This is a genomic window from Psychrobacter sp. CX10 (assembly GCF_057621575.2).
In genome coordinates, this window is record NZ_CM177736.1 from 1,557,132 (window position 1) to 1,672,474 (window position 115,343).

The following is a 115,343-nucleotide window of genomic DNA, read 5'->3' on the forward strand; positions in this document are numbered from 1 at the left end:
ATGCCGACAAATGAATTGCCAAATCACTACCATCGCCCCAAGGTCTCAAACGCATATCAACCCGAAATACAAAACCTTCTGCGGTATTGGCATCTAGAATTTTGATAATACCTTGACCTAAACGTGCCATAAAGCGTTTATTAGCGATAGACTTAGTACCTTTATCTTTATCGCCATCTGTTTCACCGCGCTGATGGTGAACAAATATCAAATCGATGTCGCTCGACAAATTAAGCTCGCAGGCGCCAAGCTTCCCCATCACATATATTGCCATGTCATCAACTTGTAAGTTACCCTCATTATCAATAAAAGTTGGTTGACCATATCGCTGAACTAACTGATCCCATACATAGTGTTTGGTAAACACAATACAGCAGTCTGCAAAGTCTGATAACTCAGTCGTCACGTCTTCAAGCGTTATTATCCCAAGGGCGTCTTGCCATATCCAGCGCAGCATTAACAACTCCCGCAGACGCCTCAAGCCTCTCATAACCCCTGCTTCATCTGCTCGTTCTAGTCCTCCATTCATATCATCATCTAAAGTGTAATCATCTATCAAATCATTAATCTGCTGACGCGTTAATGCCTCCCCTAAAGGATAGCTATTAATGAAATTCTCACAGATAGTTTTTTTATGTTCAAAGATTTGATAAGCAAAAGGGCTGGCGAGTTTTAAGGTGTTAAGGTGTTCAATAGTAATCTGATCAGCGGTAAAGTTACCTTGATGCGTCTTAATACGACAGGTGCTATTTAAGGTCGCTTTAGCGTTAAGTTTGGAATCATTATTCTGAAGCTTTTCATGCTGAGGAACATTATGCTCGGGCGTTGAATAGTTATCTGATGACATGATGTGATACGGCTCCTTAGGTTCAAACATATGATAAGCCTACCACATAACTGATAGAGACAAGATGACTCTTCGTTTAAATTTATTTAAAATCTCCTGTTTTAAAATATTTAATCTTGGTTTTTTAATTCAATTAAAATTACTTATAAGTTATCAGAATGTCGTACTGAATTTATATGAAACTTGAGAATAGCGCTGTTTGCATCACGTACATTTGGATGGTAGTTGCCCATAATGATAACGTGTAGCCTAATACCGCGCCAATAATAACGTCAGAGGGATAATGTAATCCAAGTACCATTCTTGATAGTGCCACTAGTATGGCAAAAGGAAGCATGATGGGTAATAATTCTGGATAGAAACTGCCTAATGTTGACGTAAATAACACTGCTTGCAACGTATGCCCTGATGGAAAACTAAAGACATCTAAAGGCCGCTCACCTAATACGATGACCTGATGAACTTGATAAGGTCTTGGTCTTACCGTTTTGACTTTTAGCACTTTATATAAAACCAGTCCTATGAGACTAATAAATACTGTAACAGTTAGTGGGATAATCGCTGCTGTACCCTTAAACAGCAACGCAGTGATCATCATCACATACCAAAACCATCCATCTCCTAGGCGGCTTATCAATTTAAAGAATGTGGCTATCCCGTAGTTTGTCGAATACTGATTAATATGTATACACAAACTGGTATCCATAGAGACAAAATGATTGGCATAAACGGTTAACGTAGGGCTTTTAGAAATTAAAGTAAATAATGGGCTTGGTTGTATTGTAGCTTCGTATTTATCTTTTACTAATGGCCCGCTTTTAAGTTTCATGTTTTTCCCCTCTTTGACTTTTAAAACAGCTGAACTTTTTAAACAGCTGAACTTTTTAAAAATTTGAACTTTAAAACAAGTGAAACTTTGAACAATTTAACTTTGAAGCTTCTAACATTTATAAAGGCGAACGGTTTATAAGACGAACCTTTAATAAGTGACATTTGATTAGAAAACATCAAATTAAGTTGTGAAGCTAATCGGTTTTCAAAAATTTTCACTGTATTTATAAACGCACTGGGTTTGAAACTATTAACATATCAAGAATTTTAATCCATCAAGCTATAATTTAATCGTTACATACTGCTCAAACATAGATAGCATTTGTTCGGCAGGTCGTTGCCATGAGAATCCCAGTACACTGTTATACGCGTTACCACCTTGTTGTTTTAATTGCTGCATTTTTGGAAGACTGGCTACCATGTCGATAAATGCTTGTTTATCGCCTTTTGGGGCAAGCTTGCCTTTATCTTGCGTGACTAGCATACCCGCTGCGGCGTCATCAAAAGCAAAGACAGGTAATCCACTTGCCATGGCTTCAATGACGACATTGCCAAATGTTTCTACTTGACTTGCAAATACAAATGCATCGGCGCTAGCATAATGCTCTGATAAATTATGGCCAGTTTGTGCCCCAGTAAAAATAATATCTTCTTGACTACCATTTGATAAGGTTTCAAGACGAGACTTATCGGGCCCATCACCTACTATCACTAATTTGATGGCACGTTGTAATTGGGTACGTTGTAGCGCTTTAAACCCTTCGATAACAACATCTATGCCCTTTTCAGGAGACAAACGGCTCACCATAACCAATACTGTATGATGTTGATTGGCGCCCCACTGCTCACGCAATTGATTGCTACGGTGTTTTGGATTAAACAATTCTAAATCCACACCCCGACCTACTTCATACAAGCGTTTAAACCCTAGCGCCCCTAAGTCCTTAAGTGTTTTGTTACTCGGTACGCACGTGGCTTTTGATGCGTTATGAAACCATTTAAAATACGTCATGAGAGGCTTTGATAAAATACCAAAGCCAAAATGTTCACTAAAATCATGAAACTGTGTGTGATATCCCGTTGTGGCTGGTATCTGCAAACTTTTTGCTGCCATTAAGGCGGCTAATCCCAATGGGCCTTCAGTTGCAATGTGCACGATATCAGGTCGAATTCTTTTTAGAGCTTTTCTAATCGTAAAATATGACGGTAATCCAAACTGTAAGCTCGAATATTTAGGAATTGAAACCCCTTTGACCTGAATATCATTTTGAATAAATGATTGCGGATTTGAGGTCGCTGAATCCGAAATTTCATGGGAATTTTTTTTGTCATTAGTTTGCGCAACACCGTCATGCATAGGTTTGGGTCTGATTAAGCTAATGCGGTTTCCCATATCTGCCATTTGTTTGGTCAAGCGTTGTAAGCTCATGGCAACGCCATTCATATCAGGCAACCACGTTTCAGTAACAAGCAGAATATGTATCGGTCTAGAATCGGTTTCATTGTTGGTTAAAGTGTTTGTTAAAATGTTGGTTAAACTCTGACTATTATTTGCTGACGCACTAATGTCGTTTGCATGTGCATTAGCTGAATCAAAACTCGTGGCCAAATTATGAACGGAATGTTTCTTCGCCGCATTGCTAGTATCTAAATGTTTAGAATTTAAATTTTTAGCGGTTTGATTAGCACCTTTATTTGAACCTTTAATGGCATCTTTATATGCACTTTGATTTGCATTTGAATGGTAGCTCTTAATAGTCATATTCTTATAAAACGTATCCATGGGTACACTCACTTAAGTTATTTTATAACTCACGCAGTTGATGAGTTTTAAATATATTAAAGGTTAAGTCATATTGAACAAGTTTATAATACGGTTATTTGTTTCATATTAATGTGCTTGTTTATAGATATTGACACCTAATATATTTAATTTATATATACTGTATACCCTTGATTTGACACTTTTATGGCGCTTTAATCACAGTTTTATGACAATCTGTAGCCATATACGCAATTGATGTGCTGTATTCAAGAATTTGAAGTATGCTTATATGACTGAATTTTTATGATTGACATTGTCTTGAGCTAATTAAACCTATTTTAGAAATTTTTTTATGACTAAAACTTCAACCTTATTACTTATCACCTCTGACCCTAGCCAGCCTTTAGCTAGCTATGCGCTACGATATGCTATAGCGTTCTTAGAGGCTCAATGCTCAATAAATACGCCTGATGCCAATTATGCTTCACAGAATGAAGTAAGCAACTTGGGCCCACTAAAAGTCTTTTTTTATGGCAATGGCGCGCATACTGCCAACACGTTGCGTTGGCAATCTGCGGACGTAGAAGATATCGCACAGCAGTGGACTCAATTGGCCGATAAGTTTGATCAAAAGCTGCCTGTGTGTGTGAGCACCGCTTTAGCGCGAGGCATAACAGATGACGAGAATGCTTTACGTCATAATTTGGAGGGTAGCAATATCGCAGACGGGTTTGAGTTAGTAGGACTCGGTGAATTGGCGACGCTATTGGCTGAGTCAGATTATGTGGTCACCTTTTAGACCTTTTATAAACGATATAAATAGTTTTATATTTTAATTAATTAATCGCTAGGATTAAGGCGTGTCTTCATTTTGTAAATGGTGTTAAAAATAAAACAAATCGCAGTCAGACAAACAATAAAGCAAATAAAATATCATAATATTAACCCGGTATTTGACGATGGATGACTAGATTTAGCTATTTTTAGCCCATTTAAATATCATTGTACGATTTGAAAACACGCCCCAATATAATAGGAATTATTGTGAGTATTTTAATTCGTCTCACCACGCCTACTGAATTAGCCACTTATGAAGGCTGTGCTTTAGCGTTAACACTAGCGGCCTTTGAGCAAAATGTTCAATTGATGTTAGGTAACTCTGTGTTTGGAATTCTGATGCAGTCAAGCAGCCGTTTGCATGGTATGGTTAAATCGTTAGACCTTTACGATATGCCGCCTGCTTGGCTACCTGATGATGTCTTTAGCAGCTGGGTAATGGGAATGGTGCCAAACGAGATTGCACAGCAAGTAGATTTTATACCAGAGGATTTTGATTCGAGTAAATTTGATCACGTATTTTCATTTTAAATTTGAAGCTTTATCGAATTATTTGTTAAATTAAATCTCAAACTTTATTAAATTTAAAAAGAAAACATCATGCCAACATTATTCCAACTTCATTCCGATATGCAAAATTTGAAATCCACAATTAAGGATATGAGTACGTTATGGCAATCTGGCGATAGTCTATTACTACTGGGTGAAACGGTAGCTTACATCGATTGGATTAAAGCGTATATAGAAGACATTAATTATGATGACGAATTTGTTAATGACATTACTGACATCAAACAGATGTACATACTAAAAGACGATATTGAACATTTAAATGAGAGCGCTAAAGTGAACTTACAATTCAAAAACATTCAATCGTTAACGGATACAGAGTGGGTAGTATTGACCCATGAGATTGACCGGGTCATTACACTTGACTCTAATAAAGTATAGTAACTAGATAATAAATAAATACACAATAAATAAACTAAAAACTATGACAGACAAACAGCACCTCAAAGACATAAAAGTTTATTCGGATAAACAAACTGATCTTATCAAACTTGATGACGAAGGCCATTTGGTTGATCATACGCTATGGAACAAAGAGGTGGCTCAGCAGTTAGCCGATGTGCTAAATATTGAGTTAAGTGAATTTCATTACGACGTTTTATCCCATGTGCGTGATTTTCATAAAGAGTTTCATCACCCACCCTCTACCCGCCCGCTTATAAAATACTTAATAAAAAAATTGCCGTCTGCTGATATATCAAACCAAAAATTGCAGCAGTTATTTAATACTGGTCTAGTCGCTCGGCATGTTAATCGTATTGCAGGTCTACCTAAACCGCCAAACTGTTTATAGTAGGCTATTAGCCATATGCGGCTATATATGGTTTATCATACTTTTATGATATTATTTATTTAGGGTCATAAGGCGTAAGCTCAGTGTATCCCGTGCTACGCCCTACATCACCCACAAAGCCTCGCTGACGCCAAACTTCGTATAAACAAATACTGACACTATTCGCAAGATTTAAACTGCGTGAATCAGGTAACATCGGTAACCTTAACCAGTTTTTTTCACCGATATCTGCTCGTATATTGTCTGCTAGTCCTGCTGTCTCAGATCCAAATACCAAGGCTATATTTTCAATCTTATCGCCATTATTGGTATGCGCAAAATCATAGTCGTAGAAAGGATGGCTTAACTTGGTTGTAAGCGCCAACATGATGTCACACCCTTGGTTTTGTAATTCTGCTTTTGCCTGTGTCCAATTTTCATGAACTTTCATATTGGCATATTCATGATAATCGAGTCCTGCGCGTCTAAGCTTTCGATCATCTAAATCAAACCCTAAGGGTTTAACAAGATGTAATTGAGCCCCAGTATTAGCGCATAGTCTAATGGCACTGCCAGTATTATTTGGAATTTTTGGATTTACTAATACAATATGGATGGTCATATATTTACCTAAAAACATTTAAGGTTAGGGTGGTGTAATTATTTTTACAGTTTTTGACATATTATGTTCAATAACACACATTTAAAATATATTGATATATTTCAAACTCATATACCATAGCCATTAGAACATAAGATACTCAGTTTGCTAAAATTATTAAGATATATCATTAGCTCAATCACTGGTATTACTTTTAGCAGATATTATTTTTACAGTTAACCTAATTTTTAGTTAACATAAGTTTCTTATCATGTTCTTATTATTTTAACTGTTTTATTTCACTGACTATTTGAGGATTTATTATGATAAAGTTAGCAATTGCTTCAATATGCGCCCTACTTGTTCTTTCTGGTTGCAACACTATTAAAGGTTTCGGTCAAGACGTTTCTGAAGCTGGTGAAGCTGTAACCGACGCCTCCAGCTCAGTTGAGAAAAAAATCAAATAATTTAGATTTATTATTAAGTTGAATGTCTTTGGTTATATTCTCTATATTTAAATTGAATTTAGGCTATAAAATCAAAGACCATATATTTCAGCTTGAATTGCTCACATAGCTTAAATTGCTATGTGAGCTTTTTTTATCTTAATTTGATTTAAAAATACAATAATAATTAAAAGTAGGCTTCAAAACTAAAAATACTTGAACAGTTAAAACTAATGCAAGCTCATCAACGAATTTAATTAAGCTAATACTAATTTGGAATATTGTCATGACTTGGCAATCATGCAAAAATTGTTATAATCAGCATCACATACAATACTATACTAAACATACAATACTAACTGAATGCTCATGATAGAGCTTCTTATGGAGAGCAAAATGGCAGATTTTAATGAAATTTTAGACGCTGGTGATGTTGATGGCGGCGAGATAAACGTTGTTGTTGAGATACCTACCGGTAGTAACCATAAAATTGAGTGGAACCGTGAGCTGGCAGTATTTGAACTTGATCGCGTTGAACCTATTATTTTCGCTAAGCCTTGCAATTATGGCTTCATCCCCCAGACTTTGGATGAAGATGGCGATGAGCTTGATGCATTAATCATTACTGATCAACCATTAACCACTGGTATTTTCTTAAAAGCGAAAGTCATCGGTGTCATGAAGTTTGTCGATGATGGTGAAGTTGATGATAAAGTGGTTGTGGTACCTGCTGATGACCGCACGACTGGCAACGCTTATAACAACTTAGAAGATTTACCAAAACGTCTGATTGAGCAACTAGAGTTTCATTTTAGTCACTACAAAGATCTTAAAAAGCCAGGCACAACCGTAGTTGAGTCATGGGGTGATGTTGCAGAAGCTAAAGAAGTAATTAAAGAAGCGATTCAACGCTGGAAAGATAAATAAGCTAATATCAATAAACCTATATAAATATGCCTAGATAAATTACATTAGATAAATAACATTATGTAAAAAAATCAAACTTATAAGATAAATGCCGTCCAATAGAGTTTTAATTAAGTACTTCAATTCATCATGGTTGAAGTGCTTTTTTTATACCATTAGGTAATGTTACTATAAGATCAGTAAAATATAGTCAGCGAACTACTAAACGGTTAGGCGTTAACCTCGCTAAGCCTATATGAGTAGTACTTGCATTCGGTTGCTTTTAAGCATTTTAGACTTCTTTGACTATAATTCTAGAAACCACTAGTTTGAAAATTGTATAGATACGATCCTTTCAAAACCCAAACCATCAATAAGCCGCCTGCCATGCTATCAAACCCAATATCCAAAAAGCCCTCAAAACTGCCTAAAAACATCATGCAAATGGTTGAAAAAAACAATTTGGTGTTAGCCATTAAAACGCTTGCTGAAGATAAAAATATTAGTATGGATGAGGCAAAAGCGCTTATAGATGACTATGAAGCGTCGTTAAAATCTCAACAGATCCGTAAAGTTGACGCCATTGCTTCTAAGCAAAACAAGTCACAGTCAGATCGATCGTCCGCAGGATTAAACGCCAACTCTGAGCTTAATAAAACAACGTCTACTCATAATAGAACAGCTAACACCACGTCTGCCAATAATTTTGAGTCTCTCAATCAAGGTTTGGATAATCATTTAGATAGTATGGGATATAAAAAACCGTTAATACCCTATTGGGCAAAACGGTTACTTATAATTTTAACGATAGTTGTCGTACTTGGTTTTGTATTTTGGCAGCTACTGCATTAACCGATATTCTTGAATACATTGACTATTTTAAAACGTGATTCAACCACTTTCCGATCGACTTTATTTGCGGCAAACATACTTGGTGCGCCATTGGGTACGTATTAAAATCAACATCGTAGCCATATTTGGTTAATGTCTCATGAGCCCGTTGTCCTAATATAACGGGTACAACTGGATCTTGAGTCCCATGATCGATTTTAATCGGTAAGTCTTTATTTATCTGCGTGTAGTTGTCGTTATCGTCGATCGCTAAATAAGTTGATAACGTCAATAGCCCAGCTAATCTTTGCGGATAAGTCAGCGCTACTTCATAAGCAATGGCACCACCTTGAGAAAATCCAGCAATCACGATATTACTCGGATTCACCCCGCGCTCTATTTCACGTTGTATCAAATCCACAATAGAATTTGCAGACTTTTGGATTTGTTCAACATCAACCTTTCTTTCTAAGCTCATCTCCAATATGTCATACCAAGCGGGCATAACCATGCCACCATTAATGGTCACGGGTATATTTGGTGCATGAGGAAATAAAAAACGTATCGCCAAATCGTCATCAAGTCCAAGCTCAGGTACGATAGGTTCAAAATCGTGCCCGCTCGCACCTAAGCCATGTAGCCAGATAACTGATTTATCAATGGTTTGATGTTTTGGGTTATGTTCTACAACCACGCAGTCTAGAAATTGAGTCATAATCTTCCTTATTAAATATCATTTTTTCATTGTTTAAGGTTTATAGTTTACTTTTATTATTGAGCGTCCTTCGTTTAAACAGGCTGTATAAACAGACTATATAAACAAAAACAGAGTCTAGGTTATATTTACAGAACAATTTTAATAGCATGCTTAAAAAATAATAGTGACAACTATAGACCACTCTATAATAAAATCAAATGGTCATAACTAAATGTTTAAATAATCTTACCTACTATACGGGCCGTACCGATATGTTAGAAGATATTTTTCAACTGATACAGACTATTCCGATGTGGCACATGATCAGCTTATTTGGGCTTGGTTTGATAGCCTTTATTATATCAACCGTTTCTGGCGGAGGCGGCGCATTAATACTCATACCAGCAACATCGGCGGTTATAGGTACAATAGCGGCGCCTCCTGTCATCAATTTAGGCGCATTTATATCGAGACCCGCTCGCCTGCTTATGTTTTGGCAGGATATCGATTGGCGTTTACTTAAGTTCTATGTGCCAAGCGCCCTACTTGGCGCTTGGCTGGCAGGCTTATTGTTTAGCCGATTGGATGCAGCATGGATACAATTATTGGTTGGTATTTTTTTAATCTCAACCGTATTTCAATACAGATTTGGACGAATAAATAAAACATTCAATATGCCTAAGGAAGGATTTATACCTTTAGGTTTTATTGTTGCCTTGGTCAGTACGCTTGTTGGCGGCTTAGGACCTGTATTAAATCCATTTTATATGAACTATGGTTTACAAAAAGAAGATCTTATTGCCACCAAGACCGCTAACTCCTTCTTCGTTGGCATCGCTCAAATTGGGAGTTATACCTTTTTTGGTATTTTAACGCCCAAACTATGGATATATGGATTCATTCTAGGTTTTGGCGCTATACTTGGTAACTACATTGGCAAGCTATTTTTAAAAGGCATAAGTATCCAACAATTTAGAATACTACTCCTGCTCGTTATGAGTCTTAGCGGGGTTTATATGGTGTATAAAAACATATTTGAATTAGGAGCTGCATAGATATTTATAACCTATTCATTAACTTTTCATCATTGAGTCATGTTAATCGCATATATAATGAAGTGGGCTGTGCTACGATATTAACCTCATTAAGTTGTACTTTACTTATATTCATTAACTATCTAAGTCCAATTTATATTAACCAGTCCAATTAAATTTACGTCATCACATTCAGGCTATTCGTATGACCCATTCTGCCTTAAGTTCAGACAATACTCCGACACCCGCTCCGCATATATTGTTAGTAGAGGACGATCCAGCCATTGCTACCTCATTGCGTGTGACTTTTAAGCGTGAAGGTTGGCAGGTAACTTGGTTAGATAATGCCACTAGTGTATTACCAACCTTGCAAAGTTTTAATAAAGAAGGTAAGAATTTGTCTGGCATTATACTCGATGTGGGATTACCTGATGGAGATGGGTTAAGTCTGTGCCAAAACATACGCCATTCTGATGACATCGGACATATCAAGCATTTACCTATAGTGTTTTTGACTGCTCGAAGTGATGAAATAGATCGTATCTTAGGTTTGGAGATGGGCGGTGATGACTATTGTCCTAAGCCATTTAGCCCTAGAGAATTGGTAGCCCGACTAAAAGCCATTTGGCGCCGGGAACAACTTACTGCTACTAGTCCCAGTCAACAATCCGCTAACGATGATGACGTCACCACGCCTAAGATATATGAGCTGGACTCCGGCACATGGCGTTATGAGCCTATGACCTACACGCTGTATTGGAATGAATCAAAGCTTGACCTGAGTAATACTGAGCGTAAACTTCTACTTGCCCTACTTGAGCATCCAGACCGTGTCTTAAGCCGTGAACAACTTTTGAATGCCATCAGTGATTATCCTGATCATCGTCTTGCTCGCACAATCGACAGTCATATTAAATCTATTCGTAAACATTTAGATCAATGTCATGACAGTTATGACATTGAAATCATTTATACCCATCGTGGTTTGGGTTATGGACTATGTGCTTCATAATGAATGACAGTTTTAAACATGGAACTTTTAAACATTGAACTAGTTAAACATGGAATTTGTTAAACATGTAACCTTTTAAACATTGACAGATTTAAACATAGATTCGTTTAACCGTTTGATTGCTCCTTCAATAGTCATCTACTAGATTTGGGTCTGATGGACTTTAAATATAATATGTTCAAAAGTACGTTCAAAATAAATTGAAATTAATATGACTGACTCACCCCGTACTAACAACTGGTATTCCAAACTGCATCCCATAGGCAAAGACACACCGCCGACCCATCAAGAGCAGAAACCGGACAAGATTTTAAATCTGAGTTTGTTTTTTAGAATATGGATCGCCGTTAGTATCATCGTTATTATTTCAGGCATTGTTGTTTTTAATCAGCTATTTAATTTTGTACGTCCCATTACCCGTCAAGTGATCGAAGATACCTTAGTTGATACCTCCAAGTTGTTAGCAACAAGTCTTCGATTGGCGGTTGAGTCTGGTAATATTTATGATCCAAATTATCAAGCCATGCTTGACGATGCTTTTTTGGAGCCTAACTTATCCCCTACCACCCTGATTCCCAAAGAACTTAATAACCCTGAACCTAAGAAAAAATCTTTAAAGCCAGAAGCTGCAAAGTCGGAACTTTCGAATCTAGATGCGGTCGAATCCGCTTCTTCTGAGTCTGTTTATTTAGAAAATAGATCCTCTGCCTTTAGTAAAAAAAACGACGCCTCTTTAAAAGATAATTGGTATCATAAAAAGACCCGAAGCAGCTTTCGTATATACGTCACTGATGCCAACGGTATTGTAATTTACGACTCCCTACCCAGTGATGGATTGGATAATTATTCCAATGCCGAAGGTAAGGACTATTCAAGATGGAATGATGTTAGATTAACTTTGAATGGAAAATATGGTGCTCGTACTACCCGTATTATTGAAGATGACCCGTCTACCTCCGTCATGTATGTGGCACAGCCTATTTATAGCTCTACCAATAAGGATGAGATAATTGGTATCGTCAGTGTCGGTAAACCTACTGCAACGGTGACACCATATCTCGATGCAACGCGCAAACAAATGCTCACCGCATCCTTGTATATCAGTATTATCACCTTAATTATGGCGGGGCTGGTCGCGTGGTGGTTAAGACAAAGTACGTTGTTGGTCACCCGCTACACTCAATCATTAGCACAAGAGGCAAAAAAGCCTTACTTTTACTTAGGTCGAGAGCTAAATGAATTGAGCGATACCATTGAAAGCATGAAGCACCGTTTAGAAAACCGAGCATATGTTACCGATTATGTGCATACCTTAACCCATGAATTAAAAAGCCCCCTAACGGCTATTAGAGCCAGTGGTGAGCTTCTTGAAGAAACCGACTTAGACAGTGACGATCGGCTTATGCTCAGTCAAACCATTACTGAGCAAAGTATCAAACTTCAATCACTAATCGATAGACTATTGTTATTGGCAAAAATAGAACAGCCGACTTTTAAGCTAAGCATGCATCTGATTGATCCAAATGACTTAATAAAAACACTCATTGCAAGTAGTGAAATACAGCGCCAAAATCAACATGTCAAAATAGAATATGTGAATCAAATCACACCTTTATTGACAGACTCCACCGCTTACGCTGCCTCTGTTTTAGATGCTACGGCAGACACGATAACAAACACTGATCAAATCGATGTATCTGGCTCTCATCTAAGAACTCACTTTAACAATAGTTCAAATACTGATCTAAATAATATAAGCACCGATTTTACAAATAAAAATAAACTAATCTTGGCGGATGAGTTTTGGATAACTCAAGCTCTACAGAATGTTATAGACAATGCGCTGTACTTTGCGCAAAGCAAAGTGCTTATTAAACTATCTATAGAAACAATTCATTACATCGAGTTTATTAAGATGTCATTTATTAATGATGGAGATTTGATTCCTGAATATGCATTAGAAAAAGTTTTTGACCGCTACTTTAGTCTGTCGCATCAGCATCAACAGCAAGCTTCTAAAGCGAATATGTCCTCTAGCCAGCCCTTTACTCAAAATGCCATCCACAACGCACAACCAATGCAAACATCGAGTCAATCTGGTGGTAAAAAAGGAACAGGCTTGGGACTTACGTTGGTAAAACAGGTTATAGAACGTCACGACGGTATGGTAACTATTCACAATCTTGAAGCTTTTGATAATCTTGAAGCTTCTTTAAATACTCAGAAACCTACTCAACATCACCCTCATAACGACTATCAAAACTTTGAAAAAATCCCAAGCATAGGATCAGCTAAACCCTTCTCTGGTGTTGAAGTTATAATATATTTACCAGTTGTGATGGATTAGATAGCTTAGACCACTTAGTTGGTGCAATTCTAATCTGCATATATCGTAATCCAGAAAACCTATTTATATACCCTAATTTATTTTGTCATCAATAAGACATATTCAAATCGTATAATTTTTTATTATACGTTTAAGCTAGGTTGGTTTTTTCTAAAAAATAACTAAAATAATAAAAATTTAGCTTAAACTTAGTATCTGTTTTCTTTTTATACGTTTCAATGTATTAGCTTTATAGTTTAATACGGCATAAATGTTGCAGTGTTTACATATAATAGCGTATTAGATAACCAATTTAACCCAATAACCTCATCAACTAAATTAAAATGATTTAAGTAAAATTTTAAATTAATTTTACTTAACAGTTTACATTCGTTCTTATTTTTTTAAATATATGTATTACTTTTATTTATAGATTTGACTATAAATTTAATGTAGAAGGTAATTAGACCTAAAAAATATAGACCCTAAGAAACTAACTATTCAAAAATTTTAAATAATAAATTTTATTGGCTTAGCTATATGTCATTTGGTCGCCAATATTTACACATCTCTTTATTGGCATATCGAAGCTAAGGTACATGGATGAATACAACAAATTCTAAAAAGCTCATTGATGATTCATTGGTAAAAGAGTCAATGTTATATATTAAGTCAACTATATCTAAAAAAGACACGTCATCTCTTTACTTTGATACCGATTACTTTGATACCGATTACTTTGCTACCGACCTTTTAAAACAAATGGACTTTGTTAAAAGTCATAATTACGATTATATTAATATCGATCAGATTAATAAAGGTCATACTAATCACAGCGAATTTAATGGTGGCACTTCACTACATAACCCCTATCAAAATAACTATATACAGGGTAGCTCTTTAAAAAGTAGTTCTTTAAAAAGTAGTTCTTTACAAAGCAGCTCAGAGAATGAAACTGAGAGTGAAAATGAAAGTGCGAATTCTAAAATAGCGCTTAGCTTTCAAATCATGACCTGTGCTGAGCCGCCTAGCCTGGTTATAGATACGATTGAGTCTTTACTTTCAATCATAGCACCTCAAGATGAAATACTTATCATAGATAATAACAACCAAAAGACTGATTTGTATCAGCCTTTAGCCGAGTATTGCGAGCGTTTAAATCCTGATCTTAACGTGCAATTTCATCACTTTGATAAAGTAGATGGGTACAAAGCGGGTGCCTTGAATCTCGCGTTAGACTTGATGGACCCCAAGTGCTCACACATCGTGGTGGTTGATAGTGATTATCAAGCGCTGCCCTACGCTAGATTAACAATAGCAGAGGCAATACATCATTTCCCGAATCACAGCTTATTACAGTTTCCGCAGTTTTATCGCAGTGAAGATAAAGCGCAGGTTCATAGCGAATTAAATCATTATTTTAATCATCATATCTATCGTGATTTTAATGCCTCGCGCGCATTATCAACGGGTACCTATGCGGTTATTAATCATGCCAAGCTTGTGAGACTTGGAGGATGGTCTTCTGCGTCTATAACGGAAGATGCGCAAATGGGTGTCTCCATGCATCGTCATGGTATGCGTAGTCAGTTTGTGCCCCAAGTCATTGCTACTGGCTTACTGCCCAATACGCTTAAAGACTTAATATCGCAACGCCGCCGCTGGATTTACGGTAACATGCAAGTACTTAGCCAGTACTTTAAAGGGTCATCAAACTCGCATAAAGGCTTACGTGAACAACTGGCGTACTGGTTTGCACATTTTTCACAGCTTACCGCATGGGTCAATTTTACAGGCCCATCAATCATCTTGCATATCATTGCGTTAATCCTTATCACAGCATCTTTAGTGGTTTCCATTCCGACTGCGCTGGTTCAGATTATTCTAGCACTGGTTTATGTCAGCTACACTGTATTTGTCTTAAGACGGTTAGCGGCTTATTTATTAGACAAATCACCGCTTAGTCAGGCCGATAGCGTCAGTTCACAAATTAATAAACATAGTTATCAAACATTCAAATCGTACACATCTTCATTGCATAGAGATAGCAATGGCATTGAGAACAATCAGACGTTTACGGACAATCAATTTGCTACGAATAATCAGCCTGTCATTAATAAGCTTGTTATCACTAAACCAGTCATCAACAATCCTGTAGAAGATAAGCCTAATTATAGGAAACAGACCATAACGCATAGAGTATCTACGTGGTTATTACACTTAACCTTTTGGGAATTAGGCGCTTTATCATGGATACCCGTACTGTTAGGTAAGTCCAAACCTTTTATGTGTACTCCAAAACAGCAGTTGCGTATTAATACTAAATCGGAATGGGTTGAGAACTTTAGAGTAGTTCCAAAGCTTTTGCTCATTTTAAACTTATTAACAGTTCTGATGGTATCGCCGCTAAGCAGTTTTTATTCTCCCTTATTATTTGTAACCGCTATCGTCTTTTTTATTATCAAACTTGGTGGAATTATCACTGCTATTCAGAATTTTATAACCACTCAAACGCCTATTGTTACCTCGCAACGACCTATAGCAGCATCGAGTGCTCAAATAAATAATGATTCTGATATAGGCTTTAATGAGGACGTTACTAGTAATGTCAGCGGTTTTAAAGGTGCGAATTTTAGTGGCTATGAGCGTAGTGATGTTAGTGGCTCAAAAGCTTATGGGCCATCAAGTAGCGTCCAGTTTATACAGTCTCATCAATTGTATAAAAGCAATACAGGTAAACTGGCTCATCGGATACCGCAATCGTCTGCAAACTCTGTCACCTCAAAAAATGATGAGTTCTATGTTCCTATAAACCTTAACTACCTAAATAAATGATAATAGATAAAAGATAATATATAAAAGCCATTAAAGCTTAAGCTTTGAACTTTGCGTTGACTGCTTTAGGTCAGTACATTGTTTAAGGCGGATGATTATATCTTACTTAATTATGAAATCGCTAGGTAGACAGTCAAATTTGATGTCTAGAAATTTTTAAAAATTTTGAATAGCGCTTTATGATTTGGCGACCAAATCAACTAATGTACCTTAAAAGGTTAATCTCTTAACCGTTCAATTGTTTAGGGTCTAACTGCATTCGCTTATATTGATTGATACTATTACTCAATTTCATTAATCGTACATCAACTTAATTTATATTTACTTGGGAATCTTATGTCATCAGCCATCACTAATACCAAAGCGCCGCTACGTATCGCCATTATTGCCCATTCTTTATACCCAATTGCTGAACCCTTTGCAGGCGGACTTGAAAAAATGACTCAATCAATCTGCGATGAGTTGGTCGCTCTTGGACATGACGTTCTTTTATATGCGCACAAAGATAGTCAAACTAAAGCGACTTTGATGCCTTTAACATCAGAAGATGAATTCGATACGCTTATTGGTGAAACGGGACCCAAAAATTTATCCATGGGGCGTGATGAGCTGTATAGCTATTTGGCTTATCAGATTGCTTTGAGAGATATTATTGAGCGATATGAAAATGGGGATATTGATATTGTCCATAACCATAGCTTACATCACATTCCGATGATGACGGGACAAGCGTTAGGGTCTCAATTTTTTACCACATTTCATACTCCGATGTTCCCTGCCCTGCATTTAGCTTTAGTAACATTAACGCGTGGCACCAGTACTCAATTTACGGCGGTTAGCGCCTATCAACAACAGCTGTTTTCGGAATATGTGCCTACAAAAGTCGTCTATAATGGGATAGATGTGGCGTCATTTGATTATAATTTGGAACCTATCGACGATGAGGTTTATTTTTGGTGTGGCCGTATATGTCCAGAAAAAGGGACACATTTGGCCCTTAAATATTGTCTAGAAGCCAATAAGAAACTTGTTATCGCAGGGCCTAAAAGCAATCAAGGCTACTTTGATGAACACGTAAAACCCCTACTTGACGCAGACGCCAAAAAAGGTGAAAACAAACTATTTACTTACCTTGGACATTTAACCAAACCTGAAATTAACGATTATTTATGTCGTTCTACTGCCATGCTGTTTACAAGCACTTGGGGTGAGCCCTATGGACTTACTTTAGCTGAAAGCTTGGCTTGTGGTACGCCAGTGCTAGGTTTCGATGCAGGTGCAAGCTCAGAAATTATAACCTCTGATACCGGTATTATCGTTCCTAAAGAAGATAAAAATGCTTTTATAAATGGCTTTGAGGCTATTCAAAACATATCAAGAAAAGCGTGCCGCAATCGTGCTGTTGAGTTCTGTTCTGTTCAAAACATGGTAGAAGGCTATTTAGCGCTTTATTACTCTACGTTGGCTCTGCTGCCAATATCTGACTTGCATCATAATCAAACTAACAATCAAAACCAGTCTAGTATGTTGAACAGATCGAAAGGGTCAAACAAATCTAAATATTCTTCTAAAGAATATCAGCATGAAGAATTCGAAGAATTCGAAGATCTAACCGAAGACATGGATCCAGATGCACGAGTTGATCAGGGTGCTTATGAGCAGGATCTATCTAAACATAGTAACTCTGAACGCATCACCAATGAATTTAATCTAAACGACCCTGAAAGTATTAAACGTTATAAGATTTCATTGGATTCAAAACGTAGAGCAGCCCAACATGATGAGTCTTCATAACTAGTCTCCTGAACTTATAATCAGTTAGACGGCTAGGCGGTTTGGCAATCTGCTAGTTACCAGTTACCAGTTACCAGTTACCAGTTACCAGTATTCATACTGTACCTGATACTGTAACTGATACTGGAACTCATACAAAAACCAATCATTCATCCAATCAACTAAATAAGTAGTGGCTTAATGAATATAGGATACTATGCACATCATCATGGGTCTGGTCATTGCCGAATGGCAGATAAATTGGCGGGCCTGATGTCGTCTGAAATGAGATATAAATTTACTGTTTTCACAAGCGTGCCCGCTCATGATTATCAGTTTAGCTCTATAGCCGAAACACAGGTTATTAGACTTAACGCTGAAGATGAGCGCCCGGATGATGTGCTTCCAGGCCGCGCTGGTGAGTATTGGCAACCTCATTGTTTGCATTACTCGCCTGTCGGTAATTCAGACATCCAAACTCGTTCTTATCAAATCATTCAAGCAATTCATGAGCGCAATATTACACTTATGATCGTGGATGTCAGTGTTGAAATTGCCATGTTATGCCGTGCAGCCAGCATTCCTTATTTGTATGTGAGACTACCCGGACGTCGTGATGATCTACCCCATTTATCTGCGTTTGCCGGTGCACTTGCAATGGTAGTACCTTACCCCAAAGCTTTAGATCTTAATATAACGCCAAATTGGCTATCTAGAAAATCACTATATTTGGATTTTATTCAATCTAACTCAGCCCATAGCCAATCGTTTGCTAAATTCGTTGTCAATTTACAATCAATGCACGATAGTCAAGGCGTTCAGTCGACGGATAGTGTTGAATCATTTAAACCCGATAACAATTCAGAAACTCTAAACCTATCAGATCGTACTATCGTTACAGTCATCAAAGGCTATGGCGGTCATGCAGCGATAGATAAAAGACTTGCTACCCTACGCAAGCTATTACCCGAAGCATATATTATATCTCTTGGGCCTATTGATGAAGAGGTTCGATCTTATGTAGATTTAGCAGAGCATGTTGACGATGTTATGCCTTATATAGAACATAGTCACTGTGTCATTATGGCATGCGGACTAAATTCAATTGCACAAGTTTATGATGTGGCAGTACCATTGGTCGTATTGCCTGATGAACGTCCGCATCAAGAACAAGAATTTATGGCGCAAGCACTTATTGCGCAGCATCGCGCGATGGACTGGGATCAATATGAACAGCTTATGTCGGAACACGGCGCACAAGCACTTAAAGACTTTACAACTTGGCAAACCTATTTAAATGAGTCTTTTAAGCAGTTGAATCAGGAAAACAATTCCTTTCTAGATACCCGGGCCCAGCTAGCCACGCAATACAATGGTATACAATCTAAGGCATCGATTGAAAAATCTCAGGCTCGATGCTTTGTGCAGAGTTTATCTGAATATACTAAAGTCAAACCTTGGTTTGATCATTGGTTGTTGCCACAGCTTAATCTTAAACCTAATAAACACTCTTAAAAAACGATTTTAGATAGGCATATAATGAGCACACTTCACAATATTAAGATAATGGATCAAAATACGGCAGCGGTTAGTGTCATCACGACCTGCTATGGTCGTAACACGCATTTGTATAATCTGCTGAGTAGTTTAGAAGTCGGTACAATAAAGCCCTTTGAGGTTATTATCGTTAATGATGATGCGGATCAATCCCTATTGGATGATTATGCCTTAAATATAGTCAAGATACCTACTAGCAGGACATTAGTTAATAAAGACAGGGTTAAAACTAAATTCGATATCGGTCACAATCGTAATTTGGGCGCCAAACATGCCAGCCAGAATGCACTGATTTTTTTAGATGTGGATTGTATTGTGGCACCCAGTTTTATAGAACAATTGACATTTAAATTATCACACTATCCCGATGCGCTGCTCATGGGTCAACCTCGCTATTTGGAACGCCCGTTATCAGAAAGTGAATGTGTGAAGCTACGCAGTGGTCAATTGTCAGTGTTCGAACTCAATGCAATGTCGGTGTTCAATCCTTACCGCTTTAACTTTGAAGACAGTAACTTTGAAGATAGTAACTTTGAAGACAGTAACTTTGAAGACAGTAACTTTCAAGACAGTAATTTTGAAGACAGTAGGGTTGAAGACTGCAATTTTAAAGAAAATAATTTTAACGAGAATAATTTTGAAGATTACAGTTTTGAAGATAGTAATTTTAAAGATAGCAATTTTGAAGTTAACAGCGATGCCTCAAGTTTTAAAACACCCATGATACAAACAGATGACTATGGCGCGTTTTGGAGTCTTTGTTTTGCGATAAACGTCCATAAGTTTGATGAAATTGGCGGGTTTGATACGCAATATATAGGCTATGGCGCTGAAGATACGGACTTTAGCTTTCGTGCTCGCGAATTAGGCATTAAGTTTTATTTGACTGGGGATGTGGTCTATCATCAACAACACGGTGTCTATCGACCCCCTTTAAACCATTTAGACAGTATTATTATCAATGCCAATCGCTTTTATAAACAGTGGCAACATTGGCCGATGACAGGCTGGCTAGAACAATTTGCAGCTATGCAGCTCATCAAGTGGGATAAGCAGCAGTCATCTCCTATCCAAAAGCTAAGAGCAGCAACGGATACCGAATTACAGCAAGCACACTGCCCCAATGCGGCTTATGTATAGACTTTTTGAGGACGTTTAATTCGATAACCTGTTTAAATCACATGTCTACTTTTAAGCGGTCCCAGTATTGCTGATATAGTGCCATAGTTTTATCACTTACATCACCTCGGAATAAAGCATGTCCTAATAACTTATCGGGTGGATAAATAATCGGATTGTTCGCAATTTCTTGGGGCAATAACTCTTTGGCCGCGTCGCTTGGCGATCCATACCCTATCTCTTCACTAATAATTGCAGAATTCTCTGGTCGCAGTAAGAAGTTTATGAAAGTGTGTGCATTTTTAACATTCTTAGCGTTCTTAGGTATGCACATATTGTCCATCCACATAATAGCGCCCTCTTCTGGGTACACAAAGTCAAGCTCCGGCATCCCTTCATCTTGCGCCATGATCACCTCGCCATTCCACACCATACCTAGATAGGTCTCCCCTTCCAAAAACGGCATGCGGGGTGCATCTGAATTAAACGTACGTACATTGGGCATCATTTTAGCAAGCTTCTCATAAGCCGCTTTAATATGCTCAGGGTCTTCGGTAGACATAGAATAACCTAGGGTTAATAGGCTAAACCCAAACACATCGCGCATGTCATTCATTAGCATTACCCTACCTTTATATTTAGGTAGCCACAGATCTTCCCACGAAGTAATATCTTCAAAATCAACACGGTTGGTATTTACCGCAATACCCGATGATCCCCACAAATACGGTATGCTATATTGATTGTTCGGATCGACAGGAATGTCTAGAAAGTTTGGATTTAAGTATTTGAAGTTATCTAGTTTGTCTAAATCGATGGCTTCGAGCATGCTCTCTTTACGCATTTTATCGACAAAATCCGTACTGGGAAATATGACATCATAATCCCCCCTATTGCCCATAAGTTTGAGCTTGGCATACATCGCTTCATTGGAGTCAAACGTGCTATACACCACATCGATGCCTGTCTCTTCAGTGAATGCTTCTAAGACACTGTCTGCGATGTACTCCGTCCAATTGTAGACGTTGACCACATTGTCCGAATCGATTCGTGTATCTGAACTGAGGGTATCTTCTTCAATCTCCGGACTATTAGGTTGACACCCTGTTAGCACCCCCATACTGGTTAGGCCCGTTATACCTGTAATACCTGTTAGCGAAGCCGCCCCAAAGCCAGTTAATTCTAAAAATCGGCGTCGACTTAGTGATTTATTATTAGGTTTGCATTTTTTATTAAATTTACCTACTTCATTTGACATCAATATTCCTTAACTTTCTAACGCCATCTCTGCAATACCATAACTGCTATCGCTATTTATTAGTCTATTAAACGCTGCTTTTGAGTCTCTAGCGTTTTTTTAGTAATAAAAGCTGTGCAATCACCAAGCCTATTAAAGAGATAACCAGTAGTATGGTACCCACTGCGTTTACTTCAGGTTTGACCCCAACGCGTACCATCGAATAAATTTGTAAGGGTAATATCTCAAAACTTGCACTGGTATTGAACGTCGATACCACCACGTCATCAAGCGATAAGGTGAATGCCAATACCCACCCTGCCAATACCGCTGGCATGATGATGGGAACCAAAACTGTGCGAATCATCGTAAACTCACTAGCACCCAAGTCGCGTGCCGCTTCAATAACACTATTATCCAAGCTTGATAAACGTGCAGAAACGGTAATGACCACAAATGGCAAGCAGAACGTGATGTGTGCGAGCAGCAAAGTCACAAACCCAAGCTCAATACCTATGATTAAGAATAATGCCAATAATGATATAGCCAGTACAATCTCAGGCGACATCATGAGCACAAACAGCAAGCTTTGTAGGACGCCTTTACCCTTAATATCGTACCGCTGAAATGATAACGCGGTCAGGCCACCAATAAGGGTAGTCACTGTTGCAGCCACCACAGCTAAAATAACTGAATTTATAGCCGCTTGAATCATGGCTTCGTTATTAAACAGTTCACGATACCAGTCTAGGCTCAGACCGCCCCAATGATACCCAACTTTGGAGGCATTAAATGAAAACACCACCATGACCAAGATCGGCGCAAATAAAATGATATAAATCAGCACCAAATATAGGCGAGACAGCCATTTAAGACTACTATTCATACTGCCCTCCCCTAAGCCACTTCATTATAATCAGTCTTGCCGATACGTTTGCTACTGGCATAATACGCTGCTATTAATATCGCCATCGTCAAAGTCAGTAACACACTGGCAGCCGCACCAAAGGGCCAGTCGCGCGCATCCAAAAACTGTGATTTGATAATATTACCCACCAATAAATTGCGTGATCCACCTAAGATATCTGCCACATAAAACATCCCCATCGCTGGAAGCAGCACCAAAAGTACGCCCGAAATAATACCTGGGGTTGTCAAAGGCAACACCACATGCCAGAACGTTTGCAGCTTACTTGCGCCCAGATCTTTCGATGCCAGCAATAAATCATCACGCATGTCCGTAAACACCGCATAAAGTGGCAATACCATAAAAGGAAACAACAGATAGACAAGTCCGCCTATCACGGCTTTTTGCGTATACAGGATTTGTAATGGCTCATCAATAATGCCCATCGTTATTAATGCGGTACTCAATAATCCGTTAGCAGCAATGATCAACTTGACCGCATACAGACGCACTAATGAATTGGTCCAAAAAGGAATGATTAATAACAGCATTAGAAATGTCTGCCAACGTTTAGATACTCGGCTTACCAGCCACGCAAATGGATAACCTAGCAACAAACAAATGATCGTGGTGATAGATGCCATGCTTAATGAATGCAAAAACACTTTAACATACAAAGGATCGGCAAAGCGTAAGTAGCTGTCGGCGGTTAACGGTAGAGACAAAAATTTATCATTGTCACGGGTTAAGAAGCTTGCAAGCACTACCAATAAGTTAGGAGTCAATGCAAATATAATTAACCATGCCCATATAATAAGTAATGACACACGTTGAAATAAGGGCACCGAAGCGCTACTACTTTTAGAGATAGTGTTAAGAGTAGAGTTAAAGTCAGATGTTGAGTTTGGCGTTGAGTTTGCGTTATCAGGTACAGTTGATTTATTCATCCGGTAAAATCCACTCCCAACCATCGACCCAGTCTACTCGAACTTCTTGACCAAGTTTGTAATCAAAATTAGGATCGTCCTCATTAAAGTACTCAGAGGCTTTAATCATATTGCCGTTTTGGAGCTTTATCACTGAATCTAGCGTACTGCCTTTATAAGCACTATCAATCACATGCCCCACCAGTCCATCGTATCCTTCGTTTAAGTAATACACCCGAATGTCTTCTGGACGTAGTAAAAGATTGATACTTTGGCCAATTTTGACATCAAATTTTGGTTTTGGCAGATCGCGTATGGGGTGATAACCTTCTGACTGCTCAGTGACTTCTACTTTAATGCGGCTGTCGTTGACTTCAAGCACGCACGCTTTAAATAAGTTGGTTTCACCAATAAAGTTTGCCGTAAATAAATTGGCAGGCGATTCATAAATGCCAATAGGACTGTCAATCTGTTGAAACTTACCCGCTTTCATGACGGCAATACGATCAGACATGGACAACGCTTCTTCTTGATCGTGCGTTACAAACACGAAGGTAATCCCAAGCTCACGCTGCATGCGCTTTAGCTCTGATTGCATTTGTACCCGCAGCTTAGCATCCAGTGCAGATAAGGGCTCATCAAGTAACAGCATCTTAGGTCTGTTTACCACAGCTCGAGCAATTGCAATGCGCTGCTGCTGTCCACCAGATAAATCTTGAGGTCGTCTATTTAGGGTATGTTCGAGCTGTACCATGGCCAGAGCGTCTTTAACGCGCTGATTTATTTCAGCTTTTGGGATTTTTTTTAATTTTAAACCATACGCAATATTTTCAAATACCGTCATATGTGGAAATAGCGCATACTGCTGAAACACCGTGTTAATCGGACGTTTCTCAGCAGGCAAATGATTAATGCTCGAACCTTCAAGCTCAATGGATCCCGTATCGGGCATCTCAAAGCCACCTATCAAACGCAGTAACGTGGTTTTACCACACCCTGATGGACCTAATAACGTCAGAAACTCCCCATCATAAATGTCTAAATCGATATTGTCTAAAACAGAAGTGCCATCATATGACTTACTGACACCGCGGATCTGTAGTAAGGTGCTTTTTGAATTTGATGGTGCTTTTTGAAGTTTAGAATCAGGAGGCGAAGTCGCAGAAGAAAGTTCGTTAGGCGGCATAGAAACAGTCTCACTCATGGTTAGAGGTAATGTAGAATAAAGGCAATAAAGAACAATTGACATAAACACGTATGCCTAAAGACTTATGTATCATAATAGGGTTTTAAATCTAAATAAATATATTAAAGCCCATACACTAGTTAACAGACGTTCACAATATACCGAGCTCAAATGTGGCAATATCCTACCCTAGAATTCTTTAAAAAACTACATTTGAAATCTAATAAATTATAGGGCTTTCTAACTGATTATTTAGGGTCTATTAAGTAGCGTTGAAATAGAGTTGATTTAAAAGCGATGCCTTAAATTAAAAAGCAAAATAATAAAGCAAATTAAAAAAGTAAATTTTTCTCAGTCACATTGTGTATATATTAGATAATAAAATAAGAGTTTAACTATGCTTTGTTATGTTTAATAGAACAATTAGTTACGCATTTCTCTGTTTAAACTCATTATCAGAATCTTTATTATAGCGTCATGTCATAAACTCTTATATAAAAATTTTTTGAATATAAAAGTAAAACTAAAAGGAGTATCCAATGGGATTACTAATAGATGGTACGTGGAAAGACAAATGGTACGATACCGACTCAACGGGCGGCCGCTTCGAGCGAGATAAAGCACGTTTTAGAAGTTGGGTGACCGCCGATGGCAGCGCAGGTCCTTCTGGTAGCGAAGGTTTTAAAGCGGAACCAAACCGTTACCATTTATATGTCTCTTTAGCCTGTCCTTGGGCGCACCGTACTTTAATTTATCGAAAGCTCAAAGGCCTTGAAGACCTCATTCCTATTTCAGTCGTTCATCCACTCATGCATGAGCATGGCTGGACGTTTGATGAGGATGAAGGCGTTATCCCTGATCCCATATTTGATGCTGATTATATGCACCAGATTTATACTGCTGCTAAGTCAGATTATACAGGACGGGTTACTGTACCCGTATTATGGGATAAAAAGAACAATACAATAGTGAGTAATGAATCATCAGAAATCATTCGTATGTTCAACTCTGCATTTGATGACGTTGGTGGTAATAAAGACGTGAACTTTTTACCTGAGAGTTTGCGTGATGAAATCGATAAGATAAACGACTTTGTCTATCCTAATATCAACAATGGTGTCTATAAATCTGGTTTTGCCACCACCCAAGAGGCTTATAACGAAGCGGTCACCCAATTGTTTGACGCGCTTGATACTATCGAAGCCCGTTTAGCCGACAAGCGTTATCTCACAGGCGACACCATAACCGAAGCAGACTGGCGTTTGTTTACTACATTGGTTCGTTTTGACCCTGTATATGTCGGTCATTTCAAATGTAATATCAAACGAATTGTGGACTATCCCAACCTTTGGGGCTATACCCGTGATTTGTACCAAGTACCGGGCGTGGCACAAACGGTTAATATGGATCACATTAAAACGCATTACTATGCCAGTCACGATACGATCAATCCAACCTTGATCGTACCACTTGGCCCCGAAATTGACTTTATGTCTGAACACGGCCGCGAAAAATTAAGTAAATAGCTCTTTAATAAAAAATAAATAGCTAGTAAGCAAATAGCTATTAAGCAAACAGCTATTAATCAAACAGCTATTAAGCAAATAAAATCTATGTCATAGATGGTGTGTTGTTTGTTTATAATTTAACCCAGTTAAGCAAAATGCTTAAACTGGGTTTTATTATGGAATCCTATAATTGATGTCTAAAAACTAAAAATAGCTAAAATTTGTATATAAAACAATTAATAACAAAATATGGAGTTGGTTTAGCCTAATTTTTAGTCACATAAAAGCTTATGTTCGTCTAAATTAAATGATAGTCTTAGGCAGTTGCCCTAAAATAAGGCAGAAAAATTAAAGTAATAAAGCAAATTCGGTCATCAAAAACTAATACCTATTGATAGCATAAGAATATCATCGATGATAAATAGTTCAAAGATTTGCAAAAGTTGGCATACAAAGCTTTTTATGATTTATTATTGATTGATAACAAACAATCATAATTATTTTTTCAAGCAAATGATGATGACATTTGTTATATTACCCAAATATTTTTGCAGGGAAATAATAAGTTTTGTTTTAAAGCATGTTATCCTTATTGCGATAAATAGAACCTATTAACTTTTATATTAATTAGCTTATTTATTCGTTATTAATGAACGTTAAATACTGTATTTTAAACTGAATCAACGTTATTGTGATTTGTGGATGGATGTATATGAGCACCAATCAAGCTATGACTACCCTTAAACTATTTACCGCTGTCGTTGGATTTTCTGGTTTAATATCATGTACGTCGATCAATTCTGGTTTGCAATCAGGTGAGCTACCTGCTTATGGTGCGTTTGTCGCAGACAATGGTATGCAGTTTAATGTTCAACCGTTAACGCTTGCAAATTTACCCGCATCGTCATCTTATTCAGTTAATAACCAAACTGCGAGTTATAAAACCTCCCCTCAAAAAAATGCCCGCGTCAATGAATTATTGAATAACCGCCGTGGTGCAGAATATCGCATCTCAAGCAGTGATATCTTAAATATTAATTTGATTGGCTATCCTGAAATAACGCCTCCCAACACTACATCAGTGAATGCATCTAACCCCTACGCATCAGGCTACCCGGTCGATCAACAAGGCTATATTCAATTCCCTTTAATAGGACGAATTCAAGCGAGTGGCTTAACCATTAGCCAATTTACTGAAAAATTACGCAGCCAATTGCAGCGCTATTTAAGATATCCCGATCCACAAGTTAAAATCGTTAATTATCGTGGCAGTAAGTTTTTCATAGACGGTGAAGTGCGACAACCTGGCGAATTTAATATCGCTGATGCACCCGTATCGCTTTATGGTGCTATCTCTATGGCAGGGGGCGCAACAACTGACGGTGACACAAACAGCGTCATTCTAACTCGTAATGGTACTCAGTACGAATTAGGCTTAACTGACTTACAAGATATGGGAATTTCCCCCAGTCAGATATATTTACAAGATGGTGATTCAGTACGTGTACAAAGCCGTGATCGTAATAAAGTCTATGTATTGGGCGAATTTGGTGAGATAAAACCGTTAGAGATTCCAGATCAAGGCATCACCTTAACGCAAGTCATCGGTCAATCCAGAGGCCTAAACTCAAACACAGCGGATGCGGCTAAGGTTTATATCGTTAGAGATTATGGCAGTCAATCGTATACAGATATTTATCAGGTTAATTTGCAAACGGTAACCAATTTAGCATTGGCCAATCGCTTTAAAATGCAGCCCAATGATATTGTATATGTCGATCCAACGGGCTTAACGCGCTGGTCTAGATTTATCAATTCGATATTACCGTCAACCTCAGCTATTAGACAGATTTCTAGTTTATAGATTATCTTGACCCGTTTAGCTTGACCAATTTAACTTGACCATAAGTTTGGCGATTTATAGTCAATAGCTTCAAATACTGTACATAATAGTTGGTTATTTGAATTCAATAATTAGGATTCACTATTTCAAATTTCAATATGAATTGATTAAAAATCTTGGATAATTAAATTATGGCTTTTGAAAATATTTTAGTAATTTGTGTCGGTAATATTTGTAGAAGCCCGATTGCCGAGGCGTTGTTGAAACAGAGGTTTCCGAATAAAGAGATAGATTCGGCAGGCGTTGGCGCTTTGGTTGGTCATCCTGCCGATCAGAAATCTATTGATATTATGGCGGCGCAGAATATAGACATCACCAAACATACGGCAAAGCAAATCGATGAGAAACTGGCGTTAGAGGCAGATTTGATTTTGACCATGACAGACAGTCAAACCAAATGGATTGAATCACAATGGCCGTTTTGCCGTGGTAAAACCTTTAAGATAGGACATTGGTCAGGCAAGGATATAGCAGATCCGTATAAATTGGATAAGTCTGCCTTCGAAACAGCCTATAAAGATATAAAAAATGGGTTGGCGCAGTGGCAGGATAAACTGGTTTAATCTAAAGCCCGAATAAAAAAATTTTAAACATAAGAACTATTTATTTACTATTATTAACTATATAGCTACCTAATATATGAGCACTCAAACCACACCCTCTTCTAATAAGTCTATGACGCAACCAGATGATGAAATTGATCTACTTGCTTTGCTATGGGTTATCCTAAGTGGATGGAAAACGATATTAGCGTTAGCTTTATTAGGTCTTGCACTTGGTATAACGTATAGCCGTTATGTTCAGCCGACTTACAAAACAGATGCCTTGATTCAAGTTGATGAAAAGTCGCAAGGGTTAGCCGCACTGGGTTCTAATATATCCGATCTTGTTGGTGAAAGTACCAGTCAGGCAGAGACGGAAAGCATATTAATAAAATCCCGTATGGTTTTAGAGCCTGTTGTAGACAAGCTCCATTTGGACATGCGCTTAAATAATGCTGAGATTGGGTTTTTAGATCGTATTGCGCAGTCTAGAGTGCCGACGCAAATTAGCACGGAAGAAGGGGTTTATCTTGACACTGATAACGGTACTGCAACTGTCACAGTATTTGATGTACCTAGATCATTTAAAGACAAATATTTTACGTTAATGGCAACTGAGTCTGGTTTTGAGCTTAGCATAGAGTTTAATGAAGTGATGCTAAGTTATCAGGGTACTATAGGGTCACCGGTTACCTTAAAGACACCTGAAGGTGACATCCGTATTAATGTGTCTGCATTACCGATGGGTAGCACTTTTAGTATAGCCCAACTTTCTAAACCCAATGCTATAGAAGAGTTAATTAACAATCTATATGTATCTGAAAAGGGTGATAAAACAGGAATTATCCAATTAGCTTTAACTGGTAACGATCAAAATCAAGTCAGTCGTGTATTAAGTGATGTGGTTCAATCTTACCTCGATCAAAACTTAGCACGTGGTACGGAACAAACCTCGACCACGCTAAAGTTTATGCAGTCTCAAATTCCTGATCTCAAGCAGAAGTTAGAGCAGTCTGAACAAGCGTTTAATGACTTTCGCGAAGAATACGGTACCATTGATGTGACTAAAGAAGCAGAAATACTGCTTCAAGAAAGTGCACAAATAGAACGTAGCTTAAGTGAATTAAAACTTAAAAAAGCGGAACTATTAACGTACTATACCAGCGAGCATCCTTTAGTCATTCAAATAAATGATCAGCTTGATGTGCTCAATAAAAGACGTCAAGAAATTAAAAATACGGTATCGAATTTACCCGATGTTCAACGTGAATTTTTACAGCTGTCGGAAGACATGGAGATAAACCGTGAGATTTATCTCACTATGCTTAAGAACTTTGAACAATTAAAGATTGCACAAGCGGGTGAAATTGGTAATGTTAGAGTGGTTGATACCCCAATCAATACTTACGAGCCTATAGCACCAAGGCGTTTAATAATTTGGGTATTAGCAACTTTACTAGGGTCTATGCTAGGCGCTTTAATCATCTTATTAAAAAGCCTATTGCGTAATACCATTAAAGATCCTGACAAGCTTGAAGCGAAGACAGGTGTACCCGTTATCGCGACTATTCCTAGATCTAAGACTTCCTTTAACCTTAGTAAGAAAGATAATCGTCGCTTGCTAGCAATGGTAGATCATGATGGACAAAGCTATGAAGGTATCAAGAGTCTACGCACCTCACTTATATTTGCGATGCCACCGGTCGCTAAAGTCGCTAAAATTTTAGATAATATTGATGAAGACGAAGCCACAAAGCTTGGTAAAGTCATTGTCATCTCTGGTGAATCTCCCAGTATTGGCAAATCTTTTATCTCATCTAATCTGGCCGAGACTTTCTCTCAGTTAAATAAGAAAGTAATTATTATTGACGGTGATATGCGTCGTGGAGAACTTCACAAAATCTTCACCATTGAACAACGTAATGGCTTGGGAGACTATTTAACAGAGCCTAACGCAACATTAACTAGCTTTATTCATGCAACTAGCTTTGAATTCATAGACTTCATGCCACGTGGTAAACACCCTAATAACCCAGGGTCGCTTCTATCTACTGATAAGTTTAGTAATATGTTGGCACAATTAAGCACTATCTATGATTATATCATTATCGATACGCCACCAGTATTAGCAGTATCTGATGCGATTATAACAGCACAGTATGCTGATAAAGTACTTATGATTACCCGTTACAATCAATCAATCGAAGGTCAGGTTGCATATGCAGTGAATCAAATGACTAAAAGTGGGGTAACCGTAGACGGTATTGTATTAAATGATATGGTGCAGGGTATAACTAGTAAATATAACTATCATTATAGTTATGCTTATGGTAATTCTAAAGACTAGCTTAGATATGACGGTATAAACGTATTAAGTTGTGATAAATAATGAATAGTACTCATAAAGACAATAATTTGGGATTGCTGGCTGAAAGGCTATTGCAATTACCGCGTAAAGCGAAGCAACTGATTTTATTAGTTGCAGATTATTTTATATCTATATTATGTTTATTCTTAGCACTATCCCTACGTCAAGGTGTATTAGATGTTAACGCAAGTCCTTTTTTGCTTTCAATTTATGCTTTAGTTCCTATTGTAGGTCTTTATTTAATTGGCTTTTATCGTGGAGTTACGCGCATCTTCTTTGACACAGATATGCGTAAAGTTATGTGGTTATTTATCGCTATACTGGTAGCTTTTACTACCGTATATTTACTTGATCTTATTAGCAGTATTCCACGTTCAGTTCCCCTACTATATTTATTTCTGCTATTTATCTGGCTTTGGGGAAGTCGACTATTCTTACGTGATTTATTATTACGTTTACAAGGCAAACCCGTATATCAAGATAAAATTGGCCCACGTGATAATGTTATTATTTATGGAGCAGGATCTTCTGGTACGGCACTTTTGGATGCATTACAAGACTCACCGCGCTATCAAGTGCTCGCCTTTGTCGATGACGATTCTAGACTTATTGGCGGCCATATCCTTAATAAAAAAATTTATGCTACTAAAAATATTGAGAAATTAGTAGAGAACCTTGAGGTCGCACAAGTATTTTTGGCGATGCCCTCTGTCAGTCGCCAACGACGCCGTGAGATTATTGATCGTTTAACCGAAATGTCAGTTAAGATTAAACAGCTGCCTAGCCTGCATGAAATCGCCGAAGGCAAAGTCACAGTTAGCACCATGCGCCGGGTCGATATACTTGATGTACTGGATCGGCAAACGGTGGAACCAGATCAAAGATTACTGGCAAAAAATATCGAACATAAAAATGTATTGGTAACTGGTGCGGGTGGCTCTATTGGCAGTGAGCTGTGTCGTCAAATTATCAAAAATAGTCCTAAGTGTTTGGTACTATATGAGCTGTCTGAATACGCGCTATATGCTATCCATAAAGATCTACTCGCTTGGCAAGCTCAGCACCTAGATCGTGAGCAAACTGAGATCATCGCCCTTTTGGGAAACGTAAACAATCAAGATAAGTTATCCACAGTATTTAAACAGTATGACATACATACCGTGTATCATGCGGCAGCCTATAAGCACGTGCCCATTGTAGAATTTAATCCTTTTGAAGGGGCTATTAATAATGCCAAAGGCACTTATCATTGTGTCAAAGCGGCTATTGAGTCTCAGGTTGAGACCTTTGTGCTGATTTCAACTGACAAAGCAGTACGCCCAACCAATATAATGGGCGCATCTAAACGTTTAGCAGAACTGGTGTGTCAAGGATATAGCAAAGAGCTAGCAAAGCAACAACGCCAAGCAACTGTACAGCTTAAACTACCTAAGACTCGTATTAGTATGGTTCGCTTCGGTAATGTGCTCGGTTCATCAGGTTCTGTTGTTCCTTTATTTACTAAGCAAATCGCTAATGGTGGGCCCATTACGGTGACGCATCCTGAGGTTACCCGTTATTTTATGACTATCCCAGAAGCGGCAAATCTAGTCATTCAGGCTGGTGCAATGGCACAAGGCGGCGAGGTATTTGTACTCGATATGGGAAACCCTGTCAAAATTGTAGACTTAGCTCGTCGTATGATTCATTTAAGTGGCTATCAAATCAAAGATAAGCAGCATCCAGTCGGTAATATATAGATCGTATTTAGCGGTCTACGTCCTGGAGAGAAACTGTATGAGGAACTTATGATTGTCAATTACAATATTGTGTCGACTTATCACCCTTTAATAATGCAATCAATGGTACTCCCCTTTGAATTAAATAAGATTGAAACAACTTTATCTGAGCTATCTTCTTAAACCCGACAACACAATTTAAATTGGACCAAACTGTATTTTAAGTATTATTTTGATGGCTGTAGTCCTTAAAAACGAACCTTATGAATAGTTTAATTTTTTTATGGCCTGTATAAATAATATTTACTACTAATATTTTTTAAGCTTTCAGTGCTAAATAATTTTTATTCATTTAATAGTTCAATGCATACATTCTAATTAATTTTAAACAAGTTACTTACATGAATAGAATAAGTAAATATTATCAGAGCTTGAAAAAATACCTCAATAATACACTATGGATTATGGGTGATAAATTTATAGGCTTAGGATTAAGCTTTGTAGTAGCGGTATTATTAGCACGTCACTTAGGTCCAAGCGACTATGGTACCTATTCTTATGTAATGTCGATGGTCAGTCTTTTTTCAGTGGCTGGACATATGGGACTAGCAGGACTTGTTACTAGAGAGTTGGTAAAGAATCCTGAAAAGACGGGCCAGATATTAGGCACTACTCTTGGCTTGAAGTTAATAGGGATGACGGTAGGGTATATAGGTCTATTAATATATGCTTATCTTTATGAAGGCTATTACAGTCATGAGTTCTTACTTATTGCCATTGCTGGAGCTACTTTGATTTTAAGTTGCACAGATATAATAGATTACTGGTTCCAATCTTTCGTTAAGTCTAAGTATGTATCTATTGCTAGCCTGACTAGTTTAATTATCTCTGCATCATTAAAGCTGGCTTTTATTTTTATGAGTCTAGGTTTAATTTACTTTATAGTTACTAATGTTATTCAAGTAATCATACTGGGTTTATTACTAGTAATATTTTACAAAGCTGTTTCCACATTACCACTTAAAAGTTGGTCATTCAGTAAATCTAAAGCTCTAGAATTATTGAGTCAAAGTTGGTTGGTTTTTGCTGGCTCTATTTTCGCTATTCTTAACTTAAAGATGGACCAGGTAATGTTAAAGTGGTATCAAGGTACCGAGCAGGTAGGTATTTACGCTGTGGCTGCACAACTTTCAGAGGCATGGTACTTTATTCCATCAGCGATAGTTGCTTCATTCTTTCCAAAGTTAATTCAACTTAAGAAAGAAAATAACGATCAATACCTTCTAAGGTTACAACAACTTTTTAGTGCGTTATACTTAATTGCTTTTTCTGTCGCATTGGTTGTTAGCTTAGGCGGTGACTTGTTAATTAGAACATTCTTTGGTATAAGATACTTGGCTAGCTCAAGCGTCCTAACCGTTCATATTTGGGCGGCAATATTTATATTTATGCGTGCCTTATTCTCTAGATGGATTTTAATTGAAAATGCTCTTGTTTTCTCTTTAATTACCCAAGGCTTTGGTGCGCTAATTAATATTTTATTAAATTACTTTTGGATCAATGAATATGGCGTAATGGGAGCAGCATATGCAACATTATTTTCCTATGCAAGCTCTTCATTTTTCGCTCTGCTTTTTAATAAAAAGACTCGTCCTATTTTCTGGATGATGTGTAAGGCCATGTTTTTACATTCATTAATATACAAGAGACCTATAAATGAGACAAACTCTTAAAAGGATAATCCCAAAATCTGTCGTTAGAAGCATTAGAAGCACCAACAGTAAGATTGAGTTAAATAGTGTCAGAATTGCTTCAAAAACTAAGCTACTATCTAACTTATTTTATCTTATCAAAGGTGATTTCTCGGAAGAGCACCAGTCTGTTTTAAAAGGTCGTAAAGCTTATTATGAGTCTTTGCACGATATTGGCGAAAGTTGTGCTCTTCTTCGTCGCAATACCCATCGTATTGAAAAAGGGTTAATAATGAAGCCTCGACGAAATATCTTTGGTGAAGGGTTTATCCTAGAAACCGTAAAATGTTATAAAGATGCAATAAACTCGTCAATTTTAGCTAATACAGAAAAAAAATGGGCAACCGATGTACTAGATGAGTACTTTAAAGTTGTAGGCTCTACACAAATAACAGATAGTGCTAGAAAAATATATATTAGTGCTAGACAAAATGTATCAAACTTTGAGCCGATTTTACCTATATTCCCAAATGACACTTCTAGTTTTACGCCTTATCCCTTTAAGAATTTGCCTTCATCTACAATTGAGTTTGAAGAATTAAAGAAATTATTCATTAGCAGACGATCTGTACGTTGGTATCTAGATAAGCCCGTTCCGATTGAATTGATCCAAAAGGCAGCTAATATCGCAAGCTTTGCACCTTCAGCTTGTAACCGTCAACCATATCGTTTTTTATTTTGTAATGACAAACTAAAAACGATTGCAATCGCCGATTGCGCCATGGGTACAACTGGGTTTGCAGAAAACCTTCCTTCAATTATCGCTGTTGTCGGCGATTTATCCGCTTATCCAGCAGAAAGAGATCGCCATGTTATATATATCGATGGCTCACTTGCTGTAATGCAATTAATGCTAGCACTTGAAACATTAGGTTTATCGACATGTCCTATTAACTGGCCAGATATTCAGGAACGCGAAAAGAGAATTAGAAAAATTATCAAATTAGAAGATTACGAAAGAATTTTAATGCTAATGGCTGTTGGCTATGCAGACCCAACAGGAGGCATCCCCTACTCTCAGAAAAAAGATAATACTTTAATTTTAAAGGATATTAGCTAATGATTATTGAAGTTAGACAAGCAGGCTTTGTAAATAAAGGCGCAGAGCTGATGCTACATGCCATTGTTCAGAAATTACAGGACCAGTACCCTAACGCCAAGATTACAATGGCTCCTATATGGGGAGGGGCTGAAGATACTTATGACAAAATGAGAAAATTAAATCTTTATCCAAAAGCTTGGTTATGGAGAAAAGGCATTGATCTTGGCCAAATTGCAGACTTTATACCAAAAAAGACTTTACTTAAAAGGTATGGCTTAGTTTTTAATAGTGAGGTTGATGTCGTCCTTGATGCAGCAGGGTTTTCATACAGCGATCAATGGGGTGTTAATACTAGTAAGGAGTTAAGCGCTTCTAGTAAAAAATGGAATAAAAACGGCACTAAGTTAATAATGCTGCCTCAAGCATTAGGACCTTTTGAAGACAAACAAATTCAAAAGTACGTTAAGATTTGGGCTAAGAACGCTGACTTAATCTTCCCTCGCGAAGAAGACTCTTATCAGTACTTAACTGATTTAGTTGGTGAGCAAGATAAAATAAAACAATTTCCAGACTTTACAAATTTAATTAAAGGTACATTGCCTGAAGGATATGATGCTAGTAATAAGCGTATTGCTTTAGTGCCTAATTACCGAATGATTGATATGACTAGTCAGAAAGAAGGGGATGCTTATCTTCCCTTCATGATTCGCTGTGCAGATTATCTAGTAGCACAAAACCAGCAGCCTTTTATTTTAGTACATGAGGGTAATAATGACCGAATGCTGGCAGAAAAAATATCTGAAGCTGTAGGTGGTATACCCATTATTACGGAGACTGATCCCTTGCATATTAAAGGTATATTGGGCTCATGTGATGCTACCATTGGCAGCAGATTTCATGGTTTGGTGAGTGCGTTATCTCAAGGAGTACCTTCTCTGGCTACAGGTTGGAGTCATAAGTATCAAAGGCTATTTGAAGATTATATGTTTAAAGAAGGTTTGGTCTCAGTTTTCGATTCAGATGAGCAGTTGCATCAAAAAATAGATTTGTTGATAAAGTCTGAAAGCTTGGTTACCTTAAAACAACAACTTACAGAGAGATCAAACGTATTAAAGGAATTATCAGAACAAATGTGGCAGCTAGTATTTGATGAAATAAATAAAATAGTTCAATAGTTTTTTTGATTATATTTTATTATTTATAAAAACCTAGCCTATAGGGGTTAGATTACGACATACGATGAAACTATTTGAGTGTTAAACTATGCTAAGCAAGCAAATTAATGTCAATGAATTACCTCTAGTAACTGTTTATATGCCTACATATAATAGGGTAACGTTACTACAACGCGCTGTAGACTCAGTTTTGAATCAGGATTATAAAAACATTGAGTTAATAGTAGTCGATGATGGTTCATCTGACGACACTCATGAATATCTATCAAATATTGCTATTAAAGATTCACGCGTTCGATATTTTATTAATGAGAAAAACTCTGGAGCATGTGTCAGTCGTAATAAAGCTATTTTTACAGCCCATGGTGAATTTATAACAGGACTAGATGATGATGACTATTTTCTACCTAACCGAATTTCAACCTTCTTAGAATTTTGGAAAAAATCTAGCGATGACTGTATTGCTATATACTCAAATACTTTGGTAAAAAGAAATAATGATAGAGCTAAAATAGATCGTAAGGCTAAGGTCTGCAATAAGTATGATTTGTTATCATCAAATCGAATAGGTAATCAAATTTTTACTAAAACACAATTTTTAAAAGCAATAGGGGGTTTCGACGAAAACTTGCAAGCATGGCAGGATCTTGAATGTTGGTACAGATTACTTAGTTATTATAACGCTAAAGCATACTGTAATAACGAATATTCTTACCTTGTTGATATGAGTCACCTACATGAAAGAATTACTACTGGTAAAATAGACTCTGTTGTAAAGTCTTACGAGTATATATGTAAAAAGCACAACCTAAGCTTAGTTAAAAAAAAGGTCCTTTCTCTACAACTTACTCCATACACTAATAACAAACCAGATATTAGCTCTATTATACTAGGTTTACTTTATTCACCTAATAAAAGCAATATTAAAAGGACTGTATTCATGCTTTACAAAAATATAGTGAGTTGATAGATCTAATATAGTTCTTTATTTTTCATCTATGAAATACAGATTTTGCTTAAAAATATTTATACTGAGAGCGGTCAATGCATTACTTAGTTCTTATTGTATCATTAATACAACCTGTAATAGCATTACCTTTTGCTATGTATCTAAGCATAAAAAAGAATAATAGCAATTTAGCCGTGTTTTGTATTGCTTTAGCCTTTGGAACTTTAGCCTTCACCCTAGTACCTCCTGAAATTTATGACTTAGCTCGTCATTATGATCGTATAGACAAGATTGGGAACTTACCATTAGATAGTGTCATCAAGACGTCAGGTCCGGGTTATTACCTATTTGATACTTATGCATGGCTAATAAATTACTTAGGCATGCCAAAACAGCTTTTTCCTGCTAGTATTGTATTTACCTCATATTGTCTTGTTTTTTCAGTTTACAATAATCTTAAAAATAGGTTTTTACAAAACTCTCATTCTTCATATATTATTATAGTTTTTTTAACTTTCTGGCTTTCAATAAGTTATATTGGACTATTAAGTGGCTTGAGAAACCCCTTCGCGAATATTATTATATTCTATCTTGGTTACAAGCTAATTTTCTTTAATAAAAACTTATTGTTTATACTAGGGTCTCTTTTTGCATTTTTTATACATCCTTTTGCTATAGCTCCCGCTATATTGACATTTACGGCCTACAGGTTTTCTTGGTGGTCAAATAAATCAAAGATTTTAATTATAATAGGGCTGTTTCTAACAGTATCAACTAAGATAATTAGTATAGGCATAGATTATCTATCTAATATTTTAATGAGGTTTAGCTTCTACTCTGGTACATACTTTGATGAAAATAGCGAGGTTGGAGGCTCATTCATTGAGTCTAGAACACTCAATGGATTGATTATTACTGTTATACTTCCTAGGCTTCCTATTTATATAGCTCAGTTATACTTACTTTATCAAAAACCAAAGACTAATGACCCCTTATATCTTCTTCTAGCCTTAATGTCTATATATTTAGGTTTCTTTTATTCTTATGCAACTCTGTTCAATCGGATGGGAGCTTTTTTCTTATTTATTTTTACAGTTTATATGTCTTTAGAACATAGGAATTCTGGACGAAAAAAAATAACACTTTATATTTATACTGGATCATTAATACTATTGTCGCTTTCAACAATTTTTATACGATATCCAGATTTCGTCATTTCTAGCTTTCCAGATGCATTAATTAAACCTCTATTGTTCATATTATTCGGCTTATAGTCTCTATAGTATGATAATAAAACTTAACAGCTTTTAAGAGGTTATACTAATTTTAAAAGGATATTAGTATAAATAACCAGCGTAGTATATTCATCTAAGAATTAAAACTTTACGCGATTAGTGCCTTCATTGATGAAAATTGAAAAGCCAATGTTTGATAATTACCTACCCTAAGCGGAGAATGAGAAACCTTTTTTAATACTCCTATCAATTTATTTGAGTCAAGAATACGGTAAACTTAAATGTATAAGCTAGCTATTATAATCCCTATCTATAAAGTAGAAGACTACATTCAGGAGTGTCTTGAAAGCGTTTTAATTCAATTACCTACAGATGTTGAGGTTATATGCGTCAATGATGGTAGTCCAGATAACTCTATGGAAATTGCAAGACGAATTGTTGAAAATTATAGTTTCAGCATCGTAAACCAGTTTAAGTTCATTGATCAGGAAAACCAAGGACTTAGTGGCGCTAGAAATACAGGAATAAAGTCATCAGATAGTGATTATATCGGCTTTCTTGATTCAGACGACAAGTTGATAGATGGTTATTTTGATAACATACTAGCCCGACTCAACGATAATAAATATGATATTGTTGATTTTGATGTAATTACATCAAGTGGTAGAGAAATAACTACTAGTTGCGGAACCTTAGATAGCGTATTTAGCTTATCAAAATGGTATAGCCCTGCTAGAGTATATAAAAGCAGCCTATTCCTAAATCATAAATTCACTCCTAATATACTTTATGAGGATCTTGATTTAACTCCTCAGCTATACCTAGCTTCCAAAAAAATCTTTCATATCAACGTGCCTCTTTACTGGTACCGTACCAATGACTATGGGATTACTAAGTCTTTTAATGATAAAAATAATAAAAAAACTATTGAAAGCTTAGAATTTATTTTTAATAAATATTTAATGTTATTTAAGGAAACCTATATTCCTTATTACGCTCTCGTCTGTATTCATACTTACTTTTTACTATGTATCTCTAGTTGTAGAAGGTTTGGGTTAAAAGAAGCTTTTAAGCATATAAATAAGTATCAAAGAACTATCCAGTCTCTAATTAGCCTCGACCAACCCTCTATTGATCAGAGTCTTCTTGATAAAAAAACAAACTACTTTCTAATAAAACCAAAGGTCTATTGTTTACTTTACGTTATATATGATCATGTTCGAACTAAAAAGTGATATTTTAAATATTAAATTACTTTTAATTTAAATAAAGAGTTTTTATGAATATATTAGTGCTAGGATATTTCGGATATAAAAGCAACCAAATTGATGGCCAGACCATTAAAACAAGAAATATTTATAACATTTTAAACGAAGACCATACCCTAGACTACTTTGACACAGAAAGTTTAAAGTATAATAAATTAGAACTATTTCTACTATTTAGAAAGTGCCTAAAGGTAAAGAACATCATATTTGTAGGCGGAAAAAATAATTTAACTTATTTTTTTCCTATCCTATTTTTAATTAGCTCTGTTAAAAATATAAATATTGTATATGTAGTAGTTGGTGGTTGGTTATATGACTACCTTAAAGACAAACCTGGTATTTACACTAGAATGCTGAAAAATATTAAATCCATACTAGTAGAGACCCAGTTTCTAAAAGATAAATTAAATATTATAGGGTTCGATAATGTTGATATTATTCCTAACTTCCGCCTGACTCCAAACTACTCTTTAGATAGCTATAAGGTAGATAAAGAAACCTTTAGAATAGTATTTATGGCACGGATTATCAAAGAAAAAGGTATTTATCTATTATTCGAATTAATTGAAGACTACTTAGCCAATCCTGATGATTACCAAAAATCAATCAAAATCGATTTTTTCGGTCCTATAGATAATAAGGATAGCTTAGAGTTTAATAGACTTATTAAACTCTATTCATCAAATGTTTCATATAGGGGGGTCTTAGACCCTTCTCAAATTTATAACAGCCTTACTTCTTATGATATCCTTGTACTACCTACATTCTATGAAGGTGAAGGTTTTCCTGGAACCATTATAGACGCATACTTGTGTGCATTACCTGTAATTGCTACTAAATGGAAACAAATACCAGAGTTTATTAAAGACTCACATACAGGTTATATAATTGACTATGATTTATTACAGCTAAGTAACAAAGTTCAAATTCTAGCGAACGATGAGTCCTTACTAAAAACAATGAAAAAAAATGCTTTTGAGTATAGCTATGAATTCTCATCGGATAAGGGGTTAGAAATCTTAACTGATGCATTAACAATAAAGAAATAGAAACTTACTTATTTTTAATGTTTGGGCTGTAGTAGATAGGGTTTAAATATCACGCCATTCTATATCAGTTTTAAGTTGATTTGACAGTGTGCTATATATAAATCTAAACTCTCACTCTTTTAAAATAGGTGGATATTTTTATAATCTATTCTAGTGTATTCTCTTATTGTACGTTTAGACTGATTCTTGAAGTTTTCGATACTGTTCAAGCACCTAAGTCCGCGAGATAACTAGAAGAGAAAGAATGTGATATATATAAACTTGCTAATCAGTTTATATAGGTATTAGAACTTACGTTAAATGATAAATCATCACTAGCAGATACAGTTGCTTTTAGTAAATGTTAATAGGTATAAAATGAAAATAGCCGTTGCTGGAACAGGGTATGTAGGTCTTTCAAATGCGATGCTTTTTGCTCAGCATAATGAAGTCGTAGCCGTAGATATCATTCCTAAAAAGGTTGATATGCTAAATCAAGCTGAATCACCTATAGAAGACAAAGAGATACAGAGTTTTTTAAAAACCAAAAATTTAAATTTTAAAGCTTCCTTAGACGCCGATGATGCCTATAGAAATGCTGACTACGTAGTTGTAGCAACTCCAACTGATTATGATCCTGAAACTAACTTCTTTAATACATCAAGCGTAGATACTGTGATTAAGTCTGTTATATCTATCAACCCACAAGCCTTGATTATTATTAAATCTACAGTTCCTGTTGGTTATACTGAAGAAGCTAAAAATCGATTTGAGACTGAAAATATCATTTTTTCACCTGAGTTCTTGCGCGAAGGTAAAGCTTTATACGATAATTTACATCCTTCACGCATTATTGTAGGTGAGAAATCAAATAGAGCTCAAAAATTTGCAGATCTATTGCTTAAAGGTGCCATTAAAAAAGACGTTCCTGTTTTACTTATAAATAGCACTGAAGCAGAGGCTGTAAAGCTATTCTCAAATACTTACTTAGCTATGCGTGTTGCCTATTTCAATGAGCTGGACAGCTATGCCGAGTCATTTGGTCTTAATAGTAAACAGATTATTGAAGGTGTGGGTCTAGATCCTCGTATCGGTAGTCATTATAATAACCCTTCCTTCGGATATGGTGGTTATTGTCTTCCTAAAGACACTAAGCAGCTATTAGCAAATTATCAACAAGTACCTAATAATCTTATCCAGGCTATAGTAGAAGCAAACCGTACCCGAAAAGACTTTATTGCAGAATCTATATTAAGACACAAGCCTTCTGTTGTAGGAGTCTATCGTTTGGTCATGAAATCAGGGTCAGATAATTTCAGAGCAAGTGCTATGCAAGGTGTAATGAAACGATTAAAAGCAAGAGGTGTAGAAGTGGTCGTATATGAACCTACACTTACTGAAAACGATTTTTTCGGTTCAAAAGTTATTAAAGACTTAAGTACTTTCAAGTTAAAATCAGATGTTATTTTAGCTAACCGTATGTCACAAGATTTAGATGATGTTTTAACAAAGGTTTATACTAGGGACTTATTTGGTAATGATTAACTATTTATCGCGATAAATTAAACATTTAAGAGTATGTTAAACCAACTATATTTGGATAAGCTAATATATACCTAATAGTATGAGATTTGTACGTGATATAAGGACTAACTTTTAAATGCCTAATAAAGACACCCCTATAGTTTCCATAATCATGCCAGTTTATAATGCTATAAAATTTGTAGATGAGACTATTTCTTCTGTTCTAACTCAAACATATGATAACTGGGAGTTGATTATTATCGACGACTGCTCTACAGATGGTACTTATGAGTATATATATAGTAAGTACTCATCCTTACCAAGGATAAAGATTTTAAAAAACACGACTAACTCTGGAGCAGGTATTACAAGAAATGCAGGCTTGAGCAATGCAAAAGGTGTCTTGATCGCCTTTCTAGATGCTGATGATATTTGGTTACCTACTAAGCTTGAAAAGCAACTAGCCTTTATGAAGAAAAATCAGAGTCCTATAGTCCACACTAGCTACTCATTCATAGGGGAAAGTGGAAAACAAATTCTAGGACGAGTGGATGTATCCCGCACGATAGACTTAAATTCTTTTATGAGAAAAACTGAAATTGGTACTTCTACTGTCTTAATAAATAAAGATATAGTAGGCGAATTTTCCTTTAATGAAATGCGTACTCGTCAAGATGCTAAGCTATGGTTAACCCTTTTGGGTAAAGGTCATATATCGCATGGTTTGGATGAAATATTAGTTTTCTATAGGGTAAGAAAGGGCCAAATAAGTGGAAACAAGTTAGCTGCTGCCTGGAATACCTTTAAACTCTATCTTTCGGTCCGAGAAATGCCTTTAAAGACTCGTTTAACAAATTATTGTTTTTATGCTACTAATGGTCTTATCAAACGTTTAAAAAAATGATTAAACTTTAAGAAGTTCAATATACCTATTTGATAGTTATAAAATACTATAGGTTTAACTATTTCACTCTCATAGATGGTTCGAAAGGCACCAATCATTTTTAACATAAGCTAATTTTTGAAAAAACTTAATAACTGTTAAAAACTCAAACATAGCCCAGGATATTAAAAAAATTTAATAAGATTGGCGATAGTTATAGAAAGTCTAATTTAAAAGACTTTAAACACCTAAAAGGTGATAACGTATATTTCACTGATAATAGAGTTGAAGTTCAATGGGCGTCATCATCTCAAATACAATCTGTTTTAGAGCTTATGAAACAATCTCTTGAGTACTCCTACGATTATTTATTTTTGTTATCCGGTGACGACATACCCTTGAAGCAGGATTCTCAACTTAAACAAATGCTATCAAAAAACATTGGCTATAATTTTGTAGCGTTTGATAAAAATATAACTGAGAAAAAAATTTTAGAAAGAGTTAAGTATATATACCCCCAAATATTTTATAAGAGAAATCATAAGTTAATGACCAAGTTAAGAAAGAAAGTATTTTTATTCAGTAGAGATTTATTTTTACAAAACAAGCTTCTTAAAAAAAATAAGTATAGGATGCCAAAACTATATAAAGGAACCAATTGGTTAGGTTTAACCAAAGAAACTATTTAAAATATATAAATGATAATGATTGGTTTCTAAAAATTTTTAATAACTCTTTTTGTTGCGATGAAGTTATATTCCATACTATTATAAAAACCCAACCATACATTAAGCTATTTAGCGATCCTAAATATCCTATAGCCTCTTTGCGATATATAGACTGGCAATCTGGACCAGAGTACCCTCGGGTTCTGACAGAAACTGATAAGACTAAAATAGCTAATAGTAATTGTTTTATTGCTAGAAAAGTTCACCCAGATGCAAGTCCAGAGTTTATGCAATCTTTTATATTCAAGTACTGATCTAAACATTGCCAGCTCCAGTATGATAAGTATCTTAGATTCTGCTCAAAATTTACAACTATATTATAAGAGTTTAATGTGTCCGTAGAGAATGTGACAAGTACGATATGTGTTCCATTAACTCATAACGAAATTTTAAGATTTTCAAAAACTAGAAATCCCTTTAATCATATGGCTATAGCCTACAAAAAATCAGTTATAGAATCCGTGGGCGGTTACCAACATCACATATATATGGAAGATTATAATCTTTGGTTGCGAGTTCTAGCTGCAGGTTATGAAAGTGCCAATCTTAAAGACACGTTAGTTATAGTTCGTGCTGGTGAAGAAATGGTTAAAAGAAGGAGAGGTAAAACATATATTGAAAGTGAATGGCAATTATTTAAATTAAAAAGGAATTTAAATTACCAATCTACACCGAAAGCATTTTTTTATTATATAGCTCGTTCAGCTCCAAGATTGCTACCAAGCAGCTTCTTAACTAAGCTGTACTTAAAAGTAAGGAACTATAAATCGTATTAATATAAAATAATTTAGTATAATAACTCTATACTAAGCTAACATAATTGCGTAAAACAGTTTTTAATCAGGAATATATGCTTCTTGAATAATAAAAAGGTAATAAAATGCGGTTCCTACCTGTCCAATTAGCTCTTGGTCTATTACTATGTACATTAATTCCTTATATTGTTTCAGGTTGGGACGTAATAGGTAAGTATATTTTTCAAGTTAATACTTATGACTTTGTTATAAGTAGCTCTTTGGTATTACTGACTATTCTAACCTTACATAGCATCCGTCGCTTCCCAGGTATCTCATCTAGCACATACATCATTCCCATACTACTCTCTTGGTTTATCCTTATACTTATTTCTACTAAGTTATTTATGTTTGAGTACTCGTTGACGTTCTACTGTTTGAGTGCAGCAATACTTATCAGTTACCTATTCTTTGTAGATATAATAAACCAAAATAAAGAAAAGTATCTTTTTGCCTTTATACCTGTTGGTAGAGCAAAAAACCTGCCTAATGAGTTACCTACAGTCAAATGGCTCTCTTTAAACTACCCGAAACTAGATACACCTGTAAATGCTATAGTTACTGACTTGCATAGTGATGACTTAACTCACGAATGGGAAAGATTTATTGCTAATCAGACTCTCCAAGGTACACCTGTTTATCATCACCGTAATATCCGTGAGTCTATGACAGGTAGGGTTAAAATAAACCATTTGTACGAAAATGATTTGGGCTCATTATTGCCTCCTCAAAACTATGTTATTCTTAAAAGATTTATTGAAGTTGCCTTAATTGTATTGAGCCTCCCTATAACACTTTTAATAATGTTGATTACTGCAATCCTAATTAAAATTGAAAGCCCTGGTCCTATTTTATTTGTCCAGAAAAGAGTTGGGCTTGGCGGTAAGGAGTTCACAATTTATAAGTTCCGAAGTATGTCTAAAGACTCTGAAAAAGATGGAGCTAAAATGGCTACCGAAGGGGATATGCGTGTAACTCGTATAGGAAAGTTTATACGTAAAACTCGTATTGATGAACTACCGCAGTTTTGGAATATTATTAAAGGAGATATGAGTCTCATCGGTCCAAGACCCGAACAAAAAGTATTCGTAGATGAGTTCGATGAGTCAATTCCATTTTATAACTATCGGCATATTGTAAAGCCTGGTATTACAGGCTGGGCATAAGTAACGCATGGTTATGCAGCCAATGAAGATGAGACTAAAGTTAAAGTCGAACATGATTTTTATTATATAAAACACTTTTCATTCTCTTTAGACTTATTAATATTCTTTAAAACGATACATACTATGCTGACAGGATTTGGAGCTCGTTAGGCCTAATGCTATTGTACAAAATAACAAAATTGAACCCCTACTTGCTAGGGTACACTATCTATTTGACGTGATTGAGTATCTACTATGCTAACCTTAAACCCAAATAATTCAAAATTAATCAACCTTGCTGTTCTAGCAATAAGTACAAGTTTAATTGGATCAATTGCTATCGCTCAAAATCTGCAAATGAACGATATGAGCTTAAAGTCAGAACTTGATTGGCTTAATTCTCAAGGTGTTATTCAGATCAGTACCAGCACTTGGCCATTAACCAGTAATGAAATTGACCGTGCGTTGGCTCTTGCAACTATTCGTACACCTGTTCAAAAACAAGTCGTTCAGTCTATACGCTATACTTTAAACAAAAAGCCCCCCTCTTTAGTGAACACTACGGTATCAGCTTATGCGCAAACCGATAGGCAACAATTACCACAAACCTTCGCAGACGATAAATTGGCAAACGTTGAATTAAGCGCGCAAGCTGGGTTAAGTGAAAAAGATTGGGAATTTAACATTCAAGCGCATATCAAAGACGATGATATCGATAATGATGATTATAGTTTTGAAGGCTCTTATTTAGCTGGTAAATATGCCAACCAATGGTTAGTTGCTGGTCAAATTCCTACTTGGTGGGGACCAGGCCACGATGGTAGCCTAATACGAGGGGATGCAACCAAGCCTGTCATAGGTGTTACGATGCAGCGTGATGTTCAAACCGCACCTACTTATAAGTATCTAGAATGGATTGGACCTTGGCAGTATCAATTGTTTGCAGGTCAACTTAGAGATTACGCAGCAGTACCTGACACCAAGCTTATTGGTATGCGTCTTACAGCGCAGCCGCTTGAGTGGTTAGAGTTAGGAGCTTCTCGTTCTTTTCAATGGGGTGGTGAAGGTCGTCCAGAAAATTTTAGTTCATTTTGGGATGCATTATTAGGCACTAGAGATAATACATATAGTGATGATCCTAACGATGATCCTGCCAATCAGCTAGGTGGGTTTGATGCTCGTGTTAATTTAGCCCCTCTTACCTCTCTTCCAGTCAGCTTATATGGTCAGTATGTGGGTGAGGATGAAGCGGGTGGTTTACCTGCAAAGAATATGTATTTAGCAGGTGCAGACTTTGCATCTAGTATTGAAACCTCCAATATGGGTTCTATGCCGTATCAAATTTATACAGAATGGACAGATACACGCACTAGTGGTGACGTAAAAGGTATTTCATATAACCACGGTAAATATACTGACGGTTATTACCAATATGGCTATCCTTTAGGCTATGCTTTAGGTGGAGACTCTGAAAGCATTGCCGTAGGTGGCAAACTATGGGTAGATAATAAAAACTTTGTGAATGCAAAGATGCAATACGCTAAAGTTAATCAATCAGGAGTTGAAGGCAGTCGTTCTCATGATAATAATAGAGCGTTTCCTTTATCTGACAAATTAAAAGTAGTTGATGTTGCTTGGGAGCATCAGTTAAATCCGAAAACGTTAATCTCTAGTCGAGTCTGGGCTTCTGATTCTGAAATTGAATCAACTGAAGTTGGCGCGGGAATTGGGATAGAATTTACTAACTTCTAAATTGTTGACTATATATACAATCTATAAATAAAATTAAAGCTTTAAACCATTAACGGTTTAAAGCTATTTAAATAAAAACTATTTACACAGAATTATTTATATCCGGCTGGATTTTTACTCTGCCAATGCCAAGTGTCTTTACACATATCTTCAATGGTTAATTCGGCTTGCCAATCTAGTAGTTGTTTTGCTTTATCAGCACTGGCGTAACAAGCCGCAATATCTCCTGGACGTCTAATAGTTAATTGATAAGGAACACTTTTATCAGTTACTATCTCAAACGCCTTGACCAATTGCAATACCGAACTACCATTACCGGTACCTAAGTTAATAGGTTCAAATCCTATCCCTGAAGCTGAACCAGTGACATGTTGCTTGATATAGTCTAATGCTGACACATGACCACGCGCTAAATCTACCACATGAATAAAATCACGCACACCAGTACCATCAACCGTATCGTAATCACTACCAAACACGCTTAACTGTTTAAGCTTACCAACGGCAACTTGGCTAATGTAAGGCATTAAATTATTGGGAATACCACTGGGGTCTTCACCAATTAAACCTGAACTGTGCGCACCCACTGGATTAAAATAGCGTAAACACGCAATATTCCAACTTGGATCGGCTTTCGCTAAATCTTGGAGGATATACTCTACCGTAAGCTTTGATTGACCATAAGGATTAGTACAAGATCGTGGCGCTGTCTCAGGAATAGGTAAAGTTTCAGGGTCTCCATAGACCGTTGCCGATGAAGAGAACACAACGCTTTTGACATTATGTTCTTTCATTACCTCAAGTAAGTTTATCGTGCCACTGACGTTATTTTTATAATACAGTAAAGGCTTTGCAACTGACTCACCCACCGCTTTAAGTCCTGCAAAATGGATCACACCAAAAAAATCATGCTGATCAAATACTTCATTAAGCAATGCTTTATCCAGAACATCGCCTTCAATAAAGGGAATCTCCTTACCGGTTATTTGCTCAGTACGTCTTAACGCTTTAATATTGCTATTTGACAAGTTGTCATATACCACCACATCATAGCCCGCTGCTATCAGCTCAATACAAGTATGTGATCCAATATAGCCAACCCCACCTGTAACTAAAATTTTATAACGTTGATTGACTTTTTTTAGATTATTGGCACTCATTTTAATTACGCAACCTTTATAGATAATTAAGAATTAGAATATAAGCATTAATAATTTATTAATAATAAATAAACTTAAATTATACTACCATTATTAACTGCATACTTATATTCTAACATTCAGATAGCAATGTAAATTAACTTAAATAATCATATACGGTTATGGGCACAAGTCGTCTGAAATCAGAAAATCTTTTGAAACACATTACCCCTGACCCTGACTCAATGGCACAATACGTTCGTGTTGCCCACTTCCTAGTAGGCTTTGACTGCCAATAGCATCTGGATTAGTCTCCAGATAAGCCATCATTTCATCGATGATCTCATCCTCGCCAAGATGTTGTATGCGCTGAGCAATCATTTCTACTGGAGGTACGGGTAATTTCTGTAGTAGCGAAAGCAGCAGACTACTCTCCCCTTTTTCGACCACCATCTCAATTAGCTGGCGAGCGTCTACTGGTAAATCTGGTGTCGATTGTGCAAGAAGAGCCAAATGATACGCACCTTGTACATCCTGATCTTGCATGACACGTTGCTCAATAGCTCTGTACGTCTCTCGAGTTGCCCCGCCAGCCACACTCAATAAATGAATGCACTTTAAAGACGAATGAGCTTCATTATTTGCGATGGTCTTAATTTTTTCTGATTGTTGTTTTAATAGCTCTTTCTTTTGTTCTAACTGTTTTTCAGTCGTCATATCTTAATCCTATCATTACTTAAACTGGCTAAACTGTATTGAACAAACCGTTTAATGCTCTAGTTTAGAAGTTAACGCGCATTAATTAATTAATTGAGGTGTTAATTTTCTAAACTAGTCTATATAAAAATTTGGTATATAAGTTCAGTCTATAAAGTATGGTTCAGTGACTCAGTGTGCATCGAATATTTTTGAATGTATAAACCTTATATGGTGTCAAATACTTATTTATAAAGTCATATATGCCATAAGTGCTAATCTTACTGTTCGATCTGAAGAGTTAAGGAAAATAAAAGACCCCAGATATAATCTGAGGTCTCATAAGCCATGTAGTATAGATACTTCCTATGATAAGTTAGCAAACTATTAACCATTAATATTTACTAATACTATGCACTAATATAGGTTACTCACCCGCTGGGCTATGCTCTTCAACTAATGGCTTTAATTCGCCAGATTGATACATTTCTAAAATAATATCCGATCCACCCATGAGCTCACCGTTAATCCATAGTTGTGGGAAAGTTGGCCAATTTGCAACTTTAGGCAAGGTTGCACGGATTTCTGGGTTTTCTAAAATGTTAACAAAAGCAAAAGGACGTCCAATTTGGGTTAACACTTCTATCGCTTTCGCAGAAAAGCCACATTGTGGAAACTGAGGTGAGCCTTTCATATAAAGTAGAACAGGGTTATCTTTAATTTGATTACGGATCATGGTTTCAACATCTTGAGCTTGATCGGTCATAGCTTTTCCTTATTGGTTTGAATGTATTAACAATTAAGTTTATGAGAAGAAATCAGTTAGTTTGAATAGGCATAATAGGTTTATAAGATATGGTTCAACCCAAATATTTATAATATTAATGGGGATAACTGTTAGATAATACAACCATTTTATATTCTCAGTTATCGTTATAGCTATACACTTAAGTTTTGAAGATAATATATCAACATACTCTTATAAGTTATAAGTAGAAATTAAAACAACAGCACTACATAATATACCTTCTTTGCGCCCTGTAAAACCCAACTTTTCAGTCGTGGTCGCTTTGACACTAATGCTTTCAATATCAGTTTCTAAATCTTCAGCAATATTGGTACGCATGGCTAAATTATGTGGGGCAAGCTTAGGACGTTCACAAGCTACCGTAATGTCAGCGTTAACTAAACGATAGCCTTTTTGTTGTACTAAGCTATAGACATGACGCAGTAAAATACGTGAATCCAAGCCTGCGTGAGCCGAATCGGTATCAGGGAAATGTTGCCCGATATCGCCTAGTGCCAATGCACCTAATAATGCATCTGCCAGTGCATGCAATACCACATCCCCATCGGAATGCGCTTTTAAACTGTGGCTGTGTTCAATCTGAACCCCTGCCAAAGTTACAAACTGCTTACTATCAGTGTTGTTACTCTCACGCTCTACTGACTTATCATAGAAAGCATGGACGTCAATACCTTGTCCTATTCTTATCATTATTTGCCTATCAGTGTTATAATTTAGCCAAATTTTAGCATAGTTTTTCAAAATATGACGACATCGGACAACTTCTCTGACTTTAACACGTCTACACCTACATCTCTAGATAATAACCCTTACGATTTGCCTGCATTACGCTTAAGTGATGTACCTAACCCAGAGCATACCAAAGTGATCGTCGGTATGTCTGGTGGCGTAGATTCTTCGGTTTCAGCTGTATTACTTCAGCAAGCAGGCTTTTTGGTGGAAGGGTTGTTTATGAAAAATTGGGAAGAAGATGACGGTACTGAATACTGCACCGCAATGGATGACTTAGCCGATGCTCAAGCCGTCTGCGATAAGATAGGTATTAAGCTGCATACCGCTAATTTTGCGATGGAATATTGGGATCGTGTGTTCGAGCACTTTTTAGCAGAATATCAAGCTGGCCGTACCCCGAATCCAGACATACTGTGTAATAAAGAAGTTAAGTTTAAAGCCTTTTTAGAGTATGCCTCTGATCCGAAATTTGGACTGGGTGCTGATTATATTGCTACCGGTCACTATACTCGCCGTAGTATTAACTATCGTCGTACAGACTCTGATGGCAATACAATCGAGGTTGCCAGACTACTTCGGGGACTGGATAACAATAAAGACCAAAGCTACTTTTTACATGCAGTAGGTGGCGATAAGATTGCCAAAACATTATTTCCTGTGGGCGAATTAGAAAAGCCTGAAGTGCGTAGAATTGCTGAAGAGTATGACCTAGCTACGGCTAAGAAAAAAGACTCAACCGGAATTTGCTTTATTGGTGAGCGCCGTTTTAAAGATTTTTTACAGCAATACCTGCCAGCCAAACCCGGTAATATTGTCACTGATGATGGGGTGACCATCGGTCAGCATGACGGGCTTATGTATTATACATTAGGTCAACGCGGTGGTATTGGTATTGGCGGGGTTAAAGACCGACCTGAAGAGCCTTGGTTTGTATTACAAAAAGACTTAGATAACAATGAGCTAATCGTCGGCCAAGGTCATGATCATCCCATGCTACTGAGTCAACGTTTAACGGCTTATAAACTTGACTGGGTTGAACGTAGTGCTCCCGAAGCGATTTTTAGTGAAAGCGGTTTAAAATGTATGGCAAAAACCCGTTATCGTCAGCTGGATCAAAGCTGTACCGTATTTGCTAATAAATATGACGCGAGCAAAGTTAATGTTATTTTTGATGAGCCGCAGCGTGCCGTCACTCCAGGACAATCGGCGGTATTTTATGTTGGTGAGGTATGTTTAGGAGGCGGCGTGATTGAGTCGATGACCGTCTAACTATTTTTTAATGCTACTAACGTGTTTAGCTACTAAAATCAACTTTTTATTATATAAACCAGTTATCAAATAAACTCGTTATTTATTTAACCAGTTATTAACGTATATTAAATTGCTTTAGGTTTGGCTAATATATTTCTATATAATAAAAAGCTAGGACTCTAGAGTATTAATCATATTTTAGTAGCCTAGTTTATAGATATGCGTCCATTATTATCTATTAGTTAGAACCCTTCATCACCGCAGTCGACTGAGTTATGGTCTGACTTCTATCCCCTTCCTCATTCACATTATGGACATCATAAGTATATTGAGCAATGGGCTTAAGCTCTGAATTAAATTGATAAAATTTAATATCGTAACTTCCTACTTGCCACCCCGCCTTAGGTATCACACCCACCCAATTGTCATTGCTATTCGGTAATATCTGTTTTTTCTCAAACAATAATATTTCACCAGTTTGATTATTCACCCATTTAACAAACACGTTAGGATTAGTGAATGTCTCACTGGTTACGGACAAATGTGCATATATTTTATCAAATTTATTAAGTGTTGAAGTGTCCATAGACTGCATAGGCTTAATATTATTCAAGGACAGCTTAATCTCGCCTGCTAGAGGTTGATTGTCATTAGATTGATACAGCTCTTCGACAGCGCGTTTGGCAAACTGTCTCTTATCCGTTATAAGCGTATCTGCTGAGCCCGCTACAAATCTATCAACATACTTATCTAAAACCACATTGGGCATGGTATCGATGAGTTCTATTGCTTGCTCATAGGTATAGTCATTTTTACTTAATTGAGTATCACTAAGCTGAGATGTATTTATAGCGTCTTTAGCATTAGGGCTGTCTGTATTAACTGAATCATCTATAGATAAAGTAGACTCGTTGGGTAGACCATTATGATTAGAATGAGTTATATCCGTTGTGTTATCAATTAACTTAGATGCAGCTGAATTAGTTGCGCCGCTATCGATTTGATTTTTTGACATCCACAAGAATGTTATAAGACTACCGCATATAAACGCGGTGATTATAAATACAATGGGAAGGACTTTTGATGACATGACGATGTTATTAAAACCTATGCGTTAGTTAAACCTAAGTGTTAGTTGAACCTAAGTGTTAGTTGAACTATTAATAAGTTGTTAGCTTTTAACAATTAATACCTATATGCACTGCAACCTTATGAGGGTGTTTTATTTGATGAATGAAGGAAAAAAATAAAAGCCATTTTTATATTGAATAAAAATGACTTGGTATGGCTAAGTCTATACATTTATATATTATAGCAACATATATTAAGGTATTAGATAATCAATAAATCTTAATATCAATTATCTACGCAAACATATGCATATTTTTCAAAGGTTGCAATATCATTTGTGACTGAGTCGATATCAGCGTCATCATACGTTTCAACATCTATCAAATCTCTGCCCAAGCAATCAAGCGAAAACACTTCGCCATTATTTAATTGAGGGGTTTGAAACTTACATTTACCTTGAGTATAAGTACTGCCAAAGTAAGTACCAATATAGATAACGTCATCTTCTACCTTACAAGTATCAAGCATAGCAAATCTTGGGTTTTCGTAGTTATAATTACTAGGACTGCCACTACTATCAGAGTCTCCACCACAGCCTACCAAAAATGCAGATGCACTTAACACACTTAGCCCAACTAATTTTTTAATCACCTTTAAGCTTTCCTTACTCACATTAAAATTAAATCACATTAAAATTAAATCACATTAAAATTAAATTACATTGAAACTAAATTACATTGTAATCAAAGCTACTATATGTTAATGACTTATTTAATTCAATAGAATTAGACTTATTATTGAAAACTATAGAGTATATATTGCTATAATTGAGTTGTTTTTATAATAAAATCAATTATCACAATATATATAGTCAAAGAACTTTAAAGTAGTCACAAGGCAACCGAGTGCAAGTACTACTAGGGTAGGCTTAACGAGGTTAACAACGTGACTCTCTATAAGTTCGCTGACTATATCAGATTTATAATACGTCGACACCAACCCACTGAGTTAAAGGATATCTATGTCTGCCTCTTTATCTGCATTAACTGCCCTATCCCCAATTGACGGTCGCTATGCTAGCAAAGCTGATGCGCTACGCGAGCATTTGTCTGAGTTTGGGCTCATTAAAGCCCGTGTGACTGTCGAAATTCGCTGGTTACAATCGTTGGCTGATAATGATGCTATTACCGAGCTAAAACCATTCGATGCTCAAACTAATGATTTCCTAAACGGTATCGTATCAAACTTCAGCGAAGCAGATGCTCAGTCAATAAAAGACATCGAAAAAACCACTAACCATGATGTTAAAGCGGTCGAATACTTTATCAAAAATAAATTCAAGGGGAATGCTCAGTTAGAAGATAGCCTTGAGTTTATCCATTTCGCCTGTACTTCTGAAGACATTAATAATCTATCGTATGCCTTAATGCTAAAAGATAGCCGTGAAATAGTCGTAAAAAAACTGCAATCAGTCACCGATTCTATTGTGGACTTGGCCAAAGAACATGCCAATCAGCCCATGTTATCGCGTACGCATGGTCAAACCGCAAGTCCGACTACTTTGGGTAAAGAGATGGCAAATGTTGCCTATCGCTTGGCACGTCAAATCAAGCAAATCAATCAAGTAGAACTATTGGGTAAAATTAATGGTGCCGTGGGTAACTACAACGCACATCTATCAGCATATCCTCAAATAGACTGGGCTGAACATGCTCAGAACTTTATTACCGAACGTTTAGGATTGAAATTTAATCCTTATACCACTCAGATTGAACCGCACGACTATATAGCAGAATTATTTGATGCAGTACGCCGTTTCAATACCGTATTGATAGACTATAACCGTGACATTTGGCAATATATTAGCTTAGGCTATTTCAAGCAAAAGCTTAAAGAAGGCGAAGTCGGCTCTTCTACCATGCCGCATAAAGTAAACCCAATCGACTTTGAAAACTCAGAAGGTAACTTAGGCGTAGCGAATGCTATGTTAGCGCATTTAGGTGAAAAACTGCCTATCTCGCGTATGCAGCGCGACTTATCAGACTCTACTGTACTGCGCAATATTGGCGTTGGACTGGCGCAAAGTATGATTGCTTATGATGCGTGCCTAAAAGGTATTGGCAAATTAGAAGTCAATCCAGAGAAGCTTAATAGTGATCTAGATAACGCCCAAGAAGTATTGGCTGAGCCTATCCAAACTGTAATGCGCCGTTATAGAGTTGAAAACCCATACGAGAAATTAAAAGCATTAACGCGTGGTCAAGCCATGACCCGTGAAAAAATGCTTGAGTTTGTGAATGGCAATGAGTTAGATGCGGTACCAGATGCGGATAAACAGCGTTTACTAGAGCTTACGCCTGCGACTTATATTGGTAATGCCGATGAGCAAGCGTTAGCGATTGAAGAGTGGATTGCCAAGCTTTAAAGCTTTAATCTTAAGCTTTTAGGGTTAATCGTATTGAGGTTGTCGCTTTTAGATTGAGACTGTCAGCTTAAATAGTCAATAGCAGACAATGAGAAGTTAAAAATGCATGATAAACATCTTGACTCAACTAAAGCTTCTTATATAGGTCTTGAGCGCCCAGTTATTATCAGTTTGATAGCGGTCGTTGTGGCAATGAGTGCAGTAACTCTTTTTCCGTTGAGTTTTCCGCTCAATTGGCAGGACTACTTACTACACCAAATGGGCACGGTTATTTTTATGGTGATGGTTTGGCTGTGCCATCGCTACCTTGCCACGTCAACTACCTCGTTTGTGCTGGCGAGTGTGTTTATTATTATCCATATCATAGGTGCAAGGTTTTTGTATTCCTATGTTCCCTATAATGAATGGCTACAAAGTCTACTTGGTTTTGACTTGAACAAAGCGTTTGGCTGGCAACGTAATATGTACGATAGACTGGTACATTTTAGCTATGGTTTGTTATTGCTGCCTTTAATGGCAGATGTGTTTAAACGTCTGATACCTAGCTTAACTTTAAAAGGCGTGCTGTTATTAGCATTACAATTTAATCTTGCGACCAGTGCGCTTTATGAATTATTTGAATGGATACTAGGTATCACCCTATCCCCAGAATCTGCTGAAGCTTATAATGGTCAACAGGGCGATATCTGGGATGCTCAAAAGGACATTTTGCTAGCATTTGTGGGTGCACTTATTACTGCAATTGTTATTTATATTCATGCAGAATCTACAAAAGCGGACAATAACAATAATGTCAGTATTAAACACAATAACGTTTAAAAAATGACTTACCTTTTTAAGTTAAGCTAATTTAAGCATGGCACCTGATAAACATAGCACCTTAATTTACCTTTAGTCTCTACTAATCGTCTTTATCATCATCCCCACCTGGTATAACTGCTTTGGTGACTGCTACTGTGCCTTTGACAACGCCTTTGGTAGTTTTATAAGCTACTTTAACAGGTACGGTAACGACTTTGTGTAAACACGCTTGTAAAAAGATACTACTGATAATAATGGTTAAGAATGTTAATTTATTCATAATTGACTGTTGTCATTGATGAGCGAATTCAAAGATGTGCGAATTCAAAGATGTGCGAATTCATGATGGGCGAATAGGTACAATCTTAAACCATATTATCGCTTTGCTAAAGCCTCAATTATAAATATTTAAAGATTTTAAATATTTTAATTTTTACATAGCCTAATTTTCAATTTAGCCCATCTATTAAGCTAAACGAATCAATTTATATTAAGGTTACATCCTCATTGTATATAAAGATTAAAAATTAAAGGTTTAAAGACTCAACATGAATGAGATACTCTACTGTCTGCCAGAACACATAACGCCTGAGCAGTTTTTAGCCGACTATTGGCAAAAAAAACCACTGCTCATTAAACAAGGTCTACCGCAACTAAAAGACATGTTTGAGCCAGATGACATTCTAGGACTCAGTCTTGATGAAGCCGCAACATCACGACTTCTAACTCAACATGCCTCGAAGGATGCCGATCAATGGAAATTACAGCAGAGCCCTTTAAACGAAGGCATGTTTGCTGACCTACCCGAGCAATGGACCGTCCTGGTGCAGAATCTGGAACAGTGGTCTCCTGAGCTCGGTCAACTTTGGAATTCCTTTGGTTTTATACCTCAGTGGCAGCGAGATGACATCATGGTGTCGTATGCGCCGGCAGGAGGTTCTGTGGGTAAGCATTATGATGACTATGATGTTTTTCTTGCGCAAGGATATGGGCACAGACGCTGGCAGTTAGGCAAATATTGCGATGAGCGAACTGAATTCATTGAAAACCAGCCCATTCGAATCTTTGATGATATGGGAGATATCGTGTTTGATGAAGTCTTAGCGCCTGGTGATGTGCTTTATGTACCGCCCAAACTTTCTCATTTTGGGGTCGCACAAGATGACTGCCTTACCTTCTCTTTTGGCTTTCGACGTCCCAACCTTATGCAAGTTTTAGACAGTTTGGTCGATGCAGCTACCACGCAGCCCTCATTGTTCACGCCACTACTTTTAGAGCAGCCCCTACATGCATCTGGTAAGCTAACTCAAGACAGTATTGATCAAATTAAACAGTACTTGTTGCAATTGCTACACTCTAATCAAGGGGATCAGCTACTCGCCGAAGCAGTCAGTGAGGTGGTGAGTAAACGTCAATATGAACTGCTAGTTCCTGAAGAGACCATAGAAGCAGAGGAGCTACAACAAGCCCTCGAAGACGGTGCGGTTTTAAAACCTGATTTCAGTAGTCGTCTTATTTATACAGAGCTTGATGGTCAACTGAAGGTATATGCAAATGGACAACCTTTAGATGATATTGGTGACTTTGAGGCGAAGCTATTGCAGCGTTTGGCTGATGGTCACTCTATAAATATTAGAGATATGAACGAGGTACACGTTGATAATTCGTCTGTTATCACTTGGCTTGAAAACAGTTGGGTATGGTTAGATTTTTAGGTTAATAATATTTTGGTGTTGCAGTAGTTAGCTAACTATCTAATGTTAAAAACTCAAAAATTTCATAACATACACACTTGCTACTAAGACTGAGTTACCCCTTGATTTATAAAAGTCTACAGCTAAGACACATTTGATTTAAAATAGTGATTAATTAACTATATAATATTATTAGTTTACATATGTAAACACACATAAATTTTATTACTTTTATAATAGGTTATTACGATAAAGATTTAAACCAAAAGCTTGTACTAATAATTCGCAAAATTTGTTATTGGGTTAGACAAATGTTTTGTCTATTATTTTCAATAACTTATAGATAAGGGAGATCATCAATGTCAAACGACGCATGTAAAACTACTAAAATGGCAAGAACGGATATCAACCAAGATCACTTAAATAAAGAAGATCAACAACGCACAGATGATTCAGCTCTAGATATGATGCAAGGCATACATGAGCATGAAGATCACAGTGAAGAAGACAACATCAACTAATTTAATTTATTAAAATAAACTTATTTGTTAGTTAGCAATTCAGAAAAAATAAGAGACGCTTTTTAGCGTCTTTTATTGTTTTGGACTATAAAATCATTTATGAGCTAATATAAAATTCTAATAGAATATGTATGCCATACTATAGTCAAAGTAGTGCAAAATGATTATCTCGCAACTGAATTCTAGTATTTTTCATATAGGCTTAATGACGCTTATTTAAGCTAAACAAGGTTAACACCGTTACCGTTTAGTAGATCAATAACGACATTTAGTAGATCAAAAACGACATTAATCTTCAAAATCTACATCTAATAAAGCATTGCTAATCGCAACCGTATTAAAACCACCATCTACAAACAATATCTCGCCAGTAATACCTGAGGCCCAAGGTGATAATAAAAATAAAGAGGCATTCGCCACCTCTGCTTGGCTCACATTTCGTTGCAATGGGGCAAGTTTGGCATTGACATCAAGCATTTTTCTGAACGACTTGATACCACTTGCTGCTAAAGTACGAATAGGTCCAGCCGATACAGCATTGACTCTAATATCGTCTGCACCGAGAGAGCTAGCCAAATATCGCACACTGGCTTCTAAACTGGCTTTTGCCATGCCCATCACATTATAATTGGGTAGAACGGCGGTACTACCTTGATAGGTTAGCGTCAATAAAGACCCCTTACGTTTGGCAAGTAAACTACGAGACGCTTTTGCAAGTGCAACAAAGCTATAGGCAGATATATCATGTGCTATTTGACTACCCTCACGCGTCGTAACCTCAGTAAAGTCGCCATTAAGCTCATCTGCAGGTGCAAACCCAATGGCATGCACAACACCATCTATCCCATCCCCCCAATGTTCGGTTACGGCCGCAAAACAACTACTAATATCTTTATCTGAAGCCACATCGCAGCGTAGCACCATGTCTGCTTCGAATTTATCCGCAGCCATGTCTACCCGTTTTTTCATTTTATCATTGGGATAAGTCAGTATTAACGACGCCCCTTCTCTATGGAGCGCCTCAGCGATGGACCAAGCAATAGATAATTTGCTCGCAATTCCCGTAACAACGAATCGTTTTCCTTGAAGTAGCATATTTATTGTCCCAACTGATTTAAGTTCACATTTTGCTTAGTTATGTTATATGAAATTGAATTGATATTTTTCGTAGATAATTATTTTAGAATGTTTTTAAGTCTATATCTTTAGAACTATTGTATCGCAATGCTTATCACATTAATGAGAACCATTTAACCATTACGAAGGACTGTTAACCATTGCAATATACAAATTACCCCACATAATTTTAATAAAGACCTTTACAATTAAATTGAAGTCGTTAAGCTATACCCATCTTTCTTTTAGCTACGTATAACTATGTGTGATTCTATAAATAATTCGTCCGAAACCATTATACAACCTCAACTTCCTGATCCTGATTTGTATGCTCAATTAATAGCATCAACTGGAGAGGATTTAAGTCGCCCTGGATTAATTGATACACCAACACGCGCGTCTAAAGCATTTGGATATCTCACCCAAGGATATCATCAATCACTTGAAGAAGTGACCAATAAAGCTGTCTTTCCAACCGATAATTCTGAGCTGGTGTTGGTGCACAATGTAGAGTTTTATTCCTTATGTGAACATCATTTATTGCCATTTCATGGGGTTGCCCATGTTGGCTATCTTCCAAATGGTAAGGTACTAGGGTTGTCTAAAGTTGCACGCATCATCGACATGTTTTCTAGACGCTTACAGATTCAGGAGAACCTGACTAAGCAAGTGGCGGAAGCAATCATGGAGATTACCGACTGTCATGGCGTGGCCGTAGTCATGGATGCATCACACATGTGTATGATGATGCGCGGTGTCAGCAAACAAAACTCTAGCACCCGTACGACGTCGATGCTTGGTGTCTATAAATCAGACACTCAAGCACGTAGTGAGTTTTTGCAGGCGTTACCCCTCTCTAAACTCTAAATTTGAACCCATCGAGTATTGTATAGTTTTAAACTAAAATAACTATTGGTTAAGAGTGCTACTGAGCTTATAACTGGCTATCAAAAGTAGCATTGTTAACACTGGTTTTAATCAACAATTTTGAGTATGGATGGGTAGGCTGATTAAATAGTTGCTCTGTCGATGCGTATTCTACACATTCACCCGATTGAATCACAATAATATTGTGGCAGAGTGCTCTTACGACATTTAAGTCATGACTGATAAATAAGTAACTGATGCCATTCTCAAGTTGGATTTGTCTTAGTAGCTTTACTACTGCGATTTGCGTGCTGCTATCTAATGCAGATGTGGGCTCATCTAATATTATAAGCTTTGGCCGCATTACTAACGCCCTAGCCAATGCCACACGTTGCCTTTGACCGCCAGAGAGCTCATGCGGATATCGATATGCAAAATCCTCAGGCAGTTGCACCGTTTCAAGAACTTCAAATACAGCACTTTTTCTTTGCGCAGGCGTTACTCCCTTGACCAGTAATCCTTCTTCAATAATCTGCATGATATTAAACCGAGGATTGATACTGGCAAATGGATCTTGAAATACCATTTGAATTTGTGAACGAAATGCGCGTAGTTGCTTACTGCTTAGGCTATTTATATCTTGACCATTAACCTCTATATGCCCTGTTACCTTGGCGTCATTACCTAACAATCGAGTTAAAGCCAATGCAATGCTGGTTTTTCCTGACCCTGACTCCCCGACAATACCTAATGACGCCCCTTTACCTAACTGAAAACTAACTTTATTGACTGCTGTCATCCATGATTTGGTACTGCCTAATATAGATTTTTTAGCAGGAAATTCTATAGATAAGCTATCTACATTTAAAACAGGCTCAAGCTCTAAGTTTTGTTTTTGTATTGGATGTACCTTACCAAAATCTTGTTCAATCAAGGTTTGAGTATAAGGGCTGTTCGGGTTTAAAAAAATGCTATCACTATCCCCCTTTTCTATCACCTCACCTTGTTTCATGACAATAATTCTGTGGCTATGACGTCTAACTAAATTTAAATCATGGCTAATTAGAATCATCGCCATACCATGTTCATTTTTTAATCGGTTTAATAACTCAAGTATGTCATGTTGAAGGCTGACATCTAAGGCAGTGGTAGGCTCATCAGCAATTAATATCAGGGGATTCTGAGCTAATGCCATAGCTATCATCACACGCTGGCGTTGACCACCCGACAATTCATGCGGATATCTAGACAATTTGGATTCAGGGTCTTTAATATTGACATCATTTAACAGTTGAATAATGCGAGATTTGATTTGATGCTTGGGTGTGCCTATAAGTTGCAAGCTTTCTTGAATTTGCTTGCCAACGGTGTGCAGGGGATTGAGCGCCGTCATAGGCTCTTGAAATATCATACCTATTTTACTGCCGCGAACGTGTTTTAGGGCTTTATCACGTTTGCATTGGCGCGCTAAGCTATCTAATGGATGATGAAGAATAGGTAAGGATAGTCCGGAGTCATCTAACGTGCTTCCCTTTTCATAAATAGTCGCTTCACCTTTTACAGCCAACTGCTTAGAGGTCAAACCCAACAACGCCAAGGTTGATAAGGACTTACCTGAGCCTGACTCTCCGACGATAGCTAAGGTTTCACCACGCGACACTTCAAACGATAGATCATGTACCAACGTATTGCTATCTGACTTAATATTTAAATGATTAACGCTAAGAACAGGCTCCAATGCTTGCAAAGTGCTAGATCTATCTTGTATCGAATTATCTAGCATAGATTGATCAGCATTTAACTTTGTTGATGAAATTGCTGTTGATGAAATTGCTGTTGATAAAATATCTGCAGCTGACATTAGTGATGATGTCGATTCTGATGCTGACAATTGAGTTGATGCCAGAATTGATGATTCCGATTTAGATATTAACAATTTTGATGATGGCAGAGTTGATCCTAATAGGACTGATGTGTTTGAGGTTAAAGCGTCACGGGTATCGTTTTCATTGCTAACCATATATATAATCTCAAAGTTAAACTAAGATCAGGTTAAGCCTGACCAAATGATTTTATAGTCTTAAGGTGTGATAGTCTTAAGGTGTAATAGTCTTAAGGCGTGATAGTTTTAAACCACGGTAGTTTAAGGCGTTATTTATTAGGGCGTGTGGAACATTCGCAAATTAGCACTGCTGATAGCTTAAATTGTTCCAGACTAGGCGCAAACCGCAGTTAATGTCTAGACCTTGACTAGGTTTGCAACAACGTCTGGGGCGATTTTAGCATCAGCCTAAAAGGGCGGGACTCTTTTTTGCCAATATATTGCGAAATTGTCTAACTTAGAATGACTAAGCGTCCAAAATTTCACTGCATATTGCCTAAAAAATAGTCTCCGCCAGTGCCATGGTCGAATGTTCCACACGCCCTAGAATGCCATTATGTTAGGGATTGGTAGTTAGAGCCTGTTAATGACAGGCTTCTCTTACTTTATTAGAGGACAAAAAGTCTTGCACTACGTTATATTGCCCTGCTGTGGTTTCTTCACCATACATGGCCTGCCTAAATGCATTTGAATCTTCTATACCTGAAGTGTACCAAGCAATGTGTTTGCGAGCGATACGGCACCCTGAATATTCACCGTAGAACGCATATAGCGCTTCTAAATGTGACAACACGATTTCTTTTAATTCATCAAAGGTTGGCGGCTCAAGTAGTTCACCTGTCAGTAGATAGTGCCTAATATCGCGAAACAGCCACGGTTGACCTTGCGCAGCGCGGCCAATCATGATGGCATCACAGCCTGTTTTATTATATACCTCAACTGCCTTTTGCGGGCTATCAATATCACCATTTGCAATAACAGGAATACTGATCGATTGCTTTACTTCTTTTATAAGATCATAGCGAGCATCACCGCTATAATTATCTTCTCTGGTACGACCATGAATCGCTATGGCAGCTATACCTGCTTCTTCTGCTCGTTTTGCAATCCTCAATATATTTTCTTCACCATTAGTAAATCCCAATCGCGTTTTTAGCGTTACTGGCGCATCTACCGCCGCTACTGTAGCGTCTAACAACCGTGCGACCAACGCCTCGTCTTTTAATAAAGCAGATCCCGCAAGTTTTCTACATACTTTTTTTGCGGGGCATCCCATATTTATGTCTATAATTTGCGCACCATTATTGACTTGATACTGGGCAGCTTCTGCAAGCTTATCCACATCCGCGCCCGCAATTTGTGCCGATATCGGGGCTATCTCTCCATCAAAGTTAGCTCTAAATAGGGATTTTTTATGCGCATATAAAGTGGCATCTGCGGTCATCATTTCACTCACCGCATGCCCTGCACCGAAAGATTTACATAGCCGTCTAAACGGGTTGTCCGTCACGCCCGCCATAGGCGCAACCATAAGACAATTTTGTATCTCAAGCCCACCGACATTAAGCGGTTCTAATAATTTATGAGGTTTGACCAACGTATTGCTGATAGAAGGCTGATTCATGTCTCACTCTGTACTATTTATGATAAAGGTTAAATTATGAAAAGTTATATACTATAGACTGAACTACTAAACGATTAAGGTGCTAACCTTAATAAGCCTACCATTTGTAGGATTTCCAATAGTTTTCTTGATATGGTAATTATCAAATTTATTATAAGATAACCCTAAGCTATCTCAAATTTTAGATCAATAACATCATCAAAATGTCCAACTGGCCCATAAATATTTTAACCAATCATTGGAAATAGAGTTGAGCGCATGAACAAGGGTAACCCATGTCTAAATCCTAAATAAGCCAATACCAGTCCAGTAAAGGTATAATTTGACCAGGTATGTAAACCCCATTGGAAGTAGCCGATTTGCATGGCGTCTTTTGCAGCGTTGATGGCCTTTGACGTTGAAGATGACCTTTGTCGTTAAAATTGTTGGGTCTGCAAAATGCACCACTGGTTCATAAACACCATAAAATAGTAGCGCAATACCATAGCCTGCCTAAAACATCATCTTAAACCATTCGCTATATTCACAATTGGGTTCAGCATGATCTGAGCCTAGCTTAATCTTACCTTAGGAAGAGCTAGTGGCCTAGTAACAGGGTGAGTAACTAATGACTAATTTAATGAATGACGAATTTAGTGAATGACGTGTTAAGTGATCGCATCAGCTAGTTGCTTGGCTTGAGCAGCAAGCTCTTCCATATCTGCTTGACTAACTGCGTGTTTACCTAGCTCATGGATGCTAGATGGAATAAGATGCACGTGATAATGGAACACAGTTTGACCCGCTTCCGAACCATTTAGCTGCATTTGTACAATTCCTTCTCGATTAAACACCTGACGCTGAGCTTGCATAACTTTCTTAGCAGTCATTAACACCGCACTTGCGTACTCTGGCTCAAGCTGAGACAAGTCAACCGCTTTTTGTTTGGGTATCACTAAAACGTGACCTTTCGCTTGAGGCATAATATCCATAAATGCCAACGTCTTATCATCTTCATACAACTTATGACATGGAATCTCACCCTTCAACATTTTGGCGAAAATATTATCATCCTGATACGTTTGTGTGGTCATAATTATCTCCTTAATGAAGTTAGCAATCTATAGTACAAAACTGAAAAAAAATATTCTCCACACCTACAAACTAGCACAAACTGACACGGTAACAATAGTTAGCGTTTGAAAGTCTATGACACCTATTTTATTGTGAACAAACTTTTAGACAAAAATCTATGATAATCAATTTATCATTTAAATATAAAGGTCTGATCATCAATAAAGAAGACTGCCTATAGCAGTCTCGTTAATTTAAATCTTTTGAATGATATCCATATTTTAAATAGTAAAATGGTTAGATAGCTTAGCTAAGCCATTAGAAAGCTAAACTATTAAAAAACTCTATTTAAACCATTTAATGCAGCTACCCGGTAAGCCTCAGCCATCGTCGGATAATTGAACGTCGTATTTACAAAATACTCGAGCGTGTTATTACATTTCATGACGGCTTGACCAATATGAATAATTTCAGAAGCATGGTTGCCATAGCAATGGATACCTAATATTTCAAGCGTTTCGCGGTGGAATAATATTTTAAGGACACCAGTACGCTCACCAATAATTTGAGCACGGGCTAAGTGTTTGAAAAACGCTTGACCCACTTCATAAGGCACACGTTCGTCGGTCAGTTCCTGCTCAGTTTTACCAATACTTGAGATTTCTGGAATAGTATAAATACCCGTTGGCACACTTGAAACGGGTTCAGCATCCTCATCCCCTATCATAAATGCCGCAGCACAGCGCCCTTGGTCATAAGCTGCGGATGCAAGCGAGGGCCAACCAATAACATCACCAGCCGCATAAATATTATCAACCTCAGTACAATAGGTATCATCAACTTTTAACTGACCACGTTTGTTGGCTTTAAGACCAACGGCTTCTAAATTTAAGCTTTCAGTATTGCCAGAGCGTCCGTTAGACCATAATATAGCGTCTGATTTGATACGCTTACCGCTTTTGAGATGCAGCACCACATAATCTTCATACGTCTCAAGCTTTTCTATCTCTTCATTATGACGCACTAAAACGCCGAATTGTCTAAAGTCATGCGCTAAGGCATCACTGATTTCTTTATCCAGATATGTCAGTAATTCATCATGACTATTAATTAGATCAACTTTGTAGCCAAGTCCTGTGAATATAGAGGCGTATTCGCAGCCAATTACGCCCGCACCATAAATGATTATTTTGTTAACCACATAATCCATTTGCAAGATTTTGTCTGAATCAAATACGCGAGGATGTGTGAAGTCTAATAATTCAGGATGATAAGGACGGCTACCTACCGTAATAATGGCTTTATTAAAAGTGATGGTTTCATAGCCCAAACCATCTCCAAGCTCAATTCTTAAAGTATGCTTATCTTTAAAACTTGCCCAGCCATGACGTACTTCAATTTGATTGCGCTCATAAAACCGCGTATGCGTTTCCACTTGACTACGAACCACTTTTCGAGCCTTAGTAAGCACTTTATTTAAAGGAACTTGATAATAATCTAACCCTTGTGAGAATAATGGGTCACGGCGGTAATTAATGAGGTTAAAGACAGATTGACGTAACGCTTTACTCGGTATTGTACCCACGTGAGCAGAGTTGCCCCCTACTTTATCGCGCGGGTCTACAACAACGACTTTTTTACCCCCCTTTGCAAGCTTCATGGCTGCCGCTTCGCCAGCAGGACCGGCACCGATAACCACCGCATCATATTCGTACTCATGCGCATCTGTCTTAATTCGCTCAGAGTCTCTAGTGTATCCAGAGTTGATACGAATACGGTCATTATCCAGTGGGCTTATTAGGTTGGGATGGAAGATTTGATGTGTATCCTCTTTTGGCTTCGAGGTAAGCATATTTTGGTCAGCATTAGGCTGATGTTGAGGCGCATCACCGCTGTCTTGGTTAGATACTTCTACATTATTTTTAGACTCTCTAATGTCATTGGTCTCATCACCTTTGCGTTTTTTTGTCATATCGTCCTCATTTTAATTGGGTATTCATTAATCTGGTTTTTTTTTAAACTTTGTTTAAATTAATCAGTATTAATAAGCATTTGGTTTAAAAAGATACTGAGCTTCAAAAGATATTAAGTCTATTTTTAAGCTATACGTAGTTTGAAAGTTATACTGTTCTCAAAAAATTATGATTGGTTTATTATATCAATTATTAATTTTGGAATTTAGCCCAGATTGTTCTAGACCTGTTAACTGAACCTAATACCTTTTATATAAGTAGATAAGTATGGGTTTTATAAGTAAATAAGTATGGGATAAATAGTTATCAGGTTATTTGACAGTTAACAGTAAATAGCTTACAAAAAGCATTAATTTACGGCTACCCAATACGACGTTTTAATCCTGTGATTTGTAAAATACGTGTTGCAATCTCTTCTACTGACATTTGTGACACATTTAAGCTTGGTATACTTTGGGTCATATATATAGCTTGGATGGCGCGTTGCTCTTCTTCACATTGCTTATAACTGGCATAGCGGCTACCAGCCCGTCGCTCTTGACGAATCTTCTGCAAACGTTCGGTATCAATAATCAATCCAAACAATTTGCCTCGGTGCGGCTGTAACGCCTTAGGCAGTTGATTGTCGAACAAGTCATCTTCGGTTAATGGATAATTGGCAGCTCGGATACCAAACTGTAAGGCTAAGTACAATGAGGTGGGCGTTTTGCCAGAACGAGACACACCAATTAGAATGATATCTGCCATGTCATATTGACGCGTACGTGCCCCATCATCATTATCCAATGCAAAATGCACAGCGTCTATTCTGGATTTATAGGTTTCTGAATCCACATTGTCGTGAGCATGCCCAGAATGAACATCAGGTTCAACGCCAATTTCATCAGTAATACGCCCTATCAGCCCTTCATACATATCAAGATTACAAGCTTGAGCAGAATTAATTACTTCACGAATATCTGGATCAACAATAGTATCAAAAACCAGCGGCAGTATTCCTGTAGTCTGATAAGCTTTATTGATATGCTTTACGGCAATTTGCGCCGTTTCAACACTATCTACATAGGGTATGACCCGTGTCTCAAAAGGCACACTCGCAAATTGACTTAAAATTGAGCGGCCGAGTGTTTCAGCGGTAATGGCTGTACCATCTGAGATGAAAAAAGCGACTCTGATAATCTGAGGTTTATCTACCGCCAAGGCACTTCTATTTTGAATTGTCGGCTTTGCCGATAGCATATTGTCTAAACTTTCCATACCATTCCTAATATAGTCAAAATATCTAAATCAAAAGCGAAAATTTTTTATAAACTTATTCTAGTCTAGGGTCTGTCGAATAAATACCAGTATAGCAGTAGGGTTACTAAACTCGTACTCAGTTAACTGCTGCTATAACTCGTACTCAGCTAATTGCTGCTATAAATAATAACTTATTTAAATCACCATGTTGATTCTATTAGCGATAACAAACGATTAATCATACTAAAATTGATTAAGTTATATATTCAATACATTTCACCCATACCCTTAAGTAGACGATTATTAATTATGGATGATATAGTTTGCTCCCATACCTAAATTAAATTTGTATAACATCAGTGCACTCATGAATCTTATATTCAGTTTTTAACTAAATATAAAAGCCGCTGACTTTATATAGAAGTCGCAAGCTATGCGAATTTATAAACTCTTTAATATCGCAATTAATATTTAAACGTCTTTATGGACTATTAAGTCATAAGATTATGCATAGTTTATATAAATTTTAATAGTTAACCATACACAAATTACCGAAATAGCGGTATAATTTGAAAAAATGACCTTATTTCCTGGAGTTATCATGACAACACCGCAAGTTATTACCCTTGACAAGTTAGGCAAAAACGACGTCGAAACAGTCGGCGGTAAAAACGCCTCATTAGGCGAAATGATTAGCCATCTATCAGACCTAGGTGTTAGTGTACCAGGCGGATTTGCAACTACTGCTGCTGCCTTCAACAATTTTCTTACTGAAACTGGTCTACTGGATAAAATTAACGATGAGTTGAATAATCTAGATGTTGATGATGTCAACAAACTGACTGAAACCGGTAAAAAAATCCGTAATTGGATTATTGAACAAGAACTACCAGCGTCATTAGAGCAAGAAATTCGTGATGCTTTTGAGATAATGAGTGAAGGCGAAGATATCGCTGTTGCTGTACGTTCTTCAGCAACTGCAGAAGATTTACCAGATGCATCATTCGCAGGTCAACAAGAAACTTATTTAAATATCCGCGGCATTGATAACGTATTAATCGCTATAAAAGAAGTATTCTCCTCTTTATATAATGACCGTGCTATTTCATACCGTGTTCATCAAGGGTTTGAACATGCTGGTGTTGCCTTATCAGCAGGTATTCAGCGTATGGTACGCTCAGAAACTGGCGCTGCTGGCGTTATGTTTACCCTAGACACAGAAAGTGGCTTTGATGAAGTGGTGTTTATCACTTCAAGCTATGGTTTGGGTGAAATGGTCGTTCAAGGTGCGGTTAACCCTGATGAGTTTTATTTATCAAAAGCCCTATTAGAACAGAACAAACCTGCTGTTGTTCGTCGTAACTTAGGTAGTAAGCATCAGAAAATGGTATATGGCGATGAAGGCAGTACCGCTCGTTCAGTTAAAACTGTTGATGTCGAAAAAGAAGATCGTAATCAGTTTTCTTTAACGACTGATGAGTTAAATGAACTGGCTAAGCAAGCCGTTACTATTGAGAAGCATTATGGCCAACCGATGGATATCGAGTGGGCAAAAGATGGTGATTCAGGCAAATTGTTTATTGTGCAAGCCCGTCCAGAAACCGTCAAAAGCCGTCAAGATACAAACGTTATGGAACGTTACCTCATTCAAAGTCAAGGCGCTAAAGTGATTTGTGAAGGCCGTTCGATTGGTCAGCGTGTTGGCGCGGGTAAAGTTCGTGTTGTTAACAACCTAAATGAAATGGATAAAGTTGAAGTTGGCGATGTTCTGGTTTCAGATATGACAGATCCTGATTGGGAACCGGTCATGAAACGCGCTTCAGCTATCATTACCAACCGTGGCGGCCGTACTTGTCACGCTGCCATTATTGCTCGTGAATTAGGGGTTCCTGCAATTGTTGGTTGTGGTAATGCCACTGAGTTATTGACAGATGGTCAAGAAGTAACTGCTTCTTGCTCAGAGGGCGATACGGGCTTCATTTATGAAGGTATTTTGGATTTTGAAATTCAAAGCAATTCAATTGAAGCCATGCCAGAGCTGCCTTTCAAGATCATGATGAATGTGGGTAACCCAGATCGCGCCTTCTCATTTGCTCAAATACCGAATGCTGGTGTTGGCCTAGCCCGTTTGGAATTCATTATCAATCGTATGATTGGTGTGCATCCAAAAGCGCTACTAAACATGAATACACTACCACGAGAAGTATCTCAAGCAGTTAAAGAACGTATCTCTGGATATGCTTCCCCTGTTGATTTTTATGTTGATAAACTGGTTGAAGGTATCTCGACATTAGCAGTGGCATTTAGAGAGCAGCCAGTAATTGTGCGTATGTCTGATTTTAAATCAAATGAATACGCCAATCTAATTGGTGGTAAATTGTACGAGCCATCAGAAGAAAACCCAATGCTTGGCTTCCGTGGTGCAAGTCGCTATGTATCGGATAATTTCCGTGATTGTTTTGAGCTTGAGTGTCGTGCGCTAAAACGCGTCCGCGATGATATGGGCTTAACCAATGTTAAGATCATGATTCCGTTTGTCCGAACCACCAATGAAGCTAAGGAAGTGGTTGAGATTCTTGAGAAAAATGGTCTTAAGCGTGGCACCAATGGCCTAGAGCTTATTATGATGTGTGAGCTGCCTACCAATGCCCTACTTGCAGATGAGTTTTTAGAATATTTCGATGGTTTCTCTATCGGTTCTAATGATTTAACGCAATTGACTCTAGGTTTAGACCGCGATTCAGGTATTGTGTCTCACCTATTTGATGAGCGTGATGCTGCGGTTAAGAAATTATTATCTATGGCAATTTCAGCCTGTCACAAGCAGAATAAATATGTGGGTATTTGTGGTCAAGGCCCATCAGATCATCCAGATCTAGCTTACTGGTTGATGGAACAAGGTATTAGCTCTGTTTCTTTAAACCCAGACTCAGTTCTTGATACTTGGATGTTCTTAGCCAATGATGACAACGCTAATGCTAATGCCTGATTTTAGATTAGGTTTAGTTTGAATGAGGCTATTTCAATTCATTCTTTTAAGTTGTCGATATTAAGAGGCTTAATAAGTATTAATCAGTTTCAGCATTTTAAATGCATTAGAACTTAAAATGTCGTATCCGGCCGCAATAATCAAATTTATGATCATTGTGGTCGTTTTGCTATATACGCCTAGGTTCAATTTTAATAATTGTATTAAAGACCTACAATAGGTCAAGATACATTGATTATAGTACGTATAGATTGGTTGAGATAAATAGATTAACCTTCAAGATTGGATTATCAAATTAAAGCCGCATATAAATAATTAAACATTAAAAAGGGTTATCGTTTTATGAAAATATTTCTGGCGAGAAATGGCGTTCAAGCTGGACCTTATTCACTTGAACAGCTTAATAACATGCTAGCGACAGGTGAGGTCGACCTTAATGATTTAATGTGGCATGAAGGTATGGATCAGTGGGTTCGTGTGGGCACTATGACCTATGAGACTAGCCATTATACCCCGCAGACTAGCAATAATGCGCCTGACACGAACAAACGTGTATCAGTCGCAGAGCTATATGGGAATAACGAGCCTGATGTTAAAAGTGAAAATACCATTTCACCTGCGCCAAATCCTCCTAATAAAACAGTAGGTATGTCTAAGAAACCTGGTGCGTTGGTAGCCAATGCTTCATCTGAATTGGCCACTATCAGTAGTCGCGTATTAGCAGTAGTTCTTGATCAGATTTTAGCGCTTTTATGCTTAATACCACTGTTATCGGGTATGGATTTTGACTTTGAGAAGCTACAAGCCGCTGTTCAAGACCCTGCGCTGTTAGGTACGATAGCAGAAACCATTCCTACGCATCTTGCTACAATGACATGGTTTTTAATATTTGCTTTATTTATCGTCCAAATATTCTTACTTGTCAAACGTGGTCAAAGTATTGGTAAACTCATTACAGGTGTTCGTATTTTGGATGTTGAATCTAAAAACTTGCCTTCAGTCACTAACATTATATTGATACGTACTGTACTAACAAACCTTGCTTATAGCATTCCCACTATTGGACAAGTGATTTTGGTTGTTGATTTTGTTATGATGGTTATCGATAAGCAGCGTCGTAGTTTACATGATAAAGTTGCTAAGACTTATGTCGTTAAAGCAAGACCTTCTCAGTTGAATAAAAAATAGATAACTTACTTAATAATCTAAGCTTTAAAAAACGGGTAAGTGTAATAGGTGCAGGGTATAATCAAGTCTCTATGTTTACCAAACCTTTATAATTATCAAAACCTGTATGTTTACCACTATTAATATTGTGTTTAAGCGCTAAGTTTGTTAAAATAATCCGCTTCAATTTGCACACAAAGATAATATTCCAAATTTGTGTCAATGACGATATTTAAATTTGAACGAACTGGCTGCTTATTCAAATTATTTATGTTGTCACCATATAGTCAAAGACGTCTAAAATGGTTACATGGCAACCGAGTGCAAGTACTCCTCGAGTAGACTTAACGAGGTAAACACTGTAACCGTTTAGTAGTTCGCTGACTATAGCTATTTATAGCTAGCCTGTGGATAGTCTCAGATCCATAATGGCTAAAGTGGACAAACTTAACCCAGTCAACTTTTAGATTGTTTTATAACCAGACTGTTTAAAAAGTTTTTTGTAAATTTCTTAATATTATGTTGAGTCAATTAGTCTTAATTTTAAGCGATTGATTTTTTATATTTTCAGTATTTAATACTGAGTCCTAATTTAGTAAGCAAATTCTACCAAGGAGACATCCGTGGCTAACTCAGCACAAGCTCGTAAACGCGCACGTCAAAATAACTCTCGTCGTCAACATGCTGCTTCACAGCGTTCGATGATTCGTACTTATATGAAAAAAGTTGATTCAGCTATCGCTGAAAACGATTACGATGCAGCTACTGAAGCTTTTAACAAAGCTGTACCTGTTATTGATCGTATGGCGGACAAAGGCGTTATTCATAAGAATAAAGCAGCTCGTCGTAAAAGCCGCTATAACAAAGCCATAAAAGCACTTAAAGCTTAATTGGCAAATTAATTAGTTTTAGCTAATTTGGATTATTGAAGTAAGACAAAGCCCTCAACACTGTTGAGGGCTTTTTTTATTGGTTCTATAATCAGCGAACTAATATCAGTGAACTACTAACCGATTACGGCATTACCCCTCTACGCCTACATAAGTATAGTCAGCGAACTTATAAAGAGTCACGGTGTTAACCTCGTTAAGCCTACCCTAGTAGTACTTGCACTCGGTTGCCTTGTGACTACTTTAAAGTTCTTTGACTATAGTATTTGCGTTATGAATACTTGCATCAAGTTACCTTGTAACCAATCCAGACTTCTTCAACTATAGCTTGAATTTCTGTTGAGCGAATCACTTACGAGGCAGTAGCAATCGAGAGGACGGTACTTCAAATCTTTGACCGCGCCAAACCAAGTTGGCGGTGGCTTCTTCGAAGGGTTTGTCATCAAACCACATAAAAACGCCTTCCATCATTTTAGGCCAATCATCCCAAGTTATGTCGTTCGCGTCTAGCATCACCCCTAAGAACGCAGCCAGAAGTGTGTCATGACTTACCGCAAGCGATAAAAACCCGGGTTCAGGCTGAGAGTCATATAATAACGATAGCAAATCTAAACCGCCTTTTTGAGCTGATTTAGTACTGGTTAAATCATCTCTTAAAAAAGCATTAATAAAATTTAAAGCACCTATCTTTTTAAACTTTTCGTTCGCTTTTTTGGAATCAATTACCAAACTTCCAGGCTCTACCAGTAGCGACTCATGTGATATGGGTTGTTCAACCCCTGCGCCATCTTGCATAAGCTTTGCAGTATCAACACATCGCCATATTGGACTTGCGATACTAGGGGTATCCAGCGAATAAGGCAAATATTCAGACAACCAGCGACCCCATGATTTAGCCAATACCCTACCTTTGGGTGTTAACGGTAAATCTGCACTAGCAAAACCTTGACCAGTAGATCGCTCTCGTAACGAATGCCGAGTAAACAATATCAGACGTTCATGATTATTCGGTAGATGTTTAATAGAATGAATCATACTCTCAGGTAAATGAGCAGGCGCAGGTGCTAAACTAAGACGCTTAGAAGGTATCATTGTTTCGATAGTAGTTGCCTTGTACAATATAAAAGTTAAGACTATAAGAGTTCAGACGTTATAGATGTTAATTTAAGATTCTTTATAATTTATAGAAAATTTAGTATACACAAACTTTAATACAACAAACTTAGTCCAAGTTATTCAATAAGCGTATCATATCTCGACCACTTTAGCCCAATCAAACTCTAACTTTGTACTGCTAATCTCACCGGGATAAGCACGAGGATTGACCACTACTCGCGTATTACCCTCAACGTAGTCAAAAGCTTCATGAGTATGCCCATGCACCCAGAGTACTGGAGCCCAAGACTCATGCATCCAATGACTAATATCGGTAACAAAAGCAGCATTACTAGGTAGGTCCGCATATTTTTTAGACACTGATCTTGGACTAACACTATGATGACTCATAACAATAGCTCGTTTGTCATCAGCTTGTGCTTTAATCAAGGCTTGCTTTAACCACCGTCTATGTTGATGATGGATTTGGATAGATAGTTCAGGAGAAAATAGCTGCTCTCCTGCACGTATTGCACGATAGTCACGCATAAAGGCCATCACCGCATCACGTGTTTGCGGCGTGGATTCAAACTCATAGTCTGTCCATAGCGTACATCCCAAAATTCGGATATCATCGACATCAAATTCATGACATTGTAATACCCTAACGCCTGAGAAGTTATGAGCATCGTAATTATCCCAACTTTGCAGCTGCTTATCAAAAGTCAGAATGTCTTCAGAAAAATATTCATGATTACCCGCAATAGTAATGATGGGTTTGTTATTTTCGCGGGCTTGATCTTGTAGCCATGCCATACCTGAATCACTATTGGCAGTATCACCTGCAACTAAAATGATATCCGCAGTCGTTTGTGGAATACGGCCTAAAGGCTGATTCCTTTTCGCATAACTGTCTATATGAAGATCACTTACAATTTGAAGTTTCATAACATCCTATCAACATACATGTATTAAACTCTCTATAACCCATATATGGCTATTATTTAATTAAAATCAACAACTTCAAAGCTTATAAAGCGTTAATAGAATCTAATATAGTCTCCAATTTTTGCGTTGGCAACTTTGATTGAGTTATAGAGCGTCCAATAACCAAATAATCAGAACCATTTTGCATGGCTTGCTGCGGCGTACAAATACGTTTTTGATCATCAGTAGTATCTTCTAAAGCACGTATACCTGGAGTTATTAATTTAAAGTCTTTTCCACATAGCGCTTTTAGTCGTTCAGCTTCTTGTGCTGAGCAGACCACCCCGTCTAACCCCGCCTCTTTTGTTAATAGTGCTAAGCGCTCCACCTGTGCATCGACACTTGCCTCAATGCCAATAAGGTTCAGCTCATTTTGATCCATTGAGGTTAATACGGTTACCGCAATGAGCAACGTATCATAGCCACCATGCTTCAATCTGTTATTAGATTCTTGCATGGCAGTCAAGCCTGCACTGGCATGAAGATTTACCATCCACACGCCCATATCTGCTGCGGTCAATACTGCTTGAGCCGTGGTGTTAGGAATATCATGAAACTTGAGATCTAAAAATACTTCAAATCCCATCTTATGTAGTTCTCTAATGACTTTCGGGCCACATCTGGTAAATAACTCTTTACCTACTTTTAAACGACAGTGCTTAGGATCTAATTGATCTGCTAACGTTAAAGCATCAGACAGTGAGTTCTTATCGATTGCAACTATAATAGGTGACGCTATTGGTGACGCGGTTGAATCAGAAGACGTTATCGTTGAATCAGAAGACGTTATCATTGAATCAGAAGGCGTTATCGTTGAATCAGGCACTATTAATTGCTCTGAATTATTATTTGAATGATGCGGTTTATCCGAAGAAGATGGGCTCACAATGACTCCAATTAAAAAATTAATGCTCATATTCAATATAGGGGGGTATATAGTAAGTATAAAGGATGATGCTTGAAATCGCTAAAAAATCTATACTGCTATTTAAATATAAATCAAAGAAAAAAAACGACCTTTATTGAATAAAGGTCGTTATCATATCACTTACGTTATATAACCAACTTAATAGTGATTATAAATTGCCGCTTATTTAAAACTACTGATTAAAGACCATTTATTGAACACCATCGATTTAAGACAAGTTAGGGAAAAGCAGCGATAAAAAAATCCAATTTTAAAGGTTTAAATTTACTGCATTATAGCGTAGGTTTTGATTTAGTTACTGTAACTGAGCTGTCAGGTTGTGAATCAACAAATACAGTATTGTCATTAACATCTAAATCGTCTTGATGCTCCAGTGCGATAGTAGCTTGCGCTAATTCCTCTTGTAAACGTTTGTTATCTTTATTTAAACGGTTAATTTCCCACTTGTTTTGTAGCACTTTAAACAACAATAATGCCAAAAGCATGCCAATAATAACACCCAGAAAAATACATAATATTAATAAAAGCCCCAAATTCATTGCTGGAGCTTGGGTAAAGAGAAGGTTAACCGCCACTTCTCTACCATTTGCTAATACCAAACCTAAAGAATAACCAAATATTATGAACAGTAAAATTATCAATATAAAGCGCATACAAACCTCTGAGTATTATGATCTGAAAAGTAATGGAATTAAGAAGCAAATTAATGAAGAAGCAAATTTATTAAGAAGCTAGTTTTAAAATGCTAGTTTCAAAATGGTTAAATAATCGTTATATCGGGGATTATAACGTTATATAGCCAAGCTCTGCTAGTAGTCATTATATATTAAATATTACCAGTCATAGAAGTAAGTGTTATCATAAGCCTCATTTTTTGATACTATGCCTTTTATTTGTGATAACAATGCTACTTAGCTGTTTAACTTATAAGTTATTTTTAAGCTTTCTTAATTATCAGCTAGTTAATTTATTAGCGCCTCAACTTAACCGCTACTTAGCACCTTGATCATAAATTCCGTACAGTTTATTGTTATTATGTTTATGACCAGATACGTAGGGATAAGGGGCGATACTTTTTGAGATAGTATGTATTAACTTAGTATGTTTAAGCTAGCTTAAAACAGACTAACAATTTAAATATCTATTGCCCCTATCCCACAATAATTTTCAAGGATATAAAATGTTTTTATTTATACAATCAGCCCATGCCGCAGAAGTCGCTACTGGACCTTCAATGATTATGCAGTGGATCTTCCCGCTTGCAATCTTTGCAATATTTTACTTTTTAGTCATCAGACCTCAATCAAAACGTGCCAAAGAACACCGCAACATGGTGAATGCATTGGCGGTTGGTAATGAAGTCATCTTTGCTGGTGGCCTAATGGGTAAAATCAAATCTATCGAGGGCGATTATGCGGTTGTCAGTTTAAATGATAGAAATGATGTGATGGTCCAACGCGCCTCAGTGATATCAGTATTACCAAACGGTACTATGGATGGTCTAAAGTAACTATTACTAGTACCTCACAATAATCTATAAGAATTAACGGTAAAATTACCGGTTTAATTTACTCGTTTAGAGATACCTACTTTAGCATTCTTTTGTCATCCTTCCTTTAAGTGAAGTAGCTACTATGCATTACCCTGCCTGGAAATATTTTTTAATAATCTTTGTGCTCGTTATTGCAGGGCTATACGCCCTGCCAAACCTGTATCCAGATGAACCTGCCGTCCAAGTTACTAGCGCTTCTGCTGGTACGGAACTTACAGATGATGTGCTTGAACAGTCGAAGCAGTTACTAGATGAGTCTGGTATTGCCTATCACGATACGACCTTTACTGATAACAGTGCCTTGCTTCGTTTTAATAATGGTGAAGATCAACTCAACGCCAAACAAGTATTGCGTCAGAATTTAGGCGATGATTATGTGGTTGCGTTGAATTTGGCTCAAACCACTCCTGAATGGCTGCGAAATATTGGCGCCAAACCCCTAAAGCTGGGCTTAGACTTACGAGGCGGTGTTCGATTTGTCCTAGAAGTTGATATGGATAAAGCATTAGAACAACGATTAAAAACAGCCAGTAATGAGGCGCGTAGTACACTACGTAAAGAGCGCATCGCAGTTAAAGGCATAAATGTAACTAATGACGGTATCCTACTTCATTTTAGTGATACTGAACAGCGAGACAAGGCACAGCGTATATTGCAAGCGTCTCAAGGGTCTCAGTTTAATCTTCAATCAATGATGGATGATCAAGGCGCAGCACTTAGCCTTGAGTATAACGATGCTACCATTGATGAGATTAATGAATATGCAGTTGGGCAAAACTTAACCACACTGCGTAATCGTATTGCCGAGCTCGGTGTGGCAGAAGCGTTGGTTCAATCACAAGGCACCAACCGAATTGTGGTTGAACTACCAGGTGTTCAAGATACCGCAGAAGCGAAACGCGTATTGGGTCGCACCGCCAATCTAGAATTCAGATTAGTAGCCGATGAAAACGCGACTTATGATGGTGGAATTCCCCCAGCAGGTACAGAAGCGTACCCATATTTAAGTCTTGATGGTCCTTTATCTTTATTAAATCGTCAGCCTATTTTGACGGGTGAGAAGGTTCAGGGCGCAACCTCTGGATTGGATGAAAAAGGTGTACCCGAAGTTAGTATCACGCTTGATACGGCTGGCGGTAAATTAATGCAAAATGCCACCAAGAATGCTGTGGGTAAGCAAATGGCAGTCTTGTTTATTGAAAATAAGCAAAAAGTATCCTACGACGAAGACCTGCAAACAGGCGAGATGATAGAAACTCGCACGCCTTATTCAGAGATTAAAATTATTAGTCAGGCTAATATCCAAGCGGTGCTTGGCTCATCATTTAGAATTACAGGATTAGACAGTACCGCCGAAGCTGCAGAGCTTGCGTTACTATTACGCTCAGGGGCGCTTGCCGCACCTATGTATTTTGTTGAAGAGCGTACTATCGGGCCATCACTGGGTCAGCAAAACATTGATGATGGTTTATTTTCAACCCAAATAGGCTACATGCTCGTATTCGTATTAATGATTATTGTCTATCGTCTATTTGGTATTGTGGCTAATATTGCATTGGCATTTAACCTTATCATTATAGTCGCAGTCTTATCAATACTAGGGGCGGCGCTTACCCTACCCGGTATTGCTGGTATCGTATTGACGATAGGTATGGCAGTTGATGCCAACGTGCTCATATTTGAGCGGATTCGTGAAGAGCTGTCAGAGGGTACTCGGCCTAAATCTGCTATAGTCGCCGGTTTTGATCGCGCCTTTAGTAGTATTTTTGATGGCAATATAACCACGCTTTTAGTTGCAATTATTCTTTTTTCAATTGGTTCTGGTCCTATAAAAGGGTTTGCTATCACCCTTGCCATTGGTATTTTAAGCTCATTATTCACAGCAATTATTGTTACCCGAGCTTTAGTACAAATTATTTATGGCAGACGTAAATCCATTAAGAAATTGAGCATAGGCTAGGAGAGAATAATGTCCGACAACAATCTAAAAAAAGATTCAAATAAAAAACCTGAGTCGCATGAAAGCTCAACACCAGCATATATTGAAGGAGGTCGACGCCGTAAGCGTGGTCCACGTCGAGATGGTAGAGGTAGTAGTGCCCCTACGAATACATCAGACTCAGTCAAAACGGGTACTGAGGTTCAAGAAGTTGATGTAAACATTGAAGATACGGATACTTATGAAGATGAAGCTGCGCTAGCTGAAGGTGGCGTTAAAGCGGTCGGGGACAAACGCATCATTCCCTTTATGAAGCTTGAAAAACCGATGGCGATATTTTCTATTATTATTGTGTTGGTAAGTTTAGCCGCTATATTTATCAATGGTTTAAATCTTGGCTTGGACTTTACGGGTGGTGTCTCTGCCAATGTCACTTATGAACAACCAGTTGAGCAAACTGAGGTTATAAATACCTTAGAAGAGGCAGGCTTTGATGATGCCGTCGCCCAATATCTTGGCGGTACCACTGAATTATTAGTTAGACTGCCGCCGCAATCTGATAATATTGATGGATTAAATGAAGCACTGGGTCAGGCTCTTAACTTACCCGACAATCAAGCCGAAATTAGCAGTGTAGAGATTATCGGTAGTCAGGTAGGTAACGAGGTATACTTAAGCTCGTTAATCGCAATTATTACTGCTTTAGCAATGATGATGTTATATGTAGGGGTTCGATTCCAGTTTAAGCTGGCAGTTGGCGCCCTTCTTGCTTTGTTTCATGATGCGATTGTTACCCTAGGTATTTTTGCATTGTTCCAGTTTCCGTTTGATCTAACAGTATTGGCTGCTATTCTGGCGCTTATCGGTTATTCCCTAAACGATACCATCGTTGTCTATGACCGTATTCGAGAGAACTTTAGACGGGTGCGCGGTACGGAACCTCGTACCGTCGTAGATTTATCATTAACCGAAACGCTGCGCCGTACTATCATGACGATTTCAACTGTATTGGTAGTGGTATTGGCCATGTTGTTCTTAGGTGGGGCGGGCTTGTATTGGTTCTCCGTCGCCTTCTTTATCGGTCTTATTGCAGGTACCTACTCTTCTACTTATATTTCAAGCTCGATTCCTTTGAGAATGGGATTATCACGTGATGATTTTGTGGTAAAAGTTAAGCCTGAATTTCAAGAAGAAGTGGTTACCTTCAATGACCCTAAAGTGTATGAAGACTAACTTTAAAAAATTAATAGCCTCGTTTTCACCATTTGTAACTATTTAATGAGCATTAGTTATTTAATAAGCATTTGTTATTTAATAAGCATTAGTTATGTAACACTTAAAGCACCTTAGGGTGCTTTTTATTGTTTATATGAATAACTCTGAGTTCGATCACTAGAGCACTGCTTAGCAAGCCGACTGCTGTTAAACACTTAATTGTATAAAAGTATTGGGCCTATGAGTTCTATTAAAACTGACACTTTGGATTTGAGCTATCGCCGTATTATCGGTATTGCTGCGCCTGTTCTGATTGCTAATTTAGCCATGCCGCTACAGGGCGCTATAGATGTGGGCGTCGTTGGTCACTTTGATGACTCTTATTTTCTTGCAGGCCTAGGCATTGCTTCTCAGCTTTGGCTATTAGTCTTAGTGAGTTTTAACTTTCTGCAATATGCGTCATCGGGTCTTGCCGCTCAGGCTTTAGGGCGACAAGCTACTGGTACCTATAAAAGTACTGAACTTGCTGATATTCTTTATCGATCCTTAGGGTTAGCCTGTGTGCTGGGCATTATATTGTGGATATTTAAACCCTACATCATCAACTACGGACTTCAATTGTTAGGCGCACAACCTGCTAGCAGTGAGGCTGCCAATACCTATCTACAAGTACGCTATTACGGTATTATATTTGAGCTTATGAATTACGCCTTTATTGGATGGTTTGCTGGTCAAGGCAAAACCAATCAAATGATGATGGTTCAGTTACTTATCTCAATGAGCAATATGATACTTACGTTAAGCTTTGTTTATGGGCTAGGAATGGGTATTGACGGCGTTGCATTAGGAACGGTTATAGGCTACATAATAGGTGTTTCAACCGCTGCATTTTTGGCTAGCCAGCATATACGTAGCTTGTATTTATCATCTCAAAATCAGTCTGCTGATAAAAGCTCATACCATACTAATACAGATGGCTCAACGAGTGGCATTAAACGAAATCTATTAAGAATCTTTGAGGTTGATAAAATATTAAGCTTATTCTCACTTAACAAAGATATCTTTATTCGTACCCTGCTTTTGACATTGAGCTTTGCATGGATCACTCGGCTGTCAGCTCAGCAAGGCGACTTAATCATGGCGACTAATGCAGTATTACTCCAAGTATTAAGTATATCTGCGTTCGCCTTGGATGGTGTGGCAGTTGCAGCCGAGAGCTTATCGGGTCAAGCGGCGGCTCGAAAAGGACGTCATTACTTTGAGCTTGCTGTAAAGCGCACAGGAATCATGACTTTTTGGTTAGCGGTTGCACTGAGTTTTATTTGGTTGTTGGTACTGCCAACCTTCTTGTCAATCATGACTGACTTACCTCAGATATATGAATTGGCTATTGAATATCGCTATGTAGCCACCTTGTTACCTTTAGTAGGCGCAGGGGCCTATTGGTTAGATGGGGTTATGTTCGGCCTCACCGCAGGATCAAAAATACGCAATGTTGCTTTATTAGTATCGGCTATATTTTTCCCTTTTACATGGATTAGCTACCATTTATATGGCAATCATTATCCCATGCCAGTTATTTGGCTCGGCGTATATTGTTTATTAATTTCGAGGTTTGTTATTGCAGCTATTGTCTTATGGCGTAATAAAGAAACTGTGGCATCGGTATAAGCGTTATGTATTCATAAATTGATGTTTTAAACCGGCGTCATACACCAGCTTTATAAATCGTTATTTTAAAATCTCATTCTTAATAATTTTTGATTAATAAAATACAATTGTTAATTACCAATAATAACTCTAAGCTTTATAGTAAATGGTATTAAATCCATACTCAGTCCATATAGATGCTATATAGGAAATACTATGTCAGATACTAAAGACAAATTTGCTTTTAAAGTTGTACCATCGATAATTGCGATTGCAATTGGACTTATCATTTGGTTTGTTATTCCAACCCCCGAGGGTGTGAGTGAAAACGCATGGCACTTGTTGGCAATATTCGTAGCGACTATTGCCGCAATTATTGGTAAAGCGTTACCCATTGGTGCATTGGCTATCATATCAATTACTATAGTCGCCCTAACGGGGGTAACGGCTGAGACACCTAAAGGCGCTATTAAAGATGCTTTATCAAGTTTTTCAAGCCCCTTAATATGGTTGATAGGTATCGCCATTATGATATCTAGAGGCCTAATTAAAACAGGACTTGGATCTAGAATAGCCTATTATTTTATCTCAATCGTCGGCAAAAAAACCATTGGTATTGCCTACTCTCTTAGCGTAGCAGAGCTGCTTATCGCACCAATCACCCCGTCGAATACCGCACGTGGTGGCGGGATTATTCACCCTATCATGCGCTCAATAGCAGAAAGCTTTCATTCTACCCCTCAAGAGGGTACTCAGAATAAAATCGGTCGCTATCTTGCGATGGTGAATTACCATGCTAACCCTATCACCTCAGGTATGTTTATTACCGCGACGGCACCAAACCCATTAGTTGTCGATTTGGTAGCACAAGTCACAGGTAATGATATTCATCTTTCATGGACTACTTGGGCCATAGCAATGTTCATACCCGGTATGCTATGTATACTGGTTATGCCGCTAGTTATCTATATGATATACCCTCCAGAGGTTAAGGAGACTCCTGATGCAAAAGGGTTTGCCCAAGAGAATTTATCCAAACTCGGATCAATCAGCGCTCATGAAAAAATTATGTTGGGCGTATTTACCTTATTATTGTTATTGTGGGCAAACATACCTGCCATGATATTTGGTAACCAATACAGCGTTGATGCCACCACAACTGCCTTTATTGGGCTCTCTATCCTAATCATCACGGGAGTATTGAGCTGGCAAGATGTATTAAAAGAAAAGTCAGCGTGGGATACTATCGTTTGGTTTGGAGCGTTGGTCATGATGGCGAATTTCTTAAACGAGCTGGGTCTTATCGAATGGTTTTCTTCAAGTATTGAAACCGCCATAGGGTTGACAGGTTTTGGCTGGGTTGGCGCATTGGCAATGCTGACACTTGTATACCTATATATGCATTACTTTTTTGCAAGTACTACCGCTCATATAACAGCTATGTTTGCTGCATTTTATGCTGTAGGTTTGTCTTTAGGCGCACCGCCCATGTTATATGCGCTTATTTTAGCTGCTGCCGGTAATATCATGATGTGTCTAACGCATTACGCTACTGGTACCTCGCCTGTGATTTTTGGATCAGGATATACAACGCTTAAAGAATGGTGGACCATTGGCTTTATCATGAGTGTTGTGAATTTGGTTATTTGGATTGGTTCAGGCTTGATTTGGTGGAAGCTATTAGGGTATTACTAGAGTCTATTATGACTATGACTTATAGCGTTGGCGATCGTTTTACTTAATATGTAGATTTTAAGAATCAGTATAATAACGCATCCCCACTTATTTATTGTATAATTTACCTAACTCTCAACTCTTGACGTATGCTGTAGCTTTAGCCCAGCAATATGAATAAAAAATTGCGTTTTGCTAGGCTAAAACACTAGCCTACAAGGCAGTATAATAAGTTGAGAGTGGGGTTTAACTTATAAAAAATTTCGATGTCTAATTGGTGATATCAATCTTTTAAAGACTTATTAAGTAATAATTATTGGTGGCTATTTTGCTGCAATACATTCAATCTCAACCTTCGCATCAAGCGCCAAACCATCAGCAGCAAAAGCAGAACGTGCTGGATATGGCTTATTTAACTTCGCTTTATACCCTTCGTTAAACTCATTGAAATCATCCATATCATCCAACATGACCATGCATTTGACCAAATCAGAGCTCTGATAACCATAGTTTAATAGCGTTTGATTAATATTGTCTAACGCTTGCATAGTCTGAGCTTTGACACCGCCAGCGACCAAATTACCATTTTTCATTCCAAGCACTCCAGACATATACAATGTATTTCCAACACGTACCGCTTTTGAGAATGGATAAAGGCCATCAGATCCATAATATATTGGTGAGCTTTTGGTTTGAACTGACTCTCCCGAATAAGCTTTTGTAGATACTGATAATTCATTTGCACTCAGACTACCTGATGCGTATCCAGTTTGTTGTGCATTCGCAGTTGTGCTCAATAACCCAAAGCTTGAAACTAATCCTGATACAAGTCCAGCCATCATAAATAATTTTTTAATTATATTTCTCCCATAATATCCATTAAGCGTATCTGAATATATTACTAAAACCTAGCTAAAAATATTTGTATAGTCGGCGAACTTATAAAGAGTCACGGTGTTAACCTCGTTAAGCCTACCCTAGTAGTACTTGCACTTGGTTGGCTTGTGACTACTTTAAAGTTCTTTGACTATACATAATTTGCTTATAAAGTGTTGGTGAATAAAAAGACGATATTAACGCGCTTATGCATCAATATCACCTTTAGTCTATCAAGAATCAGACTTTAAACTTATAGGTTAATGTATAAAAACTATAAAGCCTTATAAAAGTGTTCAAGTAACTACTAAAATGATTATTGAACATCACTTTCTTGAACACCCGTCATATCTACAGGCGTATCCGATATAACCTGAACACCCGATGATTTTATTTTAGCCATATCGTTGCGTTGTTCTTGCAAGTTGTCAAGATACTCTTCAGTGATATTACCAGTGATATAATTCCCATCGAATACAGCACTATCAAATCCTTCAACCTTACTGTACTTAGTATCTTGCACCGCGTCGATTAGATCCTCTAAGTCTTGAAATATTAAACGATCAGCACCAATAATTTGACGAACTTCATCCACGCTATGACCCGATGCAATTAATTCGTGACGAACTGGCATGTCGATACCATAGACGTTTGGATATTTAACTGGCGGCGCAGCGCTTGCAAAAAACACTTTATTAGCCCCAGCATCACGTGCCATTTGAATAATCTCTTGACATGTTGTTCCTCGTACAATCGAATCATCCACTAAAAGTACGTTCTTATTTTTAAACTCTAAAGGTACGGCGTTTAATTTTTGACGTACAGATTTTTTACGCTGTTGTTGGCCTGGCATAATAAAAGTGCGGCCTATATAGCGATTCTTCATGAAGCCTTCACGATACTTCACGTTAAGGTTAAGGGCTAACTCCATAGCAGACGTGCGAGAGGTATCTGGGATGGGGATTACGACATCGATATCGTTATCTTCACCCCATTCATCACGAATTTTTTCAGCCAGCTTCTCACCCATTCTTAAACGCGATTTATATACTGAAATATTGTCCATAATAGAGTCTGGCCGAGCAAAGTATACATATTCAAAAATACATGGTGTATATTTTTTGGATTCAATACACTGATGGGTATGTAGTTTATTGTTTAAATCAATAAAAATGGCTTCACCCGGTTTCACATCTCTAACAACTTTAAAACCTGATCCTGTCAATGCGACAGATTCAGAAGCTACCATATATTCTGTGCCGCCATCTTCTGCTAACCGCTCACCAAATATCAAAGGGCGTATCCCATGCGGATCTCTAAATGCTACCAAGCCTTGGCCAGTGATTAATGCAACTACAGCGTAAGCGCCTTCAATACGGGTATACATAGAACTGATGGCTTCAAAAATGTCATCAGGGGTGGGCTGAGTTTTACCCAGTGCTTGAATTTCATGCGCCAGGACATTTAATAGAACCTCAGAGTCTGAATTGGTATTTAAATGACGCAAATCATCACGATACAATTCTTTTGCCAGTTCAACTGCATTGGTTAAGTTGCCGTTATGCGCTAAGGTAATACCATAAGGAGAATTTACATAAAAAGGCTGTGCTTCTGCACTACTTGATGTTCCAGCGGTAGGATATCTGACGTGTCCCACCCCAAATTCTCCGACTAATCGAACCATGTGACGAGTCATAAACACATCACGAACCATGCCATTGTCTTTACGGAGGAAAAACCGTCCGTCTTTCATAGTCACTATGCCAGCGGCATCTTGACCACGGTGCTGTAGCACAGTAAGTGCATCATACAATACTTGATTAACAGGCTGATGCGCTGCAACACCTACAACTCCACACATATTCTATCCTTTAAGTAGTCTCTGTTATTAGCAAACTTTTAGATTGATAAATAAATAGATTGATTAATAATTTCGGCTATAACATTGATTAAGAAGTCAAAATAATAACTATAAAAAAGTAACCACACGTATCACGATTTAATAAGGGCAACGTGAATAGATTTAAATAAGTAAGTATAAAAAAATTATTGGTTTTAAAGGTTTGAGTGAAGCTATGACTTAACACATTTGGACTTATTTAATAAACAGTACTATTTTATAAATATTAAGTATAAACAAAACTATTTGGCCTAATGATAACTATTGAACATCATTATTATTCAATACTTGATCATCCATATCTAATTGCTCCCAAGCCACACCCATTACCTCCGCTGTAAATTCTTTAGCAAAAGGGGCATAAGGCATAAGCTCTGGGGCAAGTAAAGAGCTTTGCCACATAGAGGTTTTAATGAGTAAAGGCGCTGTAACACTTAGCAATACCAATACGACTAATATATTTTTAGCTGCTCCCAACACACCGCCTGCCAGTTGATCAAGAAACCCTAACTTTAAACTTCTAACGACACCAGTCACCATTAATCGTATGATTTGAATCACTAATAGTGCAACTAGGATAATAATTAAAAACCCAGCACCCATTTGTAATACAGGTGACGTAATGACGCCACTTAAATAAGGAGCAACATCGTCAGCCAAACGAGTTGCAGCCAATAGCGCTATAAACCATCCAACAAGGGAGATGGCGCTACGAATAAAGCCTGCACTAAAGCCACGCCATAGCCCTATTAGCACAATAATACCGATTATAATATCTAAAGCGCTCATATACTCACCTTAACTACCGGTATCCATTGAAGAGTATGTCGCATAATAGTTAGGCGCATATCGTAGCTCATATAGACACTCTTTTAACCTTTCATTTAATTAGTTTTGCAGAATCTGTTGTGCGTTTAACAAACTGCCATGATCAAACTACTTAAAGCTATCTAACTTATTCAGCTAATATGGAACTTATCCACTAATAGGGTAATTATTCAGTTAACTTGGAACTTATCTAGCCAGTCTACTATTTAGATAGTCTAAGTAGCATCATGTCGCGGTCACTGGCTATGGCTTCGATACATTGTTGAACCAGTTTTGGACCTTGATATATCATACCGCTGTATAATTGAACCATACTGGCACCAGCGTGCAACTTACGCACGGCTTTATCACCACTATCAATGCCACCAACACCAATAATGGGCAGCTTTCCTTCTAAACGTTCATAAAAGTGTTCAATAATTTGAGTGCTTAAATGACCAACAGGTCTACCAGATAACCCGCCTGCTTCGTCTCCATAACGCAAATCTTCCACACCTGTTCTACTTAATGTGGTATTCGTTGCAATGAGTCCATCTATATCAAAGTCAATTAGCTGCTTTGATATATAATCGACCTGTTCAAAGTTTAAATCTGGTGCTACTTTTAATACCATGGGCACATAGAAGCCATAGCCTGACGCTAACTGACTGTGTCTATTTTTTATAGCGTCTAACAAGTGGGTTAACGCCTCCCCGCTTTGAAGATCGCGCAGATTTTTGGTATTTGGTGATGAGATATTGACGGTTATATAAGACGCGTAAGGATACACTCGATCGAGGCAATATATGTAGTCATCCGCTGCATTTTCGACTGGTGTCACCGCATTTTTACCGATATTTATACCGATTTGACCTTCATATTTGCAGCGCTTAACGTTTTCAATAAGATGATCAACGCCCAAATTATTAAAACCCATTCGGTTGATAATGGCGCCAGCTTCTTTGATTCTAAACAAACGAGGTTTTTCATTCCCTTGTTGTGGTTTTGGCGTCACTGTCCCCACTTCTATAAACCCAAAACCTAACTCTGCCAACGCATCAATATAATCGCCATTTTTATCAAGTCCTGCTGCTAAGCCAACAGGGTTTGAAAACTCTAGACCCATACAGGTTGTGGGTAAGGATTGCTGAGAGTATACGAATCCTAAAGCATGCGCTTTGTGCGCTTTTTCAAGAAGTTCTAAGGTGAGTTCGTGAGCACGTTCTGGATCTAAATTGAATAAAAAAGGACGTAATAAAGCGTAGGACATAACTGTGGGTAACCTGTTATGGGTTTAATAGGGATGCAAAGTTATTAAATGAATTTTTTAAATATATGTTCAATTTCATAGAAATATCATCAACAGTTAATTATATCAGTATACTATCGCTATTACACTTGTTATTAAACGGTTTCGTCATTACTCTAATGGTCTGATTTCACTAAATTTATTTATTGAATTAAAAAGGTTTAAATTATTTAGCGTAGCAATTAGAGATACGCGCTAGTAACTATTTAACTGGCTATTTAAATCTCAAATTAACTCTCAAAATTTTTAACTATAGAACAGGTTGTCCATCTGATAATGCGATCCAGCCTTTGACAATGCGGTAAATGTGCCAAATAATTGCACCTAAACCAATGAGTCCTCCTATAGTCATCGTTATGAATGACCCTATGCTCATATTTTTACTGGCAACGGACGCGCCAATACCGAGCCCACCTGCCCCAATTATAAACAACACTATACCGACAATGCCTAAAATAATGCTGTACCAGAACGTTTTTATTTGCCAATCAAAGTGCGTTGCCAACCACGTATTTTCTGCATCACGGCGACGCAAATAGTTCATAACAATAGGAACCAACCATAATATACCAGCCGTAAAGAAACTGATTGCATATAATAAATAAGTAATATGGTTATATCGGACTAAAGACTTTTCTTCATTATTAGTAATCATAGAGGTTCGCTTAATTTGAAAATAGACATCATATTAGAAGCTGTAGTAAAACAATGATTATAGCGAATATTCGCTATAAGTTTTTTAAAAGTTCTACAGTCTCTATCTATATATGCGTCCATTATTCTAATTTTAAACTGGGGTTTGCTTTCTATTTTCACTATTGAAACTACATTTCTATTAGGTATACAGCAATCAATTTAACTGCTTTAATCTAATAGTGCTATAAATATAAGTGCTATAAATATAAGTACTATAAATTTATAGGATGATCGTATTTCAAAAAGCGGCATTGATTTAAGAGTTATTATCTTTGAAGACAGTGATTCAAAACAACTTTAACATCTATTAGAACACTGTTTAGTAGGATGTCGTTGCTTGGACACTCACCTCTTTAGTTTCTGCATCTTGTCTAATATATAGCTGATCGATGTTCATGCCAGAATTTGTCATCGCACCTATCACATTGCTGGCGGCAGTTTGGTTGTCATGTTTAAAGCTTAATTGAACCGCATCCCCTATTAACAGTACATTTGCATCTTTTGCACCCATTTGGGATAGAATAGTGGTCATATTTTGCTCAATAGGTGGCAATTGACTCTGATTATTCATAGCTATGTTACCTGACTGAGAACGCAGCCAAAAATAATCGTTGATAGCAGATTGATAGGACAATTTTTGTTCTTTTGCCGCACTGTAAACCGTATACCCACCATAAAAACCCACAAACAGAACTAAGAACACGCTTAACATTAATAGGGCGAACTGATCTCTTGTCGATAACTGTGACCATTTGTCTAGGGCAGGTAGTGTTATTGAATGAAAAGAGTTTTTAGAAGTTGCAGAATAATTCGTATCGTTTGCCTCATTTGACTCATTAACTGGATTTTGGATGTCAGAAAAGCCTTTCAACTTTTTAAATTTAGAAAGCTTATTAGACATTTGAATCACACCTTAATATAAATAATGAATCTGAAGCAGTTTTAGTTGTGCTTAATTGTTAGTTCTTTATTGTTCGTCCTTAATTGTACGCGCATTTTATGGAGGCGTTGAATTATCTAATTGAATGTTTATCTCACCAATCAATTGATTATTTTCGGTCGGTGTGACTTTACCTAAACTCGCCATTAACCCTTGTTGAGTTAGCCCGCTATATAATTCATCGATCCCAACTCGGTTCTCACCTTTTACCACCAGTATAATATTGGAATCATTCCAACGTAAAGACTGCGCAGTAAGATTAGACTTTTTAACTAAGGGTGAGATTTGACTCATTATGTTTAACTGGTCGTGTTGACTACTGTCATCAGATAGCAATTTTGGCTTTACTTGAGCCTGCAAATTGGTCACTGGATTTGGCTGTTCACCGTCAAACCATGCAGAATACTGCGTCTCAATAGCCAGTTTAGTCGCTTGAGCTGCTTTTTGATATTGATACCACTGAATGCTGTCCGCAGCAATCTGTATGAGTCCTGCCAATACCAATAAAGATAACGCGTATTTTAGGTAAGGTGATACTAAATAATCTCGATTAGTTTCAACGAAATTTAAAGGATGTTTGGTAGGATTAAAGATAGGTTTGATAAAAGAAGGTGTAGTGGTAACCACAATATTCAAATCATCTGCAATTTTCTTTATTGATGGGTCTACTGTTGGATGTGTCTCATTATTAGCAATCGCTATGGTATTAGTTTGAAGTTCAGTTCGAGCGCTTATCTCGCCCTGCTGCAAATATATAATTTCTTCAATATTCTCTAAAATTCTGGGCAATAATGATAAGTGACCGATTTCAACGCCATACGCTTCATTTAATCTAATAAGATATTGTGATTGAGCGTTCTCAAAATGGCTATGATATAAGACAATCTGTCCATCTATGTCCTGATTAGGAATCGGCAATAACAAAAAATCTGGTACTAATGCAACAAGGTTGTAATTAGCAAGTAATAAGCTTTGATGCCACTGCTCAATTTCAGAGGAACCAAGCGCGTAAAAATATTGAGTGACTCCATCACTTAGGCTGCGAACGTTTAGGTTTTCGACAGAAGTTAATGACAGCTCCTCAAATAGGAATTGTTGGCCACTTTTACCCAATTGTTTGACTTGTAAAGGAGTTAAGTCATTTGTCAGCGTTAATATATTCTGAGAAGGAACGTATAAGCAAACCTCTTTATCATTTGTCTTAATAAAAGGCAGAGATTGAAGCTCTGCCAGACTATCTAACCATATCCAATGAGATGATTTAGGATGCCATAACTTGTATTTATTGAGCTGGGGAGTTAACCAAATATGTATCACATTATATTCTCAGGATAGTCTTAAATAATAGATAGACTAAAAAAGTCTATAAAATCGACTCATTTATAAGTTTAAATAAAGGGGTTTAAATTAATAGTATAACGATGTTATTGGTATTACGATATCACCTAATCCGGCTGTTTTGGAATAAATCTTTCGATTTCATCACCCATATCCGGCGCTATAAACTCAGCCTCAAAAACCCGTGCTTCGGCCAATGAATAAGATTCTGGTGCAGTAGCCGAGAAAAGTCCGGCCATTTTAGCAACGATAGGCATATGACACACGATAACCACACACTCAGCCTTAATGTCATATAAAGAATTCAATCCAGTCATAGCGTCATCATCGGGCGTAATATTCTCGTATACCTCAACAGGTACATCAGGTCTTAAATCAGTAAATGACTCTAAGGTTTGCTGTGCTCGATCATAAGGACTGACAACAAATCTATCTGGTTTATAATTATCAAGAACGTACTGAGCTGTCTCAGACGCTTGCTGACGTCCGAATGCTGTCAACTGTCTTGCAGCATCTTTTTTAGAATCTGTATAAGTAGGGTACTGCGCTTGACCATGTCGCATAAGTATGACTTTCATAGTATTCTCCACTTAATTTAGGGGCTGTCTAGAATAGATAGAACCTATTCACCCTTACTTCTTGCAATTTGCGCTTTAGATTCATCGTTAGTAAATTGATGCGGCATTACAAATTCGACATCACTTCTAAACCCAGACTCCATTAGATTCAGCGCCACACCAAGAGCAGCTTGATCTTCAAATATAACGGCATATAAAGCATGGGTAATTGGCATATATATGCCAAGCTGAGTCGCTTTTTCATTTACTTGTTGAATGGTATTAATACCTTCAGCAGTTTGTCCTAATTTTTTTATCGCTGTATCTAAGCTCATGCCCTTTCCAAGCATATTACCTATTCGATAATTACGGCTTAGCTCAGAGGTACAGGTAGCATATAAATCACCCACACCGGACAATCCTAAGAAAGTTAAAGGATTAGCCCCTGATGCCACACCAAATCTACTCATTTCAGCAAGCGCTCTAGTTAGTAGCATAGCTTTGGTATTCTCACCCACGTTATAGTATGCAGCCATACCCATTGCAATAGCGTAAATATTTTTGAGTGCGCCGCCAAGCTCTACACCGCGTACATCATCAGCGGCAAACACTCTGAAAAAAGCACTGTGTAATGCAGATTGAACCGCATGGCGTAATAACTCAGACTCGCTTGCAATAACAGACGCCGAAGGCATATTCTGCATAATTTCTACAGCGAGGTTTGGTCCAGACATCACACCAAAATTAATCTCAGGAAGCTCTTCGCGAATAATATCACTCATCAAACTAAAAGTGTCTTTTTCCATACCCTTAGTTAAAGATACGACTGCTTGCCCTGATAAGAAGGGTTTAATATTTTTAAGGGTTTCTCTAAAGGCTGAACTCGGTACAGCGACAAATATAATGTCTTTATCTTGAACCGCCGTTTTTAAATCATGCTCAAACTTTAAACGGTCATCCAGCGTATAATCTGGTAAATACTTTTTATTGACATGTGTTCTTTTTAAAGCGCGCACTGTTCTCTTGTTGCGTACCCACAGCGTTGAGTCACAACCATTACGTGCGGCTAAATTGGACATTGATGTACCAAAGCTACCTCCGCCTAAAAAGGCCAATCTTAACTCATGAGGGGCTTTATCTGAGGATAACGGTTTAGAATTAGTTTCAGATGAAGTATCTGTAGTATCAGAATTAATAGCCGATGAGGTCGCATCGTTGTCTTTACTTGCTAAATTATCCTTACTGGCCTTAGTAGCTTTATCAAACAAGCTGGCTAGAATCCCTGCATTAAACCTTTTCTTATTCTCTGAGCTTTTTTCGGTTGATTGTGAATCTTTGTTATTTAAATAATTATTATCTTCTGACATCATATCACTCTCACGATTTATAAAAATTATTAGGGGCGTTTGTAAATTTTACGATACTTTTTTACACGACACTTTATTAACACGACACTGTATAAAAAACGATACATATTTGACACGGCACATTGTTGACGCAATATTTTCAAATAGACTTAGCGTGGTTAGTAACGTAACCATATAGTAGTTCGCTGAAGATAGTTAGACTTCAAACGATCAATAAGATTGTCATATGGATTGAGCAAACTATTATTTAAGTGACGTATAGATTATGAATCGTATTTAATGTAGTCCAAAATATCTATCTTTTTGCGGCTAGGCATTTCACATACCGTACTACCCACGTAAACAAAGGCAACAATATAATCTTCAAAGCCCACATTAAAATAAGATTTAACACTTGGTTCATTCGCTAATGGCCCTGTACGCCATACGGTACTAAAGCCTTGAGCTTTTAATGCCAATATTAAATTTTGAACCGCTGAACCTGCACTTAGCAACTGTTCATATGGAGGTACTTTTTCATGGTACTGCATCTTTGTTACTACAGTGATAATCATTGGTGCCCGTAATGGCATTTTGAGTGTCTTATTTTTAGCTTTTTCGTTAAGCTCAGTATCTTCTCTTGCTGCTTTTGCTTCTGCAGCTTGTAGCAGCGCTCGTCCAAATTCGTGTCTGGCATTATTTTGCGTCACGATAAACCGCCAAGGTTTTAATTTTTTATGATCAGGCGCAGTCATAGCGCATTCAATGGCCGCTTCTACTTGTGTTTTGTTAGGTGCGGGGATAGTTAAATTACCAATGCTACGACGTGATTTAATCCAATTTATAACTTGTTCGTCTGTAACTATGGCCGATTGACTCGTCATTGACTCGTTATCTTGGATCATGTCGTTAACTTCAAGCGTATCGTTATCTTTCATGCGATTCATTTCCAAATCTATGTATGCGTATACTACCAATGTAATTTAAAAAATCATTCAATAGGCGCAACCGGTGGTTTGACGTCAGCATTCTGACCCCGATGACGTAAGTAATGATCTAACAAAACAATGGCTAACATTGCTTCAGCGATAGGCGTAGCGCGTACACCTACACAAGGATCATGGCGACCTTTAGTTAGCATATCAATTGAGTCGCCTTGAGTATCTATACTCTTACCTGGTGAGGTAATACTTGAGGTTGGCTTAAGGGCGATACTCACTTTTATATCTTGACCTGATGATATGCCACCCAAAATACCGCCAGAATGATTGGCAGTAAATCCTTTCGGCGTCAGCTCATCCCGCGAGGTATGACCAAATTGCTCAGCAACTGCCATGCCATCGCCAATCTCCACACCCTTCACCGCGTTGATACTCATCATAGCATGAGCAATATCAGCATCTAATCTATCAAATACAGGCTCTCCGAGTCCAACAGGTACATTTGAAGCAATTACTTCAAGCTTTGCACCGCAACTGGTGCCTTCTTTACGCAGCCGATTTATTAATTTCTCAAAGCGTGGCACTGCCTCTTTATCGGCACAAAAAAATGGATTGCTGTTCACATATTGCCAATCAATGTTGGCAGGGTCTTGAATAGATGCATGTTCATTACCGATTTGGATAACGTGACCATTTATTTGAATACCTAAGCGCTCAGCTAGATAGCGTTTAGCAATGGCTCCTGCTGCCACGCGCATGGCAGTTTCACGCGCAGAGGATCGACCGCCGCCGCGGTAATCTCTAAACCCGTATTTCATACTATAAGTATAATCAGCATGACCTGGTCTGAACGTATTTTTGATATCGGTATAGTCTTTGGACTTTTGATTGGTATTTCGAATCAACAAACCAATGGAGGTGCCAGTTGTTTTACCTTCAAAAATGCCTGAAATAATTTCTACTTCATCAGGCTCTCGGCGCTGAGTGGCAAACTTTGATGTCCCCGGCTTACGACGATCTAAATCAACTTGTAAATCTTCGCTAGTTATTGCTAAACCTGGCGGGACACCATCGACTATAGCCATCAAACCTGCGCCATGTGATTCACCACATGTAGTCACTGTAAATACTTGACCAATACTATTTCCTGCCATAATTATTTTTCTCGGTTCAATGAATTAATTTTCTATCCGTCTTTTTAGGGTTAAATAAATAAGGTTTGATAAATAGAGTTAGATAAGTGTAAACATTTGAATAAATTCAAACTTTGGAATCAAATTAACTAGTAATACATGCTATATGAGCTTAAACACAAATGGTTACAGCGTGTCAGTTACAGTGTATGAATTACAGTGCGTTAGCATACTCAGCAAATAACCCTCGATAATTAAGTAAGCTGCGACGATCAATGGCAAAAATCCCATGACCACCATGTGCAAAATTCAACCAATTAAAATCTATCTCTGGATAAGCCTGACGCAGCGCCCAATCACTGTCTCCTACTTCGCAAACCAGCAAGCCTTCTGGCGTTAAAAAGTCAGCAGCTTCGTATAATATCTTATGTACTAAGTCTAACCCATCTTGCCCCGCTGCCAGTGCATGCTCAGGTTCATGATTAAATTCGGGTGGCAAATCTGCCATAGCGGCCGCATCTACATAAGGCGGGTTTGTAACAATAAGTTCATATTGATTCTCAGGTATTATTTTAGAAAACAAATCAGATTCCACTAAGTTTACCTGATGCACCATATCATGATGCTCAACGTTGACAGCAGCGACTTCAAGAGCTTGAGTATCAATGTCAGTCGCATCAACTAAAGCATCTCTAAACCATTTGGCAAGCGCAATAGCGATACATCCTGATCCGGTGCATAAATCCAAAATACGATCAGGCTGTGGTAATTGATTACTGTCTAGTCCATGCAAATAGAAGTTTGGTATTTCAGCATTGGCAGTATTCAATACTGACTGTGCAAATGCATCGGTTTCAAAAAACGGATAGAATTGTTGGCGGATTAATTCAGCTATAGGAGACCGAGGTATCAGCACACGCTCATCAACATAAAATGGCATCCCACAAAAATAGGATAGGTTAAGCAAGTAGCTAAGGGGTTTACGCTCAATGATACGAGCCTGCAATAGGTTTAATACGTCTACCTTTTCACTAGGTATTAATCGGCAATCAAGTATTTGCTCATCAGCAGACCATTCTAATGACAACGTTTGAAGCACGATCGCAGCGGCTTCTGCAAATATATCGGTTGTGCCCTGTGCGACGACTACATCATAATTTCGCATTTGACTCACACTAAAGCGTATAAAGTCTCTGATGGTATATAGTGATTGTGACGCTTCATGACAGGCTACTATTAACGCTTCATAGTCTTCATCAATGTCCATATCTCTATCTTCATAAACGTCTGAATTAAGCTGCTCAGGCTCTACATCATTTGACGCTGAACGCTGGATTTGCTCTAATAAAGCTGACGCGTCTAATGATGATAGGTTGACACTTGAACCTGTATTGTCAGTCGACATAGTATGTATACACCTTGCTTATTATTATGGATTGGATGTTTTAAAATAGTTCAGATTTATTTATGAAATTTTCTTATCTAAGACGTATTGATTAAAGCATTATAATACCTAACCTAAGTTATATCTATGCTAATGCTTTATTACTGCATTGATAATTTTAATAACCAAATGTATAACAAGTAAACTTACTGGCTATACATTGCTAAGGCATAATAATCCTGATATCAATATTGATACCTATGCTGATAACTATGCTGAAAATGCGATGCATATAAATGCGATACTGAATATATCGCCTTATATAAGGTATAAAACTGAATATTCTTTTATCTAAATCTTTTTAAAGCTATCAAATTATAAGCTCAATTTTTGCTAATTAACTTACCAAATAATAGTGACCTGAGTAAAACAAGAGGATAATTAATTAAATTATGCTCTAATATTTGCTAGTAGTCTCATTTCATCGCATAATAACCTTAATATTCTAAACACGACTATTTTTTATGATTATGAATTTCAATCCAAATAAGTATGTATATAAAGTTTTTAATCCTACTTTAATAAGCAGCTCAGTAGCGTTCTCACTATTTCTACTTAGTAGTGCCGCCTCAGCCGAAACAAATAACACTCAGTCTGTAGATCGGCTGGAGCAGCTTATTGATGACTCAACTATAATCCAAGAACAGCGTAAAATCATACCGCTAAATGAATCCAATAATAGCACTACAGGCTTTAATATTAGAACCGAATCACTTAATCAAAGTGATGGTTTGAGCGAATACGAACGCCGTGTGCAAGAGACTCAAGCAGAATTTAGAGCCAAAGAATTAGCGGCGCAGAATGCTGTGAATGGCTCAAATAACTCAACACAGACCGTAACTCAGAATGTTGAAGAAGATCTTGATCAAAGCACTACAGCTGAAGTTGAAGCGTCTGTTAATGAAGATATTAATGAGCAAGCAAATAACGATGTGGAGGCAGGTCAAGCTGTTGCGCCGGCCACCTCAAGCATTATTGATGACGACTCAATTAAAAGTATAGAAAACAAAAACGGTAAGCTTTACACCACGACGAACTTATCCAATTATGCACGGGCGGTAAATAGTGCTGTTTGGACGCCTAATATGCGAAAAAACACTGCCATGACCGTCAAAATGCAGACTCTTCTTGATTGGAACTATGCGTCTCCTGGTCCCATTGATGGCGGCTGGGGAATGAATAGTAAAAAGGCATTGGCAAACTTTCAGGCCATGCGCGGATTACCAAGCACAGGGCGTATGGATGAAGCAACATGGCGAGAGCTGACCAAAAATATCGATATGTCAAAACCTGTACTCGTTGAATATACCTTAACCGATAAAGATGTAAACACTAACTTTGCATCGATTCCTTCGGGTTCTGAAGCTAAGTCTAAACTTAAAGGCCTTTATTACCAAAACATTAAAGAGATGATTGGTGAGCGTTTCCATATGGATGTACGCTATCTTGAAAAACTCAACAAAGGTAAAAATTTTAATGCTGGGGAGACAATCACAGTTATTAATAAGCGCGAGCCTTTGAATCAACGTATCGATAGAGTGGTAGCTAAAAAAGAGGACAAAACCTTATATGCTTATAATGGTAATAAATTAGTGGCAACCTTCCCAACTACTGTTGGCAGTAGTAGTACGCCCTCACCAACAGGCACCTTTAGAATCGTTAATAAAGTCAAAATGCCTTGGTATAAAGCCACAGTCAACAAAGACTCTGATGACAAAAAAGTATTCATGTTGCCACCAGGCCCTAACAATCCTGTCGGTGTCGTATGGATGGGATTATCCAAACCATCGTATGGTATTCACGGCTCGCCTATCCCTGAAGGTATCAGTCGTCAAGCCTCAGCAGGTTGTGTTCGTCTGACTAACTGGGATGTTTTAGATGTTTACGCTAACATTGAAAATGGTGCTACGGTAGAGTTGAAATAATAGCCTAAATTATTCAAATTTCTTAAAATCGATCTTAGTAGTAAAGCTTGAATGTTTTAGCGCATTCAAGTTTTTTTTATGGGATATAATGATCTAGATACTAAAATCTCCTCCATCAATTTTTTGCAAACCTCATTGCTTTATTGGTTTAATTGTATCGATTTTAAGAGGGTCTTCGTAGATCGAAATATAGTCAGCGAACTACTATACGGTTAAGGCGCTAACCTCGCTGAGACTACATAAGTAGTACTTGCACTCGGTTGCCTAACCGTTTTAGATTTATTTGACTATAGATTTTACATAAATCAATGACGCACTCTAATACCTTGCGACAATGATTTACTACCAAGTAACAGTTAAGAGTGTTAACACTTTAAATTTATCGGTAATATTAGGGTTTGTTTAGCATTCAGATCTTTATCATTTAAATCTTTAGCATTAAAACTTTAGGTATGTAGGACTGCAAGCATATAAATTTTAGAGTATTTAATTTTAAAGTATTACCATCTAAAATTATCTGGAATTTTAAGTATATAACGATTAGGTTTTTATCTCAGACAGTATAATTAACTTTTGAATAATATTTAACTTTCAAATTAAATTGAGGGCATTATGGCTAAAAAATTAAGTATATTAGACCGAGCAATTGTAGGATTCGATAGTAGTTTGCGCGCTGTTATTCCGCATTCAAACCCAACTGCTCGCCCCTTGCCTGTTAGTTCTGAAGACATTCCTGAACTCTCAATCAACGAATCTCGACATGTCGCTGGATTAATGCGTATTAACCATACCGGTGAAGTGTGTGCTCAAGGCTTATATCATGGACAAGCTTTTACTGCTAAGAACGACCAAGTCAAAACAGCCATGCAACATTCTGCTGACGAAGAAATAGATCATTTGGTATGGTGCGAAACGCGTTTGAAAGAGCTTGGAAGTCATCCCAGTGTATTCACCCCAATTTGGTACGGGTTATCTTTTGGTTTGGGTGCGGTAGCTGGACTTATATCTGATGAATTTAGTCTTGGGTTTGTCGCTGAAACAGAAGCTCAAGTTAGTGAGCATTTAGAAGATCATATTCGTCAACTACCCCCTCAAGATAATCGTAGTAAAGAGATTTTAGCTCAAATGAATATTGAAGAGCTTGAGCATCGTGAAGCTGCAATTCATTATGGTGGTCAATTATTGTCCGCACCAGTTAAAGTATCGATGCGCTGGATGGCCAATATAATGAAGGATTTGGCTTATCATATTTAAGGAGTTTTGTTGGCTATGGTTTAGAGACTATCGTTTAAAAGCGATGGTTTAAAAACTTTGGACAACCAAAATCAAATCATTCGTATTTATATTCACTAACATATCCTATTTATTAAGGCTTAGATGTGTTTTTGTATCTAAAATTATATAAATCCAACTATCCAAGTACAATATAAACTGTTGGATTTATTTAAAATTGTATTAGTTTTTGAAATTAAATATTTTATAACTGTATTCTTATATCACCTACATATTTTCGAGATTTTTTATTAATACTTATATTTTCTAAGACCTATATCCTTTGATTTATATCTCAAAATTTACAATTTTCTATACTTATAATTTTAATACTATAATAAGGATTTAATCATGCATAAACTTATTTCGAATAAATTTTTGTCAAGTGCCATAGTACTCAGTTTGGCGTTTGTTGGTAACCAAGCTATTGCTATAAATTCTCAGGGGTCAGATAATACGCTTAGATATACCTCTCAGCAACTATTAAACGATCCATTACGCAATGCAGCTAATATCACTGCTTCTCCACTTCGCGGTATTCCAACGCCTAGTGTGAAAGTCGCCAATGTAAGTTTAATACCCACGGTAATTATTCCAAAAACTACGAGTCCTAACTCTGATCAGCTTGATGTCAGCCTTCTAGATAAGTTTATTGATGACATTAGTCCTAATGCGCGTCATTATCCTCCAAATTTTAATTCTAAAACTGAACGTTATAATGCCCAAGTCAAATTAATGACATTGGAAGAATGGCTACGCCCAGTTGCTGAGCAGCCCAATGCGTCTTACGAGGTATTGGTTAGAGCGGCAAAGCTTAATGGTATGGGACGCAACCTTGATTTAGGTTCAGATTATGCAGTGCGAGGTAGTAATTTTATCGCAAAAGCAATTGTTAGACGTCCAAACGATCCTGAAGCAAACTTTATCTATGGCATGATGCTATCTGAAGGCGGCGGATTTAAAGAGGGTAAAAAGTATCTGCTTAAAGCTGCTTCTCAAAGTCATAAGGAAGCCGAACAAAGTCTGGCTCAAGCAGATTTGCTAAGTGACAAAAAATCTGCAGCATTATCACGTTTACAAAGACTGCAATCAAAGCATCCTAATGATCCTCAAATTGCCAAACAGATTGCAATTATAGAATCAGGAAAATATTATATCTGGGATTTAGATCAATAATGATTTGTGTAGAAGAGTTAATTTATTATAGCTTTTAACTTTCATGTTGCATTATCATGTTTATCTCAATCTGGATTATCTCAATCTAGGAGTTAAGTCAAAATAAGAAAAGCCATTCATTTTTGAATGGCTTTCTTTAAGTTAATATAGAAAAATACAAAGCTGTTCTAGAGCCTCCAATTTTAAATAGAAAGGGTCTCAAATCTTTGTAAATATATCAGTCGTATATCGCAACTAAATTTAGATTCAATTATATTGTTTAATATTCGTTGATTTAGAATAAATAGAAGAGTATATAAGAAAGCTTGATGATTAATAGGGTGAAATATGCAATTACTATAGCTAAAGAGGATGTCAAAGTTAGACTAGGGCAGGATTTTCGGGGATATAGCATTTCATATAGGCTAAGCAAGCTGTCACACTTTCGTCTAACATATAGTCTGTAATAGTCATCGACTGTTTATATGATAGTCCTAATACACTATGGGCTATCCCAAATGATATTAAAAATAACGTTTCAAGATCCGCAATATCATCCAAATTAAACTTTGATCTAATTTTTGTTAAGACCATATCACACATGTCTTTATCGACTTTTTCGTCGTAATAATGTCCTTCAAAATCTGGCAAATTAGCAGCATACATAAGCTTTGCGCTTATACCATCGCTATTCATGCGCTTTACAGCAATTCTTAATAAGTCATCGATGTAGTCTTGCCACCCTTCATAGTCATGGATATCAATGGCATTAATCAATTCGTAGTATTCTAAATAATTTAAAAAACGTAGAGCGATAATTATGGATTCAATATTGGGAAAAAAGTGATAAGCTGAGGCACGCGGAATACCCGCTCTTTTACAAACATCCGCCAAAGTAATACTTGATATATCTCGCTTAGAGCATAAGTCTTTAGCGGCTATTAATAATTTTTGGCGTCGAGCGCGACCCTGTTTACTGGTATGTTTGAACTTATTAGGAAGGATTCTTTTAGCTAAGTCAGAATCAACTAAAACATCCTGAATAAGATCATTACTATGATCCGTCATTTTGCACTCAATGTGTTATAGGTTAGATAAAACACGTAAGTTTATAAGTACTTAAAATATTGTTTTAAATATAAATATTAACTAATATTTCATGTATTATAACTTATTAATGTAAACAATTGCACAATATTTAAGAAACTATTAATATATTTTTTAATAGAAGTTCAATTAATTTTAATTTTTGCTCTAACAATACCATGATCTGAATAACGACTGTGGTAATCTCTTTTTAGATGATCATTAAAATAGTCAACTCGCTCAACTTCTCCTATAGAATACTTCCCGTCTACTAAAAACTCTTCAGAAACAAAAAGCTGATCTATTACTTCTGGCATACCTTGATATAAATGCGTGTAAGCCACATCTTTCATCCACCCATAACTGGTCTGTACACGCGCTGCATCAAATAATGCAACATCACGCATCGACTTATCGTAGATAACCTCACTAGTTTCTGCAAGTAGCTGAGTAGTTACACTGTCTGTAACATCATTCATATCCCCTAACAATATTAAGGGGTGACGCGTATGATGTAATTTATTAATAATAAATAGTCTGATAGCAGCAGCTTCAGCTGCGCGCATAGATAAACTTCTAAGCTTAGCACGGACCCTTAACATAGGGTCATCATAATCTTCTAAACGATTGCCTTGATCGTCACGTAAATAATGGGGTCGTTTGCTTTTGAGATGTGCAGTTATGATAGTAATCGGCTGACCATAAACATCTAATGTAACGATAAGAGGTGGTCTGTTAAATTTGGAATAAAGACCTTCATCGGGAATATCTATGACAGCTAAGGGATCAAACTCTGTAAGGATATGCGAATCAATCACCTTAAATTTTGACATAATACCTAAGGCAGGCGTTCCTTGAGCGCCCTGCCCATGCGTCAATTTGCTAGTATTATCATTGCTTGCCAGAGGCGCTAATACTTGTGATGGCTCAAAGCCCAGCTTCGCACCAAGATATTGTAATGCTTTTTCATCCCAAACTTCTTGGAAAGCGAAAATGTCGGCTTTTGCATGTTTTAATAATTCATGTAATCCACTGATTTTTGTTTGATAGAAGTCATGGCTATATGGCGGAACGTTGTCATAAAATTCACGAGCAGGAAGGGCTAGATTTAGCAGATTATTAGTAGCAATATAAAACTCTTTATCATCCTTTTGATTGTGATAATTTTTACTTTTCACAATGTATTTTCCCTTATCACTCGAAATTTTTATAAATAACAACTAAAGATATTTATTTTTAAAGCAATACTATATCACTCATATTAGACAAGTATCCATAATTTAATAAAAATTTATTTTAGATTTATATTAAACTTAAGTAAGTTATGGACATTAAATAAGTTATGCGACTTATGTAAATTAAGTGAGCTATCTTAAGGTTTTCTCAATAGCATGATGCCATTTTTCTAAAAGACTGTCTCTTTGACTGACAGGCATTTGAGGTTCAAACATTTTTTCAAGTTGCCATGAAGCTTCTATCGTTCCTTCATCGTATAAACCACTTTTTATACCCGCAAGAAGTGCTGCACCTTTGGCAGTTATTTCAGTATCTTTAGGTCTTAATACAGGGACATTCAACAAATCTGCCTGAAACTGCATTAACAAATTATTATTAGAAGCACCACCGTCGACTCTTAATTCAGTTAAGGGTGTTGGGCTGTCTTTTTGCATGGCACCTAAAACATCATAAACTTGAAAAGCGATAGATTCGAGCGATGCCCTAGCAATGTGAGCTTTGGTAGTACCTCGAGTCATACCTGTAAGATTAGCGGTAATGTCTGAGCGCCAATATGGTGCGGCAAGTCCCGTAAATGCAGGCACTAATACGACACCCTCACTAGTATCGACTGTATTTGCTAACGTTTCTATCTGTTCGGAGGTATTTATAAGACCTATATTGTCTCGAAGCCATTGTACAATTGCCCCTGCCATAAATACACTACCCTCTAGAGCATAAGTAACTTCTCGCTTGGTAGGAGTTAAAATACGTTTGCCCGACTTAACAAGTTTATTTAGTGATGGATTTTCAATAGGGTTTTTTAAAAGAGATGTTGAAACTGTGCGTCGCTGCCAGCCAACGGTTGTTAATAATTGATGCTGACTTAACTGTACCTCACCACCTATATTCATGAGCATAAAACACCCAGTACCATAGGTATTTTTTGCCATGCCTTGTTCGATACACCCTTGACCTAATAAAGCGGCTTGTTGATCTCCCAAAACGGCATGTATAGGAATTTGCTTGGCAAATAATCCTCGTTCTGTTTTACCAAAGTCCCCATCTGAGGGCAAAACTCGCGGTAGAATCTGAGGGGGTATATTAAATTTAGTCAAAAGCTCTGTCGACCATTCAAGTTTATTTATGTCATATATTAAGGTTCTCGAAGCGTTTGTAATGTCAATCACATGCTCTCCGCCAGTCAAATTAAACATGAGCCAACTATCTATGGTGCCTACCAAAACCTCTCCGCGGTTTGCTCGACTGCGAAAATCAGGATTATTCTCTAGCATCCAAACAATCTTACTGGCACTAAAATAAGGGTCTAACCTTAAGCCTGTTATAGATTGAATATAAGATTGAGAATTATCAAAATGACCTTCATAAGGTTCGCGCTCAAGCTTTTGGCACCAGTGATCTGAGCGGCGGTCTTGCCATATTATGGCGGGTGCAAGGGGCTTACCGGTTTTTTTATCCCAGATTACGATTGATTCACGCTGGTTAGTTATGGCAATACAAGATATTTCCGTTGCGAGCAATCCTGCCCTGTTGATTGCATCTTGCGCGCAGCTAATTTGGGTATGCCAAATCTGCATAGCATCTTGTTCAACATAGCCAGGACGAGGCGTACTTAGCGTGGTTGGTTTTTGAGAAATTTGGATAGAACGGGCGTTGTTATCATATATAATTGCACGACTTGACGTTGTTCCTTGATCCAATGCTAAAACATATCCTGTCATGGCATATCTCCATTATAATATTAGGGGTTGTCTTAGATAACTAATCAAAGCGCTTTATATTCAATTAACTTATAGACTTATAAAAAAGTTTTTAATACTTGATTTAGATATTGACGACCCAAACGCGTAGGCTGAATCCAATCGGACATATTTTCAATTAATCCTTTTATCTTAAGAGAATCCAACTCATATTCAATATGCGACATTGGAAATCCCGTTCGCTCACTATACAATTCAAGTGGGACACCTTGGGTCAGCCTAAGTACATTAAGCATAAACTCGCCCGTTAGCTCAGCCGTAGGTATTTTGTTAAAACCTACCATTTTTGGGAAATGATCATAGTTCATATAGTCTTTGGGTAATCGCGACTTACTATAACGATATATACTATGTCGTGTATTTCTTCCTTGCTTATCCCTACTTTGCTTAGCTCTATTTAGAATATTCCTACTTTGTGTATTCAACAGGTTAGCATAATCATTTTCATCAGAATCTAGGACGTTATATTCATTGCTATCATCATTAATATCGCTATTAAGATTGCTATCTAAACCGCAGTATAATTGTAGGATGTTAGTTGACTGAAGCTCATCTATATATTTTATATCTAGTGTAACTTTTCCATGTGCACCCGCACCGATGGCGAGATAATCACCAAATTGCCAATAGTTCATATTATGACGGCAAGGGCTGTCCTCTAAACCTACCCATGCTGATACTTCATAATTTGTATACCCTAATTGAGTCAGCAAAGCGCTTCCCCGCGCTTCAATATCTTCAAGGCTATCATCTTCAGGCAATATTGGAGTATTACGGTAAAAAACTGTATTAGGCTCGACAGTCAATTGATACCAAGAGATATGAGTGGCCCCCGCTGAATGAGCCATTTGAATATCATTAAGGGCATCATCCGTATTTTGGTTAGGCAAACCATGCATTAAATCTACATTTATTCGCCTAAAGCCTGCTCTATACGCCGCACCAATGGCATCATAAGCCTGCTTCGAATCATGTATACGCCCTAAAGCGGTTAGCTTATCATTATCGAAACTCTGCACACCTATAGAAAGTCTATTGATTCCAACTTCTAAATACTCTTCGAATGGTGCGTGTTCAAGAGTGCCTGGGTTTGCCTCCATAGTAATCTCTATATCACTTGCAAAAGGCAATACTAACCTTAATTGTTCAAATAAGCGTTTGTATTCTTCTATAGGTAATAATGAAGGCGTGCCTCCACCAATAAATATCGAACTAATATGGCGATTCTGGATAAGTGGCAATTGAGCATTTATATCGTCTATCAGTGCGTTGACATAACTTTTGAAAAACCCAACGTCAGCATTCGTTGTATTAGTCAGGCTATTGTTATCAACAGCTTCATTTGCATGCCGTTTAGGTGTACTAAGGTTTATCGAATTGCTAATGGGGTCTTCATGCTTCGATGAGTCGACTGTGGGTAAACTATGTGAGTTAAAGTCACAATATGGGCATTTTTTCACACACCACGGTATGTGAATATATAGTGCTAGTGGAATACTGTCTGCAATACTAGGTTGTTTATGACAAGGGTTTATAATACAAGCTTCTTTAATACAGGGTTCTTTAATTGAATGGGACATAAATATAGCACTTACTCTTTGTACTGGATAGATGTTATAGTCTCGCGTTTATTTGAACTAAAACTATTTGAAAAGTTAGTTTTTTGATTTTAAACCCCTATTATACGTGCTTATAAATAAGATTATATTGATTATGTTCGCAAACTTATCTTTTAAGGATTTTAAATACCATAGTAACCGTCTTGCGACATTAGTAATCCCAATATTGATTACTCAGTTTTCGCAAGCAGCATTAGGTGTTGTAGATGCCATAATGGCGGGTAAGGTGTCGGCGCTAGACTTGGCCGCTGTATCCATCGGCTCAGGCATATGGTTGCCTTTATTTTTATTAGCAACTGGCATATTAATAGCTACCACGCCGCTTATTGGTGAGAAATTGGGTCAAAAACGTCATGACGATGTGCCGCATATTACGCAGCAGTCTTTATGGGCAGCCTTTGCGATTGGTATTATTGGATTCATTATTGTGTCATTAACACCGAATGTGTTAAGCCATATGGGTGTGCCTACCAACATTCAACCTAAGGCAGGCCAATATCTATCATTTGTAGCATGGGGATTTCCAGCCATCGCCTGTTATGCCGTATTAAGAAGCTATTGTGAAGCATTAGGTAGGCCAGAGCCTGTCACGATTATAAGCATCATAGGGTTACTTATTAACATTCCTATAAATTATATTTTTATAAATGGGCTGTTCGGTTTTCCCGCATTAGGCGGTGCGGGTTGTGGGCTAGCTACCGCTTGTGTGCTTTGGTTTAATGTTATTCTATTGGCGCTATATCTATACTTCTCTAAACATCAAACTTTTGATGAAACTCGGTTTTTTTATAACTTTTCACGCCCTAACCGTAAACAAATCAGTAAGCTATTTCGCTTAGGGCTTCCAATTGGTATAGCTATATTTTTTGAGGCAAGTTTATTTAGTTTAGCCTCAATCGTCATTAGTCCTTTGGGTGAAATTGCAGTTGCCTCTCATCAGGTGGCGCTTGCCGTGACCTCGCAGCTTTTTATGATTCCAATGTCTGTGTCTATGGGATTGACCATTATGATTTCTAATAGATTTGGTGAGGAAAACTGGCTTGCCTTACAACAAGTACAGCGAACTGGTCTTATTTGGACTGTCTGTATCGCCTTATTAAGTATGCTTGGCATCGCTTTATTTCGCGAAAATTTAGCAAATACGTTTACGGACAATCTTGCAGTTAAGCAGCAAGCCATGATGCTTTTATTGTTTGCGATCGCTTATCAGTTAGTGGATGGCTGGCAAGTAAATGTCGCTGGGATATTAAGAGGTATGCAGGATACAAAGGTTCCAATGTGGATTACTTTATTCTGTTATTGGTTAGTTGCCTTACCGCTAGGTACTTATTTGGTTCGGTTTACAGATACTGGCGCTAAAGGGTTTTGGATAGCATTAGTCGCAGGATTAATATTATCCTCAATTTTGTTGACTTTAAGACTTAATATTCGTCAAAAGCAAATAAAGTCCATTTAACTTAATAATTTTAATCATATGAATTATTATTAGATTGAATGCTTATTTATTGATTATATAGATTAATAATAAGTACAATTTTTAACGTTTACTTAGTGTTATTAACATATTAGATTGAGTTTTTATTATTAAAACTTAAATGCATCATTTGATAGTCATAATGTACGATAAAATTTGTTACAATATCTAGAATAATAATAATTCCCTTAAAGGCAATCGTATGGATATTGACAAAATACGTACGCTCATTGAGCTCATGGAAGAAAAAGATTTGGTCAATTTGGAAGTGACTACAGGTAAAGATAGTGTCAGTTTGACTCGGCATTACAACACACCTATGCCTTCAATAATATCTGGCGCCTCAAATTTTAATGCCGACCCATATATTGAACCTGCTGCGATGGGTAGGGTTGAAAACTCGCCAATGGTAGGCGTATTTTATGCTGCTCCAAGTCCTAATGACCCCCCTTTTGTAAAGCCGGGCCAAAAAGTTCAACCTGGTGATACTTTAGGTATCATTGAAGCCATGAAAATCATGAATCCTCTTGAGGCAACTCAAAGTGGTATCATTGATGCTATTTTAGTTGAAAATGGCGATGTGGTTCAATTTGGCCAACCCATTATTCGCTATAAAAATTAAGATATAGGTCACAGGATGATTAAAAAACTGCTCATCGCTAATCGTGGAGAAATTGCTTTACGTATCGTGCGTGCCTGCAAGCAGTTGGGTATTAAGACCGTCGGTGTTTACTCCACCGCAGACGAGAACTTGATGCATCTGCGCTTTGTTGATGAAGCCATATGTATTGGTTTACCTAATGCCAATCAAAGCTATCTTAATACCGCAACCATTATAACTGCTGCTGAAATTACAGGAAGTGATGCAATCCATCCTGGCTATGGATTTTTGGCAGAAAATGCTGAATTTGCTGAAACTATTGAAGAAGCGGGTATAACCTTTGTGGGCCCCCATCCTGATCATATTCGATTAATGGGGAATAAAGTTTCTGCTATTAATGCCATGAAACAAGCTGGTGTACCTACGGTCCCAGGTTCGATTGGTCCTGTCACCCTTAATAATGCTGAACAACAAGCCAAACATATTGGCTTTCCACTACTTATTAAAGCTGCGGCTGGTGGCGGTGGACGCGGTATGCGTGTTGTTGATCGATTTGATCAGCTTAATGAACAAGTGCAAGCTGCGAAGCAAGAGGCTGAGCTTTGGTTTGGTGACGACACAGTTTATATGGAACGATATTTACAAAACCCTCGTCATATTGAAGTTCAAATACTGGGTGACGGTAATGGAAATGCCATCCATTTATTTGACCGAGATTGCTCTTTACAACGTCGTCATCAAAAAGTTCTAGAAGAAGCGCCTGCACCAGATATCCCTGATGATATCAGAGAACCTATATTACAAGCATGTGTTCAAGCCTGTGAGAATATTGGCTACCGCGGTGCAGGTACTTTTGAGTTTTTGTTTGAAGATGGTGAGTTTTTCTTTATAGAGATGAATACGAGAATTCAGGTTGAGCACCCCACTACGGAAATGGTCACTGGTGTCGATGTTGTTGTAGAGCAGTTACGTATTGCAGCAGGTTATGGATTGTCTTATCGTCAAAGTGATATTAATGTACATGGCCACGCTATTGAATGTCGTATCAATGCCGAAGATCCAAATACTTTTGTGCCCTCACCTGGTCTTATTACCCAATATTTTTCTCCAAATGGTGCAGGCGTTCGTTTCGATTCTCACTTATATCCAGGGTACGACATACCATCTTATTATGACTCACTGATAGGAAAGCTGATATGTCATGGTCAAACCCGTGAGCAGGCTATTGCTAAAACGTTGCATGCTCTCGATGAGCTCATTATATCTGGTATCAAGACAAACATACCCCTGCATAGAGATATCATACTTAAAGATCCAAGCTTTTCTTCTAAAGCTCAGAATATTCACTATCTTGAGAACCGTTTATTAAATAGGTCTAAATCCTAAGTCTTAAGCCTACAATTACTCTATTGGATTATTATGTATTAATATCAATATTATAGGACAAAAAAAAGCAGAAGTAATTCTTTACTTCTGCTTTTTTTATCCATATTACAATTAATAGGTTTCTTAATATTATAAAGACATTTGAAACTATTTGGAAACACAAATATATTCAACACTTATGATAAATCACGTCCTTTACTGGATTCAATTGATAAACGCAACCCATTTAAACGAATAAATCCTTCAGCATCTTTTTGATCATAGGCACCTGCATCATCTTCAAAGGTTGCAATTTTCTCATCGAATAAAGAATTAGGTGACTTACGACCAACAACGCTAACATTACCTTTATATAACTTCACACGTACGGTTCCAGACACATATTCCTGAGACTTATCAATCAAAGCTTGAAGCATTTGACGCTCTGGACTGAACCAATAGCCGTTGTAGATAATTTTAGCATAGCGCGGCATTAACTCATCTTTTAGATGTGCCGCTTCACGATCGAGGGTTAAAGATTCAATACCGCGGTGCGCTTTGAGCATAATAGTACCCGCTGGGGTCTCATAGCAGCCACGTGACTTCATACCAACATAACGATTTTCAACGATATCTAGACGACCAATACCATGCTTACCACCTAGCTCATTTAGCTTAATCATGACTTCATATGGCTCAAGCTTCTCACTATTAATGGCAACAATATCGCCCTTCTCGTACTCTAATTCTAAGTATTCAGGCGCATCTGGCGCATCTTCTGGGCTAACAGACCAACGCCACATATCATCTTCTGCTTCAGCGTAAGGATCTTCTAAGATATCCCCTTCATATGAGATATGTAGCAGGTTGGCGTCCATAGAGTATGGTGACTTTTTCTTATTGCCCGCAAAATCGATTGGAATGTCATGCTCTTTTGCATATTGCATTAAACTTTCACGGCTTGATAAGTCCCATTCACGCCAAGGCGCAATAGTTTTAACTTCGGGCGCTAATGCAATGGCACCAAGTTCAAATCTAACCTGATCATTACCTTTACCTGTGGCACCGTGGCTTATCGCATCTGCGTTATGTTCTTTTGCGATTTCGACCAAACGCTTTGCAATCAAAGGACGAGCAATAGAGGTTCCTAATAAATATTCGCCTTCATAAATTGCATTGGCACGAAACATCGGAAACACATAGTCACGAGCGAATTCTGCACGTAGATCTTCAATATAAATATTTTTAATGCCCATCGCTTCTGCTTTAGCACGGGCAGGCTCTACTTCTTCACCTTGACCAATATCAGCGGTAAACGTGATGACTTCTGCATCGTACGTGTCTTGAAGCCATTTTGCGATGATTGAGGTATCTAAACCGCCTGAATAAGCGAGAACAATCTTGTTGATATTCTCTTTATTTTCTATCGACATAGTACATCCTTTAATATTGAAAAATCTTTGATATCTATCAATTTTATTATAGCTCATTTACTGAGCTTTAATAGAGCGTATGCGCGTTGTTTAAACTGTTTTATTTTAAGTTTTAGTTATTTAAAGCTATTTAAATATTACTATAGTGAAGAGCTGTTCAACATTTCAGTTTACACTATATGGGTGCTCAAAAAAAGATGACTTAGTTATATAGTCGGCGAACTTATAAAGAGTCACGGTGTTAACCTCGTTAAGCCTACTCCAGTAGTACTTGCACTCGGTTGCCTTGTGACTACTTTAAAGTTCTTTGACTATACTTGTACCAAACAATTGTTTTGCTTTATTTTTAACACTTACATTTGAGACTTCATAGTCCCGAATTTTAAACCAAAACCTGTTATTATAAATACGATAAAATATAAGCTGTCTACATACCCCTCAAATGGCAAAAGATATATGAGTACTGACGTAACTATAAATGAACCAAACACTACTGATCATCCTAAAGAAATCACGCTTATCAAACCTGATGATTGGCACATTCACTTGCGCGATGACGCATCGCTAAACACTACTGTCCCTCACGCTGCTCAAAGTTTTAATCGAGTCATGTGTATGCCAAACCTTGTGCCTCCTGTGAAAAATGTAGGGGATGCAAAAGCATACAGAGATAGAATCTTAAAAGCCCTAAGCGTATCAGGTATCGATGATTCGTATAAAGCATCTTTTGATCCACGGATGACATTATATTTGACAGATACAACGACGCCTGAGGAGATTCAAGAAGCGGCAGAGTCTGGTATTGTTCAAGCTATCAAGCTTTATCCTGCTGGTGCAACTACCAATTCTTCTGATGGTGTGACTGACTTAGGTGGGCGATACGATGTCTTTGATACCATGCAAAAATATGGGTTACCGCTTTTGATGCATGGTGAGGTTACCGATTCTCATGTTGATATTTTTGATAGAGAAAAGATTTTTATTGATCAAGTATTAAGCAATTTGGTAAAACGGTTTCCAGAATTAAAAATTGTTGTTGAACATATTACAACCGGTGATGCTGCTGATTTTGTACTGTCGCAGAATGAACTAATTGCTGCCACCATCACTCCACAGCATTTACTGTTTAATCGTAATGATTTGTTAGTAGGTGGCATCAAACCCCATTTTTATTGTTTACCTATACTCAAACGTTTGAAGCATCAAAAAGTATTATTAGATGTCGCAACTAGTGGTAACCCCAAATTCTTTTTAGGAACAGATTCTGCACCTCATCCTACCCATGCCAAAGAAAGCGCTTGCGGCTGTGCTGGCTGTTATTCAGCAGCTACCGCCCTACCCTTGTATGCGACTGCATTTGATAGCGTTGGTAAAATTAATCAGCTTGAAGGGTTTGCTAGTAAGTTCGGAGCTCAATTCTATGGATTACCATTGAATGAGTCCACGGTGACACTGGTGAATGAGCCGACACGTATTGTAGATAGTTATAGTTATATGGATAATCAAACACTCACACCATTGATGGCTGGCGAGACCATACCTTGGTCACTTAAGTAGCTATTAATCCACCTTATACTGAATATGCAAATAAACTGAATATAACAAATGATAATTTCATTTGTAATATGATCAACACGCGTCTTTAATCTAAACCAAGTTTTTTAAAAACCAAATACTTTTAAACTGATACTTTTAAACTGATACTTTTAAATAAAACTTTTAATATCAAAACTAGGGTGTGTTTCAATTGGATTATGTGCAAAAATTAAATAGATTTTTGTCAAACTAGGATAATTTCGCAGATAATATAGATATATTAGCTAG

General features: G+C 37.4%; 95 protein-coding genes and 2 pseudogenes (1 of these 97 only partly in view). 53 read left to right on the plus strand and 44 right to left on the minus strand.

Annotated elements, in window-relative coordinates; all coding sequences use genetic code 11:
* From glnE to AC21OH_RS06325, 3 genes are all read right to left on the minus strand, one after another.
* Positions 1-877, minus strand: the 5' portion of a protein-coding gene (glnE, locus tag AC21OH_RS06315) for a bifunctional [glutamate--ammonia ligase]-adenylyl-L-tyrosine phosphorylase/[glutamate--ammonia-ligase] adenylyltransferase (protein WP_487370722.1). 2,096 nt of this gene lie to the left of the window's left edge; 877 of the gene's 2,973 nt are visible here — the first part of the coding sequence; the start codon lies at positions 875-877; its stop codon lies beyond the left edge, outside the window.
* A 142-nt stretch (positions 878-1,019) separates the two neighbouring features.
* Positions 1,020-1,553: a phosphatase PAP2 family protein gene (locus AC21OH_RS06320; protein ID WP_487370736.1), complete on the minus strand. Its 534-nt coding sequence runs from the start codon at positions 1,551-1,553 to the stop codon at positions 1,020-1,022.
* 405 nt (positions 1,554-1,958) lie between these two features.
* A complete protein-coding gene (locus AC21OH_RS06325; RefSeq protein WP_487370723.1) occupies positions 1,959-3,461 on the minus strand; it encodes a glycosyltransferase family 4 protein in 1,503 nt (500 codons plus the stop codon).
* A 334-nt stretch (positions 3,462-3,795) separates the two neighbouring features.
* Here AC21OH_RS06325 and AC21OH_RS06330 point away from each other — a divergent pair, with 334 nt between their 5' ends.
* The 4 genes from AC21OH_RS06330 (at position 3,796) to AC21OH_RS06345 (ending at position 5,643) form a co-directional block, all read left to right on the plus strand.
* Complete coding sequence (locus AC21OH_RS06330) at positions 3,796-4,242, plus strand: DsrE family protein (RefSeq protein ID WP_487370724.1); 447 nt, start codon at positions 3,796-3,798, stop codon at positions 4,240-4,242.
* Positions 4,243-4,487: 245 nt separating this feature from the next.
* Positions 4,488-4,811: a hypothetical protein gene (locus AC21OH_RS06335; RefSeq protein WP_487370725.1), complete on the plus strand. Its 324-nt coding sequence runs from the start codon at positions 4,488-4,490 to the stop codon at positions 4,809-4,811.
* A 69-nt stretch (positions 4,812-4,880) separates the two neighbouring features.
* Complete coding sequence (locus AC21OH_RS06340) at positions 4,881-5,231, plus strand: hypothetical protein (protein ID WP_487370726.1); 351 nt, start codon at positions 4,881-4,883, stop codon at positions 5,229-5,231.
* A gap of 43 nt (positions 5,232-5,274) precedes the next feature.
* A complete protein-coding gene (locus AC21OH_RS06345) occupies positions 5,275-5,643 on the plus strand; it encodes a TusE/DsrC/DsvC family sulfur relay protein (protein WP_487370727.1) in 369 nt (122 codons plus the stop codon).
* Positions 5,644-5,698: 55 nt separating this feature from the next.
* On the opposite strand, the gene AC21OH_RS06350 is transcribed toward AC21OH_RS06345, so the two are convergent.
* On the minus strand, positions 5,699-6,244 hold the full coding sequence (locus AC21OH_RS06350; protein ID WP_487370728.1) for a tRNA (cytidine(34)-2'-O)-methyltransferase: 546 nt from the start codon (positions 6,242-6,244) through the stop codon (positions 5,699-5,701).
* Between the two features lie 302 nt (positions 6,245-6,546).
* On the opposite strand from AC21OH_RS06350, the gene AC21OH_RS06355 reads away from it, so the two are divergent.
* From AC21OH_RS06355 to AC21OH_RS06365, 3 genes are all read left to right on the plus strand, one after another.
* Positions 6,547-6,690: an entericidin A/B family lipoprotein gene (locus AC21OH_RS06355; RefSeq protein ID WP_487370729.1), complete on the plus strand. Its 144-nt coding sequence runs from the start codon at positions 6,547-6,549 to the stop codon at positions 6,688-6,690.
* 375 nt (positions 6,691-7,065) lie between these two features.
* On the plus strand, positions 7,066-7,596 hold the full coding sequence (locus tag AC21OH_RS06360) for an inorganic diphosphatase (protein ID WP_487370730.1): 531 nt from the start codon (positions 7,066-7,068) through the stop codon (positions 7,594-7,596).
* Positions 7,597-7,962: 366 nt separating this feature from the next.
* Entirely contained in the window at positions 7,963-8,427 is a 465-nt protein-coding gene (locus tag AC21OH_RS06365) for a hypothetical protein (protein ID WP_487370731.1), read from the plus strand.
* Between the two features lie 22 nt (positions 8,428-8,449).
* On the opposite strand, the gene AC21OH_RS06370 is transcribed toward AC21OH_RS06365, so the two are convergent.
* A complete protein-coding gene (locus AC21OH_RS06370; protein ID WP_486534977.1) occupies positions 8,450-9,121 on the minus strand; it encodes an alpha/beta hydrolase in 672 nt (223 codons plus the stop codon).
* Between the two features lie 254 nt (positions 9,122-9,375).
* On the opposite strand from AC21OH_RS06370, the gene AC21OH_RS06375 reads away from it, so the two are divergent.
* The 7 genes from AC21OH_RS06375 (at position 9,376) to AC21OH_RS06405 (ending at position 20,780) form a co-directional block, all read left to right on the plus strand.
* Positions 9,376-10,158 (plus strand): sulfite exporter TauE/SafE family protein, encoded by a 783-nt coding sequence (locus AC21OH_RS06375; RefSeq protein ID WP_487370732.1) that lies wholly within the window; start codon positions 9,376-9,378, stop codon positions 10,156-10,158.
* Positions 10,159-10,342: 184 nt separating this feature from the next.
* Positions 10,343-11,149, plus strand: a complete 807-nt coding sequence (locus AC21OH_RS06380) for a response regulator (protein WP_486534975.1) — start codon at positions 10,343-10,345, stop codon at positions 11,147-11,149.
* Positions 11,150-11,360: 211 nt separating this feature from the next.
* A complete protein-coding gene (gene creC / locus AC21OH_RS06385; protein WP_487370733.1) occupies positions 11,361-13,496 on the plus strand; it encodes a two-component system sensor histidine kinase CreC in 2,136 nt (711 codons plus the stop codon).
* A 582-nt stretch (positions 13,497-14,078) separates the two neighbouring features.
* Positions 14,079-16,310: a glycosyltransferase family 2 protein gene (locus tag AC21OH_RS06390; protein ID WP_487371224.1), complete on the plus strand. Its 2,232-nt coding sequence runs from the start codon at positions 14,079-14,081 to the stop codon at positions 16,308-16,310.
* Positions 16,311-16,646: 336 nt separating this feature from the next.
* The gene (locus AC21OH_RS06395) at positions 16,647-18,104 is read left to right on the plus strand and encodes a glycosyltransferase (RefSeq protein WP_487371223.1); all 1,458 of its coding nucleotides are present in this window, start codon (positions 16,647-16,649) and stop codon (positions 18,102-18,104) included.
* Between the two features lie 180 nt (positions 18,105-18,284).
* Positions 18,285-19,598: a hypothetical protein gene (locus AC21OH_RS06400; protein WP_487371222.1), complete on the plus strand. Its 1,314-nt coding sequence runs from the start codon at positions 18,285-18,287 to the stop codon at positions 19,596-19,598.
* Positions 19,599-19,622: 24 nt separating this feature from the next.
* Entirely contained in the window at positions 19,623-20,780 is a 1,158-nt protein-coding gene (locus AC21OH_RS06405) for a glycosyltransferase (protein ID WP_487371221.1), read from the plus strand.
* 37 nt (positions 20,781-20,817) lie between these two features.
* Here the strand turns inward: AC21OH_RS06405 and AC21OH_RS06410 are convergent, their stop codons facing one another.
* The 4 genes from AC21OH_RS06410 to potA form a co-directional block, all read right to left on the minus strand.
* Positions 20,818-22,017 (minus strand): ABC transporter substrate-binding protein, encoded by a 1,200-nt coding sequence (locus AC21OH_RS06410; protein WP_487371220.1) that lies wholly within the window; start codon positions 22,015-22,017, stop codon positions 20,818-20,820.
* An 88-nt stretch (positions 22,018-22,105) separates the two neighbouring features.
* Positions 22,106-22,882, minus strand: a complete 777-nt coding sequence (potC, locus tag AC21OH_RS06415; protein WP_487371219.1) for a spermidine/putrescine ABC transporter permease PotC — start codon at positions 22,880-22,882, stop codon at positions 22,106-22,108.
* Between the two features lie 11 nt (positions 22,883-22,893).
* Positions 22,894-23,850: a spermidine/putrescine ABC transporter permease PotB gene (gene potB / locus AC21OH_RS06420; RefSeq protein WP_487371218.1), complete on the minus strand. Its 957-nt coding sequence runs from the start codon at positions 23,848-23,850 to the stop codon at positions 22,894-22,896.
* A complete protein-coding gene (gene potA, locus AC21OH_RS06425) occupies positions 23,843-25,033 on the minus strand; it encodes a spermidine/putrescine ABC transporter ATP-binding protein PotA (protein WP_487371225.1) in 1,191 nt (396 codons plus the stop codon). Before potA ends, potB begins: the two co-directional genes overlap by 8 nt.
* 521 nt (positions 25,034-25,554) lie before the next feature.
* Here potA and AC21OH_RS06430 point away from each other — a divergent pair.
* From AC21OH_RS06430 to AC21OH_RS06515, 18 genes and pseudogenes are all read left to right on the plus strand, one after another.
* Positions 25,555-26,541 (plus strand): glutathione S-transferase family protein, encoded by a 987-nt coding sequence (locus AC21OH_RS06430; protein WP_487371217.1) that lies wholly within the window; start codon positions 25,555-25,557, stop codon positions 26,539-26,541.
* Positions 26,542-27,235: 694 nt separating this feature from the next.
* Complete coding sequence (locus tag AC21OH_RS06435) at positions 27,236-28,387, plus strand: polysaccharide biosynthesis/export family protein (RefSeq protein WP_487371216.1); 1,152 nt, start codon at positions 27,236-27,238, stop codon at positions 28,385-28,387.
* A 170-nt stretch (positions 28,388-28,557) separates the two neighbouring features.
* Complete coding sequence (locus AC21OH_RS06440; RefSeq protein ID WP_487371215.1) at positions 28,558-28,989, plus strand: low molecular weight protein-tyrosine-phosphatase; 432 nt, start codon at positions 28,558-28,560, stop codon at positions 28,987-28,989.
* A gap of 76 nt (positions 28,990-29,065) precedes the next feature.
* A complete protein-coding gene (locus AC21OH_RS06445; protein ID WP_487371214.1) occupies positions 29,066-31,315 on the plus strand; it encodes a polysaccharide biosynthesis tyrosine autokinase in 2,250 nt (749 codons plus the stop codon).
* A gap of 308 nt (positions 31,316-31,623) precedes the next feature.
* Positions 31,624-33,237, plus strand: a pseudogene (locus tag AC21OH_RS06450) (polysaccharide biosynthesis protein).
* A gap of 218 nt (positions 33,238-33,455) precedes the next feature.
* Positions 33,456-34,787 carry a flippase gene (locus AC21OH_RS06455; protein ID WP_487371213.1) on the plus strand — a complete coding sequence of 444 codons (1,332 nt, stop codon included), beginning with the start codon at positions 33,456-33,458 and terminating at the stop codon, positions 34,785-34,787.
* The gene (locus tag AC21OH_RS06460) at positions 34,771-35,865 is read left to right on the plus strand and encodes a nitroreductase family protein (protein ID WP_487371212.1); all 1,095 of its coding nucleotides are present in this window, start codon (positions 34,771-34,773) and stop codon (positions 35,863-35,865) included. The genes AC21OH_RS06455 and AC21OH_RS06460 overlap by 17 nt, the downstream gene beginning before the upstream one ends.
* Complete coding sequence (locus tag AC21OH_RS06465) at positions 35,865-37,022, plus strand: polysaccharide pyruvyl transferase family protein (protein ID WP_487371211.1); 1,158 nt, start codon at positions 35,865-35,867, stop codon at positions 37,020-37,022. Before AC21OH_RS06460 ends, AC21OH_RS06465 begins: the two co-directional genes overlap by 1 nt.
* Before the next feature lie 88 nt (positions 37,023-37,110).
* The gene (locus AC21OH_RS06470) at positions 37,111-37,989 is read left to right on the plus strand and encodes a glycosyltransferase (protein WP_487371210.1); all 879 of its coding nucleotides are present in this window, start codon (positions 37,111-37,113) and stop codon (positions 37,987-37,989) included.
* Between the two features lie 77 nt (positions 37,990-38,066).
* Positions 38,067-39,245: an EpsG family protein gene (locus tag AC21OH_RS06475; protein ID WP_487371209.1), complete on the plus strand. Its 1,179-nt coding sequence runs from the start codon at positions 38,067-38,069 to the stop codon at positions 39,243-39,245.
* Between the two features lie 242 nt (positions 39,246-39,487).
* Complete coding sequence (locus tag AC21OH_RS06480; RefSeq protein ID WP_491139398.1) at positions 39,488-40,441, plus strand: glycosyltransferase family 2 protein; 954 nt, start codon at positions 39,488-39,490, stop codon at positions 40,439-40,441.
* 44 nt (positions 40,442-40,485) lie between these two features.
* Positions 40,486-41,523 (plus strand): glycosyltransferase family 4 protein, encoded by a 1,038-nt coding sequence (locus AC21OH_RS06485; RefSeq protein ID WP_487370680.1) that lies wholly within the window; start codon positions 40,486-40,488, stop codon positions 41,521-41,523.
* 357 nt (positions 41,524-41,880) lie between these two features.
* Complete coding sequence (locus AC21OH_RS06490) at positions 41,881-43,047, plus strand: nucleotide sugar dehydrogenase (protein ID WP_487370678.1); 1,167 nt, start codon at positions 41,881-41,883, stop codon at positions 43,045-43,047.
* Between the two features lie 115 nt (positions 43,048-43,162).
* Positions 43,163-43,930: a glycosyltransferase family 2 protein gene (locus AC21OH_RS06495; RefSeq protein ID WP_487370677.1), complete on the plus strand. Its 768-nt coding sequence runs from the start codon at positions 43,163-43,165 to the stop codon at positions 43,928-43,930.
* Between the two features lie 182 nt (positions 43,931-44,112).
* A complete protein-coding gene (locus AC21OH_RS06500; RefSeq protein ID WP_491140414.1) occupies positions 44,113-44,598 on the plus strand; it encodes a beta-1,6-N-acetylglucosaminyltransferase in 486 nt (161 codons plus the stop codon).
* Between the two features lie 371 nt (positions 44,599-44,969).
* Positions 44,970-45,413, plus strand: coding sequence for a glycosyltransferase family protein (locus AC21OH_RS06505; protein WP_487370676.1), 444 nt, complete (start codon positions 44,970-44,972; stop codon positions 45,411-45,413).
* Positions 45,414-45,997: 584 nt separating this feature from the next.
* A pseudogene (locus AC21OH_RS06510) lies at positions 45,998-46,747 on the plus strand (exopolysaccharide biosynthesis polyprenyl glycosylphosphotransferase).
* Between the two features lie 84 nt (positions 46,748-46,831).
* Positions 46,832-48,328: a capsule assembly Wzi family protein gene (locus tag AC21OH_RS06515; RefSeq protein WP_487370674.1), complete on the plus strand. Its 1,497-nt coding sequence runs from the start codon at positions 46,832-46,834 to the stop codon at positions 48,326-48,328.
* Positions 48,329-48,420: 92 nt separating this feature from the next.
* On the opposite strand, the gene galE is transcribed toward AC21OH_RS06515, so the two are convergent.
* The 4 genes from galE to ispF all read right to left on the minus strand — a co-directional run bounded on the left by galE (position 48,421) and on the right by ispF (position 51,661).
* Positions 48,421-49,488, minus strand: coding sequence for a UDP-glucose 4-epimerase GalE (gene galE / locus AC21OH_RS06520; protein WP_487370673.1), 1,068 nt, complete (start codon positions 49,486-49,488; stop codon positions 48,421-48,423).
* 204 nt (positions 49,489-49,692) lie between these two features.
* Positions 49,693-50,184 carry a hypothetical protein gene (locus AC21OH_RS06525; protein ID WP_487370672.1) on the minus strand — a complete coding sequence of 164 codons (492 nt, stop codon included), beginning with the start codon at positions 50,182-50,184 and terminating at the stop codon, positions 49,693-49,695.
* Between the two features lie 406 nt (positions 50,185-50,590).
* Complete coding sequence (gene grxD, locus AC21OH_RS06530; RefSeq protein ID WP_487370671.1) at positions 50,591-50,929, minus strand: Grx4 family monothiol glutaredoxin; 339 nt, start codon at positions 50,927-50,929, stop codon at positions 50,591-50,593.
* A 213-nt stretch (positions 50,930-51,142) separates the two neighbouring features.
* Positions 51,143-51,661, minus strand: coding sequence for a 2-C-methyl-D-erythritol 2,4-cyclodiphosphate synthase (gene ispF, locus AC21OH_RS06535; RefSeq protein ID WP_487370670.1), 519 nt, complete (start codon positions 51,659-51,661; stop codon positions 51,143-51,145).
* A 126-nt stretch (positions 51,662-51,787) separates the two neighbouring features.
* On the opposite strand from ispF, the gene mnmA reads away from it, so the two are divergent.
* Complete coding sequence (mnmA, locus tag AC21OH_RS06540; RefSeq protein ID WP_487370687.1) at positions 51,788-52,972, plus strand: tRNA 2-thiouridine(34) synthase MnmA; 1,185 nt, start codon at positions 51,788-51,790, stop codon at positions 52,970-52,972.
* A gap of 220 nt (positions 52,973-53,192) precedes the next feature.
* On the opposite strand, the gene AC21OH_RS06545 is transcribed toward mnmA, so the two are convergent.
* Both AC21OH_RS06545 and AC21OH_RS06550 read right to left on the minus strand, forming a co-directional pair.
* Positions 53,193-53,969 carry a hypothetical protein gene (locus AC21OH_RS06545; protein ID WP_487370669.1) on the minus strand — a complete coding sequence of 259 codons (777 nt, stop codon included), beginning with the start codon at positions 53,967-53,969 and terminating at the stop codon, positions 53,193-53,195.
* 341 nt (positions 53,970-54,310) lie between these two features.
* On the minus strand, positions 54,311-54,676 hold the full coding sequence (locus tag AC21OH_RS06550) for a hypothetical protein (protein ID WP_486534942.1): 366 nt from the start codon (positions 54,674-54,676) through the stop codon (positions 54,311-54,313).
* 370 nt (positions 54,677-55,046) lie between these two features.
* Between AC21OH_RS06550 and purB the strand changes: the two genes are divergently transcribed.
* Positions 55,047-56,450, plus strand: a complete 1,404-nt coding sequence (purB, locus tag AC21OH_RS06555; RefSeq protein WP_487370668.1) for an adenylosuccinate lyase — start codon at positions 55,047-55,049, stop codon at positions 56,448-56,450.
* Positions 56,451-56,552: 102 nt separating this feature from the next.
* A complete protein-coding gene (locus AC21OH_RS06560) occupies positions 56,553-57,269 on the plus strand; it encodes a DUF2238 domain-containing protein (protein ID WP_487370666.1) in 717 nt (238 codons plus the stop codon).
* 82 nt (positions 57,270-57,351) lie between these two features.
* On the opposite strand, the gene AC21OH_RS06565 is transcribed toward AC21OH_RS06560, so the two are convergent.
* Positions 57,352-57,531 carry an NF038104 family lipoprotein gene (locus AC21OH_RS06565; RefSeq protein WP_486534940.1) on the minus strand — a complete coding sequence of 60 codons (180 nt, stop codon included), beginning with the start codon at positions 57,529-57,531 and terminating at the stop codon, positions 57,352-57,354.
* Positions 57,532-57,799: 268 nt separating this feature from the next.
* On the opposite strand from AC21OH_RS06565, the gene AC21OH_RS06570 reads away from it, so the two are divergent.
* Positions 57,800-58,966 carry a JmjC domain-containing protein gene (locus AC21OH_RS06570; RefSeq protein ID WP_487370665.1) on the plus strand — a complete coding sequence of 389 codons (1,167 nt, stop codon included), beginning with the start codon at positions 57,800-57,802 and terminating at the stop codon, positions 58,964-58,966.
* A gap of 338 nt (positions 58,967-59,304) precedes the next feature.
* On the plus strand, positions 59,305-59,466 hold the full coding sequence (locus tag AC21OH_RS06575) for a hypothetical protein (protein ID WP_487370664.1): 162 nt from the start codon (positions 59,305-59,307) through the stop codon (positions 59,464-59,466).
* Positions 59,467-59,754: 288 nt separating this feature from the next.
* Here AC21OH_RS06575 and AC21OH_RS06580 read toward each other — a convergent pair whose 3' ends face one another.
* Positions 59,755-60,561 (minus strand): enoyl-ACP reductase FabI, encoded by an 807-nt coding sequence (locus tag AC21OH_RS06580; RefSeq protein WP_487370662.1) that lies wholly within the window; start codon positions 60,559-60,561, stop codon positions 59,755-59,757.
* 282 nt (positions 60,562-60,843) lie between these two features.
* Between AC21OH_RS06580 and folE the strand changes: the two genes are divergently transcribed.
* A complete protein-coding gene (folE, locus tag AC21OH_RS06585) occupies positions 60,844-61,449 on the plus strand; it encodes a GTP cyclohydrolase I FolE (RefSeq protein WP_487370661.1) in 606 nt (201 codons plus the stop codon).
* A gap of 67 nt (positions 61,450-61,516) precedes the next feature.
* Here the strand turns inward: folE and AC21OH_RS06590 are convergent, their stop codons facing one another.
* From AC21OH_RS06590 to ppsR, 6 genes are all read right to left on the minus strand, one after another.
* Positions 61,517-63,232, minus strand: a complete 1,716-nt coding sequence (locus AC21OH_RS06590; protein ID WP_487370686.1) for a dipeptide ABC transporter ATP-binding protein — start codon at positions 63,230-63,232, stop codon at positions 61,517-61,519.
* A 682-nt stretch (positions 63,233-63,914) separates the two neighbouring features.
* Entirely contained in the window at positions 63,915-64,955 is a 1,041-nt protein-coding gene (dusB, locus tag AC21OH_RS06595) for a tRNA dihydrouridine synthase DusB (RefSeq protein ID WP_487370660.1), read from the minus strand.
* A 227-nt stretch (positions 64,956-65,182) separates the two neighbouring features.
* The gene (locus tag AC21OH_RS06600) at positions 65,183-65,320 is read right to left on the minus strand and encodes a BCCT family transporter (RefSeq protein ID WP_487370659.1); all 138 of its coding nucleotides are present in this window, start codon (positions 65,318-65,320) and stop codon (positions 65,183-65,185) included.
* Positions 65,321-65,602: 282 nt separating this feature from the next.
* Positions 65,603-66,028 carry an HIT family protein gene (locus AC21OH_RS06605; RefSeq protein ID WP_487370658.1) on the minus strand — a complete coding sequence of 142 codons (426 nt, stop codon included), beginning with the start codon at positions 66,026-66,028 and terminating at the stop codon, positions 65,603-65,605.
* 314 nt (positions 66,029-66,342) lie between these two features.
* Positions 66,343-67,860, minus strand: coding sequence for a Si-specific NAD(P)(+) transhydrogenase (gene sthA / locus AC21OH_RS06610; RefSeq protein ID WP_487370684.1), 1,518 nt, complete (start codon positions 67,858-67,860; stop codon positions 66,343-66,345).
* Between the two features lie 481 nt (positions 67,861-68,341).
* A complete protein-coding gene (gene ppsR, locus AC21OH_RS06615) occupies positions 68,342-69,220 on the minus strand; it encodes a posphoenolpyruvate synthetase regulatory kinase/phosphorylase PpsR (RefSeq protein WP_486535042.1) in 879 nt (292 codons plus the stop codon).
* 601 nt (positions 69,221-69,821) lie between these two features.
* Between ppsR and ppsA the strand changes: the two genes are divergently transcribed.
* From ppsA to rpsT, 3 genes are all read left to right on the plus strand, one after another.
* Positions 69,822-72,209 carry a phosphoenolpyruvate synthase gene (gene ppsA / locus AC21OH_RS06620; RefSeq protein ID WP_486534932.1) on the plus strand — a complete coding sequence of 796 codons (2,388 nt, stop codon included), beginning with the start codon at positions 69,822-69,824 and terminating at the stop codon, positions 72,207-72,209.
* Positions 72,210-72,551: 342 nt separating this feature from the next.
* Positions 72,552-73,397 carry an RDD family protein gene (locus AC21OH_RS06625; RefSeq protein ID WP_487370657.1) on the plus strand — a complete coding sequence of 282 codons (846 nt, stop codon included), beginning with the start codon at positions 72,552-72,554 and terminating at the stop codon, positions 73,395-73,397.
* A 602-nt stretch (positions 73,398-73,999) separates the two neighbouring features.
* On the plus strand, positions 74,000-74,266 hold the full coding sequence (rpsT, locus tag AC21OH_RS06630) for a 30S ribosomal protein S20 (protein ID WP_487370655.1): 267 nt from the start codon (positions 74,000-74,002) through the stop codon (positions 74,264-74,266).
* A gap of 348 nt (positions 74,267-74,614) precedes the next feature.
* Here the strand turns inward: rpsT and AC21OH_RS06635 are convergent, their stop codons facing one another.
* From AC21OH_RS06635 to AC21OH_RS06650, 4 genes are all read right to left on the minus strand, one after another.
* On the minus strand, positions 74,615-75,358 hold the full coding sequence (locus AC21OH_RS06635; protein WP_486534929.1) for a histidine phosphatase family protein: 744 nt from the start codon (positions 75,356-75,358) through the stop codon (positions 74,615-74,617).
* Positions 75,359-75,514: 156 nt separating this feature from the next.
* Positions 75,515-76,309 (minus strand): metallophosphoesterase, encoded by a 795-nt coding sequence (locus AC21OH_RS06640; protein ID WP_487370654.1) that lies wholly within the window; start codon positions 76,307-76,309, stop codon positions 75,515-75,517.
* An 82-nt stretch (positions 76,310-76,391) separates the two neighbouring features.
* Positions 76,392-77,141, minus strand: coding sequence for an orotidine-5'-phosphate decarboxylase (pyrF, locus tag AC21OH_RS06645; RefSeq protein WP_487370683.1), 750 nt, complete (start codon positions 77,139-77,141; stop codon positions 76,392-76,394).
* Between the two features lie 407 nt (positions 77,142-77,548).
* A complete protein-coding gene (locus AC21OH_RS06650; protein WP_487370653.1) occupies positions 77,549-77,929 on the minus strand; it encodes a LapA family protein in 381 nt (126 codons plus the stop codon).
* Positions 77,930-78,456: 527 nt separating this feature from the next.
* Here AC21OH_RS06650 and yajC point away from each other — a divergent pair.
* The 5 genes from yajC to AC21OH_RS06675 all read left to right on the plus strand — a co-directional run bounded on the left by yajC (position 78,457) and on the right by AC21OH_RS06675 (position 85,327).
* Entirely contained in the window at positions 78,457-78,786 is a 330-nt protein-coding gene (gene yajC / locus AC21OH_RS06655; protein WP_486534926.1) for a preprotein translocase subunit YajC, read from the plus strand.
* A 124-nt stretch (positions 78,787-78,910) separates the two neighbouring features.
* Positions 78,911-80,788: a protein translocase subunit SecD gene (gene secD / locus AC21OH_RS06660; RefSeq protein WP_486534925.1), complete on the plus strand. Its 1,878-nt coding sequence runs from the start codon at positions 78,911-78,913 to the stop codon at positions 80,786-80,788.
* 9 nt (positions 80,789-80,797) lie between these two features.
* Positions 80,798-82,000: a protein translocase subunit SecF gene (gene secF / locus AC21OH_RS06665; RefSeq protein WP_487370652.1), complete on the plus strand. Its 1,203-nt coding sequence runs from the start codon at positions 80,798-80,800 to the stop codon at positions 81,998-82,000.
* 222 nt (positions 82,001-82,222) lie between these two features.
* Complete coding sequence (locus tag AC21OH_RS06670; protein WP_487370651.1) at positions 82,223-83,653, plus strand: MATE family efflux transporter; 1,431 nt, start codon at positions 82,223-82,225, stop codon at positions 83,651-83,653.
* Between the two features lie 195 nt (positions 83,654-83,848).
* Entirely contained in the window at positions 83,849-85,327 is a 1,479-nt protein-coding gene (locus AC21OH_RS06675) for an anion permease (RefSeq protein WP_487370650.1), read from the plus strand.
* Positions 85,328-85,629: 302 nt separating this feature from the next.
* Here the strand turns inward: AC21OH_RS06675 and AC21OH_RS06680 are convergent, their stop codons facing one another.
* From AC21OH_RS06680 to prmB, 12 genes are all read right to left on the minus strand, one after another.
* Positions 85,630-86,148 (minus strand): RidA family protein, encoded by a 519-nt coding sequence (locus tag AC21OH_RS06680; RefSeq protein ID WP_487370649.1) that lies wholly within the window; start codon positions 86,146-86,148, stop codon positions 85,630-85,632.
* 350 nt (positions 86,149-86,498) lie between these two features.
* Positions 86,499-88,043, minus strand: a complete 1,545-nt coding sequence (gene purF / locus AC21OH_RS06685; protein WP_486534920.1) for an amidophosphoribosyltransferase — start codon at positions 88,041-88,043, stop codon at positions 86,499-86,501.
* A gap of 300 nt (positions 88,044-88,343) precedes the next feature.
* Positions 88,344-88,871: a CvpA family protein gene (locus AC21OH_RS06690; RefSeq protein ID WP_487370648.1), complete on the minus strand. Its 528-nt coding sequence runs from the start codon at positions 88,869-88,871 to the stop codon at positions 88,344-88,346.
* A gap of 241 nt (positions 88,872-89,112) precedes the next feature.
* On the minus strand, positions 89,113-90,159 hold the full coding sequence (locus AC21OH_RS06695; RefSeq protein WP_487370647.1) for a quinone-dependent dihydroorotate dehydrogenase: 1,047 nt from the start codon (positions 90,157-90,159) through the stop codon (positions 89,113-89,115).
* Positions 90,160-90,448: 289 nt separating this feature from the next.
* Positions 90,449-90,853 (minus strand): DUF4870 family protein, encoded by a 405-nt coding sequence (locus tag AC21OH_RS06700; RefSeq protein WP_487370646.1) that lies wholly within the window; start codon positions 90,851-90,853, stop codon positions 90,449-90,451.
* Between the two features lie 360 nt (positions 90,854-91,213).
* Positions 91,214-91,795, minus strand: a complete 582-nt coding sequence (locus AC21OH_RS06705; RefSeq protein ID WP_487370645.1) for a type II secretion system protein M — start codon at positions 91,793-91,795, stop codon at positions 91,214-91,216.
* 96 nt (positions 91,796-91,891) lie between these two features.
* Complete coding sequence (gene gspL, locus AC21OH_RS06710; RefSeq protein ID WP_487370643.1) at positions 91,892-93,151, minus strand: type II secretion system protein GspL; 1,260 nt, start codon at positions 93,149-93,151, stop codon at positions 91,892-91,894.
* Between the two features lie 128 nt (positions 93,152-93,279).
* Positions 93,280-93,750, minus strand: coding sequence for a phosphohistidine phosphatase SixA (gene sixA, locus AC21OH_RS06715; RefSeq protein WP_487370642.1), 471 nt, complete (start codon positions 93,748-93,750; stop codon positions 93,280-93,282).
* Positions 93,751-93,794: 44 nt separating this feature from the next.
* The gene (locus AC21OH_RS06720; RefSeq protein WP_487370641.1) at positions 93,795-95,099 is read right to left on the minus strand and encodes an NAD(P)H-dependent glycerol-3-phosphate dehydrogenase; all 1,305 of its coding nucleotides are present in this window, start codon (positions 95,097-95,099) and stop codon (positions 93,795-93,797) included.
* Positions 95,100-95,359: 260 nt separating this feature from the next.
* On the minus strand, positions 95,360-95,980 hold the full coding sequence (locus tag AC21OH_RS06725) for a nitroreductase family protein (protein ID WP_486535039.1): 621 nt from the start codon (positions 95,978-95,980) through the stop codon (positions 95,360-95,362).
* Positions 95,981-96,066: 86 nt separating this feature from the next.
* Positions 96,067-97,170, minus strand: a complete 1,104-nt coding sequence (gene aroC / locus AC21OH_RS06730) for a chorismate synthase (protein ID WP_487370639.1) — start codon at positions 97,168-97,170, stop codon at positions 96,067-96,069.
* Positions 97,171-97,363: 193 nt separating this feature from the next.
* Positions 97,364-98,416, minus strand: coding sequence for a 50S ribosomal protein L3 N(5)-glutamine methyltransferase (prmB, locus tag AC21OH_RS06735; RefSeq protein WP_487370682.1), 1,053 nt, complete (start codon positions 98,414-98,416; stop codon positions 97,364-97,366).
* 641 nt (positions 98,417-99,057) lie between these two features.
* Between prmB and AC21OH_RS06740 the strand changes: the two genes are divergently transcribed.
* From AC21OH_RS06740 to AC21OH_RS06750, 3 genes are all read left to right on the plus strand, one after another.
* Positions 99,058-100,518 carry a L,D-transpeptidase family protein gene (locus tag AC21OH_RS06740; protein WP_487370638.1) on the plus strand — a complete coding sequence of 487 codons (1,461 nt, stop codon included), beginning with the start codon at positions 99,058-99,060 and terminating at the stop codon, positions 100,516-100,518.
* Between the two features lie 612 nt (positions 100,519-101,130).
* Positions 101,131-101,772 (plus strand): 2-polyprenyl-3-methyl-6-methoxy-1,4-benzoquinone monooxygenase, encoded by a 642-nt coding sequence (coq7, locus tag AC21OH_RS06745; protein WP_487370637.1) that lies wholly within the window; start codon positions 101,131-101,133, stop codon positions 101,770-101,772.
* A gap of 369 nt (positions 101,773-102,141) precedes the next feature.
* On the plus strand, positions 102,142-102,966 hold the full coding sequence (locus tag AC21OH_RS06750) for a tetratricopeptide repeat protein (protein WP_487370636.1): 825 nt from the start codon (positions 102,142-102,144) through the stop codon (positions 102,964-102,966).
* 360 nt (positions 102,967-103,326) lie between these two features.
* On the opposite strand, the gene AC21OH_RS06755 is transcribed toward AC21OH_RS06750, so the two are convergent.
* The 4 genes from AC21OH_RS06755 to hemW all read right to left on the minus strand — a co-directional run bounded on the left by AC21OH_RS06755 (position 103,327) and on the right by hemW (position 108,607).
* A complete protein-coding gene (locus AC21OH_RS06755; protein WP_486534908.1) occupies positions 103,327-104,013 on the minus strand; it encodes a TetR/AcrR family transcriptional regulator in 687 nt (228 codons plus the stop codon).
* A gap of 164 nt (positions 104,014-104,177) precedes the next feature.
* Positions 104,178-105,209, minus strand: a complete 1,032-nt coding sequence (locus AC21OH_RS06760) for an endonuclease/exonuclease/phosphatase family protein (RefSeq protein WP_487371602.1) — start codon at positions 105,207-105,209, stop codon at positions 104,178-104,180.
* Between the two features lie 189 nt (positions 105,210-105,398).
* Complete coding sequence (gene glpK / locus AC21OH_RS06765; protein WP_487371601.1) at positions 105,399-106,988, minus strand: glycerol kinase GlpK; 1,590 nt, start codon at positions 106,986-106,988, stop codon at positions 105,399-105,401.
* A 77-nt stretch (positions 106,989-107,065) separates the two neighbouring features.
* Entirely contained in the window at positions 107,066-108,607 is a 1,542-nt protein-coding gene (gene hemW, locus AC21OH_RS06770) for a radical SAM family heme chaperone HemW (protein WP_487371600.1), read from the minus strand.
* A 133-nt stretch (positions 108,608-108,740) separates the two neighbouring features.
* Here hemW and AC21OH_RS06775 point away from each other — a divergent pair, with 133 nt between their 5' ends.
* The 3 genes from AC21OH_RS06775 (at position 108,741) to accC (ending at position 112,107) form a co-directional block, all read left to right on the plus strand.
* Positions 108,741-110,102 carry an MATE family efflux transporter gene (locus AC21OH_RS06775; RefSeq protein ID WP_487371599.1) on the plus strand — a complete coding sequence of 454 codons (1,362 nt, stop codon included), beginning with the start codon at positions 108,741-108,743 and terminating at the stop codon, positions 110,100-110,102.
* 220 nt (positions 110,103-110,322) lie between these two features.
* Positions 110,323-110,742 (plus strand): acetyl-CoA carboxylase biotin carboxyl carrier protein, encoded by a 420-nt coding sequence (locus AC21OH_RS06780; protein WP_487371341.1) that lies wholly within the window; start codon positions 110,323-110,325, stop codon positions 110,740-110,742.
* A gap of 15 nt (positions 110,743-110,757) precedes the next feature.
* Positions 110,758-112,107, plus strand: coding sequence for an acetyl-CoA carboxylase biotin carboxylase subunit (gene accC / locus AC21OH_RS06785; RefSeq protein ID WP_487371342.1), 1,350 nt, complete (start codon positions 110,758-110,760; stop codon positions 112,105-112,107).
* Positions 112,108-112,283: 176 nt separating this feature from the next.
* Here accC and AC21OH_RS06790 read toward each other — a convergent pair whose 3' ends face one another.
* Positions 112,284-113,519, minus strand: coding sequence for an argininosuccinate synthase (locus AC21OH_RS06790; RefSeq protein WP_487371343.1), 1,236 nt, complete (start codon positions 113,517-113,519; stop codon positions 112,284-112,286).
* A gap of 456 nt (positions 113,520-113,975) precedes the next feature.
* Between AC21OH_RS06790 and pyrC the strand changes: the two genes are divergently transcribed.
* Positions 113,976-115,076, plus strand: a complete 1,101-nt coding sequence (gene pyrC, locus AC21OH_RS06795) for a dihydroorotase (RefSeq protein WP_487371344.1) — start codon at positions 113,976-113,978, stop codon at positions 115,074-115,076.
* The last annotated feature ends 267 nt before the right edge of the window (positions 115,077-115,343 follow it).

What these genes read in the sequence shown, in the direction of transcription:
- AC21OH_RS06465 (WP_487371211.1), top strand. Translation starts at nt 35,865, where the DNA reads ATGATTATTGAAGTTAGACAAGCAGGCTTTGTAAATAAAGGCGCAGAG.
- potB (WP_487371218.1), bottom strand. Translation starts at nt 23,850, where the DNA reads ATGAATAAATCAACTGTACCTGATAACGCAAACTCAACGCCAAACTCA.
- sthA (WP_487370684.1), bottom strand. Translation starts at nt 67,860, where the DNA reads ATGCTTACCTCGAAGCCAAAAGAGGATACACATCAAATCTTCCATCCC.
- AC21OH_RS06600 (WP_487370659.1), bottom strand. Translation starts at nt 65,320, where the DNA reads ATGCAAATCGGCTACTTCCAATGGGGTTTACATACCTGGTCAAATTAT.
- AC21OH_RS06480 (WP_491139398.1), top strand. Translation starts at nt 39,488, where the DNA reads ATGTATAAGCTAGCTATTATAATCCCTATCTATAAAGTAGAAGACTAC.
- ispF (WP_487370670.1), bottom strand. Translation starts at nt 51,661, where the DNA reads ATGATAAGAATAGGACAAGGTATTGACGTCCATGCTTTCTATGATAAG.
- coq7 (WP_487370637.1), top strand. Translation starts at nt 101,131, where the DNA reads ATGGCTAAAAAATTAAGTATATTAGACCGAGCAATTGTAGGATTCGAT.
- potA (WP_487371225.1), bottom strand. Translation starts at nt 25,033, where the DNA reads ATGAGTGAGACTGTTTCTATGCCGCCTAACGAACTTTCTTCTGCGACT.
- AC21OH_RS06740 (WP_487370638.1), top strand. Translation starts at nt 99,058, where the DNA reads ATGATTATGAATTTCAATCCAAATAAGTATGTATATAAAGTTTTTAAT.
- ppsA (WP_486534932.1), top strand. Translation starts at nt 69,822, where the DNA reads ATGACAACACCGCAAGTTATTACCCTTGACAAGTTAGGCAAAAACGAC.
- AC21OH_RS06355 (WP_487370729.1), top strand. Translation starts at nt 6,547, where the DNA reads ATGATAAAGTTAGCAATTGCTTCAATATGCGCCCTACTTGTTCTTTCT.
- sixA (WP_487370642.1), bottom strand. Translation starts at nt 93,750, where the DNA reads ATGAAAGTCATACTTATGCGACATGGTCAAGCGCAGTACCCTACTTAT.
- AC21OH_RS06485 (WP_487370680.1), top strand. Translation starts at nt 40,486, where the DNA reads ATGAATATATTAGTGCTAGGATATTTCGGATATAAAAGCAACCAAATT.
- dusB (WP_487370660.1), bottom strand. Translation starts at nt 64,955, where the DNA reads ATGAATCAGCCTTCTATCAGCAATACGTTGGTCAAACCTCATAAATTA.
- AC21OH_RS06350 (WP_487370728.1), bottom strand. Translation starts at nt 6,244, where the DNA reads ATGACCATCCATATTGTATTAGTAAATCCAAAAATTCCAAATAATACT.
- AC21OH_RS06495 (WP_487370677.1), top strand. Translation starts at nt 43,163, where the DNA reads ATGCCTAATAAAGACACCCCTATAGTTTCCATAATCATGCCAGTTTAT.
- AC21OH_RS06605 (WP_487370658.1), bottom strand. Translation starts at nt 66,028, where the DNA reads ATGACCACACAAACGTATCAGGATGATAATATTTTCGCCAAAATGTTG.
- AC21OH_RS06560 (WP_487370666.1), top strand. Translation starts at nt 56,553, where the DNA reads ATGCATGATAAACATCTTGACTCAACTAAAGCTTCTTATATAGGTCTT.
- yajC (WP_486534926.1), top strand. Translation starts at nt 78,457, where the DNA reads ATGTTTTTATTTATACAATCAGCCCATGCCGCAGAAGTCGCTACTGGA.
- accC (WP_487371342.1), top strand. Translation starts at nt 110,758, where the DNA reads ATGATTAAAAAACTGCTCATCGCTAATCGTGGAGAAATTGCTTTACGT.
- AC21OH_RS06390 (WP_487371224.1), top strand. Translation starts at nt 14,079, where the DNA reads ATGAATACAACAAATTCTAAAAAGCTCATTGATGATTCATTGGTAAAA.
- AC21OH_RS06790 (WP_487371343.1), bottom strand. Translation starts at nt 113,519, where the DNA reads ATGTCGATAGAAAATAAAGAGAATATCAACAAGATTGTTCTCGCTTAT.
- pyrF (WP_487370683.1), bottom strand. Translation starts at nt 77,141, where the DNA reads ATGATAACGTCTTCTGATTCAACGATAACGTCTTCTGATTCAACCGCG.
- AC21OH_RS06775 (WP_487371599.1), top strand. Translation starts at nt 108,741, where the DNA reads ATGTTCGCAAACTTATCTTTTAAGGATTTTAAATACCATAGTAACCGT.
- AC21OH_RS06625 (WP_487370657.1), top strand. Translation starts at nt 72,552, where the DNA reads ATGAAAATATTTCTGGCGAGAAATGGCGTTCAAGCTGGACCTTATTCA.
- AC21OH_RS06580 (WP_487370662.1), bottom strand. Translation starts at nt 60,561, where the DNA reads ATGCTACTTCAAGGAAAACGATTCGTTGTTACGGGAATTGCGAGCAAA.
- AC21OH_RS06435 (WP_487371216.1), top strand. Translation starts at nt 27,236, where the DNA reads ATGAGCACCAATCAAGCTATGACTACCCTTAAACTATTTACCGCTGTC.
- AC21OH_RS06705 (WP_487370645.1), bottom strand. Translation starts at nt 91,795, where the DNA reads ATGTCTAATAAGCTTTCTAAATTTAAAAAGTTGAAAGGCTTTTCTGAC.
- AC21OH_RS06650 (WP_487370653.1), bottom strand. Translation starts at nt 77,929, where the DNA reads ATGCGCTTTATATTGATAATTTTACTGTTCATAATATTTGGTTATTCT.
- AC21OH_RS06405 (WP_487371221.1), top strand. Translation starts at nt 19,623, where the DNA reads ATGAGCACACTTCACAATATTAAGATAATGGATCAAAATACGGCAGCG.
- AC21OH_RS06750 (WP_487370636.1), top strand. Translation starts at nt 102,142, where the DNA reads ATGCATAAACTTATTTCGAATAAATTTTTGTCAAGTGCCATAGTACTC.
- purF (WP_486534920.1), bottom strand. Translation starts at nt 88,043, where the DNA reads ATGTGTGGAGTTGTAGGTGTTGCAGCGCATCAGCCTGTTAATCAAGTA.
- hemW (WP_487371600.1), bottom strand. Translation starts at nt 108,607, where the DNA reads ATGTCCCATTCAATTAAAGAACCCTGTATTAAAGAAGCTTGTATTATA.
- purB (WP_487370668.1), top strand. Translation starts at nt 55,047, where the DNA reads ATGTCTGCCTCTTTATCTGCATTAACTGCCCTATCCCCAATTGACGGT.
- AC21OH_RS06700 (WP_487370646.1), bottom strand. Translation starts at nt 90,853, where the DNA reads ATGATTACTAATAATGAAGAAAAGTCTTTAGTCCGATATAACCATATT.
- AC21OH_RS06325 (WP_487370723.1), bottom strand. Translation starts at nt 3,461, where the DNA reads ATGGATACGTTTTATAAGAATATGACTATTAAGAGCTACCATTCAAAT.
- AC21OH_RS06320 (WP_487370736.1), bottom strand. Translation starts at nt 1,553, where the DNA reads ATGGATACCAGTTTGTGTATACATATTAATCAGTATTCGACAAACTAC.
- AC21OH_RS06670 (WP_487370651.1), top strand. Translation starts at nt 82,223, where the DNA reads ATGAGTTCTATTAAAACTGACACTTTGGATTTGAGCTATCGCCGTATT.
- AC21OH_RS06565 (WP_486534940.1), bottom strand. Translation starts at nt 57,531, where the DNA reads ATGAATAAATTAACATTCTTAACCATTATTATCAGTAGTATCTTTTTA.
- secD (WP_486534925.1), top strand. Translation starts at nt 78,911, where the DNA reads ATGCATTACCCTGCCTGGAAATATTTTTTAATAATCTTTGTGCTCGTT.
- AC21OH_RS06640 (WP_487370654.1), bottom strand. Translation starts at nt 76,309, where the DNA reads ATGAAACTTCAAATTGTAAGTGATCTTCATATAGACAGTTATGCGAAA.
- AC21OH_RS06725 (WP_486535039.1), bottom strand. Translation starts at nt 95,980, where the DNA reads ATGATCCAAGATAACGAGTCAATGACGAGTCAATCGGCCATAGTTACA.
- AC21OH_RS06635 (WP_486534929.1), bottom strand. Translation starts at nt 75,358, where the DNA reads ATGATACCTTCTAAGCGTCTTAGTTTAGCACCTGCGCCTGCTCATTTA.
- folE (WP_487370661.1), top strand. Translation starts at nt 60,844, where the DNA reads ATGTGTGATTCTATAAATAATTCGTCCGAAACCATTATACAACCTCAA.
- AC21OH_RS06690 (WP_487370648.1), bottom strand. Translation starts at nt 88,871, where the DNA reads ATGAGCGCTTTAGATATTATAATCGGTATTATTGTGCTAATAGGGCTA.
- AC21OH_RS06570 (WP_487370665.1), top strand. Translation starts at nt 57,800, where the DNA reads ATGAATGAGATACTCTACTGTCTGCCAGAACACATAACGCCTGAGCAG.
- AC21OH_RS06340 (WP_487370726.1), top strand. Translation starts at nt 4,881, where the DNA reads ATGCCAACATTATTCCAACTTCATTCCGATATGCAAAATTTGAAATCC.
- AC21OH_RS06590 (WP_487370686.1), bottom strand. Translation starts at nt 63,232, where the DNA reads ATGCTAGATAATTCGATACAAGATAGATCTAGCACTTTGCAAGCATTG.
- AC21OH_RS06525 (WP_487370672.1), bottom strand. Translation starts at nt 50,184, where the DNA reads ATGACGACTGAAAAACAGTTAGAACAAAAGAAAGAGCTATTAAAACAA.
- AC21OH_RS06370 (WP_486534977.1), bottom strand. Translation starts at nt 9,121, where the DNA reads ATGACTCAATTTCTAGACTGCGTGGTTGTAGAACATAACCCAAAACAT.
- prmB (WP_487370682.1), bottom strand. Translation starts at nt 98,416, where the DNA reads ATGGACATTGATGAAGACTATGAAGCGTTAATAGTAGCCTGTCATGAA.
- AC21OH_RS06380 (WP_486534975.1), top strand. Translation starts at nt 10,343, where the DNA reads ATGACCCATTCTGCCTTAAGTTCAGACAATACTCCGACACCCGCTCCG.
- galE (WP_487370673.1), bottom strand. Translation starts at nt 49,488, where the DNA reads ATGAGTGCCAATAATCTAAAAAAAGTCAATCAACGTTATAAAATTTTA.
- AC21OH_RS06440 (WP_487371215.1), top strand. Translation starts at nt 28,558, where the DNA reads ATGGCTTTTGAAAATATTTTAGTAATTTGTGTCGGTAATATTTGTAGA.
- AC21OH_RS06395 (WP_487371223.1), top strand. Translation starts at nt 16,647, where the DNA reads ATGTCATCAGCCATCACTAATACCAAAGCGCCGCTACGTATCGCCATT.
- AC21OH_RS06720 (WP_487370641.1), bottom strand. Translation starts at nt 95,099, where the DNA reads ATGATGTCAGAAGATAATAATTATTTAAATAACAAAGATTCACAATCA.
- AC21OH_RS06490 (WP_487370678.1), top strand. Translation starts at nt 41,881, where the DNA reads ATGAAAATAGCCGTTGCTGGAACAGGGTATGTAGGTCTTTCAAATGCG.
- AC21OH_RS06400 (WP_487371222.1), top strand. Translation starts at nt 18,285, where the DNA reads ATGAATATAGGATACTATGCACATCATCATGGGTCTGGTCATTGCCGA.
- AC21OH_RS06575 (WP_487370664.1), top strand. Translation starts at nt 59,305, where the DNA reads ATGTCAAACGACGCATGTAAAACTACTAAAATGGCAAGAACGGATATC.
- AC21OH_RS06430 (WP_487371217.1), top strand. Translation starts at nt 25,555, where the DNA reads ATGGGATTACTAATAGATGGTACGTGGAAAGACAAATGGTACGATACC.
- AC21OH_RS06360 (WP_487370730.1), top strand. Translation starts at nt 7,066, where the DNA reads ATGGCAGATTTTAATGAAATTTTAGACGCTGGTGATGTTGATGGCGGC.
- creC (WP_487370733.1), top strand. Translation starts at nt 11,361, where the DNA reads ATGACTGACTCACCCCGTACTAACAACTGGTATTCCAAACTGCATCCC.
- AC21OH_RS06460 (WP_487371212.1), top strand. Translation starts at nt 34,771, where the DNA reads ATGAGACAAACTCTTAAAAGGATAATCCCAAAATCTGTCGTTAGAAGC.
- AC21OH_RS06410 (WP_487371220.1), bottom strand. Translation starts at nt 22,017, where the DNA reads ATGTCAAATGAAGTAGGTAAATTTAATAAAAAATGCAAACCTAATAAT.
- AC21OH_RS06470 (WP_487371210.1), top strand. Translation starts at nt 37,111, where the DNA reads ATGCTAAGCAAGCAAATTAATGTCAATGAATTACCTCTAGTAACTGTT.
- AC21OH_RS06330 (WP_487370724.1), top strand. Translation starts at nt 3,796, where the DNA reads ATGACTAAAACTTCAACCTTATTACTTATCACCTCTGACCCTAGCCAG.
- potC (WP_487371219.1), bottom strand. Translation starts at nt 22,882, where the DNA reads ATGAATAGTAGTCTTAAATGGCTGTCTCGCCTATATTTGGTGCTGATT.
- AC21OH_RS06545 (WP_487370669.1), bottom strand. Translation starts at nt 53,969, where the DNA reads ATGTCAAAAAATCAAATCGATAGCGGCGCAACTAATTCAGCTGCATCT.
- AC21OH_RS06455 (WP_487371213.1), top strand. Translation starts at nt 33,456, where the DNA reads ATGAATAGAATAAGTAAATATTATCAGAGCTTGAAAAAATACCTCAAT.
- secF (WP_487370652.1), top strand. Translation starts at nt 80,798, where the DNA reads ATGTCCGACAACAATCTAAAAAAAGATTCAAATAAAAAACCTGAGTCG.
- AC21OH_RS06345 (WP_487370727.1), top strand. Translation starts at nt 5,275, where the DNA reads ATGACAGACAAACAGCACCTCAAAGACATAAAAGTTTATTCGGATAAA.
- ppsR (WP_486535042.1), bottom strand. Translation starts at nt 69,220, where the DNA reads ATGCTATCGGCAAAGCCGACAATTCAAAATAGAAGTGCCTTGGCGGTA.
- AC21OH_RS06755 (WP_486534908.1), bottom strand. Translation starts at nt 104,013, where the DNA reads ATGACGGATCATAGTAATGATCTTATTCAGGATGTTTTAGTTGATTCT.
- AC21OH_RS06515 (WP_487370674.1), top strand. Translation starts at nt 46,832, where the DNA reads ATGCTAACCTTAAACCCAAATAATTCAAAATTAATCAACCTTGCTGTT.
- grxD (WP_487370671.1), bottom strand. Translation starts at nt 50,929, where the DNA reads ATGACCGATCAAGCTCAAGATGTTGAAACCATGATCCGTAATCAAATT.
- AC21OH_RS06445 (WP_487371214.1), top strand. Translation starts at nt 29,066, where the DNA reads ATGAGCACTCAAACCACACCCTCTTCTAATAAGTCTATGACGCAACCA.
- AC21OH_RS06680 (WP_487370649.1), bottom strand. Translation starts at nt 86,148, where the DNA reads ATGATGGCTGGACTTGTATCAGGATTAGTTTCAAGCTTTGGGTTATTG.
- AC21OH_RS06475 (WP_487371209.1), top strand. Translation starts at nt 38,067, where the DNA reads ATGCATTACTTAGTTCTTATTGTATCATTAATACAACCTGTAATAGCA.
- AC21OH_RS06695 (WP_487370647.1), bottom strand. Translation starts at nt 90,159, where the DNA reads ATGTCCTACGCTTTATTACGTCCTTTTTTATTCAATTTAGATCCAGAA.
- AC21OH_RS06365 (WP_487370731.1), top strand. Translation starts at nt 7,963, where the DNA reads ATGCTATCAAACCCAATATCCAAAAAGCCCTCAAAACTGCCTAAAAAC.
- glpK (WP_487371601.1), bottom strand. Translation starts at nt 106,988, where the DNA reads ATGACAGGATATGTTTTAGCATTGGATCAAGGAACAACGTCAAGTCGT.
- AC21OH_RS06375 (WP_487370732.1), top strand. Translation starts at nt 9,376, where the DNA reads ATGTTAGAAGATATTTTTCAACTGATACAGACTATTCCGATGTGGCAC.
- AC21OH_RS06780 (WP_487371341.1), top strand. Translation starts at nt 110,323, where the DNA reads ATGGATATTGACAAAATACGTACGCTCATTGAGCTCATGGAAGAAAAA.
- AC21OH_RS06675 (WP_487370650.1), top strand. Translation starts at nt 83,849, where the DNA reads ATGTCAGATACTAAAGACAAATTTGCTTTTAAAGTTGTACCATCGATA.
- aroC (WP_487370639.1), bottom strand. Translation starts at nt 97,170, where the DNA reads ATGGCAGGAAATAGTATTGGTCAAGTATTTACAGTGACTACATGTGGT.
- pyrC (WP_487371344.1), top strand. Translation starts at nt 113,976, where the DNA reads ATGAGTACTGACGTAACTATAAATGAACCAAACACTACTGATCATCCT.